The following is a 112,079-nucleotide window of genomic DNA, read 5'->3' as shown; positions in this document are numbered from 1 at the left end:
CGCCATCCGCTGTATGTGTCCTATAGCCAGCAGCCGCAGGTCTGGGCGCGCCAGCGTTAACCTTCGCCCCTGAATGGGTTTGGTTACCGCGCAGGGCGCGGCGCAGACTCCCGCCCTCGCGGCTAGTGGGAGTCTGGGATGCTGTTTCTGAGCGGTTTGATGGGTATGGCGCTGCTGGGATCTCTGGTGATCTTCGCGGCGCCGGACGGGGAGGGAGAGGAGGCCGATCTCGAAGAGGGCGATGCGCGCGAAGACGCATTGGACAGCCCTCTGCTCGATGACGTCGCCGCAAGTTTCGACACCGAGGCAAGCGCGCAGGAGGCGCCCGCCGGGGCACGGCAGGCTGGCCGGATCGATCCGGGGACAGACGCGGCGGAGAGGCTTGTCGGCACGCCGTTGACCGACCTTCTGAGCGGCGGGGGTGGGCAAGACCTCATCGACGGTCGGGCCGGTGACGACGAATTGCTTGGCGGCGAGCGGAACGACACGGTGCTGGGCGGCGCGGGCAATGACACGCTGCACGGCGATGCCGGGACGGACCTTCTGCGCGGCGGCACTGGCGAAGACCACCTGTTTGCCCACGGCGGCGGCGGCGCGCTGCTCGGCGGTGCAGGCAACGACGCCTTGCATGGCGGTCTCGGCGACGATCTTCTGATCGGCGGCGCGGGTCAGGATGCGCTGCACGGACGCGAGGGGGATGAATCGCTGTGGGGCGGGCCCGGTGTCGACACGCTGTTCGGCGGTGCAGGGGCGGATTTTCTGTCGGGTGCCGAGCCCGGCAGCACCGGCGCGGATCGTGACGAGACCGATTATCTCAACGGTGGCGGGGGCGATGATACGCTGTGCATCGGGCACGGAGACGTGGCAAGCGGCGGCACTGGCGCGGATCATCTCATTCTTGGCGAGTGGATTGCCGGGGGCGCGCCCGCGCACCTGATGGATTTCGATCCGGCCGCGGACCGGATGATCGTGGTCTATGACGAGGCCGCGGGGGCGGAGACGCCCGAGCTTGATCTGCGCGAGAGCGCCCAGATGGAGGGGATGAGCGATCTGTTCATGGATGGGGCTCTGCTGGCGCGCATGCCGACCGCGGACGCCCCGGCGCTCGATCAGATCGTGCTGCTCGGGGCCGACGAGGCGCTGGCGATCATAGCGGCCTGAGATCGGGGGGCGGGGCTGCGAGCGCCGCGGAGGCGGCCGGGATGTGGGTGGCGTGCGGCGCACTGGGAACTTGGGGCTTTCCTTTCGCGCTGAATCGCCCTATACGCGCGCATCCGGCCACGCGGGCCGGACCTCTCCACGGGCCCTGCTGGACGACATCCCGGCTTGCGCCATCCCTCTAACCCTAAAGGAGACCCCGATGTCGATCACCGTTGAAGAAAAGAACCGCCTGATGAAGGAATTCGCAACCAAAGAAGGCGACACCGGTTCGCCCGAAGTTCAGGTTGCCATCCTCACCAGCCGCATCTCGACCCTGACCGAGCACTTCAAGACCCACAAGAAGGACAACCACTCGCGTCGTGGCCTTCTGAAGCTCGTGGCTCAGCGCCGCAAGCTGCTGGACTACCTGAAGGGCAAGGAAGAAGCGCGTTACACCGCGCTGATCCAGCGCCTCGGCATCCGCCGCTGATCCGCTAAGGATACGGAATTTCAGACGCCCGCTCCGAAAGGAGCGGGCGTCTTTTTTATGGATTTCTTTACTCCAATTTGCATAGCTTCGATTGTTCGCGCGAAATATATTTCAGATGATTTGCGTGGCATCGAGCGAAGCGCATGGAGGGGGATGACATGCCGGATGATTATGCTTCCGATTTTACCAGCTCGGGGATCATTTCTGTCGGAGCAATCGCGACCGGAGTGATCGAGCAGGCCGGTGATGAGGATTGGTTCGCCGCAGACCTGGAGGCCGGGCGGCTTTACCGCATCACGTTGGACAGCCTCTACGCCGAGGGTATCACTGCATTGTCCGATCCTTTGTTTTCTGGGATCTACGATGCGACGAGCATGGACTTTCTGGGGTATTCGAATGATGACTCCGGAGGGGACCTCAATTCGAGAGTCACGTTCTCTCCCAGTCAGACCGGTACCTATTTCCTTTCTGCGCGTGGGTACGGTTCTCACATCGGCTCTTACGAGCTTGGCTTGGCCGAAGTTGACCTCAGTGACGATGTTCTGGCGACGCCCGAGACGCTTAGTGCGGTTGCGCCGAATGAACCGGTCTTTGGAACACTGGACTACGTCGGCGACAGGGATTGGTTCGCGGCAGAACTCGTGACTGACGAAACCTATCTGATTGAACTGGTCGGCACCGAGGGCGACAATGGGGTCATCCTGCAAGAGCCTTATTTTGAAGGTGTCTACGACGCAGATGGCACACTTGTTGTCGGCAGTCAGGGGGAGGTAGGCTACTATGGCCCATCGCGCAGTCTATTCGTTCCTGACGAAAGCGGGACTTTCTATCTGTCGGCGGCCTCCTATGCCGACTCTTACTCTTATTACGATGTCATCGGTGACTATGAGTTGAGGCTTACGCCTTACGACTTGTCGGGCGAGGTGGCGGGAGACCTGAGTACGACGGCAACGCTCGCAGTCGGTGAGACCCAGATCGGCAGTGTCGATTTTCTTGGAAGTGGCCTCTACAGGGACAGCGATTGGTTTGCGGTCGAGCTGGAAGCCGGGCATGCCTACCTGTTCGGCACCAGAGAATCCGAAGGAAGCGACCTTTACGGGGCAATGTCATATATTGCGGACATATTTGATGCCGAGGGTTTGCGGGTTCCCTATGAACGCATGGCCTCGAACTACGTCTACGCCGAAAATGGACATCGCACGGTTTTCTTGCCCGAGGCGAGTGGGACTTACTACATCGACGTCACGACAGATTATTATGATCAGTTCGGGAGCTATGAAATCTCTGCGGCTGAGTTGGCCGACCTTGGCCGTGAGATACCCGATCAGGTGTTGCTGTCTGGTGACGATTTCGGTTTTCATTTGACCGGAATGAACGGTCCCGATCTGCTCGTCGGAAGCGATGCGGACAATCGCTTGATCGGTGGCGCCGGGGCCGACGCGCTGCTGGGTCTTGGCGGCGATGACCTGTTGGCCACGGACACGCGCCTGAATGCCGACTGGAATCCGCGTGTCGAGGAATTGGTCTACCGCCTCTTCGAGTTTGCTCTGGATCGCGCGCCAAGCTTGCGTGAACTGCAGATGGGGGTGGAGCTTTCCTATAATTCGGTTTGGGATTTTGGATGGGCCGCGGATTTCGTTCTGAACAGCCCCGAATTCCTGGCCCGTTGGGGCGAGATGAGCGATGCGGCTCTGATCGATTTCTTCTATGAGCGACTGCGCGGTGAAGGACAGGATGACGATCCCGGACGTCAAATGTGGTTGGATCGCCTGACCGGCGGGAGCGATGGCTATTACTATTACGGCGAAAGCCGTGGAGAGATCGCGTCCCGCTTCATCCGAAGCGAGGAATACAGCCGGACGTCGACAGAATACGCAATTGCGGCACGGCTCGATCAGAGCGCGGCCTATTGGACGGATGAAGTCTTTTCCAGCTATCAGGCCGTGTTGGGCCGCGTGCCTGACATGACCGGCTTCGAGTCCTGGATGGCGAGAATGAACGCCGGGCTGGACCTGTCGGGGTTGGCGCAGCGCTTCTTGCGTTCAACCGAGTTTGAGGCTGCGAATGACGGCCTGTCCGACAGCGCGTTTGCAGAACTCGTCCTCGGCAATCTCGGGATGGCAACCGATGCGGCGACGCTGGAAGATGCCAGCGCACGACTGGAAGCAGGGCTGTCGCGTGCGGACTTCGTGGCCGTGCAGCTTCTGCTGTCTGATGACAACGGTCTGGTGGAATGGATGCGCGGGACGGGGCGCGACGACCTGCTTGATGGCGGTGCCGGAAACGACACCCTGTTCGGTGGCGAGGGGTCGGACAGCTTCGTATTTGGCCCCGACGGTGGCACCGACATGGTCGTCGATCTGGAGCCATGGGATGTCATCGACCTGTCCGGGTTCGGCTTTTCCGACGCCGCGGCGGCGCTGGATGCCTTCAGACAGGTGGACAGCACCGTGGTCTTCGAAGCGGAGGGCGCGCTGGTGCGGTTCCGCGAGACCGATCTTTCGATTGTTGACGAGGACATGCTCATCCTCTGACCGGCTCTGGCGTGTCGGCGGGCGCAGTGCCGCTCAGCGCGGCTCTGCGCTTATTGCTTCCCAAAAGGCGGATTCTCATGTATGCGCGCCCCATCTGAGACGTGACGCCTTTGGCTCCCGGGCACATGCAAGAGGATAGGGAGCGGTGGCAATGGGGCCACCATGCAAACGGGAGACCCGGAGGGCCGGGAGTGCTCCCTTACAGGATACGCTACATGTTCAACGTAACGACGAAATCCATGCAGTGGGGCGAGGAAACCCTCACCCTCGAGACCGGCAAGGTCGCCCGTCAGGCCGATGGCACCGTCATCGCCACGCTCGGCGAGACCTCGGTCATGGCCAACGTGACCTTCGCGAAGGAACCGAAGCCGGGTCAGGATTTCTTCCCGCTGACCGTTCACTACCAGGAAAAATACTACGCCGCGGGCAAGGTGCCCGGTGGCTTCTTCAAGCGCGAGGCGCGTCCGACCGAGAAAGAGACGCTGACCGCACGCCTGATCGACCGTCCGATCCGTCCGCTCTTCGTCCCCGGCTTCAAACATGAAGTGCTGGTGATGTGCACCGTGCTGTCGCACGATCTGGTCAACGACCCCGACGTTGTTGCGATGATCGCCGCCTCGGCTGCGCTGACCATCTCGGGCGTGCCCTTCATGGGTCCGATCGCCGGCTGCCGCGTCGGCTACACCGATGGCGAATACGTGCTGAACCCGACCGTCGACGACATGCAGGGGCTGCGCAACAACCCCGAGCAGCGTCTCGACCTCGTCGTCGCCGGCACCAAAGACGCCGTGATGATGGTGGAATCGGAAGCCTACGAGCTGACCGAAGACGAGATGCTGGGCGCCGTGACCTTCGCGCACGAGCAGATCCAGCCGGTCGTCGACCTGATCATCGATCTGGCTGAATCGTCGGCGAAAGAGCCCTTCGACTTCCAGCCGCCGGAATACACCGAGCTGTTCGAGGCGGTGAAAGGTCTCGGCGAAGCCAAGATGAAAGAGGCCTACGCGATCACCGACAAGCAGGAGCGCGTCGCTGCCGTCGCCGCTGCGAAAGAGGCGATCAAGGCTGAACTGAGCGAAGAGCAACTCGAAGACGCCAACCTCGGCTCGGCGATCAAGAAGCTCGAGTCGGTCGTGCTGCGCTCGGACGTGGTGAAGAACAAGCGCCGCATCGACGGCCGCGCGCTGGATCAGGTGCGCCCGATCGTGTCGGAAACCGGCATCCTGCCGCGCACCCACGGCTCGTCGCTGTTCACCCGTGGTGAAACGCAGGCGATGGTCGTGACCACGCTGGGTACCGGCGACGATGAGCAGATCATCGACGCGCTGCACGGCAACTTCCGCAGCAACTTCCTGCTGCACTACAACTTCCCGCCGTACTCGGTTGGTGAAGTGGGCCGCGTTGGCTCGCCGGGTCGTCGTGAGATCGGCCACGGCAAGCTGGCATGGCGCGCCCTGCAGGCGGTGCTGCCCGCCCCGACCGACTTCCCCTACACCATCCGCGTGGTGTCCGAGATCACCGAATCCAACGGCTCGTCCTCGATGGCTTCGGTCTGCGGCGGCTCGCTGTCGATGATGGATGCAGGCGTTCCGCTGAAGGCGCCGGTGGCCGGTGTGGCCATGGGCCTCGTGCTGGAAGACGACGGTGAGTATGCGGTTCTGACCGACATTCTCGGCGACGAAGACCACCTCGGCGACATGGACTTCAAGGTCGCAGGCACCGAAAACGGCATCACCTCGCTGCAGATGGACATCAAGGTCGCGGGCATTACCCCCGAGATCATGAAGCAGGCTCTGTCGCAGGCGAAAGACGGCCGGATGCACATCCTCGGCGAGATGGGTAAGGCGCTGACCGAAGCGAGCGAGTTCTCGGTCCACGCACCGCGCATCGAGACCATGCAGATCCCGACCGACAAGATCCGTGAAGTGATCGGCTCGGGCGGCAAGGTGATCCGCGAGATCGTCGAAGTGTCGGGCGCCAAGGTCGACATCAACGACGATGGCATCATCAAGATCGCTTCGGCCAACGGCGAAGCCATCCAGAAGGCCTACGACATGATCTATTCGATCGTGGCGGAGCCGGAAGAGGGCGCGATCTACAAGGGCAAGGTCGTGAAGATCGTCGACTTCGGCGCCTTCGTGAACTTCTTCGGCAAGCGCGACGGCCTCGTGCACGTCAGCCAGATCGAGAACCGTCGCCTGAACCACCCGTCGGACGTGCTGAAGGAAGGCCAGGAAGTCTTCGTGAAGCTTCTCGGCTTCGACGATCGCGGCAAGGTGCGTCTCGCCATGAAGATGGTCGATCAGGACACCGGCGAGGAAATCTCGGCGGAGAAAAAGGAAGAGACCGCGGAGTGATCCGCGGCCTCGGCCATCCCTAGAAACGCGAACGCCCCGGCCTTTCGGTCGGGGCGTTTTGCATTGTGGTATATTGGTTTTGGCGGTTGCGCGGGTCGGACGCGGCTCAGTGCAGCAGGGCAGGGACCCGGGCGTGGGTTGGGTCGAGCACCAGCGACGAGGTGCGGGTGCCGGCCCAGAACCCCTCGAGGAAACGCGCGGGGTCGGCCTTTTGCCGCATCTCCTCGGTCATCGCCAGCAGGCCGGTCACCTGATCTTGGGACCAGCTCAGCAACATGCCCGGCGCCGAGACCGCCGAGATCGGCGCATCCATCAGCGCCACCGGCGGCTCATCCCGGTGGAAGGCCTCGACCGGGCACTCCAGCGAAGAGGTCCGGGTCTCGTCCCAGAGCGTCACCTCGTCGAGGCGCAGCGCTTCGAAATAGGGCACGAGCATGGGCTCGACGACCAGCGGAAGCCAGTCCTCTTCGGGCTTGTAGAGCCCTTCGGTGCGGCAGTGCCGGGCGATGCGCGAGATCAGCGTGACATCGGCCTCGGGCGGTTCGGCGCCGATCACCCACAGCCAGACCATATGCGCGAAGTGCTCGAAGTCGCTGACGCCGAGCGCCTGCGCCACCATGTCCCAACGCACCGGCTGGCCGGTGGTCTTGATGATCTCGTCGAACGCGTCGGGCGCCTGATTGGGCTGACCGTCGCCAAGGCTCTCGATCAGGGCCTCAAGCTCTTGCGGCGTGGTCGCCTCGCTGCGCAGCGGCCCCCATGCGGCGGTGTCGGGGGCGAAGCCGGGAACGCTGAAGAACGGGTTGAGCGTTACGAAGACATGGTCGTAGTCGCGCATCCACCAGTCCAGCAGCGGCGCGTTCACGTTCGGGTGTTCAAGGCGTCGGGGCGTGTCGGTCAAGCTCAGTCCTTTCCGGCAGGGGCGCCGGGCTTCTACCATCTGTTGCGGCTACGGCAAGCAGTGCGAAAGACACCGATGCAGAAAGTCGGGAATCTGCTGCCACGTTTCCGATTTGTTAACGATTTTCCGCGCAGACCGGAAGGGCAAGCCATACGGCAGTCGCTCGGGGTAGGAGCGGCATGGGTTTGTGGGCGCTTCGGCTCGCGGAGGGGATGCCGCAGCCGGAGCGCCGGTCGCGGACTCCGCTGCCCGTTGTGGCTGCGGGCAGCCTTAAGGCATATGGCTCGCAGCTTTGGCTGCGCGCCTCCAACAGCCGTTAACTGGGCATACTGTCTGTTTGGTATACTGAAGGTTACAGGTGGCGCGGTGCATCGCAGGGGCGCGCTGCGGAAAAAAAGGCCGGGCACAAAGCCCGGCCAGGTCCAACAGGGAGGTGCATGTGATAACCCGCACATGCAACGGGAACTCTGTGTTTTCGCGGGAGGCCTTTCAGCCTCCTATCCGAAAGGTTAGGTCAGCGTAGCACCAAGTCCACTGTCAACCAATGGGCGAGTGCGCTGGCGACGGCGGAAAACCGCGTGGTCGTGACATTTCCGCCGATTTGTCAAGCAACCAGTCGGTATCCCCCGGATTCTGTGACCAAAATGCGGGCGTTCGAGGGGTCGGGCTCGATCTTCTGGCGCAGGCGGTAAATGTGGGTCTCCAGCGTGTGGGTGGTCACACCCGCGTTGTAGCCCCAGACCTCGTGCAGCAACACCTCGCGCGGCACCACGCCTTCGGTCGAGCGGTAGAGGAACTTGAGAATGTTCGTCTCTTTCTCGGTGAGGCGGATCTTGCGGTCGTCCTCGGTCACCAGCAGCTTCATCGAGGGTTTGAACGTGTAAGGTCCAACGGTGAAGACCGCGTCCTCGGATTGCTCGTGCTGGCGCAACTGCGCCCGGATGCGGGCCAGCAGCACCGGGAACTTGAAGGGCTTGGTCACGTAGTCGTTCGCGCCCGCGTCGAGGCCGAGGATGGTGTCGGCATCGGTGTCGTGGCCGGTGAGCATGAGGATCGGCGATTTGACCCCCTGCTTGCGCATCAGCTTGCACAGCTCGCGCCCGTCGGTGTCGGGCAGGCCGACGTCGAGGATCAGCAGATCGTAGACCTGCTCTTTCGCGCGGGCCATGGCGGCGGCGCCGGTCTCGGCCTCGAATACCTCGAAATCCTCGGTCATGACCAGTTGCTCGGCCAGCGCCTCGCGCAGGTCGTCATCGTCGTCTACCAGAAGGATATTCTTGATCTGGGCCATCTGCCTCTCCGTCATCGTGTTGCTGGATCACATGTAACCGCACGGCGGTACAGACAAGTTTTGCTGCAGGAATTTCACGCTCTCGTGTTGCGCGCAGGGTTTTGTTACAGGATTGAAGCTGCTTTGTTTCAGCGCCTTCCCGGACGGGTCTGTCCGGGTGTACGCTCTGCCCGGCCCGCCGGGCCAAGACAGGAAAATGCCTATGTCCCTCGCGCCCGATCTCGGAGAACTTCTTGCCCGTGCCCGGGCCGACCTGCGCATGGGAGTGCCCGTGGTGCTCCGTGACGAGAGGCCAACAATGGGTCCGGCTGCGGGCGCCGTGGTGGTGCCGGCCGAAACCGTCTCGGCGGCGCGTCTGGCGGTGTTGCGGGCGCAGCCGGGTGAGCTTGATCTGGTGGTGACGGCGCGCCGGGCCGCGACCCTGAAGGCGCGCGCCTACGACGGCGATCTGGCGCGTCTGAGTCTGCCGGACGATGCCGGCCTCGACTGGGTACAGGCGGTGGCCGACCCAGCGGACGATCTTGCCAAGCCGATGAAGGGGCCATTGGTCAGCCGCCGGGGCGGCAATGCCGGGCTGCATCGCTTGGGCATCACGCTGGTGAAATCCGCCCGGCTCCTGCCGGCGGCGCTGGTGCTGCAGGTGGCAGATGCAACGGGCTTTGCGCAACAGGAGGGGCTGACCATCGTCGATGCCGATCCGGCGGGACCCTACATGCTGACGTTGGCGCGGCTCGATCACGTGGTTTCTGCCAAAGTGCCGCTGCGCGCGGCGCAGAACGCCCGGCTGCACATCTTCCGCCCCGAAGATGGGTCCGACGAGCACTACGCCATCGAGATCGGGCGCCCGGACCGCTCCAAGCCGGTGCTGTCGCGCCTCCACTCGGCCTGCTTCACCGGCGATCTTCTGGGCTCGCTGAAATGCGACTGCGGCCCGCAGCTCAACGCGGCGCTGGCGCAGATGGGGGCCGAAGGGGCCGGGGTGCTGCTCTATCTCAACCAAGAGGGGCGCGGCATCGGGCTGGCCAACAAGATGCGCGCCTATGCGCTGCAGGATCAGGGCTTTGATACGGTCGAGGCGAACCACCGTCTTGGATTTGAGGATGACGAGCGTGATTTCCGTCTCGGGGCCGAGATCCTGCGCAAGATGGGGTTTGGCGCGGTGCGACTGCTGACCAACAACCCGGCCAAGATGGCGATGATGGAACGCAGCGGCATCACCGTGGCAGAGCGCGTGCCGCTCAAGGTCGGCGAGAATGCGTTCAACGAACGCTACCTTGCGACCAAGGCGTCGAAATCGGGGCATCTGCTGTGAGCGCGTCTGATCTGATCCTGACCCGCGGCGGACTGCGCTTTGAGGGGCGGCTCTGGCCCTGCGTGATCGGACGTGGGGGCGTGCGTGCCGACAAGCGCGAGGGCGATGGCGCGACCCCGGTGGGCACGCACCGTATCGTCGCGATGCTCTACCGGCCCGATCGTATGGCGCGGCCTGCGTCTTGGGCAACGCCGATCGGCCTGCGCGATCTGTGGTGCGACGACGTCTCCTCTGCGGCCTACAACCAGTTGGTCGAGGCACCCTTTGCGCCAAGCCACGAGACCATGCGCCGGGCCGATCCGCTGTATGATCTGGTGCTGATTACCGATTGGAACTGGCCCGAGGCCGAAGCCGGGTGCGGCTCGGCAATCTTCCTGCATCAGTGGCGGCGGCCGGGCTATCCGACGGCGGGCTGCATCGGGTTCGATCCCGCCGACCTGCGGCGGATCGCGGCGCGGTTGAAGCCCGGGGCGCGGCTTGTGGTGCCTGCGCCGCTCGACGGCTGGCGCACGGGCTGAGGCGGGGCAGGCGGCGGGCAGCGCGTTTCCGCGCTGCAGCACAGTGTTTTCGCGCAGACGAAGCGGTCAGGCCTGTAGGCTCTGGGCAACGCCTTCGAGCAGGCCGAGGCACTGCGCCAACTGGCCACGGGTGACGAACTCGTCAGGCTTGTGCGCCTGCGCGATCTCGCCCGGCCCGCAGACCACCACCGACATGCCCATCTGCTGGAATAGCCCGGCTTCGGTGCCAAAGGGCACGACATCGGCGGAATTGCTGCCGGTGAGCCGCGAGATCAGATCACGCGCCTCGTTGTCGGGCAGGGGCAAGAGGCCGACTACCTCGCCGATCACCTCGGTGGTGATCTCGGCGTCCGGGTGGACCGCGCGCATTGCCGGCAGCAACTCGTCGTCAACGAAATGAGCGAGCGCTTCTTTGACAAACTCGGCATCGCCGGGCTGAACCGGGCGCATCTCCCATTCCAGCTCGGCCTTGCCCGGAATGACGTTATGCGCCACGCCGCCCGCGAGGCGGCCGACGTTGACCGTGGTCCAAGGCGGATCGAAGCGGCCGCCATGTGGCGCACGGGCCTTCAGCACCTCGGCCAGTTCCATCAAGCGGTGGGTGTAGCGCAGCGCATAGAGCACCGCGTTGACGCCGCGGTCCGGGGCAGAGCCGTGCCCCTCGAGGCCATGAAAGCGGGTGGTGTACTCGCAGCAGCCCTTGTGCCCCTCGATCAGTCGCATGCCCGTCGGCTCGCCGATGATCGCCATGCGCGGCGCGTAGCCGAGCCGCTGCAGTTCCGGCACCAAGGCCCGCGCGCCGAGGCAGCCGACCTCTTCGTCATGGGTGAAGCACAGGTGCAGCGGGCGCTTGAGCTGCATCTTCGAGGCCGGTTCGGCCAGCGCCAGCGCCGCCGCGATAAAGCCTTTCATGTCACAGGTGCCGCGCCCGTAGAGGTGATCCTGACGCTCGACAAGGGTGAAGGGATCGCTGGCCCAATCCTGATCGGTCACCGGAACCACGTCGGAATGGCCCGACAGAACCACGCCGCCCGGCGCGTCGGGGCCAATGGTGGCGAACATGTTGGCTTTTGTGCCGGAGGCATCGCGGAAGATCTCCACCTTCGCGCCGAGATGGTCGAGAAAGTCGGCCATCATGGTGATCATCGCCAGATTGCTCTCGCTCGACACGGTCGGGCAGGCGATGAGATGCGACAGATGCTCTTCGGTGGCGGCCAGCAGGCCGGCGGCGTCGCGGACGTCGGGTTCGGACGGGCGCAGGTACATGCGGCGGGGTCCTTCTTGCTTGCGGAGGGCGGCGCCGGGGCGCGCATCTGCTCTTGATGCCGCTCTCGGGGGGGAGATGAAAGGGCGATCTGTGGTGCCGGCGCCGATCTAGGTGGAGAAGTTTTGCCCTTGTCTGCGCCTGAGGCGGATCGCTGCGGGCAATCCCTTGGTCTTCGTGGAGGAATTCAGCGGCGCTGCCTCTGAATTGAGCGTTCGCGAAAGGCTTGGGCTGATTGCAGGGCGATTCTGCGCGCATTTTCGGCAATTTCGTCTGTTTGCCGCGCAGAGTGACCCGGCGACAGCCATGGGCAATCGGCCTGCAGTGCGTTTCGACGTGGCGAATTTGTACTGTGAAGCGCCGTATTTCTGCCCGCTCGTCCTGCAGGCATGCGAATCTCTTCGCGATTTCCGCAACACGGTTGCAACGCAGGTCCCGACGCGGTTTTATCTTGCGCAAGACAGCGGAGAAAAATCCGCGGAACATATAACGGGGAGCCGGATTTGCCAGATACCGGGACTAGCGACGCATTCGTCGCCTTCGAACGCGTGCAGAAAAGCTATGATGGCGAGACACTTGTCGTCAAAGACCTGAACCTGAGCCTGCCGAAAGGCGAGTTCCTGACAATGCTGGGGCCGTCCGGCTCGGGCAAGACGACCTGCCTTATGATGCTGGCGGGTTTCGAGACCGCCACCCACGGCGAGATCAAGCTCGACGGCGTATCGATCAACAACATCCCGCCCCACAAGCGCGGCATCGGGATGGTCTTCCAGAACTACGCGCTTTTCCCGCATATGACCGTCGCCGAAAACCTCAGCTTTCCGCTCGAGGTGCGCAAGATCGGCAAGTCGGATCGCGAGGCGAAGGTCAAGCGGGCGCTCGATATGGTCGAGATGGGGGCCTTTGGCGGCCGCCGCCCGGCGCAGCTTTCGGGCGGTCAGCAGCAGCGGATCGCGCTGGCGCGCGCGCTGGTGTTCGAGCCCGAGCTGGTGCTGATGGACGAGCCGCTCGGCGCGCTCGACAAGCAGCTGCGCGAGAAGATGCAGTTCGAGATCACCGAGCTGGCGCACCGTCTTGGGATCACCGTGGTTTATGTGACCCACGACCAGACCGAGGCGCTGACCATGTCGGACCGCGTGGCGGTGTTCGACGACGGCCGCATTCAGCAGCTGGCGCCGCCGGACGTGCTTTATGAAGAGCCCGAGAACAGCTTCGTGGCGCAGTTCATCGGCGAGAACAACACGCTGGAAGGCACGATCGCCGAGATCAAAGGCGACATCTGCACCGTCAAGCTCGACGGTGGCGAGGTGATCAGCGCCAAGCCGGTGAACGTGACCAAGGTCGGCGAGCGCACCCGCGTGTCGATCCGCCCCGAGCGCGTCGAATACAACAAGGACCGCCTGCAGGAAGGCGCCCATACGCTCAAGGCCAAAGTGCTTGAGTTCATCTACATGGGCGACATCTTCCGCACCCGGCTGGAAGTGGCCGGCAACCGCGAATTCGTCATCAAGACCCGCAACGCGCCGGACCAGGTGCGGCTGACACCGGGTACCGAGATCGAGATCGGCTGGCTGCCCGAAGACTGCCGCGCCCTCGACGCCAACTGATGTGATCTGCCTGCGCTGCTCTTCCCGGCAGGGGCGGGCGGCGCGGACCGGAAAGGCTCTGTCGGGGTGCCCGTGCCGCAGAGCTGCAAGACAGAACGGGCAATTTAGGGAGTACCAGATGAAACTGACCAAGACCCTCCTGGCCACGACCGCGCTTACGGTTGCCGCTGGCGCCGTTTCCGCGCAGGACATGGCCGATGACATGACCCTCGTGTCGTGGGGCGGTGCCTATCAGACGAGCCAGATCAAGGCGTATGCCGACCCCTATCAGGAAATGCACCCCGAGGTGAACATCTCCTGGGATGAAAGCTCGGCCGAGGCGGTTGCGAAGCTGCGTGCGATGAACGAAGCGGGCAACATCACCTGGGACCTCGTCGACGTCGTGGCCGCGGACGCCATCCGTCTGTGCGACGAAGGCCTCGCGATGGAATACGATCCCGACGACCTGCTGGCCGAAGCCGATGACGGCACCTCGGCCGAGGACGACTTCGGTGACATGATCGTCTCCGATTGCTTCATCCCGCAGATCGTCTATTCGACCACATTCGGCTACCGCACCGACATGGTGCCCGAAGGTGCGGACGCCCCCTCCGAGATCTGCTCGATCTTCGATCTCGAAACCTACCCGGGCAAGCGCTCGCTCGAGAAGCGCCCGATCAACAACATGGAATGGGCGCTGTACTGCGACGGCGTGGCCAAGGACGAGATCTACGACGTTCTGGCGACCCCGGAAGGGCAGGACCAGGCTCTGGCCAAGCTCGACACCATCAAGGACGACGTGATCTGGTGGTCCGCCGGTGCCGACACCCCGCAGCTTCTGGCTGACGGCGAAGTGTTCATGGGCTCGACCTACAACGGCCGTCTGTTCTCGGTGATCGAAGAGCAGGACCAGCCGGTTGCCATGATGTGGGACATGCAGGTGTTCGACCTCGACGGCTGGATCATTCCCGAAGGTCTCGACGACGACGCTCTGGCGCGCGTGGAAGACTTCGTGAAGTTCGCCACCGACACCCAGCGTCTGGCCGATCAGGCCGCGTATATCTCCTATGGCCCGGCACGTCAGTCCTCGGCTCCGCTGGTTGGCCAGCACGCCGAACTGGGCATCGACATGGCGCCGCACATGCCGACCGATCCGGAGAACGCGTCGAACACGCTGCTCTACAACTATGAGTTCTGGGCCGACTATCGCGACGACATCGACGCGAAGTTCCAGTCCTGGCTTGCGCAATAAGCGCCAAAGCATGAAGGAGAGGGGCCGGGTGGCCCCTCTCTGCCAATAAATACATAAAATCAAAGAATAACAGACCCGCAGGGGGTAGGATGACAGCTTCGACCGACGTCCCGGAGAAAGAAGCCAACGGGCCCATGCTGGCCGCCGACGGCACGCCGCTTAAAAAGAGCCTGTCGCGGGCTTTGCGCGTGCAGAAGATGCGGGCGCTGGCGCTGATCGCGCCGCTGCTGATCTTCGTTCTGGTCACCTTCATCGCGCCGATCGGGGACATGCTGTTCCGCTCGGTCGAGAACCAGATCGTCTCGGACACAATGCCCAAGACGACGCAGGCGCTGGCCGACTGGGACGGGACGGATCTGCCGCCCGATCAGGTGTTCGAGGATGCCTATTACGACCTTTTCGTCGCCGCGGAGCGTAAGGAGCACACCCGGCTCGGCACGCGTCTGAACTACGAGCAGACCGGGGCCTCCTCGCTGTTCCGCAAGTCGGGCCGCGGGCTGGACGACATCGGCGAGGTCTATCAGGACCAGTTTGAAGATCTCGACGAGAACTGGGACGAGGCACAGCCTTGGGCCGAGATGATGGGTTCGGACGACTGGCTGGCCGAGGAAGCGGCATGGGAAGAAGACACCCGCCTGCCGCGTTTCGAACTGCGAGACGGCATCGCGGACGTTCTGCCGCGCACCGCCGAGCAATACGAGATTTTTGCCAATTTCACCCACCGCGAAGAAGAAGACTCGCTGCTCGAGGAGGAGCCGTGGTCGGCAGTGCATACAGCGCTCTACCAAGACCTCTCGACACAGGACGTCTCGGGCTACAGCGGCCCGCATGCGGACATGCTGCAGGCCGCCGCCGCGCTGGTCGCCAGCGCCGATTTCGAAACTGTCTCCTTCAAGGAGGGCTTCGGCGAGATCGACGAGGACTGGCTGCAACCGCGTATCTGGCGCACGCTGAAGCTCTATGCGCCGAATTACACCAGCGGCTACTTCCTCAACTCGGTGGACATGCAACTGACCCCGGACGGTGCCGAGGCGCGCCCGGAGAACCAGCAAATCTACATCATGCTCTTCAAGCGTACGCTGTTCATGAGCCTGGTGATCACCTGCAGTTGCATCCTGCTGGGCTACCCGGTCGCCTACATCCTGTCCAACCTGCCGGCGCGCAAGGCGAACCTGCTGATGATCCTCGTGCTGCTGCCGTTCTGGACGTCGCTGCTCGTGCGAACCTCGGCGTGGAAGATCATGCTGCAACAACAGGGCGTCATCAACGACGTGCTGGTGTGGATCGGGCTGGTCTCGGACGACGGGCGTCTGACGATGATCAACAACCAGTTCGGCACGATCGTGGCGATGACCCACATCCTGCTGCCGTTCATGATCTTGCCGATGTACTCGGTGATGTCGACCATCCCGCACTCTTACGTGCGCGCTTCGAAATCGCTGGGCGCAACCGACTGGACGACCTTCTGGCGTGTCTATTTCCCGCAATCGGTGCCGGGAATCGGCGCGGGTTCGATCCTCGTGTTCATCCTGTCCATCGGGTACTACATCACGCCCGAGATCGTCGGTGGTACCACCGGTACCTTCATCTCGAACCGGATCGCCTACCACATCTCGACCTCGCTGAACTGGGGCCTCGCGGCCGCGCTCGGCTCGATCCTGCTGGCGGTGGTTCTGATCCTCTACTGGGCCTACGACCGGATCGTCGGCATCGACAACGTGAAGCTGGGGTAACGACATGAGTGCTGTCATTCTCACACCCGCCGTCAAGAAACCCCTCAACTTTACCATCCCGGTGGTTGCCGCCGCCGGGGCCTTCGCCGGCGTCTTCATCGGCGCGGCCAACGGCTCGGTGCTGCTGGGCATCGTGATCGTCGCGCTGGTGATGGCGGCCCTCGCCTTTCTGGCGATGCAGGTGCTGCCGAAAGAGCAGGAAAAGCTGCTCCGCTGGGGGCTGATCATTGTGCTCGGCCTGCTCGGGTTCCTCGGTGGCGGTGTCTCCGGCGCGCTGGTCGGGCTGCTGTTCGGCTGGTTCTTCGGCTGGTTCATCTATTGGATCGGCTTTGGGCGCTATCGGGTGCCGCTGGTGCCCTATCTCACCGGCAATCAGGTGCTCTGGCACTACAGCTTCCGGGTGCTCTGCGGCGCGATCTTCGTGTTCCTGATCACTCCGATCCTTGTGATCATGCCGCTGTCGTTCAACGCGCAGGACTTCTTCACCTTCACCCCCGAGATGCTGCGTTTCGATCCCGAGGGCTACTCGCTGAAGCACTACCGTGACTTCTTCACCAACCCCGAGTGGACCAGCGCGGTGAAGAACTCGCTGATCATCGCGCCGCTGGCGACGATCATCTCGGTCAGCCTCGGCACGCTGGCGGCCATCGGCCTGTCGCAGAGCCACGTGCCCGGCAAACGCGCGATCATGGCGATTCTGATCTCGCCGATGATCGTGCCGCTGATCATCTCGGCCACCGGCATGTATTTCTTCTATTCGAAGATCAACATCGTCGGCACGCTGACCGGCGTGGTGCTGGCGCATGCCGTGCTGGGCATTCCCTTCGTGATCATCACCGTGACGGCGACGCTGGTGGGTTTCGACCGCAGCCTTGTGCGGGCGGCGGCGAACATGGGGGCGAACCCGGTGACCACCTTCTTCAAGGTGCAGATGCCGCTGATCCTGCCCGGCGTGATCTCGGGCGGTCTGTTCGCCTTCATCACCTCCTTCGACGAGGTGGTGGTGGTGCTGTTCATTGGCTCGGCGGAATTGCAGACGCTGCCGTGGCAGATGTTCACCGGCCTGCGCGAACAGCTTTCGCCGACCATCCTCGCGGCGGCGACGGTGCTGGTGTCGATCTCGATCCTGCTGCTGGCGACGGTCGAGATGCTGCGGCGCCGCTCGGAACGGCTGCGCGGCATGTCGCCGGGCTGAGGCGCGAGACAGTGATGAAACGTCAAAGAGCCGCGGAATCCCGCGGCTCTTCATCATTCGGAAACCCCGCGTCGGCCATGCTGCGCTGAGCAGTCGTAGTTCATCCCGCGTGGTCCCCATGTCCCAACACGATTCCCAACTCATCGCGCAGACCCGCAACAGCACCGTCGGCGAGGTGCCGTTCGAATTGAAGGACTTGTTCTTTTCGCGCACCGACGAGCGCGGCGTGATCATCCACGGCAACAGCGTGTTCCGAAAAATCTCGGGCTACATGTGGGAAGAGCTGAAGGGCGCCCCGCACAAGCTGGTGCGTCATCCCGATATGCCGAAGGGGGTGTTCCACCTCTACTGGGATCGGTTGAAGGCGGGAAAGCACGTGGCCGCCTACATCAAGAACAAGGCCAAGGACGGGCGCTATTATTGGGTGCTCGCCGTCGCCTGGCCGATCGAGGGCGGCTATATCTCGGTGCGGGTGAAGCCGTGCTGCGGCCTGCTGGACAAGGTGAAGGAGATCTACGCCAAGCTGCGCGAGGCGGAAACCGAACAAGGCGTCAGCCCGGCGCGCAGTATGGAGCAATTGATCCAGCTTCTCGCGGAGGAAGGGTATACGTCTTACGAAGGCTTCATGACCGACGCGCTGGCGCAAGAGCTTGAAGAGCGGGCCCGGCGCATGAACGCCAAACTGGGCCAGCGCCAGCAGCGCTTCATGAGCATAGCCAAGACGATCCTGCAGATCCGCGAAGAAACCGACCGGATGACCGAGATCATCAAGGCGATCCGCACGGTGCCGATGAACATGCGCATCCTTGCCTCGCGGCTGGAAAACGCCGGCGGCCCGATCAGCGCGATTTCGGTGAACTACGGCTCGATGCTGGATGAGATGGCGGCCTGGGTGCGGGCCTTCGTCGAAGGTGAGGACAGCACCTACATGCGGATGCTGACCACCATCGAGCAAGGGCAATTTTTGGTCTACGCGGGCAGTATGCAAGCCGAGATGTCGGCGCTCTTCCAAGAGGATGTGCGCCATGCCGCAGCCAAGGTGGATGTGATCCGCGACAAGGAAACCCTGATCGCCGAAGAGATTGCCTTTCAGAAGTCAGCCATCGACGCGCTCAAGGTTGTCGAGATCGAGGCGACACGGCTGGGGCGTTCGGTGCTCGACATGAAACGCTATGTCACTGGGCTCAGTTCGACCCGTATGATGTGCAAGATCGAAAGCGCGGCGCTTTCAGGCACCGGCGACTCTCTGGCCGGGATCGTCGACCAGCTTGATGCCGGGCAGGACGAGATCGAGGCGCGACTGGCGCGCATCGTCGAGCTGAACACGGTGATCCAGTCCAACACAGCCATGTTGCGGGCGATGAGTTGATCCAGACGCAGACGGCCCGCGCAAAGCGCGGGCCGTGCCGGGATGCGAAACCCGTGGGGCAGGGCCCCGGCTGGCCGCTTAGGAGCGGACCAGCTTTTCGTAAGTCTCTGCGATGTCGCGGGTCAGCGCGCCAACCTCAAAGGTGTAGTCGCCAATCTGCCCCACCGGGGTGACCTCGGCGGCGGTGCCGGTCAGCCAGCACTGCTCGAAGCCTTCCATCTCCTCGGGCATGATGTGCCGCTCGTGCACGGTGATGCCCTTCTCCTTCAGCAGCTTGATCACCGTCTGACGGGTCAGGCCGTTGAGGAAGCAGTCGGGCAGCGGCGTGTGCACTTCGCCATCCTTGACGAAGAAGATATTCGCGCCGGTCGCCTCGGCCACATAGCCGCGGTAATCCATGAACAGCGCGTCCGAGCAGCCCTTGGCCTCGGCCGCGTGCTTCGATGTGGTGCAGATCATGTAAAGACCCGCCGCCTTGGCATGCACCGGGATCGTCTCCGGGCTCGGGCGCTTCCACTTCGCGATGTCGAGCTTGGCACCCTTCATCTTCGCATCGCCGTAGTAATTGCCCCAAGACCAGGCCGCGATCGCCAGATGCACCGGGTTGCGCGCCGAGGCGACACCCATGTCCTCACCGGCACCGCGCCATGCGACGGCGCGCACGTAAGCGTCTGTAAAGCCGTTGGCCTTCAGCACGGCGTCCTTGGCGGCGTCGATCTCTTCGGCGGTGTAGGGGATCTGCATGTCCAGTTCACCGGCGGAGAAATGCAGGCGCTTCGAGTGCTCGTGACCAAGGAAGATCTTGCCGTTGTAGGCGCGCTCCCCTTCGAACACCGAGCTTGCATAGTGCAGCGCGTGGGTCAGGACATGTACCTGAGCATCCCGCCAGTCCAGCATCTGGCCATCCATCCAGATCTTGCCGTCGCGATCGTCGAAAGCTCCTTCCATGGGTCATCTCCTTCACATAGGCGCTTTGCATTAGTTGCGCCGTTTACGTCCGGATCGGGCATAATGTTGCGCAAAAACTGCGACTCGCTAACAGTTCGCTATTGGAATGTCAACAACGCTGACTTAAAGTGCAAAAAACGAACTTTTTGGGGGAGCAATGGCAGACGCGACGGCAAGTCAGGTTCAGGGCGGAGAATCCCTGCTCTATCTGACGGATGAGCAGCTCAGGCAGGGGATTGAGGCGATGTTCTTCGCCTATCGCGGGTTCACCGCGGACCCTGACCGCATCTTGCAGACCCTCAGCTACGGCCGTGCACATCACCGCGCCATCCATTTCATTCATTGCGCGCCCGGCACCACGGTGAACAATCTTCTTGCCATTCTTGGGGTCACCAAACAGTCACTGAACCGTGTCCTGCGCACACTGGTCGAGGATGGGCTGGTGGAAAGCCGCGTCGGCCGCGCCGACAAGCGTGAGCGGCATCTCTACCTGACCGAAGCCGGGGATGCGCTGGAAAAGCAATTGTCGGACGCGCAGCGCGCCCGCATGCGCGCCGCCTACCGGCAGGTTGGCCCCGAGGCGGTGGCGGGCTTCAAGCAGGTGCTTGAAGCGATGATGGATCCCGAGATGCAGCGCCAGTATCAGAGGCTGCGGGAGAACCGCGGATGACTGACCCCGACGCACATCTGCTGATCGTCGACGACGATGAGCGGATCCGCAGCCTTTTGCAGAAGTTCCTGATCCGCAATGGCTTTCTGGTCAGCGCGGCGCGCGACGCGGCGCATGCGCGGCGCATCATGGCAGGGCTCGACTTCGACCTCATCGTGCTCGATGTGATGATGCCGGGCGAGGATGGCATCAGCTTCACCCGTGCGATCCGGGCCGAGCGGCAGACCCCGGTGCTGTTGCTCACGGCGCGCGGCGAGACCGAGGATCGCATCGCCGGGCTCGAGGCGGGGGCGGATGATTACCTTGCCAAACCTTTCGAGCCCAAGGAGCTGCTTCTGCGAATCAACGCGATCCTGCGGCGCATGCCCGAAGCCGCCGTGTCGGACGCCGCCCAGCCCAAGCTGCTCACGCTCGGCCCGATCCGCTACGACATCGAGCGCGGCGAGATGTGGCGCGGCGACGATCTGGTGCGGCTCACCGCCACCGAAAGCCAGTTGATGCGTATCTTTTCGGCCAAGCCGGGCGAGGCGCTGAGCCGCACGAAGCTGGTCGAGGAACTCGGTCGCGACAAGGGGCAGGCGCAGGAACGCGCGGTCGACGTGCAGATCACCCGCCTGCGCCGCAAGATCGAAAGCGATCCCAAGCAGCCGCGCTATCTGCAGACCGTGCGCGGCGCCGGCTATATGCTGGCACCGGACTGAGCCGCGCCCCGCAGGCGGCGGTCGCCCCTTGTTCTGGCTTGGGAATCACGATCTGCTGCGGGGAAACCGTGACCGGAGGAGGGCTGCGATGGGCACCGCATTGATCACCCATGCCGATTGTCTCGATCACCTGACGCCCGAGGGCCATCCCGAGCAGGTGGCCCGGCTTGATCATGTTCTGCACGCGCTGCAGGGCTTGGACCTGCTGCGCCTTGCCGCACCGCGCGGCGAGGATCGCGACATCCTAAGGGTGCATCCGCAGCGCTATCTCGATCGGCTGAGCGCGGAATTGCCCGCGACCGGGCGGCACCGTCTCGACGAGGACACGTGGATGTCGTCGGGGTCGCTGGAAGCGGCGCGGCGCGGTGTCGGCGGTGCGGTGCGGGCGGTGGATGCGGTAATGGCAGGCGAGGCGCGTACCGCTTTCTGCGCCACCCGCCCGCCGGGGCATCACGCCGAGGTCGAAACGCCGATGGGCTTTTGTCTTTTCGGCAACGCCGCCATCGCCGCGAAGCATGCGCTCGACCGGCACGGGCTCGACCGGGTCGCGGTGGTGGATTTCGACGTGCATCATGGCAATGGCACGCAGGCGCTGCTGTGGGACGAGCCGCGCGCGTTGCTGATCACCTCGCAGCAATATCCCCTGTGGCCCGGCACCGGCGCCGCGGCAGAGCGCGGCGGTCACGACAATGTGCTCAACCTGCCGCTGCCGCCGGGCAGCGGAGGTGCCGAGATGCGCGCTGCCTACACCGAGCACGCCTTCCCCCGGCTTGCGGGGTTCCAGCCGGAGTTGATCATCATTTCCGCAGGGTTCGACGCCCATGCGGACGATCCTTTGGCCGAACTCAACTGGCGCGAAGAAGACTTCCGCTGGCTCACGCAGGAACTGTGCCGTGCCGCGCGGAGCAGCGCGCAGGGGCGGGTGGTCTCGGTTCTCGAAGGTGGTTATGATCTGCGCGCGCTCGCGGACTCGGCCCGGGTGCACGTACAAGAATTGATCGAGGCAGGCAGATGAGTGAGACCCCCGTCGCGGAGATGAGCTTTGAACAGGCGATGGCAGAGCTTGAGCAGGTGGTGACCCAGCTCGAGCGCGGCGAGGTGCCGCTGGAGGAGTCGATCACGCTCTACCAGCGCGGCAGCGAGCTGCGGAAGCATTGCGAGGAAAAGCTCAAGGCCGCCGAGGAGAAGGTCGCCGCGATCACCCTCGACGCCAATGGCGAGCCTGCGGGCACCAAGCCGGTCGAAGGGCTCTGACCGCGGATGTTTGCCGAATCCCTTGTTGGCGCTGCGGCTGCGGTCGCCGCGCATCTCGAGGCCGTTCTGGACGAGCATGACGCGCTGCCGGTGGTCGACGCCATGGGCTATGCCACGCGTGGCGGCAAGGCGCTGCGCGGCTATCTGGTGCTGGAGTCGGCACGGCTGCACGGTGTCCCCGAGGGCCACGCGATCTGGCCCGCCTGCGCCATCGAGGCGGTGCACGCCTACTCGCTGGTGCACGACGATCTGCCCTGCATGGATGACGACGACATGCGCCGCGGCCTGCCCACGGTGCACCGCAAGTGGGATGACGCGACCGCCGTGCTGGCGGGGGATGCGCTGCAGACGCTCGGCTTTGAGCTGGTGAGCGATCCGCGCTGCCATCCCTCGGGCGAGGTGCGCGCCGATCTTGCGTTCTCGCTGGCCCGCGCCGCCGGCGCGCGCGGTATGGTCAAGGGGCAGGCGCTCGACATGGCCGCCGAGCGCACCGACGTGCCGCTCGATCTGGCGCAGATCACCGCGTTGCAGGCGGGCAAGACCGGGGCGCTGATCCGGTGGTCCGCCGAGGCTGGCGCGCGGCTGGCAGAGGTCGATCCGGCCCCGCTGTCGCTCTATGCCGATCGGCTGGGTCTCGCCTTCCAGATCGCCGATGACATTCTCGACGTCGAGGGTGACGCCGAGATGATGGGCAAGGCCGTGGGCAAGGATGCCGGGCGCGGCAAGGCCACCTTCGTGTCGCTGCTGGGGCTCGATGCGGCCAAGTTGCGGGCGCAGGAACTGGTGGACGAGGCCTGCGACGCACTATCTCCTTATGCAGACCGGGCGGAAAACTTGCGGGCCGCAGCCCGCTTCGTTATCTCCCGCAGCAACTGACGCCAGAGGTGCACCCTATGTCCTCCCGCCCCGAGACACCTGTTCTCGACCGTGTGACCACCCCCGCCGACCTCAAGCGGCTGTCCGATGACGAGTTGCACCGGCTGGCCGACGACCTGCGCGCCGAAACCATTTCGGCGGTATCCGAAACCGGCGGGCATCTGGGCGCAGGGCTTGGTGTTGTGGAACTGACCGTGGCGCTGCACGCGGTGTTCGACACGCCGCGCGACAAGCTGGTCTGGGACGTCTCGCACCAGTGCTATCCGCATAAGATCCTCACGGGCCGCCGCGACCGGATTCGCACGCTGCGCATGAAGGATGGCCTCTCGGGCTTCGCGAAACGCTCCGAGAGCCCCTATGACGCCTTTGGCGCGGGCCATAGTTCCACCTCGATCAGCGCCGCGCTCGGCTTTGCCATGGCGCGCGAACTGGGCGGAGCCTGCGACACCGGCCTCGGCGATGCGATCGCGGTGATCGGCGACGGGTCGATGTCGGCTGGCATGGCCTATGAGGCGATGAACAACGCCGGGCATCTGGGCAAGCGGCTGATCGTCATCCTCAACGACAACGAGATGTCGATCGCGCCGCCCACTGGCGCCATGTCCTCTTACCTCAGCCGGCTCTATGCCGAGGCGCCGTTCCATGATCTCAAGGCCGCCGCCAAGGGCGCCGTCAGCCTGTTGCCGCCGCCGTTCCGCGAGGGTGCGAAGCGCGCCAAGGAGATGCTCAAGAGCATGACCGTGGGCGGCACGCTGTTCGAGGAACTTGGCTTTTCCTACCTCGGTCCGATCGATGGGCACGACATGGACCAGTTGCTGCCGGTGCTGCGCGCGGTGAAGGCGCGGGCGGACGGGCCGATCCTGATCCACGTGCTGACCAAGAAGGGCAAGGGCTATGCCCCGGCGGAGGATTCCGCCGACCGTGGCCACGCGCGCGCCAAGTTCGACGTGGTCACTGGCGAGCAGAAAAAGGCACCCTCCAACGCGCCCGCCTACACCAAGGTCTTTGCCAAGGCGCTGACCGAGCATGCGGCGAAGGATCCGCGCGTCTGCGCGGTGACCGCCGCCATGCCCGATGGCACCGGGCTTGATCTGATGGCCGAGCGCTTTCCTGAGCGGGTGTTCGACGTGGGCATCGCCGAGCAGCATGGCGTGACCTTTGCCGCCGGGCTCGCCGCGGGCGGGATGAAGCCGTTCTGCGCCATGTATTCGACCTTCCTGCAGCGCGGCTACGATCAGGTCGTGCACGATGTGGCGATCCAGCGCCTGCCGGTGCGCTTTGCCATTGATCGCGCCGGGCTGGTCGGTGCCGATGGCGCCACCCACGCGGGCGCCTACGACATCGCGTTCATGGCCAATCTGCCGGGCATGGTGGTGATGGCCGCCGCCGATGAGGCGGAACTGGTGCATATGACCGCCACCGCCGCGGCGCATGACGACGGCCCCATCGCCTTCCGCTACCCGCGCGGCGAAGGCGTTGGTGTCGAGATGCCGGAAGCGCCTGAAATCCTGCCCATCGGCAAGGGCCGGATGATCCGCACCGGCAAGACCGTGGCGATCCTCAGCTTTGGCACCCGTCTCGCCGAGGTTCTTGGCGCCTGTGAAAAGCTCGAGGCGCGGGGCATCAGCCCGACCGTCGCCGACGCGCGCTTTGCCAAGCCGCTGGACCGTGATCTGATCCTGCAACTGGCGCAGGATCACGAGGCGCTGATCACCATCGAAGAAGGCGCGGTCGGCGGCTTCGGCAGCCACGTGGCGCAATTGTTGTCGGACGAGGGCGTCTTTGATCACGGGCTCAAGTTCCGCTCGATGGTGCTGCCCGACACATTCATCGATCACTCGAGCCCCGCCGATATGTATGCAACCGCCGGTCTCAACGCCGAGCAGATCGAAGAAAAGGTGCTCACCACGCTGGGCATCGACCTTCTGGGCAAACGCGCCTGAGCCCGCGCCGCCGCAGTCAAGCCTGCGGCGGACGAGGGGTATAGCGCATCTCTTTGCGGTTGCTTGACCTCTGACGGGCGTCTCCGATAGGGACGCCCGCGATTGATTCATGCGCAGCAAGAAGGCCAAGGCGCACGCAGATCAGACGTCACGAGACCCCGTGCCAGCCCCCGTGCCCTGCGCAAAGGCCGCGCTACATCCGCATGACATCTCGCTCGGCGTGATGCCCGAAACCGGGACCACCCGCGCATCTCTCCTCCCTCAAATCCTCCCGAAAGCAAGATATGACAGACACACCCGTTTCGGACGGTCCCATAGGCCGTTTCCGTCGCATCGATTTGCCCCTGCTGCTGGTGACAGGCGGTTTCATTCTGGCGTTCTGCGTCTTTGCGCTGATCGACATCGACGCGCTCTCGGCGCTTGTGGATAGGTCATTTGCCGCCGCCGCGCAGTACTTTGGGTTCTACTGGCAGCTTCTGCTGCTGGCGACCTTCCTCATCGGCCTCGCGATCTGCGTGTTGCCCGGCGCCCGCAAGCGCATGGGCGGGCTCGAGCAGGCGCAGTTCTCGACCTTCCAGTGGGGCTCCATGATCATGTGCACGCTGCTCGCGGGCGGCGGTGTCTTCTGGGCTGCCGGTGAGCCCTTGGCGCATTTTCTCTCCACACCGCCGCTTTTCGGCGATCTGTCGGGCCAGCCCGAGGCGCGGGCCGAGGCGGCGCTGGCGCAGGGCTTCCTGCACTGGGGCTTTCTGGCGTGGGCCATTCTTGGCGCGCTGGCGACCATCATGCTGATGCACTATCACTACGAGCGCGGCCTGCCGCTGGCGCCGCGCACCCTGCTGTATCCGGTGTTCGGCGAGCGCGCGCTCAAGGGCCCGCTCGCGCTGATCACCGATGCCTGCTGCATCATCTCTGTGGTGGCCGGAACGGTGGGGCCGATCGGCTTTCTGGGCCTGCAGATGTCCTACGGGCTTGAGACGCTGTTTGGCATTCCCGATGTCTTTGCCACGCAGGCGATGGTGATCCTCGCGCTGGTCGGTATCTACTCGATCTCGGCGATCACCGGACTGTCGAAGGGCATCCGGCTGCTCTCGCAGTTCAACGTTCTGCTGGTTTTCGTGTTGCTCGTCTTCATGCTGCTGGCCGGCCCGACGCTGGCGATCTTCGGCAGCTTCTTCGGCGGCTTCGGCACCTATATGGAGAACTTCTTTTCCATGGCGCTCTACCGCGGGGACGCGGGCCTCTTCGGCGAAAGCGGCTGGCTTGGCTGGTGGACCGTGTTCTTCTGGGGCTGGTTCATCGGATACGGCCCGCTGATGGCGATCTTCATCGCGCGAATCAGCCGGGGCCGGTCGGTGCGGTCGATGATCATCATTCTGTCGATCATCGCGCCCATCGTCACCAACTTCTGGTTCAGCATCATCGGCGGCTCGGGCATCAGCTTCGAACTGGCGACCCCCGGCGTGATTTCCCAGCCCTTCGAGGGCCTCGATCTGCCCGCCGGCCTGCTGGCAATCACGCAGGCGTTCCCGTTTGGCTTTGCGCTGTCGGTCGCCTTTCTGGTGCTGACCATGGCCTTTGTCGCCACGACCAGCGACTCGATGAGCTATGTGATCGCCTCGGCCATGTCCGACAGCGAGCCGTCGACCGTGCTGCGGGCCTTCTGGGGCATCGCCATGGGCATCATGGCGCTGATCCTGATCTCGCTCGGCGCGGGCGGCATCGGCAAATTGCAAAGCTTCATCGTGGTCACCGCCGTGCCGGTCTCGCTGGTGCTGCTGCCAACGCTGTGGGACGCGCCGCGCATTGTCTGGCGGCAGGGCAGGGACGCCCGCTGAGGCGTTTGCCCCGGCAGAGGCACCATTGGACGTGGCCCCTTGCGAGCGGGGCCGCGTTTCTTTATGCACCCGCCCACACCGGTCGCAGCCTACCCGGTCATCAAAACAAGGGTTCAAACATGAAGACTATCGTCATCTGCTCCGGCGGGCTGGATTCCGTCTCGCTCGCCCACATGGTCGCAGCAAGGCACGACCTCACCCGCCTCGTCTCGTTCGACTATGGCCAACGCCACGCCAAGGAACTGGACTACGCCAAGGCCGCTGCCGAACGCCTCGGGGTGCCGTTCCAGCGCATCGACATGCGCACCATCGGCGCCGCGCTGACCGGCTCGGCACTGACCGATGATCTCGACGTGCCCGACGGGCATTACGCCGAAGAAACCATGCGCATCACCGTGGTGCCCAACCGCAACGCCATCATGCTGGCCATCGCCTTTGGCGTGGCGGCGGCCAATGGCGACGAGGCGGTGGCCACGGCGGTGCATGGCGGCGATCATTTCATCTATCCCGACTGCCGCCCCGGCTTCACCCGCGCCTTCGAGGCGATGCAGCGCCACGCGCTCGACGGGTATGCGGACGTGGCGCTCTACACGCCCTTTGTCGAGCGGACCAAGGCCGACATTGTCACCGAGGGCGCCAAGCACGGCACGCCCTTTGCCGAGACGTGGTCGTGCTACAAGGGCGGCGAGACCCATTGCGGCCGCTGCGGCACCTGCGTCGAACGGCGCGAGGCGTTCCACCTTGCTGGGGTCGAGGACCCGACCGTCTACGCCGACCCGGACTACTGGATCGAGGCGATCAACAGCCGGGAGGAAGCGTGATGTACCGCATCAGCAAGGAATTCCATTTCTCCGCCTCGCACCAGTTGACGCATCTGCCGGACGATCACCAATGCGCCAGGATGCATGGGCACAACTACATCGTGGTCGTCGAACTGGCGGCGCGCGACCTGAACTCTGACGGGTTTGTGCGCGACTACCACGAACTGGCGCCGCTCAAGGCCTATATCGATGAGAGCTTTGACCACCGGCACCTCAACGACGTGCTGAACGTCGCCTCCACCGCGGAAAACCTCGCCCGGCACTTCTACGAGTGGTGCGCCGCGCGCTGGCCCGAGACCGCCTCGGTCAAGGTCAGCGAGACGCCGAAAACATGGGCCGAGTACCGGCCCGCGCCGCTGGCGGCCTGAGATGGTGCTGCGCATTGCCGAGATTTTCGGCCCGACGATCCAGGGCGAAGGCGCGCTGATCGGCGAGCCCACGGTTTTTGTCCGCGCGGGAGGATGTGACTACCGCTGCAGCTGGTGCGACAGCCTGCACGCGGTGGACAGCGCCTACCGCCACACGTGGACCCCGATGAGCGACGGCGACGTCTGGGCCGAGGTCACGCGCCTGTCGGGCGGGCGGCCAATTACCGTCTCGCTGAGCGGCGGCAACCCGGCGATCCAGGACTTTGGCCCAGTGATCGAGATGGGCCGGGCGCAGGGCTATCGCTTTGCCTGCGAAACGCAGGGCTCGGTGGCGCGGGGCTGGTTCGGCAAGCTCGACACGCTGGTGCTCAGCCCCAAACCGCCATCCAGCGGCGAGCGGGTCGATTGGGAGACCTTCGCCGCCTGTGTCGCCGCGGGGCAGGGCGCGCGGCAGGTGGTGATGAAGATCGTGATCTTCGACAACGCCGACTACGCGTGGGCCAAGGACGCCCATGCCCGCCACCCCGACCTGCCGCTCTACCTGCAGCCGGGCAACCCCGAGGTCGATCCCGATGTGCCGGTCGATCCGCAGAGCCTCGCCGACCGGCTGCTGTGGCTGACCGAAACCGCAACCGCCGACGGCTGGTTCGCCGCCCGTATCCTGCCGCAGTTGCATGTGCTCCTCTGGGGCAACAAGCGCGGCGTGTGACTTCCCATTTCCGGAGACCCCGAAATGACCGACAGCATCTACAGCAACCTCAAGCAACTCGGCGGCGCCACGGTGCTGCCCAGTTCCCCCGAAGAGGCCGAGCTGGAGCGCGTGCCCAATCCGCAGGCCGACGTGGCCTACAACGTGCGCTTTACCGCGCCCGAGTTCACCTCGCTCTGCCCGATGACCGGCCAGCCCGATTTCGCCCATCTGGTGATCGACTACGTGCCGGGGCAGTGGTTGGTCGAGAGCAAGGCGCTGAAACTCTATCTTGGCGCGTTCCGCAACCACGGCGCGTTCCACGAGGATTGCACCATTTCCATCGCCCGCCGGCTGGTGGATTTCCTCGAGCCGCAGTGGCTGCGCATCGGCGGCTACTGGTACCCACGCGGCGGCATTCCGATCGACGTGTTCTACCAGACCGGGGCGATGCCCGAGGGGGTCTGGATCCCTGATCAGGGCGTGCCACCGTACCGCGGACGCGGCTGAGGCACCGGCCGGGGATCGGGGGCGCTGCCCCCGCCCGCTGACGCGGACTCCCCCGGGATATTTCGGTCTAGACGAAGCTGCGGGCGCGGTGCGGTGCGCAGAGCGCCGCGGCGGCTCAGGGGTCCGCGGCCAGCAGGGCCGCGAGGCCCGCGCGATAGTCGGGGTAGAGCAGCGTCACGCCCAGTTCGGTCTTGATCCGGTCGTTGCGCACGCGCTTGTTCTCGGCATAGAAGCTGCGCGCCATCGGGCTCATGTCGGCGTCATCGAAGGCGATCTCGGGCGGCGGCGGCGCGCCGAGCAGTTCGGCGGCATGCAGCAGCACGTCCTCGGGCGGCGCCGGATCATCATCGCACAGATTGTAGACCGCGCCGGGGCGGGGCTGCCGGATCGAGGCTTCGAGCACCTGCGCGATGTCTGCGACGTGGATGCGACTGAACACCTGTCCCGGTTTGACGATGCGCCGGGCCTTGCCCTGCCGCACCTTTTCGAACGGGCCGCGGCCGGGGCCGTAAATCCCGGCCAGACGAAAGATGTGCAGCGGCAGCCCGTCGATGGCCTGCCACGCCGCCTCGGCCTGCATGCGGGCCTTGCCGCGGGCGGTGCTGGGGGTCAGGGGTGTCTGCTCGTCCACCCAAGCGCCGCCGTGATCGCCGTAAACGCCCGTGGTCGACAGATAGCCCAGCCAGTCCAGCGCCTGCGCCCGCGCGGCGATGGCGGGGCCGATTTCGGCCAGCGACGGATCGCCGCCATCGCGCGGGCCCGCCGAGACGAGCACATGGCTGGCCTCGGCCAGCGCCGCTTCGAGCGCCGCCTTCTGCCATTGGACCGGCTCGACGCCCTGCGCCTGCAGGTCGGCGGCTTTCGCGGCATCGCGGTGGGTTCCGAGGATGCGCCAGCCCTGCGGCAGCAGGCGGCGGGCGAGGGCGGTAGCGCAATAGCCGTGCCCGAGGGTGAGAAGCGTTCCTGTCATGACCGGCAAACTGGCGGCGATAGGGTGGTTTGACAAGGGCAGGCGGGCTTTCGCCGAAACGGCCGGCGCAGCAGGGTGGACGTTGCGCAATGCCCATAGGCACGAGGTTAATATCGCGTTAATTAGGCACCGTCGTGAAACAGCCGGTAAGGCCGCATGTCCCGAAAGACCGAACTGACCCGCCGCGCAACGGTTCTCGCGCTGCTTCTGTCACCGATCGCCGCGTGCTCTGCGCAGCAGGAAGAGCGCCAGCCCGTTCAGCGCTTCAACCCGCCGCTCTATCCTAACGAGACGCCGGAACTGCGCGCGTCGATCAACCGCTGGGCCGACCACTACGAGGTGCCGCGCCGGCTGGTGCACCGGCTGGCGATCCGCGAGAGCACGCATAACCCGGCGGCTCGCAACGGACCCTACTACGGGCTGCTGCAGATCCTGCCTGCCACCGCGCGCAGCATGGGCTTTCGCGGCGCGCCGAGCGATCTTTATGACGCTGACACTAATCTGCGCTACGGGGTGAAATACCTGCGCGGCGCGTGGCTGCTGTCGGATGGCAGTCAGGATCGGGCCATCGGCTGGTACGCGCGCGGCTATTATTACGAGGCCAAGCGCCGCGGCATGCTGGTCGAGACCGGGTTGCGGCCCGGCTGAGCATCAGCCGCCGAGCAGGGTGAGAAGCTGCGCCTCGGTGCGGCGCAAACCCGCGCGCTCGGGCGCCGTGTCGAGCCGCTTGGGAAAGCCGGCCTCGGCAAGGGCGATCACCTGCGGATGAATGTAGGAGTTGCGCGCCACGGTCGGCGTGTTGGCGAGGCGTTCGGCGGCCGCTTCGGCCATGAGTTTGATGCTTATGCGCTCGGCCCGCTGCGCCGCCTGCAGTGCGGCAACGCTGCCGTTCCACGTGCGGAAGGTCTTGGCGGTGATCTTCGCGTCGCCGGTGCGTTCGGCCAGCCAGAGGTTGATCTCTTCAGAGCGTAGGGCATGCGGTGTGCCAGCCTCGTCAAGCCACGCGATCACCTCGCGTCCGGGCAGATCGTCGAGGCGTGTGAGCGCCCGTTCTAGCGTCCGGTCCTTGACCACCTTGCGCACGCGTTTGCCGCCCTTTCCGGGAAAGTTCAGCCGCAGCGAGCCGCCGTCGAGCCGTAGATGTGTGCCGCGCAGGGTGGTGGCACCATAGCTTCCGTTCTCCTGCGCGTAGTCGGCATTGCCGACGCGCAGCCCGGCGCGGTCGAGCAGTGCCAGCGTCGCGGCGAGGGCGAAGGCCTTGTCGCCCGGATCACGCTCGCGCAGCTGGGTGAGGATCGCCCGCCGCAGGCTCGGCAGCGCCGCGCCGAAGGCGGCGAGATGGCTGTATTTCCGCTGCGCCCGAAACGCCGTCCAGTCAGGGTGGTAGCGGTATTGCTTGCGCGCCCGTGCGTCGCGCCCCGTGGCCTGCAGGTGGCCATTGGTTTGGGGGCATATCCAGACGTCCTCATAGGCGGGCGGCACGGCCAGCGCGGCGATCCTGGCGCGCTCGGTGCGGTCGTCGATGCGGGTGCCGTCGGGGGCGGTGTAGGAAAAGCCCCGCCCGCAGCGCCTGCGGCGGATGCCAGGGCGGCTGTCGGGGTAGTAGATCAGGTCGGGTGCGGCGGTCATGCCTGCGAACGCCCGACGCCGGATCGCGGTTCCGCAGCGGCCCTGCGCGGGCGGTCTTGAACCCGTCACATCTTCCTGCCACGCTGCCGGGCAAAATAGCGGAAGGAGCCGCAAATGCAGGACATGCAGGCGAAATTGCAGATCGTTTCCCCCGAAGCGCACGAGCCGGAGTTGTTCGACGACGCCGAGGCGGCGGTGGAGCGGCTCTGCGCGCTCTATGCGCAGGCCTCGGAGTTCCTGAAGGAGCGGTTCATGGCCTCTATGTCCGAGGGGCATCCCGGGGTGCGCTACCGCGCCTTCTATCCCGAGGTGCGGATCACCACGACCAGCTTTGCGAAGATCGACAGCCGCCTGAGCTTTGGCCACGTCTCACAGCCCGGCACTCACGCCACCTCGATCACCCGGCCGGATCTGTTTCGGCATTACCTGAAACAGCAGATTGGCCTGCTGTTGGAAAATCACGGCGTGCCAGTGCGGATCGGCCTGTCGGACACGCCGATGCCGGTGCATTTCGCGGTGGCCAATTACCCCGAACTGACCGTGCCGCAGGAAGGGGCGGGCAGCTTCATTCTGCGCGATGTCTTCGACGTGCCGGACCTGACCACCACCAACGACGATATCGTCAACGGCGTGGCGCAGGCGGCAGCGGACGGCACCGAACCGCTGGCCCCCTTCACCGCGCAGCGGGTGGATTACTCGCTGGCCCGGCTGGCGCATTATACCGCCACCGATCCGGCGCATTTCCAGAACCACGTGCTGTTCACCAACTACCAGTTCTACGTCAGCGAATTCGAGGCTTTCGCGCGGACGCAATTGGCTGATCCGGATAGTGGCTATACGTCCTTCGTGTCGACCGGCAACGTGGAAATCACCCGTGCTGACGATGACATCCCGCTGACACCGAAGATGCCGCAGATGCCGACCTATCACCTCAAGCGGGCTGACGGCTCGGGGGTCACGCTGGTCAACATCGGGGTGGGACCGTCGAACGCCAAGACCGCGACGGACCACATCGCCGTGCTGCGCCCGCATGCTTGGCTGATGGTCGGGCATTGCGCCGGGCTGCGCAATTCGCAGAGCCTTGGGGACTTCGTGCTGGCCCATGCCTATCTGCGCGAGGACAAGGTGCTGGACGATGATCTGCCGGTCTGGGTGCCGATCCCGGCGCTGGCCGAAATACAGGTGGCGCTGGAGGATGCGGTCGAGGAAGAGACGCAGCTTTCGGGGTATGACCTCAAGCGGGTGATGCGCACCGGCACCGTTGCCTCGGTCGACAATCGCAACTGGGAACTGCGCGACCAGCGCGGCCCGGTGCAGCGCCTCAGCCAGAGCCGCGCCGTGGCGCTGGACATGGAAAGCGCCACCATCGCCGCCAACGGTTTTCGGTTCCGCGTGCCCTACGGCACCTTGCTGTGCGTCAGCGACAAGCCACTGCATGGCGAACTGAAATTGCCGGGGATGGCGTCGGATTTCTACAAGACTCAGGTGGCGCGCCATTTGATGATCGGGATAAGAGCGATGGAACGTCTCCGCTCGATGCCCCTTGAACGGATCCACAGCCGCAAATTGCGTAGCTTCGACGAAACAGCCTTCCTCTGAACCGGCGTTTTCCAGCGCAAATAGCGTAGTTTTCGCTTGCAAAAAGCCACTATTCGTTGTGTTTCGACTCTACATAGAGTTAAGTGACCTCAATGGGGCCCAAGTACTCGGGCAGTTCAAGGAGACCATGAAATGGCGAAGCCGATGACCAAAACCCAACTCGTGGCCGCACTGGCAGAAGAGATGGGCGCAGACAAGAAGACCGCGTCGACCGCTCTGGAAGCGATCACCGGCATCATCACCAAGGAAGTTGCAGACGGCGGCGCCGTGACCCTGCCGGGCGTTGGCAAAATCTACTGCCGTGAGCGTCCCGAGCGCATGGTGCGCAACCCCGCCACCGGCGAGCAGTTCAAGAAAGAGGCCGACAAGGTGGTCAAGATGACCATCGCGAAGGCGCTGAAGGACAGCGTGAACGGCTGATCTTTCCTGCTCGACTGAGCATCAGGGCCGCGATTTCGCGGCCCTTTTTTATTGGTTTTCTTATATTTAAAGATCGTTCAGTCGGGCGATCTGCCGGCCCCCGCCGTCGAAGTTTTCCGGTGCGAGCCACGTTTCCATGCGCGCCCGGATCGCCGGCCATTCGGTGTCGATGATTGAGAACCATGCGGTATCGCGGTTGCGTCCCTTGGTCACCACCGCCTGACGGAAGGTGCCTTCGTAGGTGAAGCCAAGCCGCTCGGCGGCCTTGCGCGACGGCGCGTTGAGCGCGTCGCATTTCCACTCGTAGCGGCGGTAGCCCAGAACGTCGAAGGCGGTCTTCATCATCAGGTACATGGCTTCGGTCGCGGCGGCGCTGCGCTGCAGGGCCGGGCTGAAATGGATGAAGCCCACCTCTATGACGCCGTTGTTGGGGTCAATGCGCAGGTAGGAGGCGATTCCCACCGGCAGGCCATCAGCCTTGCAGAGCGTGTAAAACTGCGGATCACGGCTGGCGGCGCAGGTGTCGACCCATGTCTGCGCTTCCTCCAGAGAGGTCAGCGGCGCGCCGGGCAAATAGGTCCAGCTGTGGCCGCTCTTGTCCTCGATCAGCGCCTCGTAAAGTGCGGCGGCGTGTTCGGGGCGCGTGGGCTCGAGGCGGACCGTGCGGCCCTGCATGGCCGTGTGCGGCGGGAAGGGGCGGGGAAAGCTGCCTTTGACGGGCAACCCGATGGGCTGCCCGTGTTCGTTGGTGCGATGATCGGCCATATCAGCCGAAGACGGTGCCAAGCGCGCCGTCCACGGCCTCGATGATCTGGTCGATGTCGTCCTTGGTGGCAATCAGCGCCGGCGAGAAGCACAGCGTGTTGTTGTAGCCGGGGATCGAGCGGTTGGTCATGCCAATGATGACGCCGCGCTTGTTCACCTCAGCGACCACGCCAGCGGTGCGCTTTTCGTCCATCGGCTCGCGCGTGGCACGATCGGTCACCAGCTCGGCGCCAAGGAACAGGCCTTTGCCGCGCGCGTCGCCGATCACCGCGTGCTTGTCCTTCAGCGCTTCGAGCTGGCCGAGCATGTACTGGCCCATCTGCGTGGTGTTCTCGAGCAGGTTCTCGTCCTCGATGATGCGCATGTTTTCCAGCGCCGCGGCGGGCCCGGCGGTGCAGCCGCCGAAGGTGGAAATGTCGCGGAAGTAGTTCATCGGGTCCGAGGCATCGTCCTTGAACATGTCGAAGACGCGCTCGTTGGTCACGCAGCAGGCGATTGCGGCGTAACCCGACGCGACGCCCTTGGCCATGGTCACGAAATCAGGCTCGACGCCGTAGTGCTGATAGCCGAACCACGTGCCGGTGCGCCCGACGCCGCAGACCACTTCGTCGATGTGCAGCAGAATGTCGTACTTGCGGCAGATCTCTTGCACGCGCTGCCAGTAGCCCGCCGGGGGCACGATCACCCCGCCGCCCGCGGTCACCGGCTCGAGGCAGAGCGCCCCCACGGTGTCGGGGCCTTCGCGCAGGATCACCTCTTCGATGGCATCGGCGGCGCGCTGGCCGTAGGTCTCGCCCGACAGATCGCCCCAGCCCTGATCGCCGGCGCGATACTCAAGACAGTGCGGCACCGACACGAAGCCCGGCGCAAACGGGCCGTACTGCGCGTTGCGCTCCAGCTGACCGCCCGCCGAAAGCGCACCGATGGTGGTGCCGTGGTAGTCGCGCTCGCGGTAGAGGATCTTGTGCTTTTTGCCGCCATAGCGCTTGTGGGCGATCTGACGGACCATCTTGAAGGCTTTCTCGTTCGCCTCGGACCCTGAGTTTGTGTAGTAGACGCGGCTCATGCCGGGCATCTTCTCGATCAGCCGCTCAGCGAACAGAGCGCCGGGGATCGAGCCTGCGGCACCGGCATAGTAGTTCAGTTTCATCAACTGCTCGGCGATCGCGTCGACAATGCTGCGGCGGCCATAGCCAACGTTCACCGTCCAGACCGCGCCAGACACGGCATCCAGTTGTTCGCGCCCGGTCTGGTCCCAGACGCGCATCCCCTTGCCCTCGACGATGATCTTAGGGTCAGAGGTCTCGAACTGCTTGTGCTGCATCAGGTGGTGCCAGACGTGGGCCTTGTCGGCCTCGACCACGTGGCTCAGGTCGTTCTGGGAAAGGGTGCCATCCATGGGGGTGTCTCCTGACTGATCGGGCGCCGGAGCGGCGCGAAGGGGCGATGAACCGCGAGGCGGGATGCTAGCACATGTGCCCGAAGTCCAGTGATGTCTTAGCGCCAGATTTCACCCATGTATAAGGCCAGTTCGATGCGGCTCCGTGCCAGATGCGCAGAGTACCCGATTTTATTGGGGAATTTCCCGCCCTTGCTGCCTGCGTTTTGAGCAGCGGTCACCGGGAAACCAAGGGTCACTGCTGCAAATCCGGGCATTGCCCATTGCTTGAGCGGGGGATTTCCGGTCGGATCGGGCCGAGCCGGCGCCCTGCGGGTCGGCCGGAATAATGCCCCGCGGCAATCGACGGGGCGGGACAACGGGAGAAACGAGATGACCATCAAGAAGAGTCTGCTTGGCGCGGTCGGGGCCGCGGCGCTGCTGGCCGGCGCGGCCAATGCGCAAGAGATCACCGTCGGCTATTTCCTCGAATGGCCGATGCCGTTCGAATACGCCAAGGCGCAGGGCATGTACGAAGAGGAAATGGGCGTCGACATCAACTGGGTGAGTTTCGACACCGGCACCGCCATGTCCGCCGCCATGGCCTCGGGCGATGTGCAGCTGTCGGTCAGCCAAGGCGTGCCGCCCTTCGTGGTCGCCGTCTCGGCGGGGCAGGACCTGCAAGCGCTCGACGTCGCCGTCAGCTATGCCGACAACGACAACTGCGTCGTGCGCTCGGAACTGGAGATCGACAAGGACAGCGCCGACGAACTGGAAGGCAAGAAGGTCGCCGTGCCGCTGGGCACCGCCGCGCACTATGGCTTCCTCAAGCAGATGGATCACTTCGGCGTGCCGCTTGAAAGCCTCGAGATCGTCGATATGGCGCCGCCGGATGGCGCCGCGGCCATCGCGCAGGGCTCGGTCGATATGGCCTGCGGCTGGGGCGGCTCGCTGCGCCGTATGCTCGAGCATGGCAACGTGCTGCTGACCGGCGCCGAGAAGGAAGACCTCGGCATCCTCGTCTTCGACGTGACCTCCGCCCCGGCGTCTTGGGTGGCCGAGAACTCCGATCTCGTGGCCGCCTTCCTGAAGGTGACCGCCGAGGCCAATGCCATGTGGGCCGACGAGTCGAACCACGCCGAGATGCTGCCGGTGATCGCCGCCGACGCGGGCATGGACGAAGACGCCACCGCCGAGACGCTGGCCACCTTCGTCTTCCCCGACACCGAAACGCAGCTTTCTGAAAAGTGGCTGGGCGGCGCCGCTGCCGAGTTCATGAAAGGCGTGGCGGATGTCTTTGTCGAAGCCGGCTCGATCGACGCCGCGCTCGACAGCTACGAAGAGCATGTGAACACCGGCCCGCTGTCCTCGGCAGGCTCGATGTAAGGCCCTTGGGCCCTTTTGTTCCGGCGGTTGGGGGCTGCCGCCGGGACATTCCCTAGACAAACCACCCAGACAGAACATCAAGACAGAACATCAAGACCGGGGGCATCCCCCCGAACCGCGGCGACGGCCGCGAAAGGCGGATCATGAGCGGACTATCCATCCAGAACCTGTCGATGCGTTTCGACCTGCCCAACGGTGGCTCGGTGCAGGCGCTGAAGGACGTCTCGCTGGACCTTGCGCAAGGCGAGCTGCTGTCGGTGCTGGGGCCCTCGGGCTGCGGCAAGACCACGCTGCTGAACATCGTGGCGGGCTTTCTCGCGCCGACCGAAGGCAAGATCGTGCTGAACGGCCACGAGGTGCGCGGGCCCGCCGCCGAGCGCGGCATGGTGTTCCAGCAGGGCGCGCTTTTCGAATGGATGAACGTGCGCGACAACGTCAGCTTCGGCCCGCGCATGGCTGGCCAGCGCGAAAAGGATTATGCCGCCACCGTCGATCATCTGCTGGACGTGGTCGGTCTGCGCGACTTCAAGGAAAAGGCGGTCTACGAGTTGTCGGGCGGCATGCAGCAGCGCGTGGCGTTGGCCCGCTGTCTGGCCAATGATCCCGACGTGATCTTGATGGACGAGCCGCTGGGCGCGCTCGACGCGCTGACCCGTGAGAAGATGCAGAGCCTTGTGCTGAAGCTCTGGAAGGAGACCGGCAAGACCATCGTCCTGATCACACACTCGGTCGAAGAGGCGCTCCTTCTGGGCGAGCGGCTGCTGGTCATGGCGCCGCGTCCGGGCCGCATCCACCGCGAGTACCGCCTGCCCTTTGCCGACCTTGGTGCCGGGCAGGACCTGCGCGGGGTGAAGAAACATCCCGAGTTCAACAGCACCCGCGAGGAAATCCTCGGCATGATCTGGAACATGGAAGAAGAAATCATGGGCCGCGCCGAAGCAGGAGGGGCAGGCCAATGATCGTTTTCGCCCTCTACATCGCCATCTTCGTGGTGAGCTGGCTGCTGGTGAAGCTGCTGGTGCACCGCGCGCTGAACGATTTCACCGCCCGCAAGACCGTCACCTTCGGCGACGAGAGCGCCGTGCGTCCCAGCCGCATCGCCAGCGTTGTCTCGATCCTGACCATCTTCCTGCTCTGGGGCGCGTTCACCGGCTCATCCTGGGTGCCGGGCTTTCTGCATGCGCCGGGGCCCTACGTGGGCGATGCCAGCTTCACCTACACCGCCGAGGCGGACGGGGTAGAGCCCGACGATGCCACGGTGACCGTGCGCGTCTTCCCGGTGGGCGACGACACGGAAGACCCCGAGGTCGACCCGGGCGAGGGCTGGGCGAAGAACGACAGCGCCAGCGTCGGCGCATGGCGCTCGGGGCTGGTGCGCGTCGACCGCAATGACGAGTTGGGCCGCGATGAAGGCCACACCGTCGTCGCCGTCAACGGCACGCCGATCGCGCCGGGCGGCGAGGTGATGACCGAGTTCGGCCGTGTCGGGATGTCGCCCAAGGGCACGCTCAACTTCGAGCCCGCCAAGGGCTGGCAGATGGAGCCGATCTGGCTGCCCGCACCCGAAGCGGTGCTGTCGCGGCTGGTCGAGATTGCCCGCGACGGCTACCGCGACAGCACGCTGTGGGAGCACCTGGGCTGGTCGCTCTTCCGGGTGATCGCGGGCTTCTTCTTCGGCGCGCTGATCGGCATTCCGCTGGGCTATGCCATGGGCCTGTCGGATTGGTTCCGCGGCTGGTTCGATCCTATCGTCGAGTTCATGCGCCCGGTGCCGCCGCTGGCCCTCATCCCGCTGGTGATCATCTGGGCGGGTATCGGCGAGACCGGCAAGATCATCCTGCTGTTCCTCGCGGCGCTGTGGATCATGGCCATCGCCGCGCGCTCTGGCGTGTCGGGAGTGAAGATCTCCAAGGTGCATGCGGCCTATTCTCTGGGCGCCAGCAAGGTGCAGATCCTGCGCCACGTGATCATTCCCAACTCGCTGCCCGATATTTTCACCGGCGCGCGCGTCGCCATGGGGGTCTGCTGGGGCACCGTGGTGGCCGCCGAACTGGTGGCGGCCGAGAAGGGCGCGGGGATGATGATCATGGTCGCCTCGAAGTTCCAGCTGACCGACATCGTGATCATGGGGATCATCCTGATCGGGGTGATCGGCTTTGGCATCGACATGCTGATGCGGCTGGCCGAGCGCAAGCTGGTGCCGTGGAAGGGGCGCGGCTGAGGCGCGCCGCACCTCAAGCGCCGCACGGAAGCAAAAAAGAGGGGGCCCATGGGCCCCCTTTTGCGGTCTTGTTGTGCGGTCTTGGCATGTCGATGGACATGCGGCGCGCGTCAGCCGATCAGCGCGCCAAGCTGACTGTCGAGCCAGAGCCGTAGCCCGTCGACCGCCGCCACATAGGGATCGATCAGCGGCGCCAGAGCCGGCACGGCACCGATGATCACCGGAGCCAGCGCATAGAGCAGCACCGCCAGCACCGCGAGGATCAGCATCACACCAAAACCGCGGGCAAAGTTGCTGCCCTGCTGCTCGACTTCCTCTGCGTCGAGGGCGCGGCCCTGCGCCGTTTCCATGCGGCGCGGCTCGCTGGTGACCCGCAGGGTCTGGTTGACCTCTTCGATGTCGGGCAGCAACTCGCGGCGCGAATTGGCCAGCGCCGGGTGCTCGGGTTCGGGCGCGAACGGATCGTTGGTCGGCGGCACATCGACGTCTTCGGCCTCTTCGGGCGCGCCGCCGAGCGGCGCATCGCCACGAATGCGGGCCATATGGGCACGCGCATCCCGGGCACGGCGGGCGGCATCATCCTCGTCAGGCTCGCCAAGACCAAGCTCGGGCTGGCTCTCCAGAGGATCGGCATCGGTGCGGCGACGCGACTCGTGCTCGGCTTCCTGACGCAGCACCTCGGCAACAGAAGGATCAAGGCCACGGGCGCGGGCGGGGCGGCGCGGCACCGGCACTTCTTCGGGCGGCAGTGGCGGATCGAGCGGGCCTTGCTCGGCCTCGTCGTCCGGTGCGTCTGCTGCGGGCGTCGCGGCGCTGGGGTGGACATCGCTGCCACCGCGCGCGGCCAGTGCGGCGCGCAGTTCGGCGGCAAATTCGTTGATCTCGGGAGGCGTTTCCGGGGCCGGCGCTTCGGGCTCGGAGACGGGGGTGTCGGAGACGGGGGTGTCCGCGTCCGGCGTGGTTGCGGCCAGAGCGTCTTCGGCAGCCTCTTCGGGCGTTTCGGGCTGAAGATCGCCCGGCGCATCGTCTGGGTGTAGCTGGAACCAAGTGTGGCCGCAGTCCGAGCATTGCACGTCGCGACCGCCCGTGGGGATCACGTCGACCGGCACCTCGTATTGCGCGCCGCAATTGGGGCAAATCAGCCGCATATTGTCTTTAGCTTTCCATCTGTTCTGGCCACATCCCTTTGCCGACAATAGGTTGCCGTGGACGAGCGGGAAAGCCTATTTTCCGGCAGGCCCACGGATTGCAACTGGGTCGCGGCTCGGGCACAACAGGGCATCGTTTTTACCGGGGGCGCGCGGGCGTGATCGAACTCGACAATGTGGCCTACAGCTATGGCGGGGGCGAGCTGCTGAGCGGGCTCACGCTGCAGCTGGCACCCGGGTCGTTCCACTTTCTCACCGGCCCGTCGGGCGCGGGCAAGACGACGCTCCTGAAGCTGTGTTATGGCGCGCTGGTGCCCACCGCTGGGCATGCCCGGCTGTTTGGCGAGGATGTGCGGCGCATGGACCGTGACGCCATCGCGATGAGCCGCCGCCGCATTGGCGTGGTGCATCAGGACTGCCAGTTTCTCGATCACCTGTCGGTGGCGGAAAATGTCGCGCTGCCGCTGACGGTGGCGGGCGAGGGCGGTCCCGATCTGGCGCAGAACCTTGTCGAGTTGATGACGTGGGTGGGCCTCAAGAGCCGCGCCGAAGCGCTGCCGCCGGAGCTTTCGGGCGGCGAGAGGCAGCGCGCGGCGCTTGCCCGTGCGGTGATCATGTCGCCCGAGGTGATCCTAGCGGATGAGCCCACCGGCAACGTCGATTGGGAGATGTCGCAGCGGCTGCTGCGCCTGCTGGTCGAGCTTAACCGGATGGGCAAGACGATCCTCATCGCGACGCATGACCTCGGCCTCATCCGCTCGGCGAAGAGTCAGGTGCAGGCGCGGGTTCTGCGGATCTCCAATCGCCGGTTGCAGGCGGCGGGGGCGGACCTGTGAGGCTGGTGCGGGATTCTTTGGGGGCGCTGACGCATGGCGATACGGGTGCCGACCGGGTCGTGCCGCCAACCGGCTATACCGCGCGGCTGACGCTGTTTGCCGCCGCGGCCATGGCCTTTCTTGCGGTGTTTGCGCTGGCGCTGTCGCTGGCGGCGGGGCGGCTGGCGGATAGCTGGGGCGAGGAACTGGCACGGGCCTCCACGGTGCGCATTTCGGCTCCGGCGGGGCAGCAGGCGCAACAGACCGAGGCGGCGCTGCGGCTGCTGGCACAGACACCCGGCGTCGCCTCGGCGCGGGCGCTGAGCGAGGATGAGCAACAAGCGCTGCTGGAGCCGTGGTTCGGGCCCGACCTGCCACTTGCCGACCTGCCGGTGCCGCAGCTGATCGAGGTGATCGAAGACGCCGAGGGCTATGACTCCGCAGGCCTCCGTTTGCGGCTGCAAGCCGAGGTGCCGGGCGCGGTGCTGGATGACCACACGCGCTGGCGCCGCCCGCTGGTGGCGGCGGCTGGTCGGCTGCGGCTGCTGGGAGCGGTGTCGATCCTGCTGATCGCGGGCGCGGTGGCGGCGATGGTGACGCTGGCGGCCAATGCCGCGCTGGCGGCCAATGCGCAGGTGATCACCGTGCTGCGCCTGGTGGGCGCCACCGACGCCTATATTGCCCGTGCCTTCGTCCGCCGGTTCACTCTGCGCGCCCTTGGCGGCGCCGCCGTGGGGGCGGCGCTGGGGGCCGGGGCGCTGATGCTGATGCCCGCCAGCGACGAGACCGCGGGCTTTCTGACCGGCCTTTCTTTCGTCGGCTGGCACTGGGTGTTTCCGCTGCTGGTGCCGCTGCTGACGGCGGCGGTGGCCTTCGCCGCGACGGCGATCGCCGCGCGCCGGGTACTGGGAGATTTGAGCTGATGGCCTACGCGCTGCAATGGACCCGTTCGCTGATCTTCGTATGTCAGGCTTATCTGGCGATGGCGGTGATCGGTCTGCTGTTTTTCCCTTGGGCGCTCTTCTCGAGCCGCGGTGCGCGCATCGCCTGCGTCGGCTGGTGCCGCTGGGTGCGTTGGACGGCGGCGTGGATGGTCGGGCTGAAGAGCGAGATCCGGGGCGAGATCCCGCAAGGCGAGCTGATTGTCGCGGCCAAGCACCAGAGCTTCTTCGACATCATCTTGCTGTTCGGCGCGGTTCCTGCGGGCAAGTTCATCATGAAGCGCGAGCTGCTGTTCACCCCGATCCTAGGGCAATACGCCACCCGCATCGGCTGCGTGCCGGTGAACCGCGGTAAGCGCGGCGCGGCGATCTCCAAGATGGTGGCGGACGTCAAGCAAAGCGCCAAGGAGCACCCCGGCCAGCTGATCATCTACCCGCAGGGCACCCGCGTGCCGCCGGGCGAGACGTTGCCCTACAAGGTTGGCACGGCGATCCTCTACAGCCAGAGCGGCGAGGCCTGCGTGCCGGTGGCGACCAACGTTGGGGTGTTCTGGCCAAAGCGTGGCATCTACCGCAAGCCCGGCACGGCGGTGGTGGAGTTCCTGCCGGTGATCGCGCCGGGGATGCCGACCAAGGCCTTCCTCGCCAAACTGGAAGACGAGGTGGAAACGGCGTCCAACCGGCTCTTGGTGGAGGCCGGATTTGCGCAGGATTGACACAATCGAGGCGCTCGAAGCGCTCTATGGCGCGCCGTCCGGCGCGGCGCTGGACAAGGTGGTGCGGCGCATGACGCCGCTCTACCGGCGCTGGATCGCGACGTCGAAACTTTGCGTGCTGACCACCGTGGGGGCGGAGGGTACCGATGGCTCGCCGCGCGGCGACGATGGCTCGGTGGTGCTGGAACTCGACCCGGGGACTTTGGCGCTGCCCGACTGGCGCGGCAACAACCGGCTCGACTCGCTGCGCAACATCGTCGAGGACGGGCGGGTGTCGCTGATGTTCTTCGTCCCCGGCAGCACCAATGTGGTGCGGGTGAACGGCACCGCATGGCTGACCGATGACGAAACCCTGCGGGGGCGTTTCGAAAAGAAGGGCCGGCTGCCCGCAACCGTGGCGATCATCGAGATTTCCGAGATCTACACCCAATGCGCCCGCGCGCTGATGCGGGCAGGCACATGGTCGGGCAAGGACGAAAGCGCCGATTTGCCGACCATCGGCGAGTTCCTCGCCGAAGCGACGCAGGGCGCCACCGACGGCGAGGCTTACGATCGCGAATGGCCCGCTCGGGCTGCCGCCACGCTCTGGTAGGCGAGGGGCGGCAGGCAGGCCTCAGGGCACGAGGATCTTCATGGTGAAGCCGAAGGTGTCCTCGGGGCCGTTGCCATCGTCGTAGAAGTTATACTCGTAGCTCAGGCCGAACTGCACCGGCGTGGTGCCCATGGTCACCAGCTTGTTGAGCTGCACGCCGAGCGGCAGGCTCACCCACTCTTCGGCGTCCCAGTCGTAGGTGATCGACATATCCGATGTGCCCACCGACCAGCCGTCGGCCATCGAGACGTTGACGATCGGCTGGATGATCGACAGATCGACCGGGTTTCGGTCGACGTCGCCGCCCATGTCGATGATGTTCTGGTTGAAGACACCCCAGATGCCCCAGTTCGCCTGCGCGATGAAACCCGCCGCCGGGCCAAGGCCCCAGCGCTCGGTGCTCAGGTCGTCGTCGCCGCTGGGCAACAGCGCCACAGCCCCGAGGCCGAAGCGGCCCCAGCTGCGATCAAAGGTGGTCAGGTTGAAGACCGTTGCATCCGAAAAGCCGGTGTTGTCCGACGGGCTTTCGGTCAGATAGGGCAGGGTCAGACGGAAGATGTTGCTGGTGCTGCCCAGTTGGTAGGGCACCGCCATGCGAAACTGCATCCGGTTGCCTTCGGCATCGTCGAGCCCGTGATACTGAGACGTGTAGAAGTTCTGAAAGACGTAGGCGGTGAGCGAGGCCGTAGGGTCGCTGGCGGCGGAAGAGAGGTCCTGCTCGCCGCTCTGCGCAAATGCGGCGGGCGCGGCAAGGACAAGAGCCAGAGCGGAGGTGAGTGCGAGCTTGGACATGAAATCGGTTCCCTGCTGAATGACCGGAAGATTTGGGTGCGGTCGGCGCGAAATGACGGAATACAAACGATCTTAGGTTGAGCTTACCTCGCGTTGGCGTGAACTCGCAAGCGTCGCGTGACGTTGCGGAAATTTCAGGCGCAGACCGTGGCTTTCCGGTTGGCCGCTGGCAACGCAGGCCGGTGCGCAGCGCATGAAAAAGGCCCCCGAGCGTCACTCGGGGGCCTTTGAATTGGGTGTCGTGACGATCAGGCGTGGATCGCGCCGTCGCCGCAGGCCAGCGCCGCCTCGCGCACCGCTTCCGAGAAGGTCGGGTGGGCGTGGCAGGTCAGAGCGACGTCTTCAGCGGAGGCACCGAATTCCATTGCCACGCAGATCTCGTGGATCAGGTCGCCGGCCGCCGGGCCGATGATGTGGCAGCCAAGCACACGGTCGGTTTCCTTGTCGACGATCAGCTTCACGAAGCCGTCTCCGGCAAACACCGCCTTGGCGCGGCCGTTGCCCATGAACGAGAACTTGCCGACCTTGTAGGCGCGACCCTCTTCCTTGAGCTGGGCTTCGGTCTTGCCGACCGCAGCCACCTCGGGGTGGGTGTAGATCACCGAGGGGATCACGTCGTAGTTCACGTGGCCCGCCTTGCCGGCGATGACCTCGGCGCAGGCCATGCCCTCGTCCTCGGCCTTGTGTGCAAGCATCGGGCCGTCGATGGCATCGCCGATGGCGTAGATGCCCTTGGCGGCGGTCTGCCAGTGGCCGTCGGTCTCGATCTGGCCACGCTTGCTCAGCTTCACGCCAAGCGCCTCGAGGCCGAGCCCGTCGGTATAGGGCGCGCGGCCGGTGGCGCAGAGCACCACGTCGGCGTCGGTGCTGTGCTCGGAGTCATCCTTGCGCAGCTTGTAGCTGACCGTCGCCTTGCCGTCCTTGGTTTCGACCTTGGACACCGCCGCGCCCATGGTGAACTTCAGACCCTGCTTGGCGAGCATCTTCTGGAAGGTCTTCTGCACCTCGGCGTCCATGCCGGGGGTGATGGCGTCGAGGAATTCGATCACCTCGACCTCGGTGCCGAGGCGCGAGTAGACCGAGCCCATCTCGAGGCCGATCACGCCGGCGCCGATGACGACCATCTTCTTGGGAATTTCACCAAGCTCCAGCGCGCCGGTGGAGGTGACAACGATTTTCTCGTCGATCTCGACCTCGGCGCCCGGCACGGAGGCGGGCACGGAGCCGGTGGCGACGATGATGTTCTTGGCCTCATAGACCTCGTCACCGACTTTGACCTTGCCGGCTTCGGGGATCGAGCCCCAGCCCTTGAGCCAGTCGACCTTGTTCTTCTTGAACAGGAACTCGATGCCCTTGGTGTTCTGGCCGATCACGTCGTTCTTGTAGGAGAGCATCTGCGTCCAGTCGACCTTCGGCGCGGCGCCGGTGAGGCCCATCTTGGCGAAGTTGTGCTCTGCCTCGTGCAGTTGGTGCGACGCGTGCAGCAGCGCCTTGGAGGGAATGCAGCCGACGTTGAGGCAGGTGCCGCCGAGGGTCTCGCGGCCCTCCACGCAGGCGGTCTTCAGGCCGAGCTGGGCGCAGCGGATGGCGGCCACATAGCCGCCGGGGCCGGCGCCGATCACGATGACGTCGTATTGTGCCATTGGGGTCTCCTATCGGGTATTCTGGGGGGCACGGGGCGTGCACATTCCATGCACGGGCCATGCATATGCAAAGGCGGGGAGGGAGGCGGGGGCGCTGCCCCCGACCGCGCGGGGCGCGGCCTCCCCCGGGATATTTTTGTCTAGACGAAGGCTCACAGCAGCGCCCCGATCAGCATCAGCACCGTGGCCAGCAAGCCGACGGCCCAGATCAGCGAGCGCCAGGGCGCCCAGCCGAAGAGATAGGCGGGGACATAGAGCACGCGGGCGCCGAGATAGACCAGCGCGCAGAGCGCCGAGCCGCTGCCGCCCTTGTCGGCGTAGGTCACCACCATCACCGCGATGGTGAAGAGGATGAGCCCTTCGAAATGGTTGTTCATGGCGCGCTGCGCGCGGCCTGCGAGCCCGTCGAGCTCGCGGCCCTCGTCGCGGGGCGAGACCGCGTAGGCGCGGCCAACCTGCCGCTGCGCGAGCACCGAGTAGAGGGCCATCTGGCAGACCTGCAGCAGCGCGGCGAGGGTGAGGGCAAAGAGTTCCGGCGTCATGATGGGGTCAGGCGGTGCTCAGGAAATGCGCGGCGCTGGGGCCGTGGCCGAGGGCTTCGTCCTGCTTGAGCCAGTTTTTGGCCTTGTCGGCATCGTTGACGGAGAAGAGCGCCCAATGCGCCGCACTGCCCTCAAGCCAAAGCTGCAGCAGGGTGAGCCCGGCGTTGGCGCGGTTTTCCGCCTCGTCGTCGAAGCGGGCGCGGTCGAAACTGTCGTAGCGGAGCAGGAGCTGCTGGCTCATCGGGTCCTCCATCGCAGATATATCGGCGCTTTGCGTTCCGCCCGGAGGCCGGGCGGAACAAAGGTCATGCGGGGCGTGCGGCCCGTCTCGGGCACGTGCCCCGGCAGGGGATCACAGATCCATCAGCAGGCGGCGCGGATCCTCGAGCGCTTCTTTGATGCGCACGAGGAAGGTCACGGCGCCTTTGCCGTCGACGATGCGGTGATCGTAGCTGAGCGCCAGATACATCATCGGGCGGATCTTGATCTCGCCACCGACGACCATCGGCCGGTCCTGGATCTTGTGCATGCCGAGGATGCCCGACTGCGGGGGGTTGAGGATCGGAGAGGACATCAGCGAGCCGTAGACGCCACCGTTGGAGATGGTGAAGGTGCCGCCCTGCATCTCGGCCATGGAGAGCTTGCCGTCACGGGCGCGCTTGCCCTTCTCGGCGATCTCCAGTTCGATCTCGGCAAAGGACTTCTGGTCGACGTCGCGCAGCACCGGAACCACGAGGCCCTGCGGCGTGCCGGCGGCGATGCCCATGTGCACGAAGTTCTTGTAGACCACGTCGGTGCCGTCGATCTCGGCGTTGACCTCGGGGACTTCCTTCAGGGCATGGCAGCAGGCCTTGGTGAAGAAGGACATGAAGCCGAGACGGGCGCCATGCTTCTTCTCGAAGAGGTCTTTGTACTGTTTGCGCAGCGCCATCACCTCGGTCATGTCCACCTCGTTGTAGGTGGTCAGCATGGCTGCGGTGTTCTGCGCGTCCTTGAGGCGCTTGGCGATGGTCTGGCGCAGGCGGGTCATCTTGACGCGCTCTTCGCGGGCGGCATCCTCTGCCGGGCTCGGCGCGCGCTTGGCCTGTGCCGGGGCGGCCGGAGCCGGTGCCGACTTGGCGGCATCGAGCGCGGCGGAGACGTCGTGCTTCATCACGCGGCCGTCTTTGCCCGAGCCCTGCACCTGATCGCGGCTGAGGCCAGCCTCGGCCATGGCCTTCTTCGCCGCCGGAGCGTCTTCGATGTCCTTGGAGCCGTTGCCGTCGCCTGCGGCGGGCGTGTCGTACTGGGTGGTCTGCCCGGCGGTGGGGTCGACCGCGCCGGAGGCGCCGCCGAGCACGGCGAGCTGGCCGCCGGCCTGAACCGTGGTGCCTTCCTCGGCGATGATCGAGGTCAGCGTGCCAGCGGCGGGCGCGGGCACTTCGACGGAAACCTTGTCGGTTTCCAGCTCGCAGAGCATCTCGTCGGCGGCGACGCTGTCACCGACCTTTTTGAACCAGGTCGCGACGGTGGCTTCGGAAACCGACTCGCCAAGCGTGGGCACCATCACCTTGACCTCTTCGCCGTCACCGGAGGGCGCGGGCGCGTCCTCGGTTTTGGCCGAGGGGCGCTCTTCGACGGTGGTCGAGCCGGCTTCGCCAGCGGGGGCGACATTGGCCAGCAGGGCATCGACGCCCACGGTGTCACCTTCCTTGGCGACGATGTCTTCGAGCACGCCAGCGACGGGCGAGGGGACCTCGACGGTCACCTTGTCGGTCTCGAGCTCGCAGAGCATCTCGTCAACGGCGACGGAATCGCCGGGTTTCTTGAACCAGGTGGCCACCGTGGCTTCGGTCACGGATTCGCCCAGCGTGGGGACGCGCACTTCGGTCGTCATCGCTTCATTTCCCTTCGATGGTCAGCGCTTCGTTCACAAGCGCCTCTTGCTGTGCCTTGTGCTGGCTGGCCAGGCCCGTGGCGGGCGAGGCCGAGGTGGCGCGACCGACGTAGACCGGCCGCTTGTGCGTGGCGTCGATCCGCCCCAGCACCCATTCGATGTTGGGCTCGATGAAGGTCCAGGCGCCCTGGTTCTTGGGCTCTTCCTGGCACCAGATCATCTCGGCGCCCTTGAAGCGTTCCAGCTCCTTGACCAGCGAGATCGCCGGGAAGGGGTAGAACTGCTCGATCCGCAGCAGGTAGACATCGTCGATGCCGCGGGTGTCGCGCTCTTCGAGCAGGTCGTAGTAGACCTTGCCCGAACACATCACGACGCGCTTGATCTTGTCGTCGGCCACCAGCTTGGTGTCGCTCTCGCCCGATTCCGCGCTGTCCCAGAGGACGCGGTGGAACGAGGAGCCGGTGGTGAAGTCCTTCGCCTCGGAGACCGCCAGCTTGTGACGCAGCAGCGATTTTGGCGTCATCATGATCAGCGGCTTGCGGTAGCTGCGGTGCAGCTGGCGGCGCAGGATGTGGAAGTAGTTGGCCGGGGTCGACACGTTGGCGACGATCCAGTTGTCCTGACCGCACATCTGCAGGAAGCGCTCGAGGCGTGCCGAGGAGTGCTCGGGGCCCTGACCCTCGTAGCCGTGCGGCAGCAGGCACACGAGGCCCGACATGCGCAGCCATTTGCTTTCACCCGACGAGATGAACTGGTCGAACATGATCTGCGCACCATTGGCGAAATCGCCGAACTGCGCTTCCCAGAGCACCAGCGCGTTGGGCTCGGCCAGCGAGTAGCCGTATTCGAAGCCCGAGACCGCGTATTCCGACAGCGCGGAGTCGATGACCTCGTAGCGGGCCTGACCCTCGCGGATGTTGTTGAGCGGGTAGTAGCGCTCTTCGTTGTCCTGATTGATCAGGCCGGAGTGGCGCTGCGAGAAGGTGCCGCGCGTGCTGTCCTGACCGGCCAGACGCACCGGGTAGCCCTCGGTGAGCAGCGAGCCGAAGGCCAGCGCTTCGCCGGTGGCCCAGTCAAAGCCCTGACCGCTTTCGAACATCTTCGAACGCGCGTCGAGGAAGCGGCCCACCGTGCGATGCAGCGGGAAGCCCTCGGGCACCGAGGTCAGCCCCTTGCCGATCTCGGCGAGGGTCTCTTCCTTGAGGGCGGTTTCGCCGCGCTGGTAGTTGCCTTCCTTCTGCGCGTCGAGGTGCGACCAGCGGCCGTCAAGCCAGTCGGCCTTGTTCGGCTTGTAGGTCTTGCCCGCCTCGAACTCTTCGTTGAGGTGCGACTGGAAGGCCGCCTTCATGTCCTCGATCTCGCCCTCGGGGATCAGCCCGTCCTTGACGAGGCGATCGGTGTAGAGCGTCAGCGTGGTCTTCTGCTGCTTGATCTTCTTGTACATGATCGGGTTGGTGAACATGGGCTCGTCGCCCTCGTTGTGACCAAACCGGCGGTAGCAGAAGATGTCGATGACCACGTCCTTGCCGAACTTCTGGCGGAACTCGGTCGCGACCTTGGCAGCGTGCACCACGGCCTCGGGGTCGTCGCCGTTGACGTGGAAGATCGGCGCCTCGACCACCAGCGCGTTGTCGGTTGGGTAGGGCGAGGAGCGCGAGAAGTGCGGCGCGGTGGTGAAGCCGATCTGGTTGTTCACCACGACGTGGATGGTGCCGCCCGTGCGGTGGCCGCGCAGACCCGACAGCGCGAAGCATTCGGCCACGACGCCCTGACCGGCGAAGGCCGCGTCGCCGTGCAGCAGCACCGGCAGCACCTGACGGCGCTCGGTGTCCTTGAGCTGGTCCTGCTTGGCGCGGACCTTGCCCAGAACCACCGGGTTCACCGCCTCGAGGTGCGAGGGGTTGGCGGTCAGCGAGATGTGCACTTCGTTCCCGTCGAAGGTGCGGTCCGAAGAGGCGCCGAGGTGGTATTTCACGTCACCCGAACCATCAACGTCCTCGGGCTTGAACGAGCCGCCCTGGAATTCGTTGAAGATCGCGCGGTAGGGCTTTTGCAGCACGTTGGCCAGCACCGACAGGCGACCGCGGTGCGGCATGCCGAAGACGATCTCCTTGATGCCGAGCGCGCCGCCGCGCTTGATGATCTGCTCCAGCGCGGGGACCAAGCTCTCGCCGCCGTCGAGACCGAAGCGCTTGGTGCCCATGTATTTGACGTGCAGGAACTTCTCGAAGCCCTCTGCCTCGACCATCTTGTTGAGGATGGCGCGGCGCCCTTCGCGGGTGAACTTCACTTCCTTGCCGTAGCCCTCGATCCGCTCTTTCAGCCATGCCGACTGTTCGGGGTCCGAGATGTGCATGTACTGCAGCGCGAAGGTGCCACAGTAGGTGCGCTGCAGCACGCCCATGATCTCGCGCATCGAGGCGACCTGCAGGCCGAGCACGTTGTCGATGAAGATCGGGCGGTCCATGTCGGCTTCGGTGAAGCCATAGGCCTTGGGGTCAAGCTCGGGGTGCGGATCGCGACCGTGCAGGCCCAGCGGGTCGAGATCGGCGGCGAGGTGGCCACGGATGCGGTGCGCCCGGATGATCATCAGCGCGCGGATCGAGTCGAGCACGGCGCGCTTGATCTGGTCGTCGGTGACCGAAACGCCCTGCTCGGAGGCCTTGGCGGCGATCTTCTTGCCAGCGCCCTTCGCCTCGGCGGGGGGCATCATCGGCCATTCGCCGGTGATTGCGGCGGTCAGGTCGTCATCGGGGGTCGGCGGCCAGTCGGCGCGTTCCCACGAGGCGCCTTTCGCCTCGGCCTTCACGCTGTCCTCGTCGTCGCCGAGGTGTTTGAAGAACTCGCTCCATGCCTCATCGACCGCGTTGGGGTCGTTGGCGTAGCGAGCATACATCTGTTCGAGATATTCCGCGTTCGCGCCCTGCATGAAGCTGAGGGCGTGGAACTGGTCATTCGAGCCTTGATCCGTCATCGCGCGCATTCCTTTCTGACCGATCGTTGAAGCAGCAGGAGGAGGGCCCTTGATGAAGGCCCCCGTCATGATGCTCCGGCTGGCGGTCGGGTCGAAACCCTTGGCCGGAGTATTTCGGGGGTGCAGGGCGGCGTAAACCGCCCTGCTGAGTGCTATTTAGCCTTTGATGGCTTTGAGGACAGCCTCACCAAGCGTCGCCGGGCTGTCTGCCACGACGATACCTGCCGATTTCATCGCTTCGATCTTGTCCTCGGCGCCGCCTTTGCCACCGGCGACGATCGCGCCAGCGTGGCCCATGCGGCGGCCCGGAGGGGCCGTGCGGCCTGCGATGAAGCCAGCGGTCGGTTTCCAGCGGCCTTTCTTCTTCTGCTCCTTGAGGAACTCGGCGGCCTCTTCTTCGGCCGAGCCACCGATCTCACCGATCATGATGATGGATTCGGTTTCCGGATCGTCGAGGAACATGTCGAGCACGTCGATGTGTTCGGTGCCTTTGATCGGGTCGCCGCCGATGCCGACTGCCGACGACTGGCCGAGGCCCATGTCGGTGGTCTGCTTCACGGCCTCATAGGTGAGGGTGCCCGAGCGCGACACAACGCCGACCGAGCCACGCTTGTGGATGTGGCCGGGCATGATGCCGATCTTGCAGGCGTCCGGGGTGATGACACCCGGGCAGTTCGGGCCGATCAGGCGCGACTTGCTGTCTACCAGAGCGCGCTTCACCTTCATCATGTCGAGGACGGGAATGCCCTCGGTGATGCAGATGATCAGCTCGATGCCGGCGTCGATCGCTTCGAGGATCGAGTCCGCGGCGAAGGGCGGCGGCACATAGATCACCGAGGCGTTGGCTTCGGTCACGTGCTTGGCTTCGTGGACCGAGTTGAACACGGGCAGGCCGAGGTGCTCTTGGCCGCCTTTGCCGGGGGTCACGCCGCCGACCATCTTGGTGCCGTAGGCGATGGCCTGCTCGGTGTGGAAGGTGCCCTGCGAGCCGGTCAGGCCCTGACAGATGACTTTGGTATTTTCGTCAACGAGGACTGCCATTGTGGCGTTCTCCTGATTGTCGCTGCGACGGGGCGCAGCCTGAATTCCGGGACGGGAGCGCCGCGGCGCCCCCGGGATGCATCAGCCCTTGACCGCTTTCACGATCTTCTCGGCGCCGTCGGAGAGGTTGTCGGCAGCGATCACGTCGAGACCGGACTCGTTGATGATCTTCTTGCCAAGCTCCACGTTGGTGCCTTCGAGGCGGACGACCAGCGGAACCTGCAGGCCCACTTCTTTCACCGCGGCGATGACGCCCTCGGCGATCACGTCGCAGCGCATGATGCCGCCGAAGATGTTCACCAGAATGCCTTTGACGTTGTCGTCGGAGGTGATGATCTTGAACGCCTCGGTCACCTTCTCTTTGGTGGCGCCGCCACCCACGTCGAGGAAGTTGGCCGGCTCGGCGCCGTAGAGTTTGATGATGTCCATCGTGGCCATCGCGAGGCCCGCGCCGTTCACCATGCAGCCGATCTCACCATCCAGAGCGATGTAGTTGAGATCATACTTGGAGGCTTCGAGTTCCTTGGCGTCTTCCTCGGTCTCGTCGCGCAGGTTGGCGACGTCGGGCTGGCGGTAAAGCGCGTTGCCGTCGAAGCCGAGCTTGGCATCGAGAACCTTGAGGTTGCCACCGGGCATGACGATCAGCGGGTTGATCTCCAGCATCTCCATGTCCTTCTCGACGAAGGCCTTGTAGAGCTGGCCCATCAGCTTGACGCACTGCTTCATGGCAGCGCCTTCGAGGCCGAGGCCGAGGGCAAAGGCGACGCGGCGGCCATGGAACGGCTGGTAGCCGGTGGCCGGGTCGACGGAGAACGACAGGATTTTCTCGGGGGTGGAGGCGGCGACCTCTTCGATGTCCATGCCGCCCTCGGTCGAGCAGACGAAGGAGACGCGGCTGGTCACGCGGTCGACGAGCAGGGCGAGATAGAGCTCGCGCTCGATGTCCGACCCGTCTTCGATGTAGATGCGGTTGACCTGCTTGCCGGCCGGACCGGTCTGGTGGGTCACCAGCGTCTTGCCGAGCATCTTCTTGGCCTCGTCGGCCGCCTCTTCCACCGATTTGGCAAGGCGGACGCCGCCCTTCTCACCAGCTTCGGCTTCCTTGAACGAGCCCTTGCCGCGGCCGCCGGCGTGGATCTGCGCCTTGACGACCCAGAGCGGACCGTCGAGCTCGCCTGCAGCGGTTTTGGCTTCGTTGGCGCTGAGCACGACACGGCCGTCCGAAACCGGGCAGCCGTATTCGCGCAGGAGCGCTTTCGCCTGATATTCATGGATGTTCATGGAAGACTCTTCCCGTCTTGCTGCGATTTCGGGGTCGGTATACGCCCGCATATCGCGCCACGCGAAGGGATTTTTGCCTTTCGGCGAAGATTTGCGGGATTTTTTGGCCGTTGTGATCACGCGCGGAAAAAGCGTGATCACAAATTCCCGAAGGGCGGGATCCCGTTAGCGCCGTGCGTCGCGGGAATCAGCGCGCTGCCCGTTTGATGGGCACAATACCACGGCTGAACGTCGATAGGAGGCCGGGAGGTCAAGCCGGGTGGTAGCGGCGGATCGTCGCGCGCAGGCCGAAAGCGTGTCGCATAAGAAAAGCCCCGGCACGCTGGCGCGCCGGGGCTTCGTCTGTCCGATGTGGTCCGTGCGGACCGGCCGTTGGCTTACGCCAGCGAGCTGTCGATGCCTTTGCAGGCGTCGACGAGGCCCTTCACGGCTGCGACCGACTTGTCGAACATCTCTTGCTCTTCTTTGTTGAGCTTGATGTTGACGATCTTCTCGATGCCGCCGGCACCGATCACCGAGGGGACGCCCACATACATGCCGTCGAGGCCGAATTCGCCCTCGCAGTTGGCGGCGCAGGGAAGGACGCGCTTCTGGTCTTTGAGGTAGGCTTCCGCCATCTCGATGGCCGAGGTGGCCGGGGCGTAGAACGCCGAGCCGGTCTTCAGCAGGCCAACGATCTCGGCACCGCCGTCACGGGTGCGCTGCACGATGGCGTCCAGCTTCTCCTGCGTGGTCCAGCCCATCTCGACCAGATCCGGCAGCGGAATGCCGGCAACGGTGGAGTAACGCACCGAGGGAACCATGGTGTCGCCGTGGCCGCCCAGAACGAAGGCGGTGACGTCTTTCATCGACACGTCGAATTCCACCGACAGGAAGTGGCGGAAGCGCGCCGAGTCGAGCACGCCGGCCATGCCGCAGACCTTGTTCGCGGGCAGGCCCGAGAACTTCTGCAGTGCCCAGACCATCGCGTCGAGCGGGTTGGTGATGCAGATGACGAAAGCGTCGGGGGCGTTGTCGCGGATGCCCTCGCCAACGGATTTCATCACCTTGAGGTTGATGCCCAGCAGGTCGTCGCGGCTCATGCCCGGCTTGCGCGGAACGCCTGCGGTCACGATGCAGACGTCGGCGCCGGCGATGTCAGCGTAGTCCTGCGTGCCCTTGAGCTTCGCGTCGAAGCCTTCCGAGGGGCCGGATTCCGCGATGTCGAGCGCCTTGCCCTCGGGGGTGCCTTCCGCGATGTCGAAGAGGACGACGTCGCCGAGTTCCTTCAGGGCCGCGAGATGTGCAAGCGTGCCGCCAATCTGTCCCGCGCCGATGAGGGCGATCTTGGGTCTGGCCATGGATCTGTTCTCCGCTCCATTTGTGAAGTCCGCCGTTTGCGTAAGGTCTCTGCCGCCGGCGCGCAAGGGCGCTGCGGGGCAGCAATTTCGCGCCAGCATGCCTGACGGCGCGGCATGATTGCGATAAAGCTAATAATTATCAGTTAATTGGAGGATGCATGCCAACGTATGCTTTTTGCTGCAAAGCACCGATCTCATCGCCGTGATCGGTGCGGCGCGGGGGCGCAACATGCCGCATTCACAGGCAGATGGGCGATTCTTTTTGTCGGGTGCGGGGGCTCAGCCGCGGCCCATGCGCCGCGCGAGGCGACGCTCCAACTGCACCATCGCGTCGTAGATCAGCACGGCGAAGAGACCGACGATCAGCCCGCCCTGAAGCACGAAGGCGGTGTTGCTGGTCAGCAGCCCGGCGATGATCACCTCGCCCAGCGTGCGCGCCGCAACGGTGGAGCCGATGGTGGCCGTGCCGAGGGCGATCACCACCGACAGCCGGATACCGGTCAGGATCACCGGCGCGGCCAAAGGCAGCTCGACCCGCAGCAGCCGTTGCCAGCGGCTCAGTCCCATGCCGCGCGCCGCCTCCATCGTGCGCGGCGGCAGGGTCGAAAGCCCGGTCATGGCGTTTTCGAAGATCGGCAAGAGCCCGTATAGAAACAGCGCCACGAGGGTCGGCCCGGCGCCGAAGCCGAGCGCAGGCACCGCGAGCGCCAGCACCGCCACCGGCGGGAAGGTCTGGCCGACGTTGGTGATGGTGCGCGACAGGGGGCGGAACGCTTCGCCCGCGGGGCGTGTGACGAGGATCGCCAGCGTCACCGCGACCAGCGTCGCCGCAAGCGAGGCCGCGGCGACAAGGCCAAGGTGGCTGAGCGACAGCGACAGAAGCGAGGCGCGCGTGTAGATCACCGGCCCGTTCTCGGGCGCGAAGGGCGCGAAGACCGGCGCGAAGAGGTCGGGCGCTAGGACCAGCGCCAGCAGCAGCAGGATCAGCGCCGCGCGGAGGATCAGGCCCGGTTTCACGCGTGCCGCTCCGCCCGCGCCCGGATCGCCGCGAGGGTGACGCGCCCCGGGGCTTGGTCTTTGCGCTCGACGACGATGGCGTCGCGGCCGCTCCAGAGGCAGGCCGAGAGCGCTTCGCGCAGGCTCGCGCCGACGGGCAGGGGGGTGCCATCGGCACTGCCGTCCTCAGCCAGATCGACGGCAATGTCTTCGGCAGGGATCAGCGACAGCAGGCGCATGGGGCGTTCGGCGTCGCCCACCATCTCGGCCACGAAGGGGGTGGCGGGGCTGGCGACGATCTCTTCGGGCGGGCCGTATTGCACCAGCTTGCCGCCATCCATCACGGCGACCCGATCTCCCAGCGTGACCGCCTCGTCCATATCGTGGGTGACCAGCATGATCGTCGAGCCCAGTTTGCGCTGGATGTCGCGCAGGTCGGCCTGCGCGCGGGTGCGGATGATCGGGTCGAGCGCGCCGAAAGGTTCGTCCATCAGCAGAAGATCTGGCCGCGAGGCGAGCGCGCGGGCGACGCCGACGCGCTGTTGCTGGCCGCCCGACAGTTCGGCGGGATAGCGGCTGCGAAATGCCTCCGGCTCCATGCCAAAGAGTGTGAGCAGTTCGTCGACCCGCGCCTCGGTCTTGTCCTTTGGCCAGCCGAGCAGTTCGGGCACGGCGGCGATGTTGCGCGCGACAGTGTGATGCGGAAACAGCCCGTGGCCTTGGATTGCATAGCCGATGCGGCGGCGCAGGATGTGTGGCTTGACCGCATGTGTTGGCTCGGCGTTGATCCGTACCTCGCCCGAGCTGGGCTCGACCAGCCGGTTGATCATCCGCAGCAGCGTGGTCTTGCCCGAGCCGGAGGTGCCGACAATGGCGGTGATCGTGCCGGTCTCGATGGTCATGGATACGGCGTCGACGGCGCGGGTCTCGCCATAGATCTTGGTGAGCTTGTCGATCTCGATCATGCGGGGTGCTCCGGGGTGCGGCGGGTGAGGTCCACGAGGATGTCCATGACGATGGCGGACACGAGCGCCATCAGGACCGTGGGCAGGGCGCCCAGAAGGATGAGGTCGGTGGCGGTCTGGTTGAGGCCCTGAAAGACAAAGGTGCCGTAGCCGCCGCCACCGATGAGCCCGGCAATCACCGCGAGCCCGATGTTCTGCACCAGCACGATGCGCAGCCCGGCAAGGATCACCGGCATGCCGAGCGGCAGTTCGACTTTGTGCAGCCGTTGCGCGGCGGTCATGCCCATGCCGCGGGCGGCCTCGGTTGCGGCAGGCGGCGCGGCGTCCAGCCCGGCGACGGTGTTGGAGACCACCGGCAGCAGCGAGTAAAGCACCAGCGCAAGGAAGGCCGGGGCAAAGCCGATGCCCGCGATGCCGAGCGCCTGCGCGGCGGGAAAGCTGCTGCCGACCCAGCCGAGGATCGGGATCATGATGCCGAACATCGCCAGCGAGGGAATGGTCTGCAGAAAGCTCAGCACCGGCAGGATGGCGCCGCGCAGGGCGGGGCGGCGGTGGCACAGGATGCCGAGCGGGAAACCGATGGCCGCGGCGGCGGCGAGCGAGCCGAAGGCGAGCCCGGTGTGGCGCAGCGTGGCGGTGCGGAAGGCATCGCGGCGGCTGGCGTATTCCTGCGCGATCGACAGGTCAGAGAGCATCCCCGACCAAAGCACTGCGGCGAGCACGGCCAACAGCAGCACCAGCAGCCCGGCGCGCGCCTTGGGCCCGGGCCGCATTTGGGCCAGCGCGTCGGCCATCAGCAGCATGAGCGTCAGAAGCAGGCACCAGAACCCGGCGGCGGGAGAGACGCGCGCCAGGTCCCCGGCGCCGTCGAGTTGCATCGCCGCGCCCTGCGCCAGCAGCCACAGCAGCCCGACGAGGCCGAGCAGGCTGCCGGCAAAGCGTCGCAGCGGCGCGCTGGCCGGAATGCCAAGCGCCAGACCGACGGCCATGGCGGCCAACCCCAGCACCACTTGCGCCGGTGGCGCGCCGTCCCAGACCGGCACGCCATCTCCCGCGACGATCCGGTTGGCGCGCAGGGTCAGGAAGGGCAGGGCCAGAGCCGCAAGCCCCGCCCCTGCGAACAGCAGACCTGGCGGAGACAGGCCCCGCCCGGCACGCGGTATCTGCGCAGTGCGGCCGAGGATCAGTCCAGCACCCCGGTCTGGGTGAGGTAGTCTCGGGCCACGGCCTCGGCGGGCTCTCCTCCGACCTGAATGCGGCCGTTGAGATCCTGCAGGGTCTCCATGTCGAGCCCCTCGAAGATCGGGTTCAGTACTTCGGGGATCGAGGGGTACTCTTCAAGCACGGCGTCGCGGACGATGGGCGTGGGTTCGTAGACCGGCTGCACGCCCTTGTCGTCTTCCATCACTTTCAGGCCGGTGGCGCCGACGCCGCCGTCGGTGCCGTAGACCATGGCCGCGTTCACGCCCGAGGTGCCGCGCGCCGCGGCTTGGATGGTTGCTGCGGTGTCGCCGCCCGACAGGATCACCGTCTGATCTTCGGACAGTTCAAAGCCGTAGGTTTCCTGCATGGCGGGCAGTACCGCAGGGGACGAGACGAACTCGGTCGAGGCGGCCAGCTTCACGTCGCCGCCCTCTGCGACCCAAGTGCCGAAGTCGGACATGGTCGAGAGGTCATTCTCTTCGGCAACGGGGCCGGTGAGCGCGATGGCCCAAGTGTTGTTGGCGGGCGCGGAACTGAGCCATGTGATGCCGTTCTCGGCGTCGAGTTCCTTGGCGCGTTCATGCGCCGCGTCGGCATCCTTCCAAAGGTCGCTGTCGGCCTCGTTGAAGAAGAAGGCGGCGTTGCCGGTGTATTCGGGATAGATGTCGATCTGGTCGGCAAGGATCGCCTCGCGGACGACCTGCGTGCCGCCGAGCTGCAGACGGCGTTCGACCGGCAGGCCCGCATCCTCGAGCGCGAGCGCGATGACGTTGCCGAGCAGCCCGCCCTCGGTGTCGATCTTCGAGGAAACGGTGATGTCGGCCTGTGCGGCGCCTGCGAAGGCGGCAAGGCCCGCCGCAAGGCTGGTGGCGGTGAGAAACTGTTTGGTGGTCGCATTGGTGGTCATGGCGCGTCCGGCTCCCTTCCGTGGCGTCTCGTCGAGTATGACAGAGTTCTGCGGAGAAACTAGGCGGCGGAGGCGGCGGGCCAAGGTGCGCGGCAAAATTGCTGCGGCACGAGCGGCTTCAGGCGTCGCTTTCCTTTGGGGCGAGGCGCTCGTGCAGGGTTTCAAAAGCGAGGCCGCTGGCCACGAGGCAGGTGATGCCGTTCGTGGAGGTGACCGTGATCGTCCAACTGCCGGTGGTGTCGGAGGCGAAGACCTCCATCACGGCGTTGTTGTTGCCCAGCCCCATGGATTGCCGTCTCTCTCCGTAGGTCTCGGCCAGACGGGCGATCACCTGATCGCGGGGCCCGCAGGCGCTCGGCGGCGGCTCTGCCCGCGCTGCATGTGTCAGGCCGAGGGTTGGGCCAAGTATGCCAAGAAGAAGGGCGCCGAGCAGGGTGGGGCGGGCAATGCGTGAATGTGCAGTCATCTTGGTTCACCTTTGTGCAGGTGGGTATGCTTATGCGGGGCGCGCCCGGGGCGCCGTGCCAGCGGGTGAGACCAGCACGGCAGACGCGTCAGGCGCGGCAAAGCGATGCGTGGGCCAGATGCGCTGAAAGACAGCCGCGGTCTTCGCGCCTTGGCTTCGAAGCCTGCGGGCTCTTTGCAAAGTATTGGTTAAGTGAGAGGGCTCCGTTAAAATCGGCAGTGCTTTCACTTGGTTCTGCGCTGCGGCATGATTGGGCTTGCAGTTTTTGGAAAATAATAGCATCACTGGCGCAAGATTATTGCTCAAAGGAGGACGGCATGGATCTCGCGCTTCGGCCCTACCGCTCGGTTCTTTACATCCCCGGCTCGAAGGAGCGGGCACTGGATAAGGCGCGCGGACTGCCGGTGGATGCGATCATCTTCGATCTTGAGGATGCGGTGGCGCCCGCCGAGAAACCGTCGGCCCGCGAGACGCTTGGCGCCGCGCTGGGCGCCGGGGGCTATGGCCCGCGCACGCGGATCGTGCGGATCAACGGGCTCGACACCGAGTGGGGCGAGGCTGACGCGAAAGCCGCCGATGCGATGGACTGCGACGCGGTGCTGCTGCCCAAGGTCGAGGACCCGGCGCAGCTCGATGCGCTGGCGAACCTGACCGACAAACCGCTCTGGGCAATGATGGAAACGCCGAAAGGTATGCTCAACGCCGCCGCCATCGGCGCGCATCCGCGTCTGGTGGGCATGGTGATGGGCACCAACGATCTGGCCAAGGAACTCAACGCCCGGTTCCGCGCCGACCGGCTGCCGATGCTGACCGCCCTGCAACTGTGCCTGCTGGCGGCCAAGGCTTCGGGCTGTGTCATCGTCGATGGGGTCTACAATGCCTTCAAGGACGACGAGGGCCTGCGCGGCGAATGCGCGCAGGGGCGCGACATGGGGTTCGACGGCAAGACGCTGATCCACCCGGCGCAGATCGAGATCGCCAATGCCGCCTTTGCCCCCAGCGAGGGCGAGATCGAACTGGCACAGCGCCAGATCGCCGCCTTCAAGGCCGCCGAGGCCGAGGGGCAGGGGGTTGCCGTCGTCGACGGCAAGATCGTCGAGAACCTGCACGTGGTCACGGCAAAATCTGTTCTGGCGAAAGCAGATGCCATTGCCGCCATGGGGGCATGAGGGCAGGGTCGGGGCAGGCTCGGCAATAGGAGACACCCATGCTGCTTTTGATTCTCGGCGTAGCGCTCTGGTGGGCGGCGCATCTGTTCAAGCGCGTCGCGCCCGACGCGCGGGCAAAGATGGGCGACAAGGGCAAGGGCGCCGTGGCGCTGGCGCTGCTGGTGAGCATCGTTCTGATGATCTTCGGCTATCGCATGGCCGACGGCACCTTTTTCTATGGGCGCACCCCGGCCACCGTGGGCATCAACAACCTGCTGATGCTGGCGGCGCTCTACTTCACCTCACCGGGGCCGAAAAAGGGCGCGATCTTCTACAAGATGCGCCACCCGATGCTCACCGGCTTCTTGCTGTGGACCATCGCGCACCTGCTGGTGAACGGCGACACGCCGTCTTTCGTGCTGTTCGGCGGCCTTGGCATCTGGGCGCTGGTCGAGATGAGCACCATCAACCGCGCCGAACCCGAGTGGACGCCGCCTGCCAAGGGGCCGATCAAGAAAGACCTGATCTTCCTCGCCGCCAGCGTGGTGCTGCTCTTTGTCATCGGCGCGATCCACACTTGGCTTGGCTATCCCACCTTTGGTTAAAACTTCCGGAATACACGTATGAAAATCTATCGCTTTCTCTCCGAGGACGACACCTCGGCCTTCTGCCACAAGGTTTCGGAGGCTCTGAGCAAGGGCTGGGAACTGCACGGCAGCCCGACCTATGCCTTTGACGGCGCCAATGGCGTGATGCGCTGCGGGCAGGCCGTCACCAAGGAGATCAACACGCCCTATACCCCGGACATGAAACTGGGAGCGCAGTGATGGCCAAGACCAACCCCGGACGCTTCTTCGAGGATTACAGCATCGGTCAGGTCATCGACCATGCCGTGCCGCGCACCGTCTCGGGCGGGGAGCGGGCGCTTTATCACGCGCTCTACCCGGCCCGGCATGCGCTCTATTCCTCGGATGAGTTTGCCCGGAGCGTTGGTCTGCCAAGCGCGCCGCTGGATGATCTGGCGGCGTTCCATCTGGTATTCGGCAAGACCGTGCCGGATGTCTCGCTCAACGCCGTCGCCAACCTCGGCTATGCCGAGGGGCGCTGGCTAATGCCGGTCTATGCCGGGGACACCCTGCGCGCCTCGTCGGAGGTGATCGGGCTCAAGCAGAACTCCAACGGCAAGTCGGGCGTGGTCTGGGTGCGCACCCGGGGTACCAACCAGCGCGGCGAGACGGTGCTGGACTATTGCCGCTGGGTGATGGTGCGCAAGAAAGACCTCGAGGCACCGGCGCCACGCACTGTGTTGCCCGATCTGAAGGCCGTGCTGGCGCCCGAGGATCTGGTGATCCCCGACGGGCTCGACTTCACCCAGTATGATTTCACTCTGGCGGGCGAGCCGCACCGTTGGGGCGATTACGAGGTTGGCGAGCAGATCGATCATGTCGATGGGGTGACCATCGAGGAGGCCGAGCACATGCTGGCCACGCGCCTGTGGCAGAACACCGCGAAGGTGCATTTCGACGCCACGGTCCGCGAGGATGGCAAGCGGCTGATCTATGGCGGTCACGTGATCTCCATGGCGCGGGCATTGAGCTTCAACGGGCTGGCGAACGCGCAGATGATCGTCGGGCTGAACGGCGGGGCGCATGCAAACCCCTGTTTTTCGGGCGATACCATCAAGGTCTGGTCCGAGGTTCTGGATCGTGCCGAGACTGCGGCCCCCGGCGTTGGCGCCCTGCGCCTGCGGCTGGTGGCGACGCGCGGTGGCCCTCCATTTGTGCTGAAGGGCGATGACGGCAAATACCGCCCCGAGGTGCTTTTGGATCTGGACTACTGGGCGCTGATCCCGCGCTGAACTGACGCACCGGCAGGCTGCGGCGCGCGCCTGAGTCGGCGCGCTGCGGCGCAGAATTCCGAGTTAAATACTTGGGAATTGGGCGAGTCTGCACATCTTTCCCGTTAGCGCTGGAAATGTGATCACGCTTTTTCAGGTGTGATCACATATACTGGTCATTTTTTGGGTTTCGACGGAAAAAACACGCCCACGGGCTGTGCAGCCGCGTGACAGAGCAGGGCAAGAGGCGCTAGAAACCGGCCACAAGGGAACCGAAAAGGACAAGCCATGGCCGAAGAGAACCGGATCCAGCGCCCGCTCTCCCCCTTCATGATCGGGCCGTATTACAGACCGCAGCTCACCTCCATGAGCTCCATCCTCACCCGCATTACCGGCAACGCGTTGATCGTCGCCACTTTCCTCATCGTCTGGTGGCTGCTCGCCCTGGCCGCAGGCCCAGAGGCCTTTGCGACCGCCGAGTGGTGGATCACCAGCTGGGTGGGGAACCTCGTGATGTTCCTGTCGCTCTGGGGTATGTGGTACCACTACCTCGCAGGTCTGCGGCACCTGATCTTCGATGCGGGCAAGGGGCTCGACATTCCGACCGCCGAAAAGCTCGGCTGGATCTGCATCTACGGCTCGGTGGCACTGACCATCCTGACCGTGATCATTTACTGGATCTGAGGGAGGAGACAGACATGCGTTACCTCACCGACCGCAAGCGCGCCGTTGGCAAGGGCTCGGCCCACTCCGGCGCCGAACACCACTGGCACATGATCGTCAGCGCCGTCGCGCTCGCCTTCATGGTTCCCACCTTCCTCTTCATCTTCGGCAACGCGCTCGGCTCTGGATACGAGGCCGCGCTCGCGACCTTCCAGAGCCCGTTCGTGGCGATCCTGACCGGCCTCGTGCTGGTTGTCGGCCTGCAGCACTTTCAGAATGGCGCCCGCGTCATGCTCGAGGATTACACCTCGGGCTCCACGCGCAAGCTGCTGATCATGCTGGTTGTCGGCCTGAGCTGGGCTCTGACCGCCGCCGGGCTGTTCGCGCTCGCCAAGATCGCCCTCTGAGAGAAAGACTGAAAGATGGCTGCATACGAATACGAGACGCATGACTATGACGTCGTGGTCGTGGGGGCCGGCGGCGCCGGTCTGCGCGCCACCCTCGGCATGGCAGAGCAGGGCCTGCGTACCGCCTGCGTGACCAAGGTCTTCCCCACCCGCTCGCACACCGTCGCGGCGCAGGGCGGCATCGCCGCCTCGCTGGCCAACATGGGCCCCGACAACTGGCAGTGGCACATGTACGACACGGTGAAGGGCTCCGACTGGCTCGGCGACACCGACGCCATGGAATACCTCGCCCGTTCGGCGCCCGCCGCCGTCTACGAGCTCGAGCACTACGGCGTGCCGTTCTCGCGGACCGAGGAAGGCAAGATCTATCAGCGCCCCTTCGGTGGTCACACCACCGAGTTCGGCGAAGGCCCGCCCGTGCAGCGCACCTGCGCCGCGGCAGACCGCACCGGCCACGCCATCCTGCACACGCTCTATGGCCAGTCGCTGAAGAACAACGCCGAGTTCTACATCGAGTATTTCGCCATCGACCTGCTGATGGAAGACGGCGTCTGCAAGGGCGTGCTGTGCTGGAAGCTCGATGACGGCACCTTCCACGTGTTCAACGCCAAGACCGTGGTGCTCGCCACTGGCGGGTATGGCCGTGCCTACTTCTCGGCCACCTCGGCGCACACCTGCACCGGCGACGGCGGCGGCATGGTGGCCCGTGCGGGCCTCGCGCTGCAGGACATGGAGTTCGTGCAGTTCCACCCGACCGGCATCTACGGCTCGGGCTGCCTGATCACCGAGGGTGCCCGCGGTGAAGGCGGCTATCTGACCAACAAGGACGGCGAGCGGTTCATGGAGCGCTACGCGCCCCAGTATAAAGACCTCGCGCCCCGTGACTACGTCTCGCGCTGCATGACCATGGAAATCCGCGAAGGCCGCGGCGTGGGCGAGCATGGCGACCACATCCACCTCAACCTCTCGCACCTGCCCAAAGAGGCGCTCGCCGAGCGTCTGCCGGGCATCTCCGAGAGCGCGCGCATCTTTGCCGGCGTGGACGTGACCAAGGAGCCGATCCCGGTTCTGCCGACCGTGCACTACAACATGGGCGGCATTCCCACCAACTACTGGGGCGAGGTGCTGAACCCGACCGCCGAGGATCCCAACGCCGTCGTGCCGGGCCTGATGGCCGTGGGCGAGGCGGGCTGCGCCTCGGTGCACGGGGCGAACCGCCTCGGCTCGAACTCGCTGATCGACCTCGTGGTCTTTGGCCGTGCCGCCGCGATCCGCGCCGGCGAGGTGGTCGACCGTGAAGGCGCCGTGCCGACCGCGCCGAAATCGCAGATCGACAAGGCCTTCGACCGGTTCGACACCGTGCGCAACGCGTCGGGCGCGATCCCGACCGCCGAGCTGCGCCTCGAGATGCAGCGCACCATGCAGGCTGACGCCGCGGTGTTCCGCGCCTCCGAGACGCTGAAGGACGGCAAGGAAAAGATGACCGAGATCGCCGGCAAGCTGGGCGACATCAAGGTCACCGACCGCTCGCTGGTCTGGAACTCGGACCTGATGGAAAGCCTCGAGCTGACCAACCTCATGCCGAACGCCATCGCGACGATCTACGGCGCCGAAGCGCGCCACGAGAGCCGCGGCGCTCACGCGCACGAGGACTTCGCCGAGCGTGACGACGAAAACTGGCGCGTGCACACGATCAGCCGCGTCGAGGGCAACAAGGTCGATCTGACCTATCGCCCGGTGGTCATCGACCCGCTCACCAACGAAGAGCAGGGCGGCATCGCGTTGAAGAAGATCGCGCCGAAGGCACGGACGTTCTGATGCGGGCTGCCCTCGGCCTTGTCGTTTTGCTGGCGGCCTGTTCGGCCCAGACGCAGGACCAGATTGCGCGGCAAGCCGCGAAATCCACGGTCTCGCGCGTTGTGGCTGACAGGTACCCCGGCGTGCCGGTGGAACCGGCGCTGGACTGCGTGATCGACAATGCGTCGTCCACGCAGATCTATGCGCTGGCCGCCGACAGCGTGACAGGGCCCACGGCGAGCACCGTTGAGGTCGTTTCCGACATCGTCTCGAAGCCCGAGACCCTGACCTGCTTGGCAGCCGAGGGGCTGCCGGCCCTCGTCCGATAGGAGAGAGACATGGTTCAATTCACACTTCCCAAGAATTCTAAGATCCGCACCGGCAAGACCTGGCCGAAGCCCGAGGGCGCGACCAACGTGCGGGCGTTCAAGATCTACCGCTGGAGCCCCGACGACGGTGAGAACCCGCGGGTCGACACCTATTTCCTCGACATGGACAAATGCGGTCCCATGGTCCTGGACGCGCTGATCAAGATCAAGAACGAGATCGACCCCACGCTGACCTTCCGCCGGTCTTGCCGTGAAGGCATCTGCGGGTCCTGCGCGATGAACATCGACGGGATCAACACGCTTGCCTGTATCTACGGCCTCGACGAGGTGAAGGGCGAAGTGAAGATCTATCCGCTGCCGCATATGCCGGTGGTCAAGGACCTGATCCCCGACCTGACGCATTTCTACGCGCAGCACGCGTCGATCATGCCGTGGCTGGAAACCAAGACCAACCGTCCGCAGAAAGAGTGGAGGCAGTCCATCGAGGACCGCAAGAAGCTCGACGGTCTTTATGAGTGCGTGATGTGCGCCTCGTGCTCGACCGCCTGCCCGAGCTACTGGTGGAACTCCGACCGCTACCTCGGCCCGGCGGCGCTGCTGCACGCCTACCGCTGGATCATCGACAGCCGCGACGAAGCCACCGGCGAGCGTCTCGACGAGCTTGAGGATCCGTTCAAGCTGTATCGTTGCCACACCATCATGAACTGCGCCAAGACCTGCCCGAAGGGTCTGAACCCGGCCAAGGCGATCTCCGAGATCAAGAAGATGATGCTCAACCGCCACGTCTGATTGACGCGATCGACGATGCAAGAAACGCCGCTCCTTCTTGGGGCGGCGTTTTTCGTGGCTGGGTGACGTTCCGTACGCTTGCAGTGAGCGCAACGCGCGCATGCAGGATCGTCGGATGTGCTGCAGCGCAGAAAGCCCTATCTAGAAGGTCAGACGGGGGGAGATCGTGAGATCAAGGATGGACGCAATGACCGCGACTGCTGCAAAGACCGACACCGCCGCCCGTGAAGCCCTCGAAGCGCTCGAGCAGGCCTTCGCCTACTATCAGCCCGAACCCGCTCTGGTGCATAAGGCCCAGAAGGACGTGACCGGTGATCTGGGCACGCTGGATTATTATCAGGCGGCCTGACTGGCCAGCTTCTGCCTACTGCACTAGCTGTTTCGGCATGAGCGCGCGGCATTCCCTGAAGCACAACGGACCGAGCCCCCGATGATTTTCGCGGGGCTCTTCGTTATTGCGGTGATCATCCTGCTGGTCTTCAATTACCGGCACGGGGACACGCGGAAGTGCCGCTGGCGGGAACGCCGGGGCGAGGCGGAAAGCCAGTGGATCTGCGTGCAATGCGGCGCAACCACCAGCGGCGCACGCGGGCAGGTGCCCGATCACTGTTTTCGCCCAAAAGAATGATGCAGGCTGAGAATAAGGTCTGCAAACCCGTGCACATGGTCAACGCCGCGCACACGGAAGCCGCGGTGCCCCAAGGGGCCGCATCCTTGCATGATGCGGTAAGGGGCCTTTACGCGGTCATTTAATTTCAACTTACAGGTTGCTATCGCCCTGATGTTTGCGGCGCTCCTGAAAGACCCCCGGAAAAGATGCTTTGCCGGGCACAAAGCGGCAAAACAATCTGGGGTGTATGCGAGTTTTTCCAATGCGCCGCCGCACCTTCGCGGTGTCGACCAATACCCGACGCACGCGGTGTTCTCTTCTTTGCAGGCGTGCCGGCCGCTTGCGGCCATCGCCGTGGTGGTGTTTCACGCGCTCGCATTTTACCTGAGGCAAAGAGATTTGCAGCGGCAAACCCTCAGCCCGATTTTCGATATGGGATATGCAGGCAGCGACGCATCTTTCGTGCTCAGCGGTTTCATCGGCTATATCGTGCACCGCCAAGACATCGGCACGCCCGCCGCTGGCAGGCGCATTCTTGTAAAACCGCGGCCTGCGCATTTTTCCTATAAATTTGTGGGTTTGGGGCGTTCTTGTCGCGCCAATGGTGCCGGGCGGCGGCGAGGCATTGGCGCTTGGCCGGTTTCTCCTGTCGCTTTTTCCTGATCCCATCGCCGGATGGCCTGCCACTTCTGCTCGGGCAAGCGTGGTCTCTGGCGCATGGGTTTCTTTTCTTCGCCGCTTTCGCGCGGGTGCTGTTTTTCCCGGGTCTCGGCTCGATCGTATGCCTGCCACGGCAAGGCACAATCTTGATCGCGATGCCGTTTGGCGCGCTTGGCTGTCCCTTCGATACGCTGCGTTCGCCTTACACCCTGCTGTTTTCCCTCGGCCTGTTCGCGCGCCGGAGGGGCGCCGAATTGGCCCTGCGCCGGCCTTGACTGCGACTGGGCTCGGCGTGAATGGCTTTTGGCTGTTGAGCTTACAGATGCCCTTTCCGTGGTCGCGTTTCCGTCCGGCGTGCAAACGGTGCTTTTCGGCGCATCGGCTGCCGTGTCCGTCGCGGGTCTGGCGGCCTTGGAGGGCGCCGGACGCTTGCGAGCACCGGGGTGGGTGGGCTTTGTTGGGGGATGTGTCTTACGCCATCTACCTCGTGCAGCGAGTGTGCAGGGGCGACACCGAGGGCATGGCCAAAGGGTGATCCGGCATGGCGTGAGGGCTTGCGCTGCGCGCCGCAAGCGGGCCATCTGGCGCAAAGGAGAGCGCCAATGATGACACCCCCCAAGCACACGCCCAGCCCGCAAACCGCCCCCGCGGATGCCGAAGCGCGCCGCGCGGTCCCGCCGGTGATTTGCTACCCCACCGACACGCTGCCGGTGCCTGACATGGCGCTCTACGGTCAAGCGCTGGCGCAGGCCGAAGTCGTCGAGACCGTGATTGCCGCGCCGCGCGAGGCCTGCAGTTTTCGCGTCCCGGCGGGCGGTTTCTTTCGGGTGCGCTGTGTTGGCGCGCCGCAGGTGGGGGACCTCGATCTTTGGAACGCAGAGGACCTCTCGGAGCGGTTCTATTCAGGCAAGACGCGAGCGCTGCATGGCACGCATCTGACCACCGGGGAACGTATGTGGTCGTGTTTTCCGTACCTGCGCCCGATGGCGACGATCGTGCAGGACAGCCTCGATTGGTACGGCATTGATGCTTTCGGCGGATCGGTGCACGACGTGATCGGCACGCGCTGCGACCCCCATACGCATCACCTTCTGAGCGGCGGTCAGTACCACCATTGCTGCCACTCGAACCTGACACGCGCGCTGGCGGCAGAGACCGGCATGCCGGTGGACGAGGCGGCGCGCCACGTGCATGACGTGCTGAACGTCTTCATGTGCACCGGCTTCACCCGCGATACCGGGCAGTATTTCATGAAGGCCAGCCCCGTCCGCCCCGGCGACACGCTGACCTTCTTCGCCGAGATCGACCTTCTGGGCGCGATCAGCGCCTGCCCGGGCGGCGACTGCGGCGCCGAGCATAGCTCCGATACCGCGCTCTGCTCGCCGCTGGAGGTGGAGATCCTCGCCGCCCCTGAAGGCGCGCTCAAGGGCTGGCAGCCGCCCGCGCGGAACGGCTACGACGGCAGCCACGGTCTGTAAGGACATCAAGGGGGGACCGGGCAGGGCTTCTGCCCCGCCCGCTGTCTGAGTCGAACGCCGCGTGCAGCGCGACCTCGACCATCTCTGCAAAGGAGCTTTGCCGGTCTTCTGCCGGCAGCGCCTCGTGCGTCATCAGGTGGTCCGACACGGTGAGCACTGCCAGCGCGCGCACGCCATGTCGGGCAGCGAGGTTGTAAAGCTCGGCCGCCTCCATCTCGACGCCCAGAATCCCGTGACGGGTCATGATCTCGTTGAGATCGGGGCGTTCGTCGTAGAACACATCGGCAGAATAGATGTTGCCGACATGCGTGGTCGCGCCCATGCGCTCTGCCGCGTCCGCGGCGGCGCGCAGCAGACCGTAGTCTGCGCAGGGCGCGAAGTTCAGCTCGCGGAAGATGCCGCGGGACGGGGTGGACAGGCTGCTGGCGCTCATCGCAAGGATAACGTCACGCAGCGCGACCTTTTCCTGCATCGCACCGCACGAGCCGATGCGGATCAGGGTTTTCGCCCCGTAGTCCCGGATCAGTTCGTTGGCGTAGATGGACAGGCTGGGCATGCCCATGCCGGAGCCGTGCACGCTGACCCGGTGACCTTTCCAAGTCCCGGTATAGCCGTACATGCCCCGCACCCGATTGACGCATTCCGCGTTCTCGAGAAACGTCTGCGCGACCCATTCGGCGCGCAGCGGATCTCCGGGCATCAGGACGGTCTCGGCGATGTCGCCGGGCTTTGCTCCGATATGGACGGTCATCAGAGTGCGAGATCTTCGAGCGTTTTGCCCTCATCAAGCGCTTCGATCACCCAGTTGGGTTTGCGTCCACGGCCGGTCCATGTCTGGGCCGGGTCTGCCGGATTGGCGTATTTCGGGGCGCCCTTGGAGCCCTTGGTGCCGCCGGCTGCGATGATTTCATCCAGCGAGTATCCGAATTCTTTGGCGACTTGCTCTGCGGCACGTTTTGCTTCTGCCTTGCGGCGCGCATCAATCGTTACCAGAGCCTTTTCAACATCCGCCTTAAGCTGCTTCAACTCGTCTTTTGACAGGGTATCAAGGTCAATATTCACGTTCGTCTCCGTTTTCAGTGCCTATAAAATTTGGCAGCCGGAGCATTTCTGCAAGTCTTAGCTTTGTGTCAATTGAATATTTTTTGGAAACAGGCAATCAACTGCTCATCTTTCAGATGAACAGCTGATTGATCTTGCACGAGTTCGGATAGTGGAACCGTTATTCCGCAGCAACACGCTTTTGGTCTGCTAACGCGACGATATCTTTCATGATCTCGTTTAGCTCGAAGTCTTTAGGGGTGTACACGCGGGCCACGCCAAGGTCGGTCAGGCGGCGCGCGTCCTCGTCGGGAATGATCCCTCCGACGACAATTGGAATATGTCCCATACCTTCTTCACGCATCCTTTTCACCATTTCTTCGATCAACGGAATGTGACTGCCCGAAAGAATTGAGAGCCCAACCACATGCGCGCCATTGCGCGCGTGCTCGACAATCTGCTCTGGTGTGAGGCGAATTCCTTCGTAGTCGATTTCCATTCCGCAGTCGCGCGCGCGGAAGGCGATCTGCTCGGCGCCGTTCGAATGCCCGTCGAGACCGGGCTTGCCGACGAGAAAGCGCAGCCGCCGCCCCAGCCGGTCGCTCACTGCATCCACAGCAGCGCGAATATCTTCGAGCCCTTCGGTCCGGTTCGACACGCCCTTGGCGACGCCGGTGGGGCCGCGGAATTCACCGTGGACAGCGCGCATCTGCTCGGCCCATTCACCGGTGGTGACCCCGGCCTTGGCGCAGGCGATTGAGGCGGGCATGACGTTGTCGCCCGCCGCAGCGGCGCGGCGCAGGTCCGACAGCGCCCGCTCGACGGTGGCGGCATCGCGCGCCGCACGCCAGTCGGTCAGCCGGGCGATCTGCTGCGCTTCCACCGCCGGGTCGACCACCATGATGCCGCCATCCTCTCCCATCAGCGGCGACGGCTCGCCCTCGGTCCAGCGGTTGACGCCGACGACGACGGTTTCATTGCGCTCGATCCGGCCCAGACGGTCGGCATTGGAGTCCACCAGACGCGACTTCATATAGTCGATCGCGCCGATGGCGCCGCCCATCGAGCCGATATTCGCCAGTTCGGCCCGCGCGCCATCCTTCAGGGCCGCGACCTTGCGGTCGACTGCCGGGTTGCCGTCAAAGAGGTCGTCGAACTCCAGCAGATCGGTTTCATACGCGAGGATCTGCTGCATGCGCATCGACCACTGCTGATCCCACGGGCGGGGCAGGCCAAGCGCCTCGTTCCACGCGGGCAGTTGCACGGCGCGGGCGCGGGCCTTCTTCGAGAGCGTCACCGCCAGCATCTCAAGAAGAATGCGGTAGACGTTGTTCTCGGGCTGCTGTTCGGTCAGGCCCAGCGAGTTCACCTGCACGCCGTAGCGGAAGCGCCGGAACTTGGGGTCTTCCACGCCGTAGCGCTCGAGCAGGATCTCGTCCCAAAGATCGACAAAGGCCCGCATCTTGCACATCTCGGTGACGAAACGGATGCCCGCGTTCACGAAAAAGCTGATGCGGCCGCAGAGCGCCGGGAAATCCTCGGGCGCAACGCGGGGGCGCAATTCATCGAGCACCGCGCAGGCGGTGGCCAGCGCAAAGGCCAGTTCCTGTTCGGGCGTCGCCCCGGCTTCCTGCAGGTGGTAGGAACACACGTTCATCGGGTTCCACTTGGGCACATGGGTATAGCAGTACTCGGCCACGTCCCCGATCATCTTCAGCGACGGTTTCGGCGGGCAAATATAGGTGCCGCGGCTGAGGTATTCCTTGATCAGATCGTTCTGCACGGTGCCCTGCAGTTTCGAGATATCCGCGCCCTGTTCCTCGGCCACCGCGATATAAAGCGACAGAAGCCACGGCGCGGTGGCGTTGATCGTCATCGAGGTGTTCATCTGTTCGAGCGGGATCTGGTCAAACAGCGCGCGCATGTCGCCAAGGTGGCTGACCGGCACGCCGACCTTTCCCACTTCGCCGCGCGCCAGCACATGATCGCTGTCGTAGCCGGTCTGGGTGGGCAGGTCGAAGGCCACCGAAAGGCCTGTCTGACCGCGTGCGAGGTTCGACCGATAGAGCGCGTTCGACGCTTCGGCGGTGGAATGCCCGGCGTAGGTGCGGATCAGCCAAGGCCGATCGGGCTGGCGGCGGCTTTCAGTGTCGGTCATGTCGTCCTCCCATGGCGGCGCGAATCCGTATGGCAATCTTGTTGCGCGATGAATTGAATATGAGAAATAAAATATCACGTCAATTCGCTGCGTCGCGGCGCGGACGCTGCGTCGCAACGCAGCACGCGGTCTGACCCGGCTCTGCGGCGCGGTGGCAAGAATATATGGCGTTTTGCGCGGGAAAGGTGCGAAACGCTCAAATTCAGAGAGACATAAAATTACCCAAAGAGACTAACTGAAGTTGCAAAGTTGCGCGCTGATCTGTATCCCGGTGAGCAGAGGCCCGCGATTCTGCGATGCAGCGCGGGGCAGGCTGGAGCGAGGAAGGAGGCCATGATGGCGCTGGACAGCAAGACCGAGATCGCGCCCTATGACGCGCCGGAGAAGGACCTTTACGAGATCGGCGAGATGCCGCCTCTCGGCCATGTGCCGAAGCAGATGTACGCTTGGGCGATCCGCCGCGAGCGTCACGGCGAGCCCGACCAGTCGTTCCAGAAGGAAGTGGTCGACACGTGGGAGATCGACAGCGGCGAGGTGCTGGTTCTCGTGATGGCGGCGGGCGTCAACTATAATGGCGTCTGGGCCGGTCTCGGCGTGCCGATCAGCCCGTTCGACGGTCACAAGCAGCCCTATCATATCGCCGGATCGGATGCCTCGGGGATCGTCTGGAAGGTCGGCGACAAGGTGACCCGCTGGAAGGTCGGCGACGAGGTGGTCATCCACTGCAATCAGGACGATGGCGACGACGAAGAGTGCAACGGCGGCGATCCGATGTTCTCGCCCAGCCAGCGCATCTGGGGCTATGAAACCCACGACGGCAGCTTCGCGCAGTTCACCCGTGTTCAGGCGCAGCAGCTGATGCCGCGGCCCAAACACCTGACATGGGAAGAAAGCGCCTGCTACACGCTGACGCTGGCCACCGCCTATCGCATGCTCTTCGGCCACCACCCGCATGAGCTTAAGCCCGGCCAGAACGTGCTGGTCTGGGGCGCGTCGGGCGGGCTTGGCTCCTACGCGATCCAGCTGATCAACACCGCGGGCGCCAATGCCATCGGGGTGATCTCGGACGAGGACAAGCGCGAGTTCGTCATGTCCATGGGCGCCAAGGGCGTCATCAACCGGCGCGACTTCAAGTGCTGGGGCCAGCTGCCGACGGTGAACACGCCCGAGTACAACGAGTGGCTCAAGGAAGCGCGCAAGTTCGGCAAGGCGATCTGGGAGATCACCGGCAAGGGCGTCAGCGTCGACATGGTGTTCGAACACCCCGGCGAGGCGACCTTCCCGGTCTCGGCGCTGGTGTGCAAGAAGGGCGGCATGGTGGTGATCTGCGCCGGCACCTCCGGCTTCAACTGCACCTTCGACGTGCGCTACATGTGGATGCACCAAAAGCGCCTGCAGGGCTCGCATTTTGCCCATCTCAAGCAGGCCTCGGCGGCCAACAAGCTGATGATCGAGCGGCGGGTCGACCCCTGCATGTCGGAAGTCTTCGGCTGGGAGGAAATCCCGGCGGCGCATATGAAGATGCTGCGCAACGAGCACAAGCCGGGCAATATGGCGGTGCTGGTGCAGGCGCCGCGCACCGGGCTGCGCACTTTCGAAGAGGCGCTGACCGGCGCCTGATCGGGCACGGGGAGGGGGCGCTGCCCCCTCGGCCTTCGGCCTCACCCCCGGCGTATTTTGAAAGAGAAGAAGGGACAGTGCGGGCGCGCTGTCCCTTTTTGTGTCAGCAAGGCGCGGCGCGGTCGGAGAGCGCCGAGAAATATGCTAGGCTAAGCATGTATTTTTATGTCTTTTCCGTTTCCCAACGCATTCATCACATAGAATTTGGAGGAGGAAAGCATGACCCCTTGGGAAATTCACGGTGTGGAGTTGGCCAATTGCAATTGCGCCACCGGGTGTCCGTGTCAGTTCATGGCCCTGCCGACCCATGGCAATTGCGAAGCGATTGCCGCCTTTGCCTTCGACAGGGGCCATTACGGCGATGTCGATCTTGCAGGCACCAAGGCGGCGCTGGTGGTGCAATGGCCCGGCCCGATCCACGAGGGCGAGGGCAAGATGCAGATCATCGTCGACGAAGCGGCGAGCCCGGAGCAGCGCGAGGCGCTTTACAAGATCATGACCGGCGAGGATACCGAAGAGATGGCCACTATGTGGTGGGTGTTCTCGGCGATGTCGCCGCATAAGCTCGAGACGCTGGTGAAGCCGATATCCATGACGCTGGACATGGAGGCGCGCAAAGGGTCCGTTTCCGTGCCGGGCGTCTTCGAGACCGAGGCCGGACCGCTCGTCAATCCGGTGACCGGCGCCGAACACCGGGCGCGTATCAATCTGCCGCATGGTTTTGAGTTCCGCGTCGCCGAAGTCGGTAAGGGGACAACCAAGACCAGCGGCGAGATCAAGCTCCACAAGACCAACGACAGCCATGTGCATATGGTCGAGATCCATATGACCGGGCAGGGCGTGCTTGAAGCCGCCTGAACGCCGCGCGTCTTGATGACAGGTCCTGCGAAAGGCCCGGAAGGATGACCGAAACCGGATTAGCGGAGCGCCTGCTGCGGCGCGACCGCGCTATTGTGCTGCTGCTTTTGGTGGCGCTTTTCGTGCTATCGGGGCTCTACACGCTCTTTGGCGTCGGCATGGAGATGAGCGCCATAGAGATGACCGGGATGCGCGGCATGGAAGAGATGCCCGCCGCGCCCGTCATGCCCGGCGGCACGGCCGCGCCGGGTGACATGCCGTCGACCCGGGATATGCCCGACCTGCCGGGGGCGTTGGAGGGCGGTGCAGCCTCTCCCGCGATGAACGGGATGGATGGCATCATGGACATGGGCGCGGCGGGAAATTGGTCCGCAGGCTATGCGCTGCTTGTCTTCCTCATGTGGTGGGTGATGATGATCGCCATGATGCTGCCCAGCGTGGCACCCGTGGTGCTGCTCTACGCGGCGCTGGGGCGCCGGGGTGCGGCGGCGCAGAGGGTGCCACGCAAGGCCGCCGCCTTCACTGCCGGATACCTGCTGATCTGGGCGCTGTTCAGCGCGCTCGCGGCGCTGGCGCAATGGGGGCTGGAGGCACTCGGCGCGGTTTCGATGATGACCCTCACCGGCAGCACCGCAGGCGCGCTGGTGCTGCTCGCCGCCGGGATCTTCCAGTTCACCCCGCTCAAGCAAAGCTGCCTGCGCCATTGCCGCGCCCCGGCGGAGTTCCTGACCACCCATCGCCGCCCCGGCACGGTGGGGGCGCTGCGCATGGGGATCGAACATGGCACCTATTGTTTGGGCTGCTGCTGGTTCCTGATGGCGCTGCTCTTCGTCGGCGGGATCATGAACCTTTACTGGATCGTCGGGTTGGCGCTCTGGGTCGCGGCAGAGAAATACCTGCCGCGCGGCGATCTGGTCAGTAAAGGCGCGGGGGCGCTGCTGATCCTCTGGGGCGGTGCAATCCTCGCCGGTCTGCTCTAGCGGCGCTCAGCCGGGGTGGAAGCGCTTGCCGGTCTTGGCCATCTCCGCCAGCAGCGTCGGTCGGGCAAAGTGTGGGCCGTGGCGCTCTGCCAGTTGACGCGCGCGTGCGGCGGCTTAGGGCGCGCCCAGCACGTCGAGCCACGAAAACAGCCCGTCCGTCCGCGCCCGCGCGGGCTGCGGATGGCGTCGTAGATTGAGGCCTCGGTCATGGCGCCTCCTTCCTGTCGGGCGTCGTGCCGCGGCGGCGTCAGGCCCTGTCTGCGGGCGAGCCGGGCATGAGATCATAGGGGGGCTTCCAGCCCGGCAAGGCCTCGATTCCGCCGAGCCATCGGTCGATTTGTGGCCAGTCGCTGCGGGCGAAGCCAAAGGGCTCGGGGTAGAACAGATACCCGCAGCAGCTGAAATCCGCGTGGGTGGGGGTGTCCCCGACGATCCATTCGCGCCCCTCGAGATGCGTGTCCAGCACCTGATAGGCGGCCCTGAGCCGCCCCTGCATGAAGGCGATCACCTCCGCCGGGCGTTTCTCCGGGGGCAGGAAGTTCATCAAAAAGCGCGTCATCCCGGCCTGACTGCTAAGCTTGTGGTTGTCCCAGAATTGCCAGCGCAGCACTTCGCGCGCCTCTTCGGGCGTGGCGCCGCCAAACCGCCCGGTCTTTTCGGTGATGTAGCTCTGGATCACGCCCGATTGGCTGAGCTTCACGTCGCCGTCGACCAGCACCGGTGCCTCACCCATCTCGTTGACCTCGCTGCGGTAGGCATCGCCTCGGGTCTCGCCGGCGAAGAAATCCACTTTCACCGGCGTCCAGTCGAGACCGGAAAGTTCCAGCGGCAGCGCCGCCTTGTAGGCATTTCCGGATTCGCCGAAACAGTAGAGCTTGAGGGTCATGCGTTTGGTCTTCCTGTCGGTTTTCTGGAGAGGGACGGAGCGGGGGCTTCGCGCCCCCGCACCCCCGCGGGATATTTATCTCTAGACGAAGGCCCGCGCCTCGCGCTGTCCAAGGATTTCTTAACTCTTGGTGCGGCAAGCTGCAGGGGCGGTACAGGCTGGGAAGCCGATGGCCGCTCTAGGCGAAGCCTCGCCGCGCTGCCGCCGCGTTTCGGCGCGGGCGCGCAGCGCGGCGGGGTGGACCGACTGCAGTCCCGGCAGCCGCGGACCCGATGTGCGGATCCTGTGCTTCGTCTAGACGCAAATATCCCACGGGGGTCCGGGGGTGTGAAACCCCCGGTGCCTCGCGGACCGCAGGCGGCGCGGGCGGGTCTTGCCCACAAGGCGGACCACAGGGTCATCGCTTGCGCGCCTCCAGCTCTGAATTGAACAGCCGCAGCCGGTGCGCCAGCACTTCGCTGTCGGTGACGCTGTCGAAGTTCTCAAACAGGAACGACAGCGCCTCGCCCTCGTCGAGCCCCGCGGCCGCGGCGAAGCTGCGCAATCCGCGATAGCCGTCCTCGGTCATCGCGAGCGGCACGCGGCGGGTGAGGCGGAAGCGTTTTGGCATCGTGCAGGGTCCTTTCCGGGTCTTGTCCTTGGCTGCTCAGTCTCCAGCGTTTCACTCCGGGGCCGCGGCGTCCAGCGGCAATGCGGCAACGGCGCCGGCGTCGATCCGCGCCAGATGCAGCGCGGTCATCGGCAGGTGGCGGGACATGTAGTGGCCTCCTGCCGCGCGCCTGCGCGCCCTGAGCGACCCCCGCTGGTCGCGCAACAGACGGCGCACGTCGGGATGCTCGAGGATGGGGGCGGGGGCTGCCTCGGGGCAGGCGGGGCGGGGGATGGCGCGGCCCTGCTGTCGCTCCCGGGCGGAGGCCAGCGCCGCCTGAAGCGCGCGGTCGGCCTGCGCATAGCCCTGCAGCCCGACGCTGATGCGCTCTTGGTTCATCATGGTGTAGATCGCCGCCAGCCCGCCATGCGGCGCGCCCAGCAGTTCCGCCTCGGCGCCGTCATAGCGCATCTCGCAGGTGGCGGTGCCGTGCAGGCCCATCTTGGCCGCGATCCGTGCCGGGAGTGACGGCGTTGCGGGCCGCGGGCGCGCCGCTGCCGTCGGGCAGAAATTTCGGCACAATGAACAGCGACAGCCCCTTCACCCCGCGGCGGATCAGGCAGGCCGGCGAGCACCAGATGCACCATGTTCTCGGCCAGGTCGTGATCGCCGGCGGAGATGTAGATCTCTCTCCTGTCAGCCGGTAGCGCCGCAGTCGCGGGGCGCGGGCTCTGCGTGGCTGCGCATGAGGCCCAGATCGGTGCCACACTGCGGTTCGGTCAGGTTTATCGTGCCGGTCCAGCGGCAATCGGCCAGCTTGGGCAGATGGAGCGCCTGCTGCGCAGCGCGGCAATGGCGCTATCGGCGCCACGGGTCAGCCCGATGTGGATGTGAAACGCCATGTTCGCCGCCGAGAAGATCTCGCCCGCCGCGCTGTGCAGCGTGTGCGACAGGGCTTGCCCGCCATGCTCGGCGGCGCAGTCGAGCCCGTACCAGCCCCCGCCCGGCACCTCGTCAAAGGCACCGGCAAAACCTTCGGGGCAGCGCACCGCGCCGGCGCCTGCAGCCCTGGGTGTCGCCGCAGCGGTTGAACGGGGCCCGCAAGGTCTCGCCAAGGCGCGCCGCCTCGCTGAGGATCGCGGAACAGGTCTCGCGGTCCGGGCCAGCCTTTTCGGCGGCGCCGGATGCTAAAACGCCCCGGTGGATCTGAAGCACGTCACACAGGACGAACAGCAGATCCGCGACCGGGGCGGTATAGGCGGGCATTGCGCCCGATCTTTGCCTAGATTTGTGCCTGGCATCGGGTCTCCTCCTCCCGTCCGCCAAGGCCTGCCGTGATCCGGTGCCGGATCAGCCGGCCTTGCGCTGTTCGCTCTCCCCGAGCATCCGCTCTCCCCAAGCGAGCTGCTCTTTCAGTTCCTCGATCGCCATCGACAGATCATCGCGCTGGCGGATCATATCGGCAAGACGTTCCTGCCCGATCTCGTAGCTGCGCGCGATCTGCGTGCGCTGCTGGTCGCCCTTGTCATAGAGCTCCAGAAGCTGGCGAATTTCCTCAAGGCTGAAGCCAAAGCGCTTGCCGCGCAGGATCAGCTTGAGCCGGGCGCGGTCGCGCCGGGTGAACAGGCGTTTCTGTCCCTCACGGATGGGGAAGAGCAGTTCCTTCTGCTCGTAGAAACGCAGGGTCCGCGGGGTCACCTCGAAGAGGTCGCACATCTCGCGGATGGTCATATGTTGTTGGTCGTCACTCATGTCAGGTCTTCTACCTCACTTCGCGTCAAGATGACCGGGACCTGCGCCTTTCATGACAATCCTACAACTGCCCCCTATCCTTTTGAGACCGGGACGCCGCGTCATTTCGCGATTTACGTAACTTCGTTACAGGTCACGCGACCAGAGCGGGAACTTTCTTTCTCTGGTTGCGGTGCGATTCAGCCATGCGAAGCCCGGAATGTGTCTTTTGACGAAACAGCCAAAGCGGTTCAGATCGCCGGACTTAGGTGATTCGTGTCATTCGCCGAGTTCACGGGCGGTCAGATCCCGAAGCGCTTTGAGCTCGTCGATGGCCTCGTCAAGCTGTGTGCGCTGTTCTGTAAGCTGGGTTAACTGCCGGTCGGCCATCTCCACCCAGAGACGCATCTGCGCCTCGGTGCCCTCGCGCTCATACATCTGCAGCCACTGCCGGATCTCCTCAAGCTGGAAGCCGAACTTCCGGCCGCGCAGGATCAGCGTCATCCGCGCGATCTCGCGCGCGCCGTACCAGCGCGAGCGGCCTTCCCGCTCGGGGCTGAGCAATTCGATATATTCGTAATAGCGCAAGGTTCGTGGCGTCACTTCGAAGCGCGCGCACATTTCCTTGAAGCTGAGACGTGTCTCGCTCATGGGTCCTCCTGACGTACCGGAAAGGTAATGCGGCACTGCGGCAAGGGCAATGGCAGCCGCGGCGTGCCAAGGCAAGCGCGGCTTGCGATGGGCGGCACACCGCCGCATAAAGATGCCAGACGGAAAGGAATTCGCATGTCCGCAAAGCATGACCCGGACGCCGGGCTGGCCCACTCGGAGGCGCTGATCCAGCGTCTGCCGCAGGCGCGGGCGCTGGGGCTGCGCATTGCCGCGCTCGGCGATGGCCGGGCCGAGATCCACATGCCGTTCCATCCGCAGCTCGTCGGCGATCCCGAAACCGGGGTGATCCACGGCGGTGCGGTCTCCACGCTGATGGATACCTGCGGCGGTGCCGCGGTCATGGCGCATCCGCTGGTTGCCGGGGCGACCGCGACGATCAGCCTGCGCATCGACTATCTGCGCGCGGCAACGCCGGGGCAGGGGATCACCGCCCGCGCAGAGTGCCACCATGTCACCCGGTCCGTCGCTTTCGTGCGGGCGCTGGCGCTGGACGAGGACGCCGACAACCCCGTCGCCATGGCCACCGGCACGTTCACCGTGCCGCAGCTGCGCGAGGACCCGGCATGAGCCGCCCGCGTCCCGAACCCGTACAGGTGGTCAAGCAACGCCGCGACACCGCGCTGCGCGCGCTTGCCGGCGGCGTGCCTTACGTGAATTTCCTTGGCATCACTTTCGACCGCCGCGGCGACGAGTTGACCGGCGTGCTGAACTACGACGAGAAGCTCATCGGCAACCCCGACCTGCCGGCGCTGCACGGCGGTGTGACCTCGGCCTTTCTCGAGGTGACCTCGATCATCACGCTAAGCTGGATGAGCCTCTGGGACGATGTCGAGTCGGGGCGGCTGGACCTTGCCGATCTCGAGCAGGGACGGTTGCCGCGGCTGCCCAAGACCATCGATTTCACCACCGACTACCTGCGCCCCGGCCTGCCGCGCGATGCCTACGCGCGTGCCCGCGTCACCCGCTCGGGGCGGCGCTACGCCTCGGTGCATGCCGAGGCCTGGCAGGACAACCGCGACCGGCCCATCGTGCAGGCCGTGGGGCATTTCCTGATGCCGTGGGACGAGGGCTGACGCGCGCGCCAAGCGGCCTCCGGGCCGCGTCACATAAGCGCCCCTTCCGCCCGCCGCGCGCAGGTGCTAGCGAACCGCCATCATGATCGCAGATGCCCCGCCCAAGGCGCCCCCGCTGAGCCATTCCCGCGTGCTGCAGATCGCCGTGCCGATCCTGCTGTCGAACATCACCGTGCCGATCCTCGGTGCGGTCGACACCGCCGTGGTCGGACAGATTCCGCAGCCCGAACCGATCGCCGCCGTCGCCGTGGGCGCGGTGGTGCTGTCGTCGGTCTACTGGGTGTTCGGCTTTCTGCGCATGGGCACCGTGGGGCTGACGGCGCAGGCGCGGGGCGAGAACGACGCCTGCGAGGTCTCGGCACTGCTCGCCCGTTCGCTGCTGATCGGCCTCGCGGGGGGCGTTTTGCTGATCGCGTTGCAGGGGCTGATCTTCCGCGGCGCCTTCGCGCTCTCACCGGCGTCGGCGGAGGTCGAGGCGATGGCGGCCAGCTACATGCAGATCCGCATCTGGTCGGCGCCGGCGGCGGTGGCGATCTACGGGCTGACCGGCTGGCTGATCGCGCAGGAGCGCACCCGCGCGGTGCTGCTGCTGCAGTTGGGCATGAACCTGGTCAACGTGGTGCTCGACGTGGCGCTTGTGCTCTGGGCCCACATGGGAGTCGAAGGCGTGGCCATCGCCACCTTCGCGGCGGAATGGTCCGGGCTTTGCCTCGGCATCTGGCTGTGCCGCGACGGCTTTCTGGGCGCGGGCTGGCGCAACCGGGAGCGGGTCTTTAATCCGGCGCGGCTGCGGCACATGGCGGCGCTCAACGGCGACATCCTGCTGCGCTCGCTGATGCTGCAGGGCATCATGGTGTCCTTCATGCTGGTCGGGGCGCGCTTCGGCGACGTGACTCTGGCGGCCAATCAGGTGCTGATGCAGTTCCTACTGATCACCACCTATGCGCTCGACGGCTTCGCCTTCGCCGCCGAGGCGCTGGTCGGGCAGGCGGTCGGGGCGCGCGATCTGGCGCGGCTGCGACGCGGCGCGCAACTGGCGGCGATCTGGTGCAGCCTCATAGCGGTGGCGCTGTCGCTGCTGTTCTGGCTCGGCGGGCCGGCGCTGGTGCACCTGATGAGCGTCGATCCGCAGGTGCGCAACGCGGCGCTGGCCTTCCTGCCGTGGATGGTGGCAACGCCGGTGCTGCAGATCATGGCCTTCATGTTCGATGGCATCTTCATAGGCGCAACGCGCGCCGGAGACATGCGCAATATGATGGCGGTCTCGACGCTGATCTACGCGGCGGCGCTGCTGCTCTGCGTCGGCCCCTTGGGCAATCACGGGCTCTGGCTGGCGTTCCAGATCTCCTTCCTCGCACGCGGGCTGACGCTGGCGCTGCGCTACCCGGCGCTGGAGCGCGGCGTGGCAAGCGGCGGCTAGAAGGGCAGGGGGCGATGCCCCCTCGGCGCTGCGCGCCTCACCCCCTGCGTATTTTCAAAGAGAAGAAGGGCGCGAGTTTCAGCCGCTTCTTCTCTTTTTCAAATACGCATATCCGGCGGCAACCAAGGGGCGCACCGCCGGTGGAGAGCTCAGCCAGCGGCGGCCTGCACCTCGGCGACGATGCCGTCGACCACTTGGCTGAGCAGCGTCTCGTCCTCGCATTCGGCCATGACCCGGATCAGCGGCTCTGTGCCGGATTTGCGGATCAGCAGGCGACCGCGGCCCGAGAGCGTGGCCTCGGCCTCGGCGATGGCGCCCTGCACGCTGGCGGTCTCCAGCGGTGTCTGACCGGCGCCGAAGCGCACGTTCTTCAACAGCTGCGGGACCGGCTCGAAGTTGCGCGCGAGGCGGCTGGCCGGCTGGCCGGTGCGCACCATTTCGGCGAGGAACTGCAGCCCGGCCATCAGCCCGTCGCCGGTGGTGGCGAAATCGGTCATCACGATGTGGCCCGACTGCTCGCCGCCGAGGTTGAAGCCCTGCGCGCGCATCTTCTCGACCACATAGCGGTCGCCCACCTTGGTGCGCGCCAGTGTCAGCCCGCGATCGCCGAGGTAGCGCTCGAGCCCGAGGTTCGACATCACCGTGGCGACCAGCGTGCCGCCGGCGAGCCGGTCTTCCTCGGCCCAGCGGCCGGCCATCAGCGCCATGATCTGATCGCCGTCGGCCACGGTGCCGGTCTCGTCGATGAGGATCACCCGGTCGGCGTCGCCGTCGAGGCAGATGCCGACGTCGGCGCCATGCGCCACCACGGTCTCGGCGGCGGTCTGCGGCTTGGTCGAGCCGCATTGATCGTTGATGTTGAGCCCGTTGGGATGGGTGCCCACCGGGATCACCTCGGCGCCCAGTTCCCACAGCACCTCGGGCGCGGCGCGGTAGGCGGCGCCATTGGCGCAATCGATCACCACCTTCATGCCGTCGAGCCGCATGCCGTGCGGGAAGCTTGATTTCACCCGTTCTTGATAGCGGAAGCGGCCGTCGTCGATGCGCTTGGCACGGCCGATGTTGCCAGCCTGCGCGGGCTCGACGCCGGAGGCGACCAGCGCCTCGATCTCGCTCTCGGCCTCGTCCGACAGCTTGAAGCCGTCGGGGCCGAAGAACTTGATGCCATTGTCATGCGCCGGATTGTGCGAGGCCGAGATCATGATGCCCACATCGGCGCGCATCGAGGGCGTCAGCAGCCCCACGGCGGGCGTCGGCACCGGGCCGAGCAGCAGCACCGACATGCCGGTGGAGGTGAGGCCCGCGGTCAGCGCGGTCTCGAACATATAGCCCGACAGGCGCGTGTCCTTGCCGATCACCACCCGGTGCGTGCCGCCCGCCTCGCGGCGGAAGTAGCGCCCGGCGGCGGCGCCGATGGCCAGCGCCATCTCGGCGGTCATCGGGTGCATGTTGGCGGTGCCGCGCACCCCATCTGTTCCGAACAGTTTGCGACTCATTGGGAGCCTCCTTCTTCGACAGCCTGCCAGAGCGTCAGCGCCTGACGGGTTTGCGGCACGTCGTGCACACGGATGATCTGGGCCCCCTGCGCCGCGCCGGCAAGCGCCACGGCGATGGACCCGGGGAAGCGGTTCGCGGCCTCACTCTCGCCCGAGAGCTTGCCGATGAAGCCCTTGCGCGACACGCCCAGCAGGATGGCGCAGCCCAGCCCATGCAGCAGCGACAGCCCGTTCAGCAGCGCGAGGTTCTGCTCCAGCGTCTTGGCAAAGCCGATGCCGGGATCGACGATGATCTTGTCGCGCGGCAGCCCGGCGTGTTCGAGCGCGTGGATCTGCGTTTCGAGGAAATCGTAGACGTCGAGCAGCACGTCCTCGTAATCGGTCTCGCCGCTCATCGTTTCAGGCGTGCCGCGCATGTGCATGACGCAGACGGGCAGGCGGGCGGCAGCGCAGAAATCTGTCATCTCGGGGTCGAAGACGAGGCCGGAGACATCGTTGATCAGCGTTGCGCCAGCCTCGGCGGCGGCGCGGGCAACGGCGGCCTTGCGGGTGTCGACCGAGATCGGCACGCCCTTCAGCGCGGCGGTCACCGGCACCACGCGGGCGATTTCTTCCTCCGCAGGGACTTCGGCGGCGCCGGGGCGGGTGCTCTCGCCGCCGATGTCGAGGATATCGGCGCCATCGGCCAGCATCTGGCGGGCGCGCGCGATCGAGGCCTCGGCCGAGGCGTCGGTGCCGCCATCCGAGAAGCTGTCGGGCGTGACGTTGAGGATGCCCATGATCCGGCACCCCTGCATCGACAGGCCCGCCACCGGCTCGCGCGGGGCGGTGAGCCGGGCCAGCGCGTCCTGCGGCACGTCGGCGGCGGGGATCACCGTCACCGGCTCTGCGCGGGCATGCCGGGCGCAATGGGTGAACCAATGCGGGCCGCCTGCCAGCGGCAGGGCGCCCTCGGGGCGGGGAGAGGCGGTCTGGACGAGCGGTCGGTAACGGGCAGTCATCCTAGTGCTGTGCCCGATGCGCCGCGGCTTGGCAAGCCGGGCGCGGCGCGCTCAGAGCGTAGGATTTCCAAGTGTTACAGAACGCGCGGGCACGGTCACATCGGCGGGCGGCTCTTCGCCGATCATCACCAGTTCGCGCGCTTCCATCAGGCCGGCGAACCATGCGGCGAGTTCGACCGGATCCTCGGGGTGGGCGTGGTGTCCGGCGGGGGTGTCGAGCACGATCTTCGAAGGCGCCCAGATGCAGCTTTGGCCGTTCTTCATCGCCCAGTCGAGTTCGGTGCGGGTGGCGACCACCTTGGCGCGCGGGTCGCGCGCGGCGAGGGTCCATGCGTTCTGTTCGATGGCCAGCAGGTCGATCCGTCGCTGCGCCAGCGGATGGCCGGCCTGCGGGCGCAGGCCTTCGGGGAGCCCGACGCAGAGGATCACCGGCGCGCCCATCGCCTCGGCCTGATCGAGCCAGCCCGAGAGCGCGGCATCGGCGATGGCGGCATTGGACAGGTAGACGACCCGCGGGTGCGGGCGCTCGCGCGCCGCGTCCTGCGCCGAGCCCACCGGCTCGCCGTCGCGGGCGCGGACGATCTCCACCCCCAGCGCGCCGGGGCCGCGGTCCAGCTTCTCGATGCGCACGAAGACCCGCAGCGCCTGCGGCTCCAGCAGGATGCGCTCTGCGATGCGCTCGGCCAGCGTCTCCAGCAGGTTCAGCCGCTCCGCCTCAAGTTCGGCGGCGATGGCCTCGGTCACCTTGTCGTAGGAAAGGATGCGGTCGACGTCGTCTTCCAGCGGGCCGCGGCCCAGATCGTTCACCGGCGCAACTTCGACCACGACGTTGAACCGCACGCGCTGCGGATGGCCACGCTCGGCCTGAAAGGCGCCGATCTCGACCTCGACCACATGGTCGCGCAGCGAGATGCGGTCGCGCGGCGTCTCATCGGCGGTGGCGATGGCACGTTCGTCGGGGTGGGCGAAGGCGAGGCGGATTTCGTCGGCCATGAGGGCGGCTCCGGATGCAAAAGTGCCGCCTCTCTAGCAGGGGCTTTCCCCAAGGGCGACCCCGCGAACGCCGTCGCGGGGCTCAAAAGCGTCGCTCAGTTCGAGCTGATGCGGTATCCGCCGTGATAGAAGTAATGCGCGCCGATGCTGGCGGTCTTGGTGAACTTGCGGGCCCAGCTGGGGCGCACGGCGCGAGTGTGGTAGAATGTGGCGCCCTTGGTCAGCACGCGCGGCGCGCCGCTCATCACCGCCTTGGCGACCTTGGCGACCTCTTCCCAAGCGCCTTTCTCGTTCACATGCTCGGGACGCCCGTCGCAGGTGTAAGAGAACTGGCAGGCGTGCAGACGTCCGGTGCCCTGATTGACCACGCCGCAGATCGAGCCGGGAAAGCGCGGACTGTCGACCCGGTTCATGATCACCTCGGCCACGGCGAACTGGCCTTGCAGGCTCTCGCCACGGGCTTCGAAGTAGAGCGCTTCGGCGAGGCACTGGAACTGCGCGCCACCTGTGGCCTTGGGCTGCGCCTCAAGCCAGCGGCGGTCGTAGGTCAGCCCTTTCACCGCACCGGCAGAGACCGGGGTGATCAGATTGCGCAGATGCGAAGAATTCGCGGAACGAAGTGCGCTCTGCTCGAGTTTAACGAGGTGACGGATACTATCATGCTGAATGTCAGCACGAGCGGGCAGGGCCGCGTAGATAGCGGCGATGGCGATCGCGATGGCACGAAACATTTTGAGGTCTCACATCTCGGGGGAGGCTAACGCTGGGTTGCCGAAATCTGGGGCGATTTACAAAAATGTCGCCTAATGGTCCAGCCGGATGGAGTCACACAAAAGTATGGGTGCCGTAACCTTTCGAGGGAAACGGCCTATTTAGGGCGAAAATCGGGCAAAACCTACCCGATCTTGTGTTTGATCGCGAGCTGTGCGGCAGCAAGTCGCGCCACCGGAACCCGGAACGGAGAGCAGCTGACGTAGTCGATGCCCGCCTCTCTGCAGAATGCAATCGAATCAGGGTCGCCGCCATGCTCGCCGCAAATGGACAGCATGATTCCCCCGTTACCGTGTCTACCACGCTCCACTCCGACGCGGATCAACTCGCCCACGCCCTCGGGGTCGAGCCGGTGGAACGGGTCCTCGGCAAAGACGCCTTGCTGCACGTAGTGCGACATGAAGCGCCCGGCGTCATCGCGCGACAGGCCATAGGTCATCTGCGTCAGGTCGTTGGTGCCGAAGGACATGAAGTCGGCATGCTGGGCGATCTCGTCGGCGCGCAGGCAGGCGCGCGGGGTCTCGACCATGACGCCAAGCGAGTAGTCGAAATCGCGTCCGCGCTCGTTGCGCACGGCGGCGGCCACGGCGTCGATGCGGGTCTTGACCAGTTCCACCTCTTTCATCGCCGACACCAGCGGCAGCATGATCTCGGGCTCCACCGGCGCGCCGTCTTTCGACGCATCCAGCGTCGCCTCGAAAATAGCGCGGGCCTGCATATCGTAGATCTCGGGCACCGCGATGCCGAGCCGCACGCCGCGCATCCCCAGCATCGGGTTGTATTCGCCCATCGATTCCACCCGCCGCGTCACGTCGCTGACCGGCAGGTCCAGCGCCTCGGCCAGATCGCGCAGCCCGGCGCGGTCGGTCGGCAGGAACTCGTGCAGCGGCGGATCGAACAGGCGGATGCACACGGGCATGCCTTCCATGATCCGGAAAAGCTCTGTGAAATCCGCGCGTTGCATCGGCAGAAGCCGGGCCAGCGCGGCCTTCCGGTCTTCGGGGCTGTCGGCAAAGATCATCTCGCGCATCGGCGTGATGCGATCCGCTTCGAAGAACATATGCTCGGTCCGGCACAGGCCGATCCCCTGCGCCGCGAAGTTGCGCGCCGTGGCGGCATCGGCGGGCGTGTCGGCATTGGCGCGAATGCCGATGTCGCGCGCCTCGTCGGCCCATGACATGAACGTATGGAAGGCGTCGTCCAGCGCCGCCTCGACCATCTGCGGCGCGCCCGCCAGCACCTGACCCGAAGAGCCGTCGATTGTGATGACATCGCCCTCGCGGAAGCGGCGTCCGTCTTGCGAAATCAGCACCTTGTCATTCAGCCGAAAGCCCATGTTCGCGGCGCCCACCACCGACGGCAGGCCAAGGCCACGGCCGATCACCGCCGCATGGCTGGTCATTCCGCCGCGCTCGGTCAGCACGGCGGCGGCCACATGCATGCCGCGCACGTCCTCGGGGGAGGTTTCGCGCCGGACGAGGATGCAGGGCTCGCCGCGCGCGGCAGAGGCCTGCGCCTCGGCGGCATTGAACACGATCTTGCCGGTAGCAGCGCCGGGCGCGGCGGCAACCCCGCGCCCGATCACGTCGCGCTCTGCCTCGGGGGAAACCTGCCGGTGCAGCAGCTCCGACAGCCCGCGCGGCTCGACCCGATTAAGCGCCTCTTCGCGCGAAATGATGCGGTCCTCGGCCAGTTGCACGGCGATGCGCAGCGCGGCGCGAGGCGAGCGTTTCACCCGCACCCCGTCAAGGATGTGCACCCGGCCGTTTTCCAGCGTGAACTCGATCTGCATCTCGGCGCGCAGGCGCTGGCGCATCAGCCGGGCGTGGCTCTTGAGTTGCTCGAACGCCTCCGGCGCCAGTTCCTCCAGCGAGGGGCCCCGCGGATCGCGCTCCAGAAACAGCGCCTCGCCTTCGTTGTGCAGCGCCTCGCGGCCTTGGCTCTGGTGCAGGTAGCGCCCGGTGATCTGCGGCAGCCCGGTGTCGGAGTTGACCAGTTGCAAAACGCCCGAGCCGCATTCGCCCGCGCCCAGCCCCAGCGCCATCTCCTGCACGATCAGCCCAAGCCCGGCGTCCATCGGCGCGCCCTTGGCCTGCCGCAGCAGTCGCGCGGTGGTGCCTTCCCACGCCCGCGCCATTGTGCGCAGCACGGCGGTCAGTTGCACCGCCGGGTCTTGCGGGAAAGGCTCTTCGGCCTCTTCCTCATAGGCGCGCAGCGCGTCCGACAGGCCCTGCTGGCCGGTGGTCTCGATCTCTTCGAACACATCCGGGTCGAGCCGCGCCACATGGATCGCGTAGCTGACCACGAACCGCATGTAGAGCGCCGAGGCCGCCTCGGCGCCGATGCTGTCGGAATATTCCACGTAGGTGGCATCGTTCATGCCGATGTTCAGCACCGAGCCCGGCCCGCCCCAATCGGGGTCTTCGGACGAGGGGCGCACGCACAGCAGCGTGCCCGGCGCAAACTGGCCAAGGATCAGGTCGGGCGGCGGCACCTCACCCTGCGCGATGCGATGCACGGTGTCGAAGCTCAGCGCCACGGTGCGCGGCACCGGCAGGTCGAGCCGCACCAGCCGCTGCAGGCATTTCGCCCGGCCGCCATGGCTCGGCGTCGCGATCGGCGCCGAAGGGGTGATCAGCGTGACATGCGGGTCATCGGCCTGCGTGTCGGGTCGGAATGTGTCGGGCATGACAGGCCCCTGTTACTCTGCAGTGCAGAATAGCCCGGAAAAGGGGCCACGCCCTAACATCTTTTACGGCGTGGCCCGGATGACGGGACGTTACGGCAACGCAAGCGCGCCTTTGGGGCAGGGGCTCAGCCCTCGACCCGGCTCAGATCGGCGACCTGCAGACAAATCTGGCGAATGCGCGACAGCAGATTCAGACGGTTGCGGCGCACCACCTGATTGTCCGAGTTCACCTGCACCGCCTCAAAGAACGCGTCGATCGGGGCGCGCAGGTCCGCCATCGCGCCCATCGCCGCGCCGAAATCCTCGGCCTGCATCGCCGGCTTGATCTCGGCCTCGGCCTTGTCGAGCGCGGCGAAAAGCGCCTTCTCCTCGTCGCTCTCGGCGAACTTGGGGTCCGCGCCGAAGCTGTATTCGACGCCGTCCTTGTCTTCGGCCTGCGTCAGGATGTTGTTGGCGCGCTTGAAGCCTTGCACGAGGTTCTCGCCGTCGTCGGTGCCAAGGAAGGCCCCCAGCGCCTCGGCGCGTTTTACCACCAGCAGCAGATCGTCCGAGCCGGGCATCGCCAGCACCGCGTCGATCACGTCGTGGCGGATGCCCTCACCTTTAAGGTGCACCTTCAGACGGTCGTGGAAGAACGCCAGCAGGTCATCCGAAAGATCGGGTACTTGCGATCCGACCTTGCGCAGCACTGAGCCTTCTTGGGCGGGGGCCGCATCTTCGAACTTGCCCAGCACCGCCTTGAACGCCGCACCAAAGACGCCGTGATCGGCGATCTCGTCGATCAGCGTGTCGAGCGCCTGCAGATCCGCCTCTTCGGCCTCGGCGTGCAGATGCGCCTTCTGGCGCACGATCTGCGCGTCAATGTAGCGGTCCAGCGGCAGGCGCAGGCCGTTGTTCAGCACCAGACGGATCACCCCAAGCGCCGCGCGGCGCAGCGCGAAGGGGTCTTTCGAGCCGGTGGGCTTCTCGTCGATCGCCCAGAAGCCGGTCAGCGTGTCGAGCTTGTCGGCCAGCGCCACCGACACCGACACCGGCGCGGTCGGCACGTCATCCGACGGGCCAAGCGGCGAGTAATGCTCTTCGCAGGCGGCGGCCACTTCGGCGGGCAGCTGCGCGGCTTCGGCGTAGTAGCGGCCCATCAGGCCCTGCAGTTCGGGGAACTCATAGACCATCTCGGACGACAGATCGGCCTTGGCCACGGTGGCGGCCTGCTGCGACAGCGCGGCGTCGGCGCCCACGGCAGGGGCCAGTTCCGCCGCCAGCGCGGCGATGCGGCCGATGCGGTCTTTCTGGCTGCCCAGCTTGTTGTGGAAGGTCACATTGCCCAGACGGCCCGTCCATGCGGTCAGCCCTTCGGATTTGGCCACGCGCAGGTCGTTTTCCCAGAAGAACTTGGCGTCCGACAGGCGCGCCGACAGAACCTTCTGGTTGCCCGCAAGGATGGTCGCGCCATCGTCGGCGGTCTCGATGTTGGCGACGGTGACAAAGCGCTCGATCTGCCCCGAGGCGGTGTTTTTCACCGAGAAGAACTTCTGGTGTTCCTTCATCGAGGTCTGCAGCACCTCGGGCGGCAGCTGCAGGAACTCTTCGCCGATCTCGCCCATCAGCACCACCGGCCATTCCACCAGCCCGGCCACTTCGGACAGCAGGCCGCGGTCCTCGACCACCTCCAGCCCGGCGGCGAACGCGCGGTTGGTGGCGTCATGCCAGATGGTGTCGGCGCGCTCGGCGGGGTTCAACACCACCTTGGCGCGCTTAAGCTTGGCCTCGTAGTCGTCGAACGAGCTGACCTCAAAGGTATCCGGCCCCATGAAGCGGTGGCCGCGGGTGGTGTTGCCCGCCGTGATGCCGTCGATCTCCAGCGGCACCACTTCGGCGCCCTGCTCGTCGGTCAGCAGGCACAGGATCGAATGCAGCGGACGCACCCAGCGCAGCGAGCCCGCGCCCCAGCGCATGGACTTCGGCCACGGGAAGTTGCGGACGGTCTTTTCCAGCACCTCTGCGACGATCTCGGCCGCCGGACGGCCCGGCTTTTCAATGATCGCAAACAGCACGCGGCCCTTCTTGTCCTCGCGCTCTTCGCATTGTTCGCGGGTCACCCCGGCGCCGCGCAGAAAGCCCTCGATGGCCTTTTCGGGCGCATCGACCTTCGGGCCACGGCGCTCTTCGCGGGTGGCGGGCGAGGCGGCCAGCAGGCCCTGAACGGTCAGCGTCAGGCGGCGTGGGGTCGAGAAAGCAGCGGCACCAGCGTAGGTCAGACCGGCCTCGACCAGACCGTCGGTGACGAGCTTCTTCAGGTCCTCGGCGGCACGCGATTGCATCCGGGCCGGGATTTCTTCGGAAAAGAGTTCGATCAGCAGGTCGGGCATGGTCTCACCAGGATAAATTTCGCCTGCGGGGATAGACCCCAAAGACGCTGGCGTCCAGCCGTTTGCGGGAAACTCCTGCGGGCTTTGCCCCGCGCAGGCGCTGCGGGTCAGCTGCGCGGCATTCTCAGCACGATGTTGCGCCCCGATTTGACGTAGCGCAGTTCGTCGTCGTCGATCGCCGCAATGCGGCCACCGTCGACCCGATCGCCCACCTGCACTTTCTGATAGCGGCCCGAGGGCAGGCGCACCAGCGCGCGGCGGTCCGAGTCCGATCCGTAGATGCCAATCAGCGTGACGTCCCGCAGATCGATCTGGTGCTGCTGCGTGGCGTTGTCCGAGACACTGGCGTTCTGCGGCACGCGCGGCCCGGCGGGAATTTGCGCCGCCTGCTGCTGGGCATCCTCGACGATGCTCTCCATCGTGCGCGGGCGCGGCAGCGGGGTCAGCGAGGCGCCGATCGCCTGTTCGGTGGCCGGAAGGTCCAGCGCGGCGGCCTCTTCCTGCGGCGTCAGCGGGCGCATCTGTGGCCGCATCTGCTCAAGCTCGGCCAGCGAGACGCCGCCAAGAACCGCGCGCTCGGTCTGTTCGATAAGATCGCCGGGCCGGCGCAGCGGGCGGAAGTTCTGAAGCGCCGGGTCGGCGTCTTGCGCAAGCGCCGGAGCCGCCGTTTCTTCGGTCTCGGGCGCGGCCTCGGACTCCGCCGCGTCGGCGCTGGCGTCGGCCTCGTCCTGCGGCGGGTCACCTGCCGCGGGCTGCGTGTCGGAGGCATCGGCGGGATCGGGGTCGCGCAATGGCGGGGTCTGCGGCGGCAGGCCGGTGAAGATCCGCACCCCATCGGGCGAAACGGTGCCCTCGGGCGTTGCCCGCACCAGCCCGCGTGCGTCGAGATCGAAGCGCACGCCCGGACCGGGCGGCAGGCGCACCGGCTGCAGCGTCAGATCTTCCCGCGGCGCGGCGTCGAGATCTGGCAGGGCAACGGCGTCGAACTGCTGCACGTCCGGGTCGATCGAGGCGACATAGACATCTTCGGCATCGGTGAGCGGCGGGCGGTTCGGCGCATTGGGCGCGCGCTGCCAGATGCCGTCGACGGCGTAGCGTGCGGCGGCATCATCGGCGCTGAGGCGCCCGCCAGAAGGCCCAGAAGGCGTGGCGAGTGGCGCGTTCTCCAGCCCCTCGCTCGCGGCTGGCGGCAATTCCAGCGCAGCAAGTTCGGTATCCGTTGCTTCTTCTTCGGCTGCCGCAGCGCTCTCGGGCGCTTCGGCCACCAAGGCTTCGGCGGGGGCGGCGAGGGCTTCGGCAGGAGGCTCACCCGGCGCAAAGAAGCGCGCAATGTCTTCCTTGAGGAACACCGAAGCCCATGCCGCGACGGCGGCCAGCGCCAGCAGCAGAAGCAGCGTCAGGATCAGCCCGAGAAACCGCGGTTTGCCGCCGACGCGCTGGCTGCTGCGCGCGCCGAAGACGGTCATCCGGTCGCGCTCTTGCTGGGGGCTGAGCGAACTGGCGGCGCGGCGCGCGGTCGCGGCCTGCTCCGACTGGCCTGCCTCGCGCTGCAGCGCCGCCACCCGTGCTGGCCCCGACACCGGCGTGACGCCTGCAGGATGGACCGGGTGCGACACCGGCGGACGGGGGGTGATCTGCTTGACCCCCTGCGTCGTCTCCGAGCCGGTCTGCGGCTCCGCGGGTGTTCTGGGGGGTGTCTTGATCGGGGCAAAGGCCGGGCGCGTGCGGGTTTTGGCCTCTGGCGTGGGCGCAGGGGATGCCACGTCGGGCGCGTCGGGCGCGTCGGGCGCGCTCTTGCCGCGCGCCGTCGCAGCGTCGCGGCGCTTGCCAAAGCCAAAGCCTTTGCGCTTCTGCGCTGGCGCGGCGCTTTCGGCTTCGGTGCTCGCGGGTGCGGCGGGATCCGGCACCGCCGCGGCGCGCAGGTCCTTGGCGCCCGGCGTGGCAGCGGGTGTTTCGCTGCGGTCGCGCCCCATGGTCAGCCGCGGTGCGGCCTCGGGGGCGGGCGGCACGGCGCTGCGGCTGGCGCGCACGCTGCTGAAACTTGCCGCGCCAGAGACGGCGGCAGGGGCTGCTGTCGGGGCGCTGACCGCTGGACGCACGGGGCTCTCTGCGGTCTCGGGCACCGGCGCGGGGGCTTCGGGAAAGGCCGGGGCGGCTGGCTCGGAGAGGTCAGCCGCTGCGCCGGGCGCTTCCGCTTCGGGCCGCGTAGTAGGCGCATCTTCCGGCGTTTCGGGCTCGGCCATGGGCGGTGTCGCGCCGCCGGCGGGCGGCGCTGGCGCAACGGCGGGCGTTTCCTCTGCCGAGGTCTCTGCCGGGGTCTCTGGGACGGGGACGTCGGTGGCGGCCTGTTCCTGCGGGGCCGGGGCCAGCAAGATCACCTTGGCCGGGCGCTCGGGCGCGGTGCCGGTCCATGTCCCGGCGGGGCCAAAAAAGGCGGTGCCGCGGAACGTGCCCGACGGTGGGATCGCGGCGAACATCACCGGCTCGAAGCCGCGCTCGCGCAGGAATGCCTCGGCCTCGTCCATCGTCTCGCGCGCCACCGCGGCGCCCAGCAGCGTGGTGCCCGAGATCGACCAGTCGAGCACCAGTTCGGCCACCGGATAGGGCGTCGCCCCGTCCAGCGCCACCTGCAGCGCGGCGCGGCGTGCCGACTGGCTGTCGCCGGGATCGGGCAACTCGATATAGCGCACCTGATCGTTGGGCAGGAAGACCGCCACCTGCGTTCCCGCCGGGTCATCCTCCAACGCGCGGGCGCGCAGCCCGTCGAAGGCCCCGGCCGAGAACGGGGCCTCGGACAGGGGCCGCCAGCCGCCGGCCTGTCGGCGCAGCAGGGTCAGGCCCTCGGAGGAAAGCGAAAGCGCGAAATCTGGTACCATGCGCGGGTCTCTAGCACTGCTCTTGGAGCCATGGGAGTCTCTGGGCTCCTTGCCCTCATCCTACAGCAGGTCTTCGCTCAGCGAAAGAACCGGGCGCTGCCGGGACTTGCCGCGAGGCCCCGCGATACCGACATTGTGAGGCGAACTTCAAGTGAAAGGATGTTCCCATGCGCAGAGTTTCGCGCTCCGTTAAGACACCGGTCGGATCTTCGCTGGCGCTGGTGGCCGCGACGTGCCTCGCGCTGGCCGCCCCGGCGCTGGCCAAAGCGCAAGAGGCGCCCGCGCCGCGGATCACCGTCACCGGCGAGGGCGAAGCGGCCGCAGCGCCCGATATGGCCCGGGTGAGCCTTGGCATCACCGCGCAGAACGCCAAGGCGGATGCGGCGATGAACGAAGCCTCGGAGGTTGCCGGGGCGCTGATCTCCCGACTCGACGAAATGGGCATCGAGGCGCGCGACCGGCAAAGCTCGGACATCTCGCTGCGCCCGCTCTGGTCGGGCGGCAACGATGGCACGCCGCGCACCATCAGCGGCTTCGAGGCGGGCAACCAGCTGTCCGTGCGGGTGCGTGATCTCGACCGGCTCGGCGACGTTCTGGGGGCGGTGCTGGGCGACGGGGCCAACCAGCTTTCGGGCCTGAGCTTCGGTCTGCAGGATCCCAAGCCGGTGATGGAACAGGCCCGCCGCGCCGCGGTGGAAGACGCCATGGACAAAGCCCGCGTGCTGGCCGATGCGGCGGGGCTGAGCCTCGGGCCGGTGGTCTCGATCGCCGAGGCCGGTGGCGGCGGGCAGGCCCCGGCGCCGATGATGGAGATGGCGCGCGCCTCCTCGGTGCCCGTTGCGGCGGGAGAGACGGTGCTGAGCACACGGGTCACCATGGTCTTCGAGCTTGGCGAGGCGGCCGAGTAACGATCCGTCCCCGCGGGGACGCTGAGGGCGGTGCGGGGGTTTCGCGCCGCCGTTTGAAGGTCGAGCCGTCCCCGCGGGGACGCATGGCTCAGGCGCCGGGCCCCGGCGTGACGGTGCGCCCGGCGGTGCGCAGGTCTACCAGCTTGCGAAAGAGGTCGAACCAGAACTGCGCGCCCAGCGTCACCCCGAAGGCGATGAGCACCCAGCCAATGGCTTGCGGCACCGAGGGCCACGCGTAGCCCTCTGCGTCCTCGCAGACATGATGCGAGATCGGGATCAGGGCCGTACTCTCGGGTGCCGACTGGCAGGTCCAGCCGAGGTGCACATCCAGCGCGCCGAGCGAGGCCAAGAGCGAGTCGTATTCCGTGCGCAGGGCGCTGAGGTCTGTGGCAGGAGCGGCGCCGGCCTGTTGCGTGGCCTGCAGCCCCGCGACCATGGCCTGCGCGATCTCGGCGCGGGTGCCCAGCGAGTCCTCGGTCATCAGCCGTTCGGCATAGCCCAGCAGGTCGATGTTGGCGCCGATGGCCAGAACCAGACCGATGGCAAAGAGCATCTTGCGGGTGCTGCGCAGATACCAGCCCTGCGCGCGGGCGAGAAGCTCGGCATAGTCCGCCTCGATGCGGGCGCGGTGGTCGTCGAGCGTGCTGCGGAACTCTTGCATCTCGTGGTCGATCAGCGCCGAAAGGTCGGCGACCTTGCGCAGCGCCAGCCGCTGGTTCAACTCGCCGATGGGCAGGGTCGAGAGGCTTTTCTCCAGAAGCGCGCGATAGGCATCGCGCTCTTTACTGGCGCGCGCCTCGAGGTCGGCCATCTCGTTGGGGTCGAGCAGCACTTTCATCACCGAAAGCGCAACGCGCCGGGGCTCTATCGCCGAGGGGCGGCGCGTGCCAGAGCCGAAGCCCGCACCGCCGCCAAGCCAGCGATGGCGCGGGCGCATCAAGGCGCGGATCTCGGGCAGGTCGTAGAAGGCATCAAGCAGGCCTGTCCCCGCGGGGACATTTGTGCCCGTGCCGGCTGGACCATCGGTGCCGCGCGTGCGCTCGCGGTCGAGCAGGTTGTGGATCACCTGAGCTAGCGTCTTGCCGCGCAGGTTGCGCAGATTGTCGGCGATGGCTTCGTTGATTGCGGTGGCCAGCAGGGTGAAGAGGATCATCACCGCCAGAACGCTGAGCGCGGCTTCGAGAAGTGCGGGGATCGACATGAGAGGTCCCTTTCGGAAGCGAAAGCTGCGCAGCGGACGGTGGAGCCGTCGCGCTGCGGGGAAGTCTTGCCAAATCGTTAACGCAGGTGGGGCAAAGGAGGGCGGCGCGGGCCGCCTTCCATTTTGTGGGTGCCGGGCGCGGCTCCGGCGCTGAGCGTCAGGAGAAGAACGGCGAGACGCCACCCGACGAGACGCTGTGCAGCGCGGCGGCCTCGTCGAAGGGGTGCACGGTCATCTCGAACAGGTCCTTGGTGTAGCACAGCGCCTGTTCGCCAAGGATGCCGAGTGCCACCTTCTCGCCCATGCGCAGGCTGTCGTAATAATCGGTGAAGTAATGCACCCCGGCCATGTTGCGTCCGATCGAGATGTTGGCCGCCAGCTTGTTCAACTCGCCCTCGAGCGTCAGCGGTGCGGGCGCGTCTTCAACGCTGAGATCGCCGATGCCGTCGGGCGGCGGCACGAACTGCACGTGGCGCAGCACATCGACGGCGTCGGGGCGTTGGAAGCCGATCTGCGGCGTCGCGCCCGGCTGGCCAAGCGGGCGGTACTCCACCAGTTCGGCATCGGTGTCGAAGAACGCCTTGAGCACGGTGACGCAGGCCCCGGCGACGGTGGCATGACCGGCGCCATAGGCCGGGTGCATCGGCGAGCCTTCCTTGAAGGCCATCGGCAGCAGCACCGTATCCGCCCCCGCAAGGTTTTGGTTGTGCGCGCGAATCTCCGCAAGCAGGCTGGGGGTTCCGCCGGGCGCAGTGTCGAGCGCGTCGCGCATGTCTTCAAATGCGGTGATGCCGGTGGCGGCGGCGATCTCGGTGGCCTTTTGCAGCCGTGCGGCGAGTGCCTCGGGGCGCAGGCGGCGGTGGTTGTTGAACTTCTGGAAGCGCACCGCCTTGAGCGCGCGGGTCGCGACCTCGGTGACCAGCGTCAGCACATGCGGCCCGCCCCAGAGCGCAAAGCCGCCGGTGCCGGAGGCGGCATAGGATCCCATGCCCGACAGGTGGTCGAACCCTTTGTCGAAGGGCGCACCCTGACCGAGCAGGATCAGGCAGGCGTTGAGATAGGCCTGATAAAGCGCATCGAAATGCACATAAGTGGCCATGTCGCGCGGCGTGGTGATGAAGCGGCGGGCCCCGGGCACGAAGGACTGCTTTTGATCGCCGGGCACGTCGGCGCCGTTCTGGATCGCCAGATAGCTGGCCTCGTCCATCATGTAGTCGTCTTCATGTACGGCCTGCGGCACGCGCTGGTCGATGCGCTGCGCGCCGTAGCCGACATAGCCGTCGGTGGCGCTTTCGAGCCCGCCGACGGTGCCGGTGCCCATCAGCAGGAACTGCGATAGATACGGGCCGGTTTCGACGCCGGGCGCCGAGCCGCGGAACATCGTGCCCGCGGCGACCGTGCCGCAGCCGCCACGCTTGCGCGGGCGCGCCTCGGTGACATGGCCTGTGGTGGGGTCGGTTTCGTCGCTATAGCCGCCGGTGGCATAGGCCAGCGCGTTCAGACGCGTAAGGGTGTCGGCGACGCGGGCGCTTTGCGCGGCGTCGGCGCCCGCGGGCGGGGTTTCTGAGAACAGCGCGAAAGGCACGTCGCGAAGCAGCGCCAGCTCGTAGACCTCGGCCATCTCGTAGGTCAGCTGCGCGCTGCCGAGCTTGGGCGCGGGCGGCATGGTGACGGCCTGCGGATCGGGCCCTTCGAGCGAGAAGACATGGCCGGCGGTGGGCGCCTCCCATTGCCGGTGATCGCCGCCGTTGAGCCCGTTGGGCGGCACGGCCACGGTAAAATAGTCGACGACGCCATGCGCGATGGCAAGGCGGAACAACTTGAAGTGGTCGGGGTTCTCGACCAGCAGCGTCGCGGGATCGTGGCTAAGCCCCTTGGTGAAGCTCATCGGCACGCCGCTCAGCGACTCGTCGCCATTGTTGCGGTGAGGGCTGTGCTCGCGGTCGAAGGCAAGCTCGGCGGCGTGCTGGCGAATGGCCTGCGCCTGCTTTTGCCTGAAGGCGGGGTTTCCGGTGAAGTTCTGCGGCATGACGGGGCCTCGGGGCTAGGGGGACGGGAGCGCGAGCCGGTCGTGCCGGTCGCTGCCCAAAGGCTACCCCTGCGCCGGGCCACGCCCGATGGCGGAACCCCTTACCCGAGGCTGGGGGATTTCCTTACCTGCGGCGCGGTTCGTGACGGTTTGAGGGCGATCTGCCGCGGATTTGGCGGAATCTGCCGCGCCTCAGGCGCGCGGCATCACCTCGACGCAAAGCACCGTGGGCAGGTGCCGGACAAGTTCGTGCCAGCTCTCGTCCTCGTCCGCAGAGCCAAAGACCGAGCCGGAGTTGGTGCCGAAATAGACCCCGGCGGGGCTGGCGTTGTCGACCGCCATGGCTTGGCGCAGCACGGTGAAATAGCAGCCGCGCTGCGGCAGCCCTTCGCGGCAGGCCTGCCAGCTTTCACCGCCATCGCGCGAGCGCCAGACGGCGGCGCTGGCCTCGGGGGGGAAGCGCCCGGCCATGTCGCCGTTGAGCGGCAGGGTCCACAGCGTGTCGGGGTCGGTTGGATGCACGCCGATGGGAAAGCCGAAGGTCGAGGGCAGCCCTTGGGTGATCTCGTCCCAACTGCGCCCGCCATCGCGCGAGCGGTACACGCCGTGGTGGTTCTGTTGATAGAGCAGATCGGCCTCGCCCGCGGCACGGCCCATGTTGTGCACGCAGTGCCCGGTCTCATGCCCGTCGCCTGCGGCGGGGTGGGGGCTGGGCTTGGCGGGAGCGTTGGAGCGGCGGTTGCGGCGCTCCCACGTGGCGCCGCCGTCCTCGGTGGCAAACACCCCGGCGGCGGAGATCGCCAGCCACATGCGGTTCGGATCGGCGGGATCGGTGACAATGGTGTGCAGCGTCAGCCCGGCGGCGCCCGGGGTCCAGCTGTCGGCGGAGGGGTGATTGCGCAGGCTTTCGACTTCCTCCCAGCTCTTGCCGTCGTCGGTGCTGGCGTAGAGAGCGGCGGGTTTGCCCCCGGCATACAGCGTGCCGGGCGTGGCTTTCAGTGACCAGAGCGCCTGCAACTGTCCGGTGAACGGGGCGGGGCCAGAGGGGGCGGCGCCAAGCTGCGCGGCGAGGTCGGGATCGGCGGCCATCCATTCGTCCATCTGCCCGCCCGCCAGTTTCGACAGTTGCCAGTCGGCGGAGCCATTTCGCCGCCATACGCCCGCGCCGAACCATTCGTTGCCGCCAGCGGCCCAGATGGTGCCGGTTTGCGCATCGCCCGCCATATGGTTGATCGGCCAGCCCTCGCAGAAGGGGCCCGAGGCGGTCCAGCCGTCGGCGCCTTGGTTGACCAAGAATGCGCCTTTCGTGGTGCCGACGAGAAGCGTAGGGGCTGTGGTCATTTGGGGATCTCCCTGCGATGGCCCAAGATGAGTTGATATCAACCTAACATGAGTCGCGGAGATCCCTGACGGGTTTTTGACGGGCGCGCGGAAAGTCGCGAAGGCGGTCAACGGGGCACTCGACCCGGAACGCGTATCCGGTCACCGCATCCACAGACCCGCGCGTTTGAGCGGGTTTCGGATGCCCTGTTCGCGCCGGGGCAGGTCGCTGCGGTCGAACATGCCGCGCACCTTGGCGCCGCGCCCCTGATAGATGTAGCGCAGGAAGGGTTCGTGCTCTTTCAGCAGCTTCTTCACCCGGTTGGGCGCGGCGATGGCTTCCAAGAAGGCGACCAGTTCATCGCTTTCACGGGCGTAGAGCAGGGGCAAGGCGCGGTAGTGGCAACTGTGGCTGCCGTCGAGCATCCCCTCGGGCAGCGTGTCCCGCCCGCCGCCGAGGCCGTGGATCACCAGCGGCAGCGCCACCTGATCGAGCCACGGATCGAGGCTCTGGCATTGCAGCGCCTTGGGCGGGTCGTCGCGGATGGCCAGCGCGATTTCGAGGAAGCGGCAGCCAAAGCGGCGCGGGCATTCGTAGAAGAAGAAGCCGGCGTTGAAGTAGAGGTAGTGCTGCCAGTATTCGTCGGGCCAGTTTGGGTCGAGCGAGCTTTGGAAATCGAGCCCGAACCGGTCGTAGAGTGATTTCCAGATTTCGGTGTAGCCGGGGCCGTAAAGCTCGATCTTCGGCCAGGTGCCTTCGCGTTTCATCGAGGCGGTGGGGCGGGTGAAATCGAAAGGCACCTCGGACAGATCGCCGGTGATCAGCGTGTCGGTGTCGAAGAACACGAAGGGCGCGCCCGGCGGCAGCGCAAAGAGCGCCTCGATCTTGTTGCCATAGGGGTAGGCGTGGCCGAAGTGGCGGCTTTCGAAGGGGACGATTTCGGCGCCGAGATCGCGCAGGATGTCGCAGGCTTCGGGTGCCATGCGCGGGTCATCGGGCCAGAGCGGGCCCGGTTGCGGTTCGGCGACGTAGAGCTGTGTGTGGCCCTCGGGCGTGGCGGCATCCAGCGACAGGGCAAAGAGCACGGCCTCGTATTGCAGGCGCCCGGCCTGTCCGACGATGAGGATGCTGAGCGGGATGTCGCGCTCGGTGGTGCGCCCGGTGGTGCCTGTCATTCTGCCCGGCCTTTGCCCGTGTTTGCGGCACTATAGGCGGGAAGGGCCGCGCCCGGAAGCGGATGGCCGCGCGGGCGGGCGGGGCTGTGGTTTCTGGAGCAGAGATCAGGGCCGCGCGGCAACAAGCCGAAGGCGCCGGTCGAGCGCCAGCCCGTCCCGGCGGGCTGGCGCTATGGTGCGTTTGTGCAAAGCTCAGAGGCCGTACGGACTTGGCCGGGACAAAGCGCTGCCCTCGGCAGTTGCAGCGCCACCCCGCGGGCAGGCGCTTGCCCGGCTCGCGTTGCGCGGCTTAGAGCGTGATCGGCAGCAGCACTTCGGGCTCGATCACCTGCACGCCGGGAAGGCCATCGGCCAGTTTGGCGGCGGATTGTTCGAGCGCGGGGAAGGTGCGGTAGTGGCAGGGGATGACCGTGTCGAAATCGAAGTAGGTCTTCGATGCCCACGCCGCCTGCTCCATGTCCATCGTGTAGTAGCCGCCGGCGCTGAGAATGCCGATGTCGGGTTTGTAGTACTGCCCGATCCACGCCATGTCGGCCATGATCGCGGTGTCGCCCGAGAAGTAGATGGTTTTGCCTTCGCCCTTGATGATGAAGCCGGTTTCCATGCCCGCGTATTTCGGGCCGGCCTCGGTGGGCAGCGACGAGCTGTGCGAGGCGGGAACCATGCTCACGCTGACCTTGCCGAAGGTGATGGTGCCGCCCTTGTTGAAGGCGTGGCCCTCGATCGCGCCCTTGCCATGCAACTGGCCGGCAAGCTCGACCATGCCCGAGAGCGGCGCCTTGGTGCGCTGCGAGACCTCGACGGCATTGTCGGTGTGGTCGAAATGGCCGTGGGTGATGAGGATCTGCGTGACGTCCTTCAGCGCGTCCTCGACCCGGTCTTCGGGGAAGACGGGATTGCCGATGACCCAAGGGTCGATGAGCAGGATCTGATCCTCGATCTCGATGCGGAAACTGCCGTGGCCAAGCCAGATGATGTTCATGAAATCTCTCCGTAACTATGCGTCAGTCTTGAGTCTTCGCGGAGGGTAGCACGGAGAGAATGACGGGCAAGCGACCGGGTGACGCAGCGGTGGGAAGGGGGCGGGAAGCTGCGGAAAAGGAACTGCCGACCAAGCGGGAGGGCTTGGCCGGCAGACCTCCCGAGCGGCGCGTATGCGAGGGGTGGGGATACGCCGGCGCGCTGCTCGGGAAGCTGGGAGATCAGGGAAGGCTGATCAGAAGAAGCCCAGCTTGTTGGGGTTGTAGCTGACCAGCATGTTCTTGGTCTGCTGATAGTGGTCGAGCATCATCTTATGGTTCTCGCGCCCGACGCCGGATTGCTTGTAGCCGCCGAAGGCCGCGTGGGCGGGATAGGCGTGGTAGTTGTTCACCCAGACCCGGCCCGCTTCGATGTTGCGTCCAAAGCGGTAGGCGCGGGTGCCGTCGCGGGTCCAGACGCCAGCGCCGAGGCCGTACATCGTGTCATTGGCAATGGCGAGCGCCTCGGCCTCGTCCTTGAAGGTGGTGACGGACACCACCGGGCCGAAGATCTCTTCTTGGAAGACCCGCATCTTGTTGTGGCCCTTGAGGATCGTCGGCTCGATATAAAAGCCGTTTTCCAGCCCGTCGATCTGCGCCGCCTTGCCGCCGGTCAGCACCTCGGCGCCTTCCTCGACGCCGATGGTCAGGTAGCTCAGGATCTTCTCCTGTTGCTCTTGGCTGGCTTGCGCGCCGACCATGGTTTCCATCTCGCGCGGGTCGCCGCGCTTGATCGCCTCGACGCGGGCGATGGCGCGCTTGATGAACTCCTCGTAGATGTCCTCTTGGATGAGGGCGCGGCTGGGGCAGGTGCAGACCTCGCCTTGATTGAAGGCAAAGAGCACGAAGCCCTCGACCGCCTTGTCGAGATAGGCGTCGTCCTCGGCCATCACGTCCGAGAAGAAGATATTGGGGGATTTGCCGCCCAGTTCCAGCGTCACCGGGATCAGGTTCTCGGTTGCCGCCTGCATGATCTTGCGGCCGGTTTCGGTGGAGCCGGTGAAGGCGATCTTGGCGATGCGCGGGCTGCTGGCGAGCGGCGCGCCCACTTCGGCGCCCATGCCGTTGACCACATTGAGCACGCCATCGGGCAGCAGATCGGCGATGCATTCGATCAGCACCATGATCGCGGCGGGGGTCTGCTCGGCCGGTTTCAGCACGATGCAGTTGCCGGCGGCGAGGGCGGGGGCGAGCTTCCATGCCGCCATCAGCACCGAGAAGTTCCATGGGATGATCTGCCCGACCACGCCGAGCGGTTCGTGGAAGTGATAGGCCACGGTGTCGTGGTCGATCTCGGACATGTTGCCTTCCTGTGCCCGCAGCACGCCCGCGAAGTAGCGGAAGTGGTCGACCGAAAGGGGAATGTCGGCGGCGGTGGTTTCGCGGATCGGCTTGCCGTTGTCCCATGTTTCCGCCGTGGCGATGAACTCGAGGTTCTCTTCGATGCGGTCGGCGATCTTCAGCAGGATGTTCGAGCGTTCGGTGGCCGAGGTCTTGCCCCAAGCCTCGCGCGCGGCATGGGCGGCGTCGAGCGCAAGCTCCACGTCCTCGGCGGTGGAGCGGGCGACCTCGCAGACCTTCGCGCCGGTGATCGGGGTGATGTTGTCGAAATACTGGCCCTTCACCGGAGCGGTGAACTTGCCGCCGATGAAGTTGTCGTAGCGGGTGCGGAACGGCGATTTATACTCGGCCGCGACCTGGGTCATTTCGTTCATGATTGTCCTCCTCAGAGCCCGGTCCTCCACCGGGTATGCAAGGAGTTTGGGGGCTACCGAAGGCGGCGTCACCCGGCGCGGAGAGGCCGGGAGGGCGCACCTGTCTCAGCGGTGAGACAGGTGCGGGGTAGAGTTGGCGGTGGCGGCGCGGGGAAGGGCGCGCTGCGCGCCTGCTACGACAGGCCCAGCTTTTTCATCCGGCGGTAGAAGGTGGCGCGGCCGACGCCGAGCGTGCGCGCAGCCTCCGATACATTGCCCTTGGCGCGCGCCAGCGCCCGCACCATGGCGGCACGCTCGGCGCGTTCAAAGCCCGATGGGCCATCCTCGCGCCCGAAAAGATCGCTGGCCGGGCGCGCCGAGAGCGGTCCGCTGCTTTCCAGCCCGAAGGAGCGGCGCGCGGCGCGGGTGGCGCCCTGCACCAGATCGTCGCGGTCCACCGCCAGCAGCACCGAAGCCTCGCTGTCTTCGGCATCGGCGACGATGATGCGCGCCTCGGGGAAGGCGGCGCGGAAAGTGTCGGCCTCGATCTGCCGGGCGGTCTGGGCGACCATGGCGGCGATCAGACGGTTGAACGCCTCGGTCTGGTCGGCGCGCGCCGAGGACACATCGAGCGCGCCGATGAGTTCGCCCTCGGGGCCGAAGATCGGCGCATCCATGCAGCTCATCGCGGTGTTGCGGGCGTGGAAATGCTCGTCGCGGTGGATCACCACGCGGCGCGCTTCGGCGATGCAGGTGCCGATGCCATTGGTGCCTTCGGAGGCCTCGGACCAGTCGGAGCCGGGGATGAGGCCCCACGACCGGAAAACGCCCATGTCGCCATCGCCCGCCCGCAGGTCGAGCACCACGCCTTCGGCGTCGGTGAGCAGCACGCCGCAGCCCGAGCTGCCGAGCATCTGGTGCAGCGCGTCGATCTTCGGCGCGGCGATGCGCAGCATGACTTCCGAGCGCTGCATGCGTTCGGTGAGCGCCTGCTGGGTGATCGTCTGGACGCCGTCCTTCTGCGCCGGATCGAGCCCGTGGTGCGACAGCGACCGGCGCCACGAGGCGGCCAGCCGCGAGCGCGCGGCTGCGGCAGGATCGGTCGCGGTTTCCATCACGCGGGCGGCGTGCCTCGATGCGATTGTCATGGGTGCTGTCCTCCGGGGGCTGACGATACAGCATGACCGGCCGTCGCCAAGTCACATTTCCGGACAGATGCGCGCGTGCCCCCGCGGCGCGCCTTGGGCCGCGGGGCGGATTTGCGTATTTTTGAAGAGAAGAAGCGGCTGGCGCTCAGGCGAGCGCCGCTTTGGCCGCGGCGATCTGAGCCTCCAGTCCGGCGGGGCCGGCGGGGATGATGCGCGGCGGGTTCAGCGCCTTGATGCCATAATAGCCCGCCTTGATGTGATCGAGGTCCACCGTTTCGGCGATGCCGCCGGTGCCAAGCATCCGCAGCATATGGGTGTGCATATACGGGTGATCCTCAAGCCGCCGGATGTTGCATTTGAAGAGGCCGTGATAGGCCGCGTCGAAGCGGATCGAGGTGACGAAGATGCGGATGTCGGTCTCGGTCAGCGTGTCGCCGAAATAGAACGGGCGGCCGTCGGACAGGCGTGCCTCGATGCGGGCCATCTCTTCGAACAGCTCGGTCACAGCCTCATCGTAGGCCTCTTGGCTGCTGGCAAAGCCAGCCTTGTAGACGCCGTTGTTGTAGAGCCGGTAGATGCGGGCGCTTTCCTCATCGATCTGCGGGCGCAGCGCGTCGGGGGCGAGGCGAATGTCTGAAGGGGCGATCTCTTCGAAGGCGGTGTCGAACATGCGCACGATGTCGGCGCTTTCGTTGTTTACCATGACGCCCTGCTGCGCGTCCCAGAGCACCGGCACGGTGGCGCGGCCCGAGACATGCGGGTCGGCGCGGGTATACAGTTCGTGCAGGTGCTGCGCGCTATAGAGCGGGTCGACGTCGGTGCCGGGAAAGCCGCCGAAGCTCCAGCCCTGATCGTCGAGCCGCGGGTTCACCACGGTGACCGGGATGATCTCTTCGAGGCCCTTGAGCTTGCGCGCGATCAGCGTGCGCGAGGCCCAGGGGCAGATCAGCGCCACATAGAGCCGGTAGCGCCCGGCCTCGGCCCTGAAGCCGCCGGTGCCGGTGGGGCCAGCGCTGCCGTCCGAGGTGATCCAGTTGCGGAAGCTCGATTCCTGCCGCACGAAACGGCCCTTCTCGTCTGCTTTCTGCACGGGTTGCCAGTTGGCGGTCCATTTTCCGTCGATCAGCATGGTCTCAGTCCTTCTGGCTCAGGGTGAAGGTGGTGCCCCACGGGTCGGTCAGCGGGGTTTCGGCGCGGGCGCGGCTGCGGATCGCGGCGATCTCGGCCTTGGTGCCGCGCAGTTCGATCTCGGTCAGGCCGGTGGCGGGGCCGCTTCGCGGCGCTGCGCCGCGGCTGTTCCAGATGTTCGAGGCAAGGTGGTGGTGATAGCCGCCGGAGCCATAGAAGGTGGCGCCGGGGTAGTGGTTGGTGACCTCCATGCCGAGGGTGTCGGAGTAGAAGGCCTCGGCCGGGGTCAGCTGGCCCACCTGCAGGTGCACATGGCCGACCACGGTGCCGTCGGGCGCATCCTGCCATTTGGCGGTGGCGCTGTCGGCAAGGTTTTGCAGGTCGAGGTGATTGGTTGCCATTACAATCTCGCCGTCGCGGTGGGTCCACTGATCGCGCGGGCGGTCGATGTAGATCTCGATGCCATTGCCCTCGGGGTCGGCGAGATAGAGCGCCTCGCTGACGAGGTGGTCCGAGGCCCCCTGCAGCGGGATGCGGGTTTCGGCGGCATGGCGCAGCCAAGCGCCGAGGTCAGCGCGGGAGGGCAGCAGGAAGGCGGTGTGGAAGAGGCCGGTGTCGCGCGGGGTGTGGCGCGGCGCGGATTTGTCCTGACGCAGCGCGATGAGGCTGCGGCCATGGGCCCCGAAGCGGGCCTCGGTGCCGTCATCCGAGAGTTTCTCGAGGCCGAGGGCGGATTGGTAGAACGCGCCGACCTTTGCGAGGTCGTTCACCGTCAGGCTTACTTGGCCGATGTCGAGGGGGGCGTCGCTGGTTGCCATGATCTCTCTCCGTAACTTCGTTCCGCTGGGCGGGGATGTGTGGGGGCAGCGCTCGCTGCCGTTGAGGAGAATATGCGGGCTGGTGTTTTGGAAAGAAATGGCGAGTATGTGGTAATACTATCCTCGCAGCGTTCGGAATAAGCCATGGACATCGTCGACCAGATCCGCGCCTTCGTCGCCACAGCGCAGACCGGCTCTTTCACCGCCGCCGCCGAGCGCATGGGCGTGTCGAACCGGCTGACCTCAAAATACGTGGCGGAACTGGAGACGCGACTGGGCACGCGGCTGCTGCAGCGCACGACCCGGCGGGTCGGGCTGACGCCGGCGGGCGAGAAGCTGCTGGCGCGGGCGCCGGCGTGGCTGGAAGAACTGGAGGTGCTGCTGGGGTCGGTCGAGCATGAGGCGCGCGGCTTTTCCGGCGTGCTGCGGGTGGCGGCGCCGCTGACCTTTGGCGAGATCTACGCCGCCGACCTGCTGAGCCGCTTTGCCGCGCCGCATCCGGAACTGACGGTCGAACTGCGGTTGTCGGATGCCTATACCGATCTGGCGATGGAGGGCATCGATCTGGCCTTTCGCATCGGGCGGTTGACCGACAACACGCTGAAGGCGCGGCGGCTGTGCCGGTTCGGCATGAAGGTGGTGGCGGCGCCTCAATACGTGGCCGAGCATGGGGCGCCCGAGACTGCTGAGGCGCTGGGCGCGCACGCCTGCATCCATGACAGCAACCAGCGCAGCCCGCGCTGGCGCTTCGGTGCCGAGGGCGCGCTGCGCGAGGTGCAGATCGCCAGCCGCTTTGCGGTGAACAGCGCGAGGGTGGCGCGCGACATGGCGCTGGCGGGGCAGGGCATCGCCTATTGCCCGGAGTTCGTGGTCACCGGCGACATCGAGGCGGGGCGGCTCGTGGAATTGCTCGCGGACGAGGAAAAACCGCAGCATGATCTGAGCGCGGTCTATCTCGAAGGCGGGATGCTGCCGCGCAAGGTGCGCGCGCTGGTAGATTTTGCGGCGGAGGACGTGAAGACCCACCTGCTGGCGGGCTAGCTCAGGCCTCGCAGGGCAGGGCGCCGAAGGTCTCGTCGAAACTGCGACGCAGGGCGACGTCGAGATCGTTCATCGTCACCGGCAGGCCGAGATCGACCAGAGAGGTGACGCCGTAGTTGCTGATGCCGCAGGGCACGATGCCGTCGAAATGCCCAAGGTCCGGCTCGACGTTGATCGAGATGCCGTGGAAGCTCACCCATTTGCGCAGGCGGATGCCGATGGCGGCGATCTTGTCCTCGGTCACGCTGCCATCCGCGAGCCGCGGCTTGTCGGGCCGTTCGACCCAGACCCCGACGCGACCGTCGCGGATGTGGCCGGTGACGCTGAACTCGGCCAGCGCGGCGATCACCCATGCCTCGAGCTGGCGCACGAAGCAGCGCACATCGCGGCCGCGTTTGGCCACATCGAGCATGACGTAGACCACGCGCTGGCCGGGGCCGTGGTAGGTGTACTGCCCGCCGCGCTTGGTATCGAACACCGGAAAACGCTCGGGGTCGCGCAGATCCTCGGGCTTTGCGGAGGTGCCGGCGGTGTAGAGCGGCGGATGCTCGACCAGCCAGATAAGTTCCTCGGCCTCGCCAGCGGCGATCGCCGCGGCGCGCTCTTCCATGAAGGCGACGGCGTCGTCGTAACCGGTCAGCCCGTCTGATGTGATCCACTCAACCATGGCAGAGCGATTAGGCGCTTGCGCTTGACAGGTCAATACGGCGGTGCCGACAATGACGGCAGGTCTATTTTAGAAATCCCTTAACGATTGTCCGTCCATTATTCAGACATATTCCGGAACTTCCAAATAATTCATTTATTGGAGGAAATATCCTATGCATCGCCATTCTATTGCCGGGCTGATTTGTTTCAGCCTCGTCGCGGCCCCGATTCCCGCCCTTGCCGATAACGCCTTCGTCGGCGGTCTGGTGGGCGGGATGATCGGCAGCGCCATCGCCAATCAGCCCAAAAGACAGGTCATTCAGAAGCGCACCTATGTCGCGCCGAAGCAAAAGCGCGCTGCGGCGAAGCCGGCTGTCTCTTCGGCCACGCGCGAGGCGAACCGCGTCACGCAGGGGGCGCTGAATTACTTCGGGTTCGACGCGGGCACGCCGGACGGCATTCTGGGCAGCCGGTCACGGGCGGCAATCTCGGCCTATCAGGGGCATTTGGGGTACGCGCCGACCGGCCAGCTGACGCAATACGAACGCGATTTTCTGGTGTCGTCCTATCGTCGTGCGCAGGCCGGCGGGCCGGCCACGGCGCAGCAGATCGCGTCGAACCCGCAGGGCGTGCGGGGCTTGCTGATCGCCTATCGCGACGGTCAGGTGAACCGGAGCGGCACGGCCGGGGCAGGCGCCATCGCCGGACACTACGGGTTGCCGGCGGTGGTGGCCGCGGCGGTGAACGAGATCGCCAAGAGCTCGGACCCGTCGGCCGAGCAACTGGTACAGCGTTCTGGCTTTATCCAGTTGTCCGATATCAACGGTGATGGTCGTACCGATTACATCCTCGACACATCGGTGACCGGCTCGGCTTTCTGGTGCAATGCGCAAAGCTGTGCGGTGCGGGTCTTTGCCTCGACACCGGAAGGCTATGAGCGCAACGATTTTCAGGCGTTCAACGTGACCCCGGCGATGTTCAGCTGCACCCGCGGCACCTGCACCAAGGACGGCGCGCCGCAGATGGCGGCAGCGCCCGTGCCCAGTGCGCCCGCTCCGGCGCCGGATCTGCCGCAAAGCCAGATGGCCTCGGCGGCGACTCCGGTGCCGTCGGCACAGCCGGTGGTGCAATCCAATGCCGCCGCGGCGGCAGGGCCGGCGATTCCCGACTTCTTTGGCGCCGGCGACGGGGCGCAGGCGACGCTGCAATCGCGCTGCAATACGGTCAGCCTGATGACCTCGACCAACGGCGGCTACATCACCCAGGCCACGCTGTCCGATCCCTCGGCCGCGCTGGCAGAGCAACTGTGCCTCGCGCGGACCTACGCGATTGCAAAAGGCGAGGAGCTGATCGCCAAAGTGCCGGGCGCAACGCCCGAGCAGGTGGCGCAGCAATGCGCAGGTTTCGGGCAGCTTCTGCAGGCGCAGGTCGCGGCGGTGTCGCTGCGCCCCCGCGAGGAGGTTCTGGGCGAGGTGAGCAGCTTTGTGCTGTCTTCGGGCATGTCGCCGGCGCAGTTGGAGAAGACCGCGATGATCTGCCTCTCGGCGGGCTACCGCGTGGATGATCTGGACGCGGCGATGGGCTCGGCGCTGGTGCTGGTGGCGCTCGGGCAGGCCCCCTATGCCGAGCTGATCGGCCACCACCTGAGCCAAGGCATCGGTGCCAGCCAGCGCGACGATCTGTCAGTCTTGTGGTACGCGCAGGCGCTGGATGCGCTGGACGGCGGCAGCGCGGCGGTGTTCTCGCCCGGCATGCCGGAACGCGCGGGGCTCTTGCGCAAGGCGTCGATGATGCTTGGCGGGGAAACCGAGGCGGCGGCTGCGGCGCCCGAGGTGGTGCCCGCAGCGCAGGATATCCCGGTCTTCACGATCAGCGAATGACCTGACGCGGCGATATCTATGGCTCGGCCGGATCGCAGGACCCGGCCGGGATCGGGGCCGGTTTCACGGGGTGCGAGGGGCGCGCGAAAAACTTTTGAAGAAAGTGCGCTTTTCCTCTTGGCATCCCCCGCGGCCTTCGTTAGAGAGCGCGTCACCAAGTCAAGACAGTGCGGTCGTGGCGGAATTGGTAGACGCGCAGCGTTGAGGTCGCTGTGGGGTAACTCCCGTGGAAGTTCGAGTCTTCTCGACCGCACCATTACTCTCCCCCTTGAGGGCGTGAAGAGTAAGAAAGTTTTTCTCGGCAGAGAGACATTGGTTTCAGCCCCACTAAAGATCGCGCATACGCTCGCGACATCAGCCTCCCATTCGGGGCGGTTTTCGAGGCGGGGGCCGCTCTCAGATACCCTTACGCAGCGCCATCGTACTGTTCTTGTGGATGCGACCCCGTCCCGCGGCGTCCCGGCGATAGAAGGCCCGCCGGTGGGTGCTTGATCTCTCCTGCGCTTGTGGCAGGCGGACGCAAGGCGGCTTGATCGGTGCGCCTGTCGCAGAACTCCTTGTTGTGATGACGTGCAGGTCCCTGTCAGGGCAGGCCGAACGGGCGCTGTCGGACGTCGGGCGCCGGCATGTAGGCTAGTACCGGTTGCCTGTGCGTGGATCGGGGTGTCGGGCCAGTTCGGGTCGGCGCGGTCGGTCCCATGGCTGCACCTTGGATCGGCACCCGCGGCGGTGATCGAGATTCGCCTCAGGGCTGCGTCATCTGCGCCCGCCGGATCGTCTAAGGCGCCCCGTTGGCAGTTTGGATTTCCGTTTGAACACTGCGCCCAGGCGGGGAGGGTCGTACGGCGAAAACCCATGCGCTACGCCGCGGACACGAGCGGGTTCCGAACTTAAGTGCCTATAAAAAAATCACAATCATGCTGTGCGGTGGCTAGGGTCGCTCCCGCGCCTTGAAACATTGGG

106 protein-coding genes and 1 tRNA gene (1 of these 107 running past the window's edge) are annotated in these 112,079 nt (G+C 65.8%); 57 read left to right on the top strand and 50 right to left on the bottom strand.

Features of this window, described 5'->3' with window-relative positions; translation table 11 throughout:
• The 5 genes from ACXAJT_RS04380 to pnp form a co-directional block, all read left to right on the top strand.
• A protein-coding gene (locus ACXAJT_RS04380) for a DUF1643 domain-containing protein (RefSeq protein WP_475233282.1) crosses the window boundary here: on the top strand, positions 1-60 show its 3' portion. 453 nt of this gene lie to the left of the window's left edge; only the last 60 of its 513 coding nucleotides appear in the window; the start codon falls outside the window, past its left edge; the stop codon is at positions 58-60.
• A 78-nt stretch (positions 61-138) separates the two neighbouring features.
• A complete protein-coding gene (locus ACXAJT_RS04375; RefSeq protein WP_475233281.1) occupies positions 139-1,161 on the top strand; it encodes a calcium-binding protein in 1,023 nt (340 codons plus the stop codon).
• Between the two features lie 199 nt (positions 1,162-1,360).
• Entirely contained in the window at positions 1,361-1,630 is a 270-nt protein-coding gene (rpsO, locus tag ACXAJT_RS04370; RefSeq protein ID WP_066101975.1) for a 30S ribosomal protein S15, read from the top strand.
• 158 nt (positions 1,631-1,788) lie between these two features.
• Entirely contained in the window at positions 1,789-4,164 is a 2,376-nt protein-coding gene (locus ACXAJT_RS04365; protein WP_475233280.1) for a DUF4214 domain-containing protein, read from the top strand.
• Between the two features lie 215 nt (positions 4,165-4,379).
• Complete coding sequence (gene pnp / locus ACXAJT_RS04360) at positions 4,380-6,521, top strand: polyribonucleotide nucleotidyltransferase (protein WP_475233279.1); 2,142 nt, start codon at positions 4,380-4,382, stop codon at positions 6,519-6,521.
• 106 nt (positions 6,522-6,627) lie between these two features.
• Here the strand turns inward: pnp and ACXAJT_RS04355 are convergent, their stop codons facing one another.
• Together ACXAJT_RS04355 and ACXAJT_RS04350 are read right to left on the bottom strand one after the other, a co-directional pair.
• On the bottom strand, positions 6,628-7,422 hold the full coding sequence (locus ACXAJT_RS04355) for a hypothetical protein (protein ID WP_475233278.1): 795 nt from the start codon (positions 7,420-7,422) through the stop codon (positions 6,628-6,630).
• Between the two features lie 604 nt (positions 7,423-8,026).
• On the bottom strand, positions 8,027-8,713 hold the full coding sequence (locus tag ACXAJT_RS04350; protein WP_475233277.1) for a response regulator transcription factor: 687 nt from the start codon (positions 8,711-8,713) through the stop codon (positions 8,027-8,029).
• A gap of 202 nt (positions 8,714-8,915) precedes the next feature.
• Here ACXAJT_RS04350 and ribA point away from each other — a divergent pair, with 202 nt between their 5' ends.
• The gene (ribA, locus tag ACXAJT_RS04345) at positions 8,916-10,025 is read left to right on the top strand and encodes a GTP cyclohydrolase II (RefSeq protein WP_475233276.1); all 1,110 of its coding nucleotides are present in this window, start codon (positions 8,916-8,918) and stop codon (positions 10,023-10,025) included.
• The gene (locus ACXAJT_RS04340; protein WP_475233275.1) at positions 10,022-10,543 is read left to right on the top strand and encodes a L,D-transpeptidase family protein; all 522 of its coding nucleotides are present in this window, start codon (positions 10,022-10,024) and stop codon (positions 10,541-10,543) included. The genes ribA and ACXAJT_RS04340 overlap by 4 nt, the downstream gene beginning before the upstream one ends.
• A 66-nt stretch (positions 10,544-10,609) precedes the next feature.
• Here the strand turns inward: ACXAJT_RS04340 and argE are convergent, their stop codons facing one another.
• Positions 10,610-11,809: an acetylornithine deacetylase gene (gene argE / locus ACXAJT_RS04335; RefSeq protein ID WP_475233274.1), complete on the bottom strand. Its 1,200-nt coding sequence runs from the start codon at positions 11,807-11,809 to the stop codon at positions 10,610-10,612.
• Between the two features lie 501 nt (positions 11,810-12,310).
• Here argE and ACXAJT_RS04330 point away from each other — a divergent pair.
• From ACXAJT_RS04330 to ACXAJT_RS04310, 5 genes are all read left to right on the top strand, one after another.
• Positions 12,311-13,414, top strand: a complete 1,104-nt coding sequence (locus ACXAJT_RS04330) for an ABC transporter ATP-binding protein (RefSeq protein WP_475233273.1) — start codon at positions 12,311-12,313, stop codon at positions 13,412-13,414.
• 118 nt (positions 13,415-13,532) lie between these two features.
• A complete protein-coding gene (locus ACXAJT_RS04325) occupies positions 13,533-14,645 on the top strand; it encodes an extracellular solute-binding protein (protein WP_475233272.1) in 1,113 nt (370 codons plus the stop codon).
• 89 nt (positions 14,646-14,734) lie between these two features.
• Positions 14,735-16,378 (top strand): ABC transporter permease, encoded by a 1,644-nt coding sequence (locus ACXAJT_RS04320; RefSeq protein ID WP_475233271.1) that lies wholly within the window; start codon positions 14,735-14,737, stop codon positions 16,376-16,378.
• Between the two features lie 4 nt (positions 16,379-16,382).
• Positions 16,383-17,573 (top strand): ABC transporter permease, encoded by a 1,191-nt coding sequence (locus ACXAJT_RS04315; protein WP_475233270.1) that lies wholly within the window; start codon positions 16,383-16,385, stop codon positions 17,571-17,573.
• 118 nt (positions 17,574-17,691) lie between these two features.
• Positions 17,692-18,942 carry a PAS domain-containing protein gene (locus ACXAJT_RS04310; protein WP_475233269.1) on the top strand — a complete coding sequence of 417 codons (1,251 nt, stop codon included), beginning with the start codon at positions 17,692-17,694 and terminating at the stop codon, positions 18,940-18,942.
• Positions 18,943-19,020: 78 nt separating this feature from the next.
• Here the strand turns inward: ACXAJT_RS04310 and ACXAJT_RS04305 are convergent, their stop codons facing one another.
• Positions 19,021-19,890 carry a branched-chain amino acid aminotransferase gene (locus ACXAJT_RS04305; RefSeq protein WP_475233268.1) on the bottom strand — a complete coding sequence of 290 codons (870 nt, stop codon included), beginning with the start codon at positions 19,888-19,890 and terminating at the stop codon, positions 19,021-19,023.
• A gap of 157 nt (positions 19,891-20,047) precedes the next feature.
• Between ACXAJT_RS04305 and ACXAJT_RS04300 the strand changes: the two genes are divergently transcribed.
• From ACXAJT_RS04300 to queF, 11 genes are all read left to right on the top strand, one after another.
• Positions 20,048-20,560, top strand: a complete 513-nt coding sequence (locus ACXAJT_RS04300) for a MarR family winged helix-turn-helix transcriptional regulator (protein ID WP_475233267.1) — start codon at positions 20,048-20,050, stop codon at positions 20,558-20,560.
• A complete protein-coding gene (locus tag ACXAJT_RS04295; RefSeq protein ID WP_475233266.1) occupies positions 20,557-21,261 on the top strand; it encodes a response regulator in 705 nt (234 codons plus the stop codon). The genes ACXAJT_RS04300 and ACXAJT_RS04295 overlap by 4 nt, the downstream gene beginning before the upstream one ends.
• An 88-nt stretch (positions 21,262-21,349) precedes the next feature.
• The gene (locus tag ACXAJT_RS04290) at positions 21,350-22,276 is read left to right on the top strand and encodes a histone deacetylase family protein (protein ID WP_475233265.1); all 927 of its coding nucleotides are present in this window, start codon (positions 21,350-21,352) and stop codon (positions 22,274-22,276) included.
• A complete protein-coding gene (locus tag ACXAJT_RS04285; RefSeq protein ID WP_475233264.1) occupies positions 22,273-22,515 on the top strand; it encodes an exodeoxyribonuclease VII small subunit in 243 nt (80 codons plus the stop codon). Before ACXAJT_RS04290 ends, ACXAJT_RS04285 begins: the two co-directional genes overlap by 4 nt.
• Before the next feature lie 6 nt (positions 22,516-22,521).
• Positions 22,522-23,391: a polyprenyl synthetase family protein gene (locus ACXAJT_RS04280; RefSeq protein WP_475233263.1), complete on the top strand. Its 870-nt coding sequence runs from the start codon at positions 22,522-22,524 to the stop codon at positions 23,389-23,391.
• A gap of 17 nt (positions 23,392-23,408) precedes the next feature.
• Complete coding sequence (dxs, locus tag ACXAJT_RS04275; protein WP_475233262.1) at positions 23,409-25,334, top strand: 1-deoxy-D-xylulose-5-phosphate synthase; 1,926 nt, start codon at positions 23,409-23,411, stop codon at positions 25,332-25,334.
• A gap of 284 nt (positions 25,335-25,618) precedes the next feature.
• Entirely contained in the window at positions 25,619-27,172 is a 1,554-nt protein-coding gene (locus ACXAJT_RS04270; RefSeq protein WP_475233261.1) for a BCCT family transporter, read from the top strand.
• A 119-nt stretch (positions 27,173-27,291) separates the two neighbouring features.
• On the top strand, positions 27,292-27,993 hold the full coding sequence (gene queC, locus ACXAJT_RS04265) for a 7-cyano-7-deazaguanine synthase QueC (RefSeq protein WP_475233260.1): 702 nt from the start codon (positions 27,292-27,294) through the stop codon (positions 27,991-27,993).
• Positions 27,993-28,361: a 6-carboxytetrahydropterin synthase QueD gene (gene queD, locus ACXAJT_RS04260; protein WP_475233259.1), complete on the top strand. Its 369-nt coding sequence runs from the start codon at positions 27,993-27,995 to the stop codon at positions 28,359-28,361. Before queC ends, queD begins: the two co-directional genes overlap by 1 nt.
• 1 nt (position 28,362) lies before the next feature.
• Complete coding sequence (queE, locus tag ACXAJT_RS04255; RefSeq protein ID WP_475233258.1) at positions 28,363-29,070, top strand: 7-carboxy-7-deazaguanine synthase QueE; 708 nt, start codon at positions 28,363-28,365, stop codon at positions 29,068-29,070.
• Positions 29,071-29,094: 24 nt separating this feature from the next.
• A complete protein-coding gene (gene queF / locus ACXAJT_RS04250) occupies positions 29,095-29,559 on the top strand; it encodes a preQ(1) synthase (protein WP_475233257.1) in 465 nt (154 codons plus the stop codon).
• A 115-nt stretch (positions 29,560-29,674) separates the two neighbouring features.
• On the opposite strand, the gene ACXAJT_RS04245 is transcribed toward queF, so the two are convergent.
• A complete protein-coding gene (locus ACXAJT_RS04245; RefSeq protein WP_475233256.1) occupies positions 29,675-30,529 on the bottom strand; it encodes an SDR family oxidoreductase in 855 nt (284 codons plus the stop codon).
• Between the two features lie 156 nt (positions 30,530-30,685).
• On the opposite strand from ACXAJT_RS04245, the gene ACXAJT_RS04240 reads away from it, so the two are divergent.
• Entirely contained in the window at positions 30,686-31,177 is a 492-nt protein-coding gene (locus ACXAJT_RS04240; protein ID WP_475233255.1) for a transglycosylase SLT domain-containing protein, read from the top strand.
• A 3-nt stretch (positions 31,178-31,180) separates the two neighbouring features.
• Here ACXAJT_RS04240 and ACXAJT_RS04235 read toward each other — a convergent pair whose 3' ends face one another.
• Positions 31,181-32,158, bottom strand: a complete 978-nt coding sequence (locus ACXAJT_RS04235; RefSeq protein ID WP_475233254.1) for a DNA topoisomerase IB — start codon at positions 32,156-32,158, stop codon at positions 31,181-31,183.
• Between the two features lie 114 nt (positions 32,159-32,272).
• On the opposite strand from ACXAJT_RS04235, the gene ACXAJT_RS04230 reads away from it, so the two are divergent.
• On the top strand, positions 32,273-33,757 hold the full coding sequence (locus tag ACXAJT_RS04230; protein WP_475233253.1) for an AMP nucleosidase: 1,485 nt from the start codon (positions 32,273-32,275) through the stop codon (positions 33,755-33,757).
• A 132-nt stretch (positions 33,758-33,889) separates the two neighbouring features.
• A complete protein-coding gene (locus ACXAJT_RS04225; RefSeq protein WP_066101901.1) occupies positions 33,890-34,177 on the top strand; it encodes an HU family DNA-binding protein in 288 nt (95 codons plus the stop codon).
• A gap of 66 nt (positions 34,178-34,243) precedes the next feature.
• Here ACXAJT_RS04225 and ACXAJT_RS04220 read toward each other — a convergent pair whose 3' ends face one another.
• Both ACXAJT_RS04220 and ACXAJT_RS04215 read right to left on the bottom strand, forming a co-directional pair.
• Complete coding sequence (locus tag ACXAJT_RS04220; RefSeq protein WP_475233578.1) at positions 34,244-34,942, bottom strand: GNAT family N-acetyltransferase; 699 nt, start codon at positions 34,940-34,942, stop codon at positions 34,244-34,246.
• A gap of 1 nt (position 34,943) precedes the next feature.
• Positions 34,944-36,341: an aminotransferase family protein gene (locus ACXAJT_RS04215; RefSeq protein WP_475233252.1), complete on the bottom strand. Its 1,398-nt coding sequence runs from the start codon at positions 36,339-36,341 to the stop codon at positions 34,944-34,946.
• A gap of 372 nt (positions 36,342-36,713) precedes the next feature.
• Between ACXAJT_RS04215 and ACXAJT_RS04210 the strand changes: the two genes are divergently transcribed.
• The 3 genes from ACXAJT_RS04210 (at position 36,714) to ACXAJT_RS04200 (ending at position 39,927) form a co-directional block, all read left to right on the top strand.
• Complete coding sequence (locus tag ACXAJT_RS04210) at positions 36,714-37,706, top strand: taurine ABC transporter substrate-binding protein (protein WP_475233251.1); 993 nt, start codon at positions 36,714-36,716, stop codon at positions 37,704-37,706.
• Between the two features lie 143 nt (positions 37,707-37,849).
• Positions 37,850-38,665 carry an ATP-binding cassette domain-containing protein gene (locus ACXAJT_RS04205; protein ID WP_475233250.1) on the top strand — a complete coding sequence of 272 codons (816 nt, stop codon included), beginning with the start codon at positions 37,850-37,852 and terminating at the stop codon, positions 38,663-38,665.
• The gene (locus ACXAJT_RS04200; protein ID WP_475233249.1) at positions 38,662-39,927 is read left to right on the top strand and encodes an ABC transporter permease; all 1,266 of its coding nucleotides are present in this window, start codon (positions 38,662-38,664) and stop codon (positions 39,925-39,927) included. The genes ACXAJT_RS04205 and ACXAJT_RS04200 overlap by 4 nt, the downstream gene beginning before the upstream one ends.
• Positions 39,928-40,037: 110 nt before the next feature.
• Here ACXAJT_RS04200 and ACXAJT_RS04195 read toward each other — a convergent pair whose 3' ends face one another.
• Positions 40,038-41,075, bottom strand: coding sequence for a zinc-ribbon domain-containing protein (locus tag ACXAJT_RS04195; protein ID WP_475233248.1), 1,038 nt, complete (start codon positions 41,073-41,075; stop codon positions 40,038-40,040).
• 158 nt (positions 41,076-41,233) lie between these two features.
• On the opposite strand from ACXAJT_RS04195, the gene ACXAJT_RS04190 reads away from it, so the two are divergent.
• Genes ACXAJT_RS04190 through ACXAJT_RS04175 form a run of 4 tightly spaced genes read left to right on the top strand, consistent with a single transcriptional unit; the run spans position 41,234 to position 44,139 of the window.
• Positions 41,234-41,911 carry a cell division ATP-binding protein FtsE gene (locus ACXAJT_RS04190; RefSeq protein WP_475233247.1) on the top strand — a complete coding sequence of 226 codons (678 nt, stop codon included), beginning with the start codon at positions 41,234-41,236 and terminating at the stop codon, positions 41,909-41,911.
• Between the two features lie 5 nt (positions 41,912-41,916).
• On the top strand, positions 41,917-42,813 hold the full coding sequence (locus ACXAJT_RS04185; RefSeq protein ID WP_475233246.1) for a cell division protein FtsX: 897 nt from the start codon (positions 41,917-41,919) through the stop codon (positions 42,811-42,813).
• Positions 42,813-43,547: a lysophospholipid acyltransferase family protein gene (locus tag ACXAJT_RS04180; RefSeq protein WP_475233245.1), complete on the top strand. Its 735-nt coding sequence runs from the start codon at positions 42,813-42,815 to the stop codon at positions 43,545-43,547. The genes ACXAJT_RS04185 and ACXAJT_RS04180 overlap by 1 nt, the downstream gene beginning before the upstream one ends.
• Positions 43,534-44,139 carry a pyridoxamine 5'-phosphate oxidase family protein gene (locus tag ACXAJT_RS04175; protein ID WP_475233244.1) on the top strand — a complete coding sequence of 202 codons (606 nt, stop codon included), beginning with the start codon at positions 43,534-43,536 and terminating at the stop codon, positions 44,137-44,139. Before ACXAJT_RS04180 ends, ACXAJT_RS04175 begins: the two co-directional genes overlap by 14 nt.
• Before the next feature lie 21 nt (positions 44,140-44,160).
• Here ACXAJT_RS04175 and ACXAJT_RS04170 read toward each other — a convergent pair whose 3' ends face one another.
• The 14 genes from ACXAJT_RS04170 to ACXAJT_RS04105 form a co-directional block, all read right to left on the bottom strand.
• Positions 44,161-44,931 (bottom strand): hypothetical protein, encoded by a 771-nt coding sequence (locus ACXAJT_RS04170; protein ID WP_475233243.1) that lies wholly within the window; start codon positions 44,929-44,931, stop codon positions 44,161-44,163.
• A 248-nt stretch (positions 44,932-45,179) separates the two neighbouring features.
• Positions 45,180-46,574 carry a dihydrolipoyl dehydrogenase gene (gene lpdA, locus ACXAJT_RS04165; RefSeq protein ID WP_475233242.1) on the bottom strand — a complete coding sequence of 465 codons (1,395 nt, stop codon included), beginning with the start codon at positions 46,572-46,574 and terminating at the stop codon, positions 45,180-45,182.
• A gap of 152 nt (positions 46,575-46,726) precedes the next feature.
• Positions 46,727-47,116, bottom strand: coding sequence for an MAPEG family protein (locus tag ACXAJT_RS04160; protein ID WP_475233241.1), 390 nt, complete (start codon positions 47,114-47,116; stop codon positions 46,727-46,729).
• 7 nt (positions 47,117-47,123) lie between these two features.
• A complete protein-coding gene (locus ACXAJT_RS04155; RefSeq protein WP_475233240.1) occupies positions 47,124-47,357 on the bottom strand; it encodes a hypothetical protein in 234 nt (77 codons plus the stop codon).
• A gap of 111 nt (positions 47,358-47,468) precedes the next feature.
• Positions 47,469-48,992: a 2-oxoglutarate dehydrogenase complex dihydrolipoyllysine-residue succinyltransferase gene (odhB, locus tag ACXAJT_RS04150; protein WP_475233239.1), complete on the bottom strand. Its 1,524-nt coding sequence runs from the start codon at positions 48,990-48,992 to the stop codon at positions 47,469-47,471.
• A gap of 4 nt (positions 48,993-48,996) precedes the next feature.
• The gene (locus tag ACXAJT_RS04145) at positions 48,997-51,966 is read right to left on the bottom strand and encodes a 2-oxoglutarate dehydrogenase E1 component (RefSeq protein ID WP_475233238.1); all 2,970 of its coding nucleotides are present in this window, start codon (positions 51,964-51,966) and stop codon (positions 48,997-48,999) included.
• Positions 51,967-52,122: 156 nt separating this feature from the next.
• Positions 52,123-53,007, bottom strand: a complete 885-nt coding sequence (gene sucD / locus ACXAJT_RS04140; protein WP_475233237.1) for a succinate--CoA ligase subunit alpha — start codon at positions 53,005-53,007, stop codon at positions 52,123-52,125.
• Positions 53,008-53,088: 81 nt separating this feature from the next.
• Positions 53,089-54,288 carry an ADP-forming succinate--CoA ligase subunit beta gene (gene sucC / locus ACXAJT_RS04135; RefSeq protein WP_475233236.1) on the bottom strand — a complete coding sequence of 400 codons (1,200 nt, stop codon included), beginning with the start codon at positions 54,286-54,288 and terminating at the stop codon, positions 53,089-53,091.
• Between the two features lie 377 nt (positions 54,289-54,665).
• On the bottom strand, positions 54,666-55,628 hold the full coding sequence (gene mdh / locus ACXAJT_RS04130) for a malate dehydrogenase (RefSeq protein WP_475233235.1): 963 nt from the start codon (positions 55,626-55,628) through the stop codon (positions 54,666-54,668).
• A gap of 279 nt (positions 55,629-55,907) precedes the next feature.
• Positions 55,908-56,645: an ABC transporter permease gene (locus tag ACXAJT_RS04125; protein WP_475233234.1), complete on the bottom strand. Its 738-nt coding sequence runs from the start codon at positions 56,643-56,645 to the stop codon at positions 55,908-55,910.
• A complete protein-coding gene (locus ACXAJT_RS04120) occupies positions 56,642-57,589 on the bottom strand; it encodes an ABC transporter ATP-binding protein (RefSeq protein WP_475233233.1) in 948 nt (315 codons plus the stop codon). The genes ACXAJT_RS04125 and ACXAJT_RS04120 overlap by 4 nt, the downstream gene beginning before the upstream one ends.
• Entirely contained in the window at positions 57,586-58,632 is a 1,047-nt protein-coding gene (locus tag ACXAJT_RS04115; RefSeq protein WP_475233232.1) for an ABC transporter permease, read from the bottom strand. The genes ACXAJT_RS04120 and ACXAJT_RS04115 overlap by 4 nt, the downstream gene beginning before the upstream one ends.
• A gap of 140 nt (positions 58,633-58,772) precedes the next feature.
• The gene (gene osmF, locus ACXAJT_RS04110) at positions 58,773-59,699 is read right to left on the bottom strand and encodes a glycine betaine ABC transporter substrate-binding protein OsmF (RefSeq protein WP_475233231.1); all 927 of its coding nucleotides are present in this window, start codon (positions 59,697-59,699) and stop codon (positions 58,773-58,775) included.
• Between the two features lie 118 nt (positions 59,700-59,817).
• Complete coding sequence (locus ACXAJT_RS04105; protein ID WP_475233230.1) at positions 59,818-60,165, bottom strand: hypothetical protein; 348 nt, start codon at positions 60,163-60,165, stop codon at positions 59,818-59,820.
• A 317-nt stretch (positions 60,166-60,482) separates the two neighbouring features.
• Between ACXAJT_RS04105 and ACXAJT_RS04100 the strand changes: the two genes are divergently transcribed.
• From ACXAJT_RS04100 to ACXAJT_RS04035, 14 genes are all read left to right on the top strand, one after another.
• Entirely contained in the window at positions 60,483-61,334 is an 852-nt protein-coding gene (locus ACXAJT_RS04100; protein WP_475233229.1) for an HpcH/HpaI aldolase/citrate lyase family protein, read from the top strand.
• 38 nt (positions 61,335-61,372) lie between these two features.
• Complete coding sequence (locus tag ACXAJT_RS04095; RefSeq protein ID WP_475233228.1) at positions 61,373-61,918, top strand: NnrU family protein; 546 nt, start codon at positions 61,373-61,375, stop codon at positions 61,916-61,918.
• 18 nt (positions 61,919-61,936) lie between these two features.
• A complete protein-coding gene (locus ACXAJT_RS04090; protein ID WP_475233227.1) occupies positions 61,937-62,140 on the top strand; it encodes a DUF1737 domain-containing protein in 204 nt (67 codons plus the stop codon).
• Positions 62,140-63,171, top strand: coding sequence for a MaoC family dehydratase (locus tag ACXAJT_RS04085; RefSeq protein WP_475233226.1), 1,032 nt, complete (start codon positions 62,140-62,142; stop codon positions 63,169-63,171). Before ACXAJT_RS04090 ends, ACXAJT_RS04085 begins: the two co-directional genes overlap by 1 nt.
• Before the next feature lie 267 nt (positions 63,172-63,438).
• Positions 63,439-63,834 (top strand): succinate dehydrogenase, cytochrome b556 subunit, encoded by a 396-nt coding sequence (gene sdhC / locus ACXAJT_RS04080; RefSeq protein ID WP_475233225.1) that lies wholly within the window; start codon positions 63,439-63,441, stop codon positions 63,832-63,834.
• A gap of 14 nt (positions 63,835-63,848) precedes the next feature.
• Positions 63,849-64,220 (top strand): succinate dehydrogenase, hydrophobic membrane anchor protein, encoded by a 372-nt coding sequence (gene sdhD / locus ACXAJT_RS04075; RefSeq protein ID WP_475233224.1) that lies wholly within the window; start codon positions 63,849-63,851, stop codon positions 64,218-64,220.
• Positions 64,221-64,235: 15 nt separating this feature from the next.
• The gene (gene sdhA / locus ACXAJT_RS04070) at positions 64,236-66,038 is read left to right on the top strand and encodes a succinate dehydrogenase flavoprotein subunit (RefSeq protein WP_475233223.1); all 1,803 of its coding nucleotides are present in this window, start codon (positions 64,236-64,238) and stop codon (positions 66,036-66,038) included.
• Positions 66,038-66,346 carry a hypothetical protein gene (locus ACXAJT_RS04065; protein WP_475233222.1) on the top strand — a complete coding sequence of 103 codons (309 nt, stop codon included), beginning with the start codon at positions 66,038-66,040 and terminating at the stop codon, positions 66,344-66,346. The genes sdhA and ACXAJT_RS04065 overlap by 1 nt, the downstream gene beginning before the upstream one ends.
• A gap of 9 nt (positions 66,347-66,355) precedes the next feature.
• Complete coding sequence (locus tag ACXAJT_RS04060; protein WP_475233221.1) at positions 66,356-67,135, top strand: succinate dehydrogenase iron-sulfur subunit; 780 nt, start codon at positions 66,356-66,358, stop codon at positions 67,133-67,135.
• A gap of 187 nt (positions 67,136-67,322) precedes the next feature.
• Positions 67,323-67,484: a hypothetical protein gene (locus tag ACXAJT_RS04055; RefSeq protein ID WP_475233220.1), complete on the top strand. Its 162-nt coding sequence runs from the start codon at positions 67,323-67,325 to the stop codon at positions 67,482-67,484.
• A gap of 81 nt (positions 67,485-67,565) precedes the next feature.
• Positions 67,566-67,763, top strand: a complete 198-nt coding sequence (locus ACXAJT_RS04050) for a hypothetical protein (protein ID WP_475233219.1) — start codon at positions 67,566-67,568, stop codon at positions 67,761-67,763.
• Positions 67,764-67,916: 153 nt separating this feature from the next.
• On the top strand, positions 67,917-68,408 hold the full coding sequence (locus tag ACXAJT_RS04045; protein WP_475233218.1) for a hypothetical protein: 492 nt from the start codon (positions 67,917-67,919) through the stop codon (positions 68,406-68,408).
• The gene (locus tag ACXAJT_RS04040; protein ID WP_475233216.1) at positions 68,378-68,680 is read left to right on the top strand and encodes a hypothetical protein; all 303 of its coding nucleotides are present in this window, start codon (positions 68,378-68,380) and stop codon (positions 68,678-68,680) included. The genes ACXAJT_RS04045 and ACXAJT_RS04040 overlap by 31 nt, the downstream gene beginning before the upstream one ends.
• 327 nt (positions 68,681-69,007) lie before the next feature.
• A complete protein-coding gene (locus ACXAJT_RS04035) occupies positions 69,008-69,883 on the top strand; it encodes an urea carboxylase-associated family protein (RefSeq protein ID WP_475233215.1) in 876 nt (291 codons plus the stop codon).
• On the opposite strand, the gene deoD is transcribed toward ACXAJT_RS04035, so the two are convergent.
• From deoD to ACXAJT_RS04020, 3 genes are all read right to left on the bottom strand, one after another.
• On the bottom strand, positions 69,828-70,634 hold the full coding sequence (gene deoD / locus ACXAJT_RS04030) for a purine-nucleoside phosphorylase (protein WP_475233214.1): 807 nt from the start codon (positions 70,632-70,634) through the stop codon (positions 69,828-69,830). The genes ACXAJT_RS04035 and deoD overlap by 56 nt on opposite strands.
• Positions 70,634-70,945 carry an H-NS histone family protein gene (locus ACXAJT_RS04025; protein WP_475233213.1) on the bottom strand — a complete coding sequence of 104 codons (312 nt, stop codon included), beginning with the start codon at positions 70,943-70,945 and terminating at the stop codon, positions 70,634-70,636. The genes deoD and ACXAJT_RS04025 overlap by 1 nt, the downstream gene beginning before the upstream one ends.
• A 160-nt stretch (positions 70,946-71,105) precedes the next feature.
• The gene (locus ACXAJT_RS04020; RefSeq protein ID WP_475233212.1) at positions 71,106-73,082 is read right to left on the bottom strand and encodes a methylmalonyl-CoA mutase family protein; all 1,977 of its coding nucleotides are present in this window, start codon (positions 73,080-73,082) and stop codon (positions 71,106-71,108) included.
• A gap of 336 nt (positions 73,083-73,418) precedes the next feature.
• Between ACXAJT_RS04020 and ccrA the strand changes: the two genes are divergently transcribed.
• From ccrA to ACXAJT_RS04005, 3 genes are all read left to right on the top strand, one after another.
• On the top strand, positions 73,419-74,702 hold the full coding sequence (gene ccrA / locus ACXAJT_RS04015; protein WP_475233211.1) for a crotonyl-CoA carboxylase/reductase: 1,284 nt from the start codon (positions 73,419-73,421) through the stop codon (positions 74,700-74,702).
• A gap of 219 nt (positions 74,703-74,921) precedes the next feature.
• Complete coding sequence (locus ACXAJT_RS04010) at positions 74,922-75,560, top strand: DUF1326 domain-containing protein (RefSeq protein WP_475233210.1); 639 nt, start codon at positions 74,922-74,924, stop codon at positions 75,558-75,560.
• A gap of 44 nt (positions 75,561-75,604) precedes the next feature.
• Positions 75,605-76,540, top strand: a complete 936-nt coding sequence (locus ACXAJT_RS04005) for a DUF2182 domain-containing protein (RefSeq protein WP_475233209.1) — start codon at positions 75,605-75,607, stop codon at positions 76,538-76,540.
• A gap of 247 nt (positions 76,541-76,787) precedes the next feature.
• Here the strand turns inward: ACXAJT_RS04005 and ACXAJT_RS04000 are convergent, their stop codons facing one another.
• The 7 genes from ACXAJT_RS04000 to ACXAJT_RS03970 form a co-directional block, all read right to left on the bottom strand.
• Positions 76,788-77,426 carry a glutathione S-transferase family protein gene (locus tag ACXAJT_RS04000; RefSeq protein ID WP_475233208.1) on the bottom strand — a complete coding sequence of 213 codons (639 nt, stop codon included), beginning with the start codon at positions 77,424-77,426 and terminating at the stop codon, positions 76,788-76,790.
• 397 nt (positions 77,427-77,823) lie between these two features.
• A complete protein-coding gene (locus ACXAJT_RS03995; RefSeq protein WP_066101780.1) occupies positions 77,824-78,036 on the bottom strand; it encodes a hypothetical protein in 213 nt (70 codons plus the stop codon).
• Between the two features lie 51 nt (positions 78,037-78,087).
• Positions 78,088-78,516, bottom strand: a complete 429-nt coding sequence (locus tag ACXAJT_RS03990; protein ID WP_475233207.1) for a hypothetical protein — start codon at positions 78,514-78,516, stop codon at positions 78,088-78,090.
• Between the two features lie 284 nt (positions 78,517-78,800).
• Positions 78,801-79,064: a hypothetical protein gene (locus tag ACXAJT_RS03985; RefSeq protein ID WP_475233206.1), complete on the bottom strand. Its 264-nt coding sequence runs from the start codon at positions 79,062-79,064 to the stop codon at positions 78,801-78,803.
• Positions 79,030-79,281: a hypothetical protein gene (locus ACXAJT_RS03980; protein ID WP_475233205.1), complete on the bottom strand. Its 252-nt coding sequence runs from the start codon at positions 79,279-79,281 to the stop codon at positions 79,030-79,032. The genes ACXAJT_RS03985 and ACXAJT_RS03980 overlap by 35 nt, the downstream gene beginning before the upstream one ends.
• Positions 79,282-79,365: 84 nt before the next feature.
• Complete coding sequence (locus ACXAJT_RS03975; protein WP_475233204.1) at positions 79,366-79,767, bottom strand: MerR family transcriptional regulator; 402 nt, start codon at positions 79,765-79,767, stop codon at positions 79,366-79,368.
• A gap of 258 nt (positions 79,768-80,025) precedes the next feature.
• The gene (locus ACXAJT_RS03970; protein WP_475233203.1) at positions 80,026-80,397 is read right to left on the bottom strand and encodes a MerR family transcriptional regulator; all 372 of its coding nucleotides are present in this window, start codon (positions 80,395-80,397) and stop codon (positions 80,026-80,028) included.
• Positions 80,398-80,532: 135 nt separating this feature from the next.
• Between ACXAJT_RS03970 and ACXAJT_RS03965 the strand changes: the two genes are divergently transcribed.
• The 3 genes from ACXAJT_RS03965 (at position 80,533) to ACXAJT_RS03955 (ending at position 82,911) form a co-directional block, all read left to right on the top strand.
• Positions 80,533-80,985 carry a PaaI family thioesterase gene (locus ACXAJT_RS03965; RefSeq protein ID WP_475233202.1) on the top strand — a complete coding sequence of 151 codons (453 nt, stop codon included), beginning with the start codon at positions 80,533-80,535 and terminating at the stop codon, positions 80,983-80,985.
• Positions 80,982-81,491 (top strand): PaaI family thioesterase, encoded by a 510-nt coding sequence (locus ACXAJT_RS03960; RefSeq protein ID WP_475233201.1) that lies wholly within the window; start codon positions 80,982-80,984, stop codon positions 81,489-81,491. The genes ACXAJT_RS03965 and ACXAJT_RS03960 overlap by 4 nt, the downstream gene beginning before the upstream one ends.
• Positions 81,492-81,573: 82 nt before the next feature.
• Complete coding sequence (locus tag ACXAJT_RS03955; protein ID WP_475233200.1) at positions 81,574-82,911, top strand: MATE family efflux transporter; 1,338 nt, start codon at positions 81,574-81,576, stop codon at positions 82,909-82,911.
• A 149-nt stretch (positions 82,912-83,060) separates the two neighbouring features.
• Here ACXAJT_RS03955 and glmM read toward each other — a convergent pair whose 3' ends face one another.
• From glmM to ACXAJT_RS03920, 7 genes are all read right to left on the bottom strand, one after another.
• A complete protein-coding gene (gene glmM / locus ACXAJT_RS03950) occupies positions 83,061-84,407 on the bottom strand; it encodes a phosphoglucosamine mutase (RefSeq protein ID WP_475233199.1) in 1,347 nt (448 codons plus the stop codon).
• On the bottom strand, positions 84,404-85,408 hold the full coding sequence (gene folP, locus ACXAJT_RS03945) for a dihydropteroate synthase (RefSeq protein ID WP_475233198.1): 1,005 nt from the start codon (positions 85,406-85,408) through the stop codon (positions 84,404-84,406). The genes glmM and folP overlap by 4 nt, the downstream gene beginning before the upstream one ends.
• Positions 85,409-85,459: 51 nt before the next feature.
• Complete coding sequence (locus tag ACXAJT_RS03940) at positions 85,460-86,401, bottom strand: dihydroneopterin aldolase (protein ID WP_475233197.1); 942 nt, start codon at positions 86,399-86,401, stop codon at positions 85,460-85,462.
• Between the two features lie 95 nt (positions 86,402-86,496).
• Positions 86,497-87,132 (bottom strand): cell wall hydrolase, encoded by a 636-nt coding sequence (locus tag ACXAJT_RS03935; protein WP_475233196.1) that lies wholly within the window; start codon positions 87,130-87,132, stop codon positions 86,497-86,499.
• Positions 87,133-87,296: 164 nt separating this feature from the next.
• On the bottom strand, positions 87,297-89,861 hold the full coding sequence (locus ACXAJT_RS03930; protein WP_475233195.1) for a putative PEP-binding protein: 2,565 nt from the start codon (positions 89,859-89,861) through the stop codon (positions 87,297-87,299).
• A gap of 125 nt (positions 89,862-89,986) precedes the next feature.
• Positions 89,987-92,230 (bottom strand): glycine--tRNA ligase subunit beta, encoded by a 2,244-nt coding sequence (gene glyS, locus ACXAJT_RS03925; RefSeq protein ID WP_475233194.1) that lies wholly within the window; start codon positions 92,228-92,230, stop codon positions 89,987-89,989.
• A gap of 107 nt (positions 92,231-92,337) precedes the next feature.
• Positions 92,338-95,106: a hypothetical protein gene (locus ACXAJT_RS03920; protein WP_475233193.1), complete on the bottom strand. Its 2,769-nt coding sequence runs from the start codon at positions 95,104-95,106 to the stop codon at positions 92,338-92,340.
• A gap of 167 nt (positions 95,107-95,273) precedes the next feature.
• On the opposite strand from ACXAJT_RS03920, the gene ACXAJT_RS03915 reads away from it, so the two are divergent.
• Positions 95,274-96,014 (top strand): SIMPL domain-containing protein, encoded by a 741-nt coding sequence (locus tag ACXAJT_RS03915; protein WP_475233192.1) that lies wholly within the window; start codon positions 95,274-95,276, stop codon positions 96,012-96,014.
• An 88-nt stretch (positions 96,015-96,102) separates the two neighbouring features.
• Here the strand turns inward: ACXAJT_RS03915 and ACXAJT_RS03910 are convergent, their stop codons facing one another.
• From ACXAJT_RS03910 to ACXAJT_RS03870, 9 genes are all read right to left on the bottom strand, one after another.
• Positions 96,103-97,215 carry a hypothetical protein gene (locus ACXAJT_RS03910; RefSeq protein ID WP_475233191.1) on the bottom strand — a complete coding sequence of 371 codons (1,113 nt, stop codon included), beginning with the start codon at positions 97,213-97,215 and terminating at the stop codon, positions 96,103-96,105.
• Positions 97,216-97,372: 157 nt separating this feature from the next.
• A complete protein-coding gene (locus ACXAJT_RS03905; RefSeq protein ID WP_475233190.1) occupies positions 97,373-99,244 on the bottom strand; it encodes a vanadium-dependent haloperoxidase in 1,872 nt (623 codons plus the stop codon).
• A 192-nt stretch (positions 99,245-99,436) separates the two neighbouring features.
• Positions 99,437-100,585 (bottom strand): VPS10 domain-containing protein, encoded by a 1,149-nt coding sequence (locus ACXAJT_RS03900; protein ID WP_475233189.1) that lies wholly within the window; start codon positions 100,583-100,585, stop codon positions 99,437-99,439.
• 141 nt (positions 100,586-100,726) lie between these two features.
• Positions 100,727-101,740 (bottom strand): hypothetical protein, encoded by a 1,014-nt coding sequence (locus ACXAJT_RS03895; protein WP_475233188.1) that lies wholly within the window; start codon positions 101,738-101,740, stop codon positions 100,727-100,729.
• A 289-nt stretch (positions 101,741-102,029) separates the two neighbouring features.
• Positions 102,030-102,722 (bottom strand): metal-dependent hydrolase, encoded by a 693-nt coding sequence (locus ACXAJT_RS03890; protein WP_475233187.1) that lies wholly within the window; start codon positions 102,720-102,722, stop codon positions 102,030-102,032.
• 234 nt (positions 102,723-102,956) lie between these two features.
• Positions 102,957-104,474, bottom strand: coding sequence for an aldehyde dehydrogenase (gene adh / locus ACXAJT_RS03885; RefSeq protein WP_475233186.1), 1,518 nt, complete (start codon positions 104,472-104,474; stop codon positions 102,957-102,959).
• A gap of 173 nt (positions 104,475-104,647) precedes the next feature.
• Positions 104,648-105,601, bottom strand: a complete 954-nt coding sequence (locus ACXAJT_RS03880; RefSeq protein ID WP_475233185.1) for a GAF domain-containing protein — start codon at positions 105,599-105,601, stop codon at positions 104,648-104,650.
• A gap of 145 nt (positions 105,602-105,746) precedes the next feature.
• The gene (locus tag ACXAJT_RS03875; RefSeq protein ID WP_475233184.1) at positions 105,747-106,730 is read right to left on the bottom strand and encodes a glutathione S-transferase family protein; all 984 of its coding nucleotides are present in this window, start codon (positions 106,728-106,730) and stop codon (positions 105,747-105,749) included.
• Positions 106,731-106,734: 4 nt separating this feature from the next.
• A complete protein-coding gene (locus tag ACXAJT_RS03870; RefSeq protein WP_475233183.1) occupies positions 106,735-107,547 on the bottom strand; it encodes a VOC family protein in 813 nt (270 codons plus the stop codon).
• A gap of 144 nt (positions 107,548-107,691) precedes the next feature.
• Between ACXAJT_RS03870 and ACXAJT_RS03865 the strand changes: the two genes are divergently transcribed.
• A complete protein-coding gene (locus ACXAJT_RS03865; RefSeq protein WP_475233182.1) occupies positions 107,692-108,588 on the top strand; it encodes a LysR family transcriptional regulator in 897 nt (298 codons plus the stop codon).
• A 1-nt stretch (position 108,589) separates the two neighbouring features.
• Here the strand turns inward: ACXAJT_RS03865 and lipB are convergent, their stop codons facing one another.
• Positions 108,590-109,291 carry a lipoyl(octanoyl) transferase LipB gene (gene lipB / locus ACXAJT_RS03860; protein WP_475233181.1) on the bottom strand — a complete coding sequence of 234 codons (702 nt, stop codon included), beginning with the start codon at positions 109,289-109,291 and terminating at the stop codon, positions 108,590-108,592.
• Between the two features lie 118 nt (positions 109,292-109,409).
• On the opposite strand from lipB, the gene ACXAJT_RS03855 reads away from it, so the two are divergent.
• The gene (locus tag ACXAJT_RS03855) at positions 109,410-111,116 is read left to right on the top strand and encodes a peptidoglycan-binding domain-containing protein (protein WP_475233180.1); all 1,707 of its coding nucleotides are present in this window, start codon (positions 109,410-109,412) and stop codon (positions 111,114-111,116) included.
• A gap of 169 nt (positions 111,117-111,285) precedes the next feature.
• Positions 111,286-111,372, top strand: a tRNA-Leu gene (locus tag ACXAJT_RS03850).
• Positions 111,373-112,079: the final 707 nt, after the last annotated feature.

The organism is Salipiger sp. ABF4_146, from assembly GCF_056161345.1.
Note: the sequence above shows the minus strand (reverse complement) of the source record. Positions and strands in the feature narration are given on the sequence as shown.

Excerpts from the sequence above, each read along its gene's own strand:
- ACXAJT_RS04375 (WP_475233281.1), top strand. The coding sequence starts at position 139 with ATGCTGTTTCTGAGCGGTTTGATGGGTATGGCGCTGCTGGGATCTCTG.
- rpsO (WP_066101975.1), top strand. The coding sequence starts at position 1,361 with ATGTCGATCACCGTTGAAGAAAAGAACCGCCTGATGAAGGAATTCGCA.
- ACXAJT_RS04365 (WP_475233280.1), top strand. The coding sequence starts at position 1,789 with ATGCCGGATGATTATGCTTCCGATTTTACCAGCTCGGGGATCATTTCT.
- pnp (WP_475233279.1), top strand. The coding sequence starts at position 4,380 with ATGTTCAACGTAACGACGAAATCCATGCAGTGGGGCGAGGAAACCCTC.
- ACXAJT_RS04350 (WP_475233277.1), bottom strand. The coding sequence starts at position 8,713 with ATGGCCCAGATCAAGAATATCCTTCTGGTAGACGACGATGACGACCTG.
- ribA (WP_475233276.1), top strand. The coding sequence starts at position 8,916 with ATGTCCCTCGCGCCCGATCTCGGAGAACTTCTTGCCCGTGCCCGGGCC.
- argE (WP_475233274.1), bottom strand. The coding sequence starts at position 11,809 with ATGTACCTGCGCCCGTCCGAACCCGACGTCCGCGACGCCGCCGGCCTG.
- ACXAJT_RS04325 (WP_475233272.1), top strand. The coding sequence starts at position 13,533 with ATGAAACTGACCAAGACCCTCCTGGCCACGACCGCGCTTACGGTTGCC.
- ACXAJT_RS04320 (WP_475233271.1), top strand. The coding sequence starts at position 14,735 with ATGACAGCTTCGACCGACGTCCCGGAGAAAGAAGCCAACGGGCCCATG.
- ACXAJT_RS04315 (WP_475233270.1), top strand. The coding sequence starts at position 16,383 with ATGAGTGCTGTCATTCTCACACCCGCCGTCAAGAAACCCCTCAACTTT.
- ACXAJT_RS04310 (WP_475233269.1), top strand. The coding sequence starts at position 17,692 with ATGTCCCAACACGATTCCCAACTCATCGCGCAGACCCGCAACAGCACC.
- ACXAJT_RS04305 (WP_475233268.1), bottom strand. The coding sequence starts at position 19,890 with ATGGAAGGAGCTTTCGACGATCGCGACGGCAAGATCTGGATGGATGGC.
- ACXAJT_RS04300 (WP_475233267.1), top strand. The coding sequence starts at position 20,048 with ATGGCAGACGCGACGGCAAGTCAGGTTCAGGGCGGAGAATCCCTGCTC.
- ACXAJT_RS04295 (WP_475233266.1), top strand. The coding sequence starts at position 20,557 with ATGACTGACCCCGACGCACATCTGCTGATCGTCGACGACGATGAGCGG.
- ACXAJT_RS04290 (WP_475233265.1), top strand. The coding sequence starts at position 21,350 with ATGGGCACCGCATTGATCACCCATGCCGATTGTCTCGATCACCTGACG.
- ACXAJT_RS04285 (WP_475233264.1), top strand. The coding sequence starts at position 22,273 with ATGAGTGAGACCCCCGTCGCGGAGATGAGCTTTGAACAGGCGATGGCA.
- ACXAJT_RS04280 (WP_475233263.1), top strand. The coding sequence starts at position 22,522 with ATGTTTGCCGAATCCCTTGTTGGCGCTGCGGCTGCGGTCGCCGCGCAT.
- dxs (WP_475233262.1), top strand. The coding sequence starts at position 23,409 with ATGTCCTCCCGCCCCGAGACACCTGTTCTCGACCGTGTGACCACCCCC.
- ACXAJT_RS04270 (WP_475233261.1), top strand. The coding sequence starts at position 25,619 with ATGACAGACACACCCGTTTCGGACGGTCCCATAGGCCGTTTCCGTCGC.
- queC (WP_475233260.1), top strand. The coding sequence starts at position 27,292 with ATGAAGACTATCGTCATCTGCTCCGGCGGGCTGGATTCCGTCTCGCTC.
- queD (WP_475233259.1), top strand. The coding sequence starts at position 27,993 with ATGTACCGCATCAGCAAGGAATTCCATTTCTCCGCCTCGCACCAGTTG.
- queE (WP_475233258.1), top strand. The coding sequence starts at position 28,363 with ATGGTGCTGCGCATTGCCGAGATTTTCGGCCCGACGATCCAGGGCGAA.
- queF (WP_475233257.1), top strand. The coding sequence starts at position 29,095 with ATGACCGACAGCATCTACAGCAACCTCAAGCAACTCGGCGGCGCCACG.
- ACXAJT_RS04245 (WP_475233256.1), bottom strand. The coding sequence starts at position 30,529 with ATGACAGGAACGCTTCTCACCCTCGGGCACGGCTATTGCGCTACCGCC.
- ACXAJT_RS04240 (WP_475233255.1), top strand. The coding sequence starts at position 30,686 with ATGTCCCGAAAGACCGAACTGACCCGCCGCGCAACGGTTCTCGCGCTG.
- ACXAJT_RS04235 (WP_475233254.1), bottom strand. The coding sequence starts at position 32,158 with ATGACCGCCGCACCCGACCTGATCTACTACCCCGACAGCCGCCCTGGC.
- ACXAJT_RS04230 (WP_475233253.1), top strand. The coding sequence starts at position 32,273 with ATGCAGGACATGCAGGCGAAATTGCAGATCGTTTCCCCCGAAGCGCAC.
- ACXAJT_RS04225 (WP_066101901.1), top strand. The coding sequence starts at position 33,890 with ATGGCGAAGCCGATGACCAAAACCCAACTCGTGGCCGCACTGGCAGAA.
- ACXAJT_RS04220 (WP_475233578.1), bottom strand. The coding sequence starts at position 34,942 with ATGGCCGATCATCGCACCAACGAACACGGGCAGCCCATCGGGTTGCCC.
- ACXAJT_RS04215 (WP_475233252.1), bottom strand. The coding sequence starts at position 36,341 with ATGGATGGCACCCTTTCCCAGAACGACCTGAGCCACGTGGTCGAGGCC.
- ACXAJT_RS04210 (WP_475233251.1), top strand. The coding sequence starts at position 36,714 with ATGACCATCAAGAAGAGTCTGCTTGGCGCGGTCGGGGCCGCGGCGCTG.
- ACXAJT_RS04205 (WP_475233250.1), top strand. The coding sequence starts at position 37,850 with ATGAGCGGACTATCCATCCAGAACCTGTCGATGCGTTTCGACCTGCCC.
- ACXAJT_RS04200 (WP_475233249.1), top strand. The coding sequence starts at position 38,662 with ATGATCGTTTTCGCCCTCTACATCGCCATCTTCGTGGTGAGCTGGCTG.
- ACXAJT_RS04195 (WP_475233248.1), bottom strand. The coding sequence starts at position 41,075 with ATGCGGCTGATTTGCCCCAATTGCGGCGCGCAATACGAGGTGCCGGTC.
- ACXAJT_RS04180 (WP_475233245.1), top strand. The coding sequence starts at position 42,813 with ATGGCCTACGCGCTGCAATGGACCCGTTCGCTGATCTTCGTATGTCAG.
- ACXAJT_RS04170 (WP_475233243.1), bottom strand. The coding sequence starts at position 44,931 with ATGTCCAAGCTCGCACTCACCTCCGCTCTGGCTCTTGTCCTTGCCGCG.
- lpdA (WP_475233242.1), bottom strand. The coding sequence starts at position 46,574 with ATGGCACAATACGACGTCATCGTGATCGGCGCCGGCCCCGGCGGCTAT.
- ACXAJT_RS04160 (WP_475233241.1), bottom strand. The coding sequence starts at position 47,116 with ATGACGCCGGAACTCTTTGCCCTCACCCTCGCCGCGCTGCTGCAGGTC.
- ACXAJT_RS04155 (WP_475233240.1), bottom strand. The coding sequence starts at position 47,357 with ATGAGCCAGCAGCTCCTGCTCCGCTACGACAGTTTCGACCGCGCCCGC.
- odhB (WP_475233239.1), bottom strand. The coding sequence starts at position 48,992 with ATGACGACCGAAGTGCGCGTCCCCACGCTGGGCGAATCCGTGACCGAA.
- ACXAJT_RS04145 (WP_475233238.1), bottom strand. The coding sequence starts at position 51,966 with ATGACGGATCAAGGCTCGAATGACCAGTTCCACGCCCTCAGCTTCATG.
- sucD (WP_475233237.1), bottom strand. The coding sequence starts at position 53,007 with ATGGCAGTCCTCGTTGACGAAAATACCAAAGTCATCTGTCAGGGCCTG.
- sucC (WP_475233236.1), bottom strand. The coding sequence starts at position 54,288 with ATGAACATCCATGAATATCAGGCGAAAGCGCTCCTGCGCGAATACGGC.
- mdh (WP_475233235.1), bottom strand. The coding sequence starts at position 55,628 with ATGGCCAGACCCAAGATCGCCCTCATCGGCGCGGGACAGATTGGCGGC.
- ACXAJT_RS04120 (WP_475233233.1), bottom strand. The coding sequence starts at position 57,589 with ATGATCGAGATCGACAAGCTCACCAAGATCTATGGCGAGACCCGCGCC.
- osmF (WP_475233231.1), bottom strand. The coding sequence starts at position 59,699 with ATGACCACCAATGCGACCACCAAACAGTTTCTCACCGCCACCAGCCTT.
- ACXAJT_RS04105 (WP_475233230.1), bottom strand. The coding sequence starts at position 60,165 with ATGACTGCACATTCACGCATTGCCCGCCCCACCCTGCTCGGCGCCCTT.
- ACXAJT_RS04100 (WP_475233229.1), top strand. The coding sequence starts at position 60,483 with ATGGATCTCGCGCTTCGGCCCTACCGCTCGGTTCTTTACATCCCCGGC.
- ACXAJT_RS04095 (WP_475233228.1), top strand. The coding sequence starts at position 61,373 with ATGCTGCTTTTGATTCTCGGCGTAGCGCTCTGGTGGGCGGCGCATCTG.
- ACXAJT_RS04090 (WP_475233227.1), top strand. The coding sequence starts at position 61,937 with ATGAAAATCTATCGCTTTCTCTCCGAGGACGACACCTCGGCCTTCTGC.
- ACXAJT_RS04085 (WP_475233226.1), top strand. The coding sequence starts at position 62,140 with ATGGCCAAGACCAACCCCGGACGCTTCTTCGAGGATTACAGCATCGGT.
- sdhC (WP_475233225.1), top strand. The coding sequence starts at position 63,439 with ATGGCCGAAGAGAACCGGATCCAGCGCCCGCTCTCCCCCTTCATGATC.
- sdhD (WP_475233224.1), top strand. The coding sequence starts at position 63,849 with ATGCGTTACCTCACCGACCGCAAGCGCGCCGTTGGCAAGGGCTCGGCC.
- sdhA (WP_475233223.1), top strand. The coding sequence starts at position 64,236 with ATGGCTGCATACGAATACGAGACGCATGACTATGACGTCGTGGTCGTG.
- ACXAJT_RS04065 (WP_475233222.1), top strand. The coding sequence starts at position 66,038 with ATGCGGGCTGCCCTCGGCCTTGTCGTTTTGCTGGCGGCCTGTTCGGCC.
- ACXAJT_RS04060 (WP_475233221.1), top strand. The coding sequence starts at position 66,356 with ATGGTTCAATTCACACTTCCCAAGAATTCTAAGATCCGCACCGGCAAG.
- ACXAJT_RS04055 (WP_475233220.1), top strand. The coding sequence starts at position 67,323 with ATGACCGCGACTGCTGCAAAGACCGACACCGCCGCCCGTGAAGCCCTC.
- ACXAJT_RS04050 (WP_475233219.1), top strand. The coding sequence starts at position 67,566 with ATGATTTTCGCGGGGCTCTTCGTTATTGCGGTGATCATCCTGCTGGTC.
- ACXAJT_RS04045 (WP_475233218.1), top strand. The coding sequence starts at position 67,917 with ATGTTTGCGGCGCTCCTGAAAGACCCCCGGAAAAGATGCTTTGCCGGG.
- ACXAJT_RS04035 (WP_475233215.1), top strand. The coding sequence starts at position 69,008 with ATGATGACACCCCCCAAGCACACGCCCAGCCCGCAAACCGCCCCCGCG.
- deoD (WP_475233214.1), bottom strand. The coding sequence starts at position 70,634 with ATGACCGTCCATATCGGAGCAAAGCCCGGCGACATCGCCGAGACCGTC.
- ACXAJT_RS04020 (WP_475233212.1), bottom strand. The coding sequence starts at position 73,082 with ATGACCGACACTGAAAGCCGCCGCCAGCCCGATCGGCCTTGGCTGATC.
- ccrA (WP_475233211.1), top strand. The coding sequence starts at position 73,419 with ATGGCGCTGGACAGCAAGACCGAGATCGCGCCCTATGACGCGCCGGAG.
- ACXAJT_RS04010 (WP_475233210.1), top strand. The coding sequence starts at position 74,922 with ATGACCCCTTGGGAAATTCACGGTGTGGAGTTGGCCAATTGCAATTGC.
- ACXAJT_RS04005 (WP_475233209.1), top strand. The coding sequence starts at position 75,605 with ATGACCGAAACCGGATTAGCGGAGCGCCTGCTGCGGCGCGACCGCGCT.
- ACXAJT_RS04000 (WP_475233208.1), bottom strand. The coding sequence starts at position 77,426 with ATGACCCTCAAGCTCTACTGTTTCGGCGAATCCGGAAATGCCTACAAG.
- ACXAJT_RS03995 (WP_066101780.1), bottom strand. The coding sequence starts at position 78,036 with ATGCCAAAACGCTTCCGCCTCACCCGCCGCGTGCCGCTCGCGATGACC.
- ACXAJT_RS03990 (WP_475233207.1), bottom strand. The coding sequence starts at position 78,516 with ATGGGCCTGCACGGCACCGCCACCTGCGAGATGCGCTATGACGGCGCC.
- ACXAJT_RS03980 (WP_475233205.1), bottom strand. The coding sequence starts at position 79,281 with ATGCCCGCCTATACCGCCCCGGTCGCGGATCTGCTGTTCGTCCTGTGT.
- ACXAJT_RS03975 (WP_475233204.1), bottom strand. The coding sequence starts at position 79,767 with ATGAGTGACGACCAACAACATATGACCATCCGCGAGATGTGCGACCTC.
- ACXAJT_RS03970 (WP_475233203.1), bottom strand. The coding sequence starts at position 80,397 with ATGAGCGAGACACGTCTCAGCTTCAAGGAAATGTGCGCGCGCTTCGAA.
- ACXAJT_RS03965 (WP_475233202.1), top strand. The coding sequence starts at position 80,533 with ATGTCCGCAAAGCATGACCCGGACGCCGGGCTGGCCCACTCGGAGGCG.
- ACXAJT_RS03960 (WP_475233201.1), top strand. The coding sequence starts at position 80,982 with ATGAGCCGCCCGCGTCCCGAACCCGTACAGGTGGTCAAGCAACGCCGC.
- ACXAJT_RS03955 (WP_475233200.1), top strand. The coding sequence starts at position 81,574 with ATGATCGCAGATGCCCCGCCCAAGGCGCCCCCGCTGAGCCATTCCCGC.
- glmM (WP_475233199.1), bottom strand. The coding sequence starts at position 84,407 with ATGAGTCGCAAACTGTTCGGAACAGATGGGGTGCGCGGCACCGCCAAC.
- folP (WP_475233198.1), bottom strand. The coding sequence starts at position 85,408 with ATGACTGCCCGTTACCGACCGCTCGTCCAGACCGCCTCTCCCCGCCCC.
- ACXAJT_RS03940 (WP_475233197.1), bottom strand. The coding sequence starts at position 86,401 with ATGGCCGACGAAATCCGCCTCGCCTTCGCCCACCCCGACGAACGTGCC.
- ACXAJT_RS03935 (WP_475233196.1), bottom strand. The coding sequence starts at position 87,132 with ATGTTTCGTGCCATCGCGATCGCCATCGCCGCTATCTACGCGGCCCTG.
- ACXAJT_RS03930 (WP_475233195.1), bottom strand. The coding sequence starts at position 89,861 with ATGCCCGACACATTCCGACCCGACACGCAGGCCGATGACCCGCATGTC.
- glyS (WP_475233194.1), bottom strand. The coding sequence starts at position 92,230 with ATGCCCGACCTGCTGATCGAACTCTTTTCCGAAGAAATCCCGGCCCGG.
- ACXAJT_RS03920 (WP_475233193.1), bottom strand. The coding sequence starts at position 95,106 with ATGGTACCAGATTTCGCGCTTTCGCTTTCCTCCGAGGGCCTGACCCTG.
- ACXAJT_RS03915 (WP_475233192.1), top strand. The coding sequence starts at position 95,274 with ATGCGCAGAGTTTCGCGCTCCGTTAAGACACCGGTCGGATCTTCGCTG.
- ACXAJT_RS03910 (WP_475233191.1), bottom strand. The coding sequence starts at position 97,215 with ATGTCGATCCCCGCACTTCTCGAAGCCGCGCTCAGCGTTCTGGCGGTG.
- ACXAJT_RS03905 (WP_475233190.1), bottom strand. The coding sequence starts at position 99,244 with ATGCCGCAGAACTTCACCGGAAACCCCGCCTTCAGGCAAAAGCAGGCG.
- ACXAJT_RS03900 (WP_475233189.1), bottom strand. The coding sequence starts at position 100,585 with ATGACCACAGCCCCTACGCTTCTCGTCGGCACCACGAAAGGCGCATTC.
- ACXAJT_RS03895 (WP_475233188.1), bottom strand. The coding sequence starts at position 101,740 with ATGACAGGCACCACCGGGCGCACCACCGAGCGCGACATCCCGCTCAGC.
- ACXAJT_RS03890 (WP_475233187.1), bottom strand. The coding sequence starts at position 102,722 with ATGAACATCATCTGGCTTGGCCACGGCAGTTTCCGCATCGAGATCGAG.
- adh (WP_475233186.1), bottom strand. The coding sequence starts at position 104,474 with ATGAACGAAATGACCCAGGTCGCGGCCGAGTATAAATCGCCGTTCCGC.
- ACXAJT_RS03880 (WP_475233185.1), bottom strand. The coding sequence starts at position 105,601 with ATGACAATCGCATCGAGGCACGCCGCCCGCGTGATGGAAACCGCGACC.
- ACXAJT_RS03875 (WP_475233184.1), bottom strand. The coding sequence starts at position 106,730 with ATGCTGATCGACGGAAAATGGACCGCCAACTGGCAACCCGTGCAGAAA.
- ACXAJT_RS03870 (WP_475233183.1), bottom strand. The coding sequence starts at position 107,547 with ATGGCAACCAGCGACGCCCCCCTCGACATCGGCCAAGTAAGCCTGACG.
- ACXAJT_RS03865 (WP_475233182.1), top strand. The coding sequence starts at position 107,692 with ATGGACATCGTCGACCAGATCCGCGCCTTCGTCGCCACAGCGCAGACC.
- ACXAJT_RS03855 (WP_475233180.1), top strand. The coding sequence starts at position 109,410 with ATGCATCGCCATTCTATTGCCGGGCTGATTTGTTTCAGCCTCGTCGCG.